Genomic DNA, 115343 nt, shown 5'->3' on the forward strand with positions numbered 1-115343 from the left:
GATGCAGGCTACTTCACACCCCACATTTGCAAAGGTTTAGTTGAGCGCAATATCTATGGCGTGATTGGCTATCGTCGCCCCAATCATAAAGATGGTTTCTTCTATAAGCGCGAGTATGAATATGATGCGCAAGCGGATGTGTATCGTTGTCCGAATGGTCAATTACTGGCGTACTCCACTACGAATCGACTTGGCTACCGCGAATACAAATCGGATGCCAAACAATGTAGTGACTGCCCATCAAGAGCGCAGTGCACAGCGAGTAAAAATCATGTCAAAGTCGTGACCCGACATGTTTGGCAGCATTTTAAAGAACAACTCAACGCGAACCGACTTAGTGTAAGTGGGAAAGAGATTTACAAGCATCGTAAAGAGACGGTCGAACGGAGCTTCGCCGATGCGAAGCAACTACATGGTCATCGTTACGCACGCTTTCGTGGATTAGCCAAGGTCAAGGCGCAAGCGCTGCTCGCTGCGGCATGTCAAAATATGAAGAAAATGGCGAGTTTATTAGAAAAGGCCCTGCGCCTTTCTTTATCGTCTTATTTGACTCAAGCAAAGCACCTATGGCGACTATGGAAGGCATTGAGTCTTCGTTTGAAAAATACGTGGCGAAGTTCTTTTATTTTTAAAGTGCCTACTAGAGACGCAATCATTACCCAATAAAAAACCCCGCTTTTACCTGCACTCCTGAATAGGCGGTGGCACCGTGCAAACTGACGTAGATATACGTGTTGGCTGGTGGATTATTGATGGTGATGGTTTCGTTATTGCCTGCTTTTATTGAACGATAATTGTACGACGTATTCGTCGCCCAATTGCCTAAGGTATTGGCGTACATATTCGCGTTACCTGTGCCACCACTTGAGGTCAAAACAATCTTTGTGGTGCCAGCTGGAACATATAAGTACATGTAGGTCAAGTTACCTGCTGCACCAGATAAATTGCTGCGTGTGCAGTTTTTGCCCAAAACTTGTGGATTGCTATCAGTACATTCTGTGCTACCACTGGCAGTAACTGTCACGGTTGCTGTTTTCGTAGCTTGGCCACCTTGGTTATCAGTCACTTTCAATGTCACTGTGTAAGTCCCTGCTACCGCATACGTTTTGGCCGGATTGACTAGGCTTGATGACGTGCCGTCACCAAATGTCCATAGGCGTGATGCGATAGTGCCGTCGCTATCAGTCGAGGTATCGGTAAAGTACGCAGTCAGAGCGGTCACACCTGAAGTGAAGCTAGCGACTGGCAAAGCATTAGCAGGAACGGAAGTCACTGTAATGGATTTGCTGATGCTGGTTGTTCCACCGCTATTGTCGGTTACCTTCAACGTCACATTGTAAGTGCCTGCAACTGCATAGGTCTTGGCCGGATTAACTAGGCTTGATGACGTGCCGTCACCGAATGTCCATAGGCGTGAAGCGATAGTGCCATCGCTATCAGTCGAGGTATCGGTAAAGTAAGCCGTCAAAGCAGTGACGCCTGAAGTGAAGCTAGCGACTGGCAACGCATTGGCAGGAATCGAAGTGACGGTGATGGATTTGTTCGTGCTGGCTGTTCCACCGCTATTGTCGGTAACTGTCAATACCACATTGTATGTGCCTGCTGTGCTATACGTTTTGACTGGATTTGCCGACGTCGATGTGGTGCCATCACCAAAACTCCAGCTACGTGAAGCAATGCTACCGTCGCTATCGCTTGATGTATCGCTGAAATTGACCGACAGATTTGACACGGTGTTGTTGAAACTTGCGACTGGCAATACATTGGCTGGCGGTGTTCCCGTGCAATTTGGCAAGCTAGGATTATTCACGCAAGGCAACCATGCTTTGAAGTCAGTATCCATGCTGGTGTTCATGCTAGAACCATTCATGTAATTGGTGTAGCCAGTCCAGTTACCAGGACGGAAATAGCCGAGTACGTTGCTGACTTTTGCACGTTGTTTTTCAAACATATAACGCACCGCCAGATAGCCCCAGTTGTAGACGCGGGTTTGTCCAGAATTGTAGTCATTTTTGAAGATCGTGCTCAGATTGTAGGTGCCGAGAGCCGCTTGCTGTTTCGCCCCGTCATAGCCCAAATTGCGATAGCTGTAGGACATATATTCAGCGAAACCTTCAACCCACCACACTGAATTAACACCCATTGCTGCACCAAAGTCACCAAACATATTGAAGCGACCATCTAGATAGTGGACGTATTCATGCGTCAGATTCCAGATCTCAAATTTCGGCAAGACCCACTCAGCTTGATAAGCAATAAACCGAGGCTGATTGCCCACTACCGATGGATCACCTTCCAAATACATGCCGCCGTTATTGGTATCGATACCGAATATAGCCCCCGCATAAGTGCCATAGTCTTTACTGCTGGAGAAGACGTTCATTTCCAATTGCGTATTGTTGTCATTGGCAACTGGGATTTTATTAGTCGCTACTTGCTGATGGAAATAGGACTCTTGGCCTGCTTGAATATTACAAGTTTCTGCCAACTGTGCTTGTGTCATCGATTGCGCACGGATGCGTAAAGTTGGACTGCAGTTGTATTTAATCGGCAGGATGTTAGTTTCCAAACGGGTTTGGAAATCGCACAAGCTATAGTAGCTGCAGTTTGCTTTGTCATAGTAGTCAACCATCTCACCGACACCTACCCACAATGCGGCCGTGGTGCCAGTGACATTACTGCGATCGATCATCAATTTAGCGCGTGCTTTCGCTAAGGATTTCAGCGAACCACCCTCAGGATATTGCAAGAAGCGGCCGAGCTCGCGACCTGCATTGGCAATCAGATAGCCAGTGTCGGTACCAAGTTGGGCGAAGTTATAGTTGACGAAGTTGTATAGGGTGTCAACGATCGTGTTATCTGATTGCACCAAGGTTTTAAAGTCAGCATTTTGATGACCGCGGAATAGCACAGTGAACGTATTGTTGACCGCGCTCTTCATCCACCAGTAGCTGTTATAACTGCTGGTGTAATTGCTCAACAAACGCTTCACTGCGGAATTCAAATAGCGTGCATTCTCGCCTGCGCTGTCGATCAAGGTGATGAATTCCGACAGTGTTTCGCCATGCACATCGTTGACTAAACCGAAGTTGCCGTTATTGACGAAGGCATCCAGCGCCGCGCGGATTGAGGTTTTTAATGCCGTGCCATAAGGGCCGGTATCGCCACTGTAGTACCAATTCACATAGTAACCAGCGCGCAAGAACATGACCAACTGCAAGGCACTACCTGAGTTCGTACCGTTATAGCTACTTGCCACTGTGCGGAAAGCATCTGCGATGCTGACCATTTTGGCTTCGTTAAAAATTTGTCCTGCAGTCGTACCAGTCACGTTATACAGATCGTTTAGACATTCAGATGTGCTGGACTTGACAGCATTGACCAACGCGCTGCCACTAGACGTCGCAAATAACTGTAAGTCGCAAGCTGCCGCCGCTGCCATTGCAAAAGACTCTCCGCCGGCTTTAAAGCGAGAAGGGCGTTTGATGACTTGTTTAGGATCACTATCGTTTGCACCATATTTCAAGCGAGCACTTAGTTGCGGTGGTGCGCTAGGCTTACGTTCCGCTGTTGTAAATCTTCTCTGTTGATGATGGGCACCTATGAGCTGAGCTTCTGTGCTCGCGACCTTACCTAGCCGTTTTGCTTGTTCAGATTTGATGTCTTGTGGTGTATGTGTAGTTCCTGCTATTGCTGTCCCAGCAATAAAGCTGATCGCTAAACTTACGGCGCTGATGGTCCAGCGTGGGTTCATCTGACTTAGATGTGGTGTTTTCAAAATACTCTCCCGGTCGTCGTGAACGACGACAATTAATTGAATGTGTAATTACTGCCAAACGTACTTGAGGATCAAATCTTTTGCTGTTAAAGGGAATCAGCAAAATTCGGCGTGCACAGTCCCATTCCACTGGTTTTTAGTGGTTTCTAGATGCAACGTAACTGATTTGCTAACTAAAAATCTGCAAGCCCTACCAAATGACCTCTTGTCAGAATGTCGTTATTGAAGTGGTGTTTTTACCATGTCTGAAAAACCGAGTCGTCGATTCCTTGAATGCTTTTTAAACATGTGAACACCTAGGATGGCGTTAAGCGCTGGAATGAAATTGATGCAACATAGGTCTCCTCCAAGAGTCTGCGATTATTTAGTGATGAAGCAGGTAATTCCTGTGGATATCAAATAAATCTAAAGGGGATAAATTAGCAAATCCGAACTACCTTTAAATATATTACTAATATTTTTATAGAATATCAGCAGACTATTTTGTTATCGTTGAAGGAAATTGCACACTAGTTGTTTTTTAGTGCTGATAAATTGCTGTTGGGTAAGTAAACATTTTATTGCCACTATTTAGCGCACGAGTGAATAGCATTAAATGTTTAAAATCAAGTGCTTGGAGTTTGTTGAGGGAGAGGAGGCGGGGAAATCAAGAAAGAGCCGAGGACTATTGCCCTCAGCTCTGCAGTTAGAAAATTAATTAAAACACAATTTATTCGGTAGTCTGATGCTTAGAGAATCTCACGGTTTCGCTTGTGTTGAATCGACGACCACAGTGACGCCACAATAAATGCCACGCCGATCAGGCCCGTAAAGATTTCTGGAATATGGTATTTGATGCTGGCAAACATGATTAAAGCCAAAATGCCAATCGCATAGTGAGCGCCGTGTTCTAGGTACACATATTCTTCTAGAGTCCCTTGACGCACCAAATACACAGTCATAGAACGTACAAACAAAGCACCAATCGCCAGACCCAGCATGATGATGACGACATCGCTGGTGATCGCAAACGCGCCAATTACGCCGTCGAATGAGAAAGACGCGTCTAGTACTTCTAAGTACAAGAAGCCACCGATGCCGCCGGTCTTCACCACGGCACCAACATCGATATCGGTCACTTCTTCTTTTTCTAATAAGCTACTGATGAAATCAACGCCGACATACACAATGATGCCCCACACACCTGATAACAGCACCGCATATTGTTGCGCGGCATCGACTAGACTGACGCTGCCGACTACCACGCCAAGCGCAATTAAGACTGGGATAGAACCGATACGACCAAAACTGGCGATCTTGGCTTCAACATTACCCAGCCAATGCATTTCCTTCTCATCGTCGAGCAAGAAATTTAAAAATACTAGCAATAAGAAAACACCACCAAAGGCAGCCACTTCGGCGTGATGATTGATCAGATGTGTAGAAAATTCTTTTGGATTCTCGATAGCTAAATTCCACACTTCTGCGATTCCTAAGTCAGCAGCCACCGCTACGATCACTAAGGGGAAAACTAGACGCATACCAAACACGGCGATGATGATACCAACCGTTAAAAATAGGGTTTGCCAAAATGCATTCCAGTTTTTTAAAACTGAGGCATTCACCACAGCATTATCAAATGAGAGAGAAATCTCCAGTATCGCCAAAATCATCGCGACACCGAGGGCGCTGGCGGCTGCTGTCGCACCACCATGGGAATAGCCCCAATACGTGGCGAAACCTAAGCAAATGAGGGAAATAAGTATAGAAAGTCGAAAATGTTGCATGCTTGTTGAGTCCAATTGAGTAAGGTCAAGAATAGGATGATCTGACCTAAAATGAACTGGGAGAGTGCCACATAACAGCTAGGTGGTGCAAGCGGTAATCCTGTTCTGAAAAATTAGTTACCTTCCATCTGCGTGCCATCACGGATCCATTGCTTTAATAGTGGTCAACAGGAGCCACAATGAGTGCTGCAGCGATTCAGCTCCGTTTATTTAGAAATCGGATCGATGGCCCGATTGCATAAGCCACTTTATGCCGGAACACCATATCCGCGCCATAGTGTAGATGCCTTGCTACAATAAGATGACTATTCATACTTCATGGAACCCATAAATGACTTTTGTATTGAGACAAGCAAGCCTTGCCGATATTCCTGGCATGCATCGCGTCCGCCTGGCGGTGCGTGAAAATGCATTGCGCTCGACTGTGATTACCGAGGCGAGTTATGTGCAGCCAATGATGGAAACGGGTCGCGGATGGGTGGTGGAAGACGACGGCGAGATTGTCGCCTTTGCCGTTGGTAATGCGCAGACGGGGAATATTTGGGCCTTGTTCGTTGATCCCGAACACGAAGGGAAAGGCTATGGACGCTGCCTGCACGACACCATGATTGCTTATCTATTTGCCTGCGGCTTAGCTCGCTTAGAATTGAGCACCGCATCGGACACTCGCGCGCATCAGTTTTATGTCCAGGCGGGTTGGCAGCTCACAAGAATAGATACCGATGGCGAGGCTTTTTTTGCGATAGAGAATCCGCTTTAGGGAACAGCTAGCTTCATTGCTATTTTTTTGTAGTGAAGATCTGCAGACGAGTCCTCACTACACAGAAAACGCATACTGACTTCACACAGTTTTTTTACACTAGAAAATCTCTCACCTTTCTATGAATCTTAAGCTCAGCTATGTCATCTAAAATTCTATTGATAAATCCTCCTCGAGCCGCCATCGGTGATCGTCTCCCGCAAGTGCAAACACAAACGCAATTGCCATCGTCATGTTTGTTTTGTGAAAGTGTTTCCTTGGCCGATACGGGCTTTGTAGTAGAAATGCTGGACGCAGAATGCGAGGCGATGAGCTTGTTCACGATTTTGCGTGAGACCCGAAGGAGGGCACCACAGGTGGTGTGGATATTGGGTTCAGTTCCCTGTGACAAGGACGATGACATTGCAACGATGTTGATGGCGATCTTGAATGTGACCATGCCGCGTCTTTCGGTCACTTATCGCCATCTGCAAACTTAAACCCAGCTTTTCCATTAGGCGCGTCTTCGATGCTATTTGAGCGCTGGCGGCGCATTTTCGGTCATTTTCTTCGTTCTTCGTTGCAAATAGCTCGCTATTTTCGCCTCATTCACGTAAAAACTGCCTCGAAAAGTGCATCCACCATCGTCTCAAATCCAAATGGAAATTCTGGGTTAAAAAGAAACGGCACAACCCTGATCAGGCTGTGCCGCTTAGTCCTGCAGGCTTTGTGTCTTATCGATTCACACTCATTTTGGTGGCGACCGTGACGGAGTCGCCTGAGTCGACTTTGGCTACCATGCCACGTAAATCACCTTCAGCGACATACCAAGCATAACTATAGGTATCGAAGCCGTTCGACGTACCTATGCTTTGCAGCTTACAAGCATTGAAAGTACCAGCTGGCACACTGACAGATTCCAGGCCTAAAAACGTCGTAGTGTTTGTCGACGTGGTCTCTGGGAAACTCATAGTATTACCAGTGATTTCCATTTTGACGCTGGTGGTTTGGCGATACGGTTGATTTATCACGAGTGCATAGGGCATGCGTTCAGGTGGCGTCATCGTATTGGTGACCTCGTAATTGACCGTGTTGTTGAGTTTGACGCTAAGTATCGATCCGTAGGTGACAACCTCGTTACTGCCGATCGCGACATAGGTCTTCACTTGACTGACAACGCCAGCACTTTGGCCACTTAACAATAAGGTGTCGGCCACAATTTCTTGCGCTGATTGCCCTTTGAAATTGACATTGCCATTGGCTTTGTATGTCACGGCAAATCGTTCGCTTGTGCCCGTACTACGAATGTCTGATGTCATCTCGGTATAGTGGCTGACACCTTGTCTGTACAAATCGGGATTTAGGCAATTTCTGGAGTCTCCCACACCAGAACCGCTAGCCGAGGTGCCAAGCAGATTGAAACTGGTGTCACTCACATTCATCAGCGTGCGAGCAGCTTCGGTGCTGGTGGCGCTGACCTTACCGGCAATCTCCATACCCTTGCTAATGGAATCGTTGGGGTCGACATAGCCCAAACCGTGTTCAATCGCGAAATACTTACCGACGGCAATTTTGTTATCGAGTAATTGAGGTACCCAACCCCACTCCGCGTGACCGACAAATTTATGCGCAGACTCGAGCATGATCTTCACCAGAGCGCCTTTGGTTCTTATGCCTTTGTCTAATTCACCAGCCCAGTAGTTAACCTCCTCTTGTGTTGGCGCCTTGTCGTTAATTCTACCCAGCACATTTTTATAAATGATTTTGACAAAGTCGGCGTTAGACATGGTGGCGGAGTAGCCTGTCAGACTTGGACGTTGTACCGCTGCGCCATAAAAATTGAGGGCGAGCTCATCGATCGTCATGCCTCTTTTTACTTCACCTATCCAATACCCCAAACCTTCTGCGTCAGGCACGCGATTGAAGAAGGCAATATACAGTTCTACCAAGGTACGCAATTCATCGGCAGGAATCGTTTTGGATTGTTCGCCGATCCCCAAGTGTACGGTCACATCTGAAAATTTAAGAATCGCTTGACGTGAGACTGCCACCGGAATGCCTGGACCGAATTTCTTACGAACTTCAAAACCTGTTGCGGTCGGCATAACCACAAAACTATTGCGAGTATCATTAAATTCAATTGGGGTATTGACTGTGGTGACAGTCGTCGACGTCGCAGATGGCGGTGGCGCCATTGATGTTGCATCTTGTTGACCAAGGTCCGCGCCTCCACCGCAAGCACAAAGTGCGGTGGCCAAAAGAGTCAGGGCAAAACGTTTGCTTGCTACATGATGCTGGAGTTGCATGTGTGTTCCTTAAAAGAGTCTGGTCGTAGCGAATTGCCCGCCGACAGTTGATTGTTGCTGCTCTATGGCTACTTGCTCACCAATGGCAACGCGTATTAAATAATGCTGTCCCAGAAGACAGTCATCATCATTGACCCACAGCCGAGGTTGGAAAAAGAATAATTGTAATAGAAAAACAAAGCTGTAAATATCTTTTAGGTAATTTTTGGTTGAGCGGTGACTTTGGGCAGAGAACTGGCAGGTAAAGTAGGTCTTTGCTGGCGCTCAATGGGAACAAGTTGAGTTGAATTGACCCGAAACATGGGACGCAACTCACCGCAAATAATAATCCGCCAGTCCGAATTGCGCGCGAATCCACTACAATGTCCCCAATTAAAATAGCGCGGCAAAGCAAGGACTATCCAACATCATGGCAAGACTCCCACGCCTAGTAATTCCTCATCAAGCCCATCACATCACGCAAGCAGGTATTGATGGAAAGATTATTTTCCCTGAGCATGCTGATTACACCGCTTTTTTGGGATGGCTCAAAACGGCGGCCAAGCAATTCGGCGTGCAAATTCACGCTTACGCCATCTTGCCAGATCGTTTGCATTTATTGGCAACGCCGATCGATGAATTGGGTCTGGGTAAAATGATGCAATGGTTAGGTCGCTACTATGTCCCTTACTTCAACGCTAAATATAAGCGTCACGGCTTGTTGTGGCAGGGACGATTCAAAGCCACGGCGGTGGAAGCGGCGACCTACTTTTTACCGTGTTGTGTGATGTTAGAAGAAATGCCCGTGCGTCAGCATCTGGTAACGGAACCAGGTGCTTATATTTGGTCAAGTTGTCAGCATCACCTAGGTATGCGGATGGACCCGTTAGTCGCGGATCATGCGATGTATTGGGGGCTAGGTAATACCCCTTTCCAACGCGAAGCAGCCTACCGTGAATTGTTGGACAAAGGTTTGTCCTCTAGTCACTTCAAAGCGATCAACGATGCCACGAACAAAGCATGGGTATTGGGCTCTGAAACGTTTAAATTAGAGATGGCAAAACTGACCGAACGGCGAGTTGAACCAGCGGCGCGTGGTCGGCCTCGGAAGAAGATCGTGGCAGCAGATTGAGGAAGAATGGAGTCGCGAATGCGGAGGTGTTTGCTGATATCGGTATCCGCACCGCGTAATACGGTGCGGATTTTGTGGTGCTGGTCGGTAGCTCAATCACGATATTTTGACGTCATGCCAATGCAAACGGACTGCCAGTAATGGTCCTACCATCACATTACCCGACCTTTCAACAATCACAAAAGGTCGGTGGAATAACCGTAAGGCGGATCGCTACATTACGCTGAACGGCTTCTCCAAGCATGTGAGATCCATCGTTGCAATGGCAATTGCGCTAGCCGAAAATTATTCCCCGACCAATTGCACCGCATCAATCACTTTGTAGCCAGGTTGTACATTGTTCGCGATAGTGACTTTGACGGCTTTCACTTTGTAGGGCGTCTTTTCAAAGCTGCGGACAAACCAAGTACGACCACCGCGCTTATCACGCTTTTGATCACTGATACCTTCCCATACGGTATTCCATTTGCCATCCGTGCTTTGCAATTCAACTTTATTGACGGCCTCAACCCCATCGCCATCTTGAAAAACGATCCGCACTTCGGTTGCCGCCACTGGTTTTTCGTAACTCAATTCTAGCCAGTCAAAACCGATATCCTGTTGATTGTTCGTCCAATTTTTACCATCGACTGCACCTTTGACATTGATTGCCATATTGGATGTGGCTGGCCCTGAACTGCTCTTGTCACCAAATGTCGAGCTGGCTTTGGCATCGCTTGCCCATTGCGCCTTGCTATCATTGATGTATTGATCTTCCATCGTGGCATAGTCCATCAAGGCTTTTTTCTTGGCCATTTCCATTTGTTCTGGTGTGGGTTCTGCAGGTGTCACTGGCTCAATTGCACTGGCTGTGACCACTGGGGCTGGCGTGCTCGCTACGGCCTCCGCAGAGGTTTCTGTTGGTTTTTTATTGCAGGCAACGACGAGAACACAACTTAATGCTAATAACAGACTGGAAACGCGGGACACTGTTTTCATAGGATACTCATTTAAAAAATTAGAAATGAAAAATCATGTTGCTAACATGAAGCGGAAGCGCCATTTTATGCGAAAACCTCGCGCTTTCATAAATTCATTCTATGTCGATTACTTGGCTGGTGAATAGACGATGGAAGTGATCTGACCATGAGATCAATGTTGTTAACGATGTGATGTATTGAGTCGAGCATCGTGATCCGCATTCATTCGTGAAGTTGCTTGTCTCTTTGACTTTGATCAGCTGTTAACACCGGTCATTGCGCAGAGGTAGGCATTGTCATCGGCATTGTTTGAAATTGATGTGGGCGACAACTGGCTTGGGCTAGTTGGTTACAGGCTTGTAGCTGCTTGCTCTTGATGGTCTCGCTAGAAACGTATTGAATACGATTGCCAAAACAGCAGACTAATGTATCCATCGTCATCTTCCATTTAGCCCCTGAACACCCCCCACTCGCCACAAATGCATAGCTGGCAATCGAACTTAACTCTAGGCTAGCGATTCATGCGCTTTTGACCGTGTAGTCGCTGCGCTAATGCTTACCAAAGGACGATGCCATGCAAAGACCAAAACCGAATTTCGATGTTTCTGATTGTTTGAACGATGGATTAACGCAGCGTCGTCATGATCTTGAATTGCTTCGTATCGTGGCTCTGTGTATTTTGATTTTTTATCACACCGGCATGCTGTATGTCAGTGGATGGGATTTTCATTTTAAGAGCGACTATCAAAGTGAGACCCTGGCGAATTGGATGTTGTTGGTAAATCCCTGGCGCATGTCTTTGCTGTGGTTCATTTCTGGTGTCGCATTACGTCATGCATTGCATAAATACGGTAGCTGGATTAGTTTGCGGCAACGCTGTGTGCGTTTGCTTCTGCCGCTGTTGTTTGGTGTCTTGGTTGTGGTACCGCCGCAGTTATATGTGGAAATGGCAGGCAAGGCGCAGCTACCATCTGGATTGACTTATCTAGAATTTTATCGCGCCTTTTGGCAATGGAATCATCCACTCTTTGCTGATTATTCCAGTGGAATTTTGCCGCATATGGACGTGAACCATCTGTGGTATTTGCGTGAATTGTGGAAATTTTCCTTGCTGCTGATTGTGCTGCATTTTGCTTGGAACAAGCTGAGCTCGATGTTTCCTGCTGCTGTGTCCGCCATCGAAACGCGTATGGGATTAGCTGTAGATGGTGCTCGTTTGAGTGCGTTACTCATCTTGGCATTGGTCGCTTTGGATGTCGCGCATTTGGATGATCGCAATATGACGGGATTGTTATTTTTGTTGGCTGGATATTTCCTGGCCTCGGCGGCCGCGTTTTGGCAGCATATTTTTCAAGCGCGGCGACAGTATTTGATCGGTGCTGCGGTGCTCTATGTTTTATTGCTGTGTATGTACAACTTGGTTTGGTTGGTACCAACACGCAAAGAGCAAGCTTGGGTGGATCCATCTGCCGCAATTATTTATCGTCTCTATGCTGGTTGTTGCATCATGGCGGCATTAGGATATGCCCGCTCTTTTGGTGAGCGTTTCCAAGCTTTTTCTCAGCGCTGGAGTGAAGCTGTGCTACCAATCTATATTTTGCATCAAAGTTTGATCGTCGTTGCTGCGTATGTCTTAAAACCCTACGCTTTTGGTGCTGTTTTGGAGCCGATGTTGGTGATCGTTTTGACTGTGGCTGGAAGCTATGTGGCGTATCTTGTGATTGCGCGCTTCAATGTGTTGCGAGTTTGTTTTGGGTTGAAGTGGACAGTCGTTAGCGCCGAGGCGGGTGAGCAGGCTGGCCTGGGTTGGCGAATACGCCAAGGCTTGGCTTATCTGGTGTTAGTGCCATTGGCAATTAAATTGGTGCTTTGAGATTGAAATTGTCGTGTTGGTAAGTGAGGTACACATCTGCGTTTTTTGTAGTAAAAAACAAATTGTTTTTTAAGCTTCGCGTTGGTGAAATGCCAGAAAAAATGTTGTAAAAAGACCGTCATTTATGCTTTGGTCATGCTCAGCTTCAGTCTCCTTGGCGGAAAGTGTTGACAGTGGGTAACCCTGTTGGCACAGTTGGGGAACTGTTCTGCTGGCAACAGCAAGCTTCAATTTCTCAGGTGACCCGTTGCTTAATTTTTCAATTTTGATGCTGAAACGCGTAATGCTGTCAGGAGCTTTGTTGTTCTTGCTCGGCTTGATCAGTCCGCATTCGTTAGCGAACTTAAGTTCAGAATTGCGTTTTCAACGCCTCGCTTCGCTCGGAGCTGATCAGCTCTCTGTTTTATCGCTATTGCAGGACAGACAAGGGTTCATTTGGATCGGTACGAATAACGCTGGCTTGTATCGGTTTAATGGCTATCAAAGTGAAAAATATCAAAGTGACGCTACCAATTTGGCGAGTTTGCCGCACGACCGGATATCGGCGTTATTTGAAGATAAAGATGGGCAAATTTGGGTTGGCACACAAAATGGTTTGGCGCGATTTAACGCCGAAACCAATAACTTTACGCGTTTTACCCCAAGTTCTGGAGTCAATAATCAACGTATCATCAAATCCATCGTTGCCGATGGTAAAGCGGGTTTCTGGTTGGCGACTTGGGGCGGCTTGCAACATTTCGATCCTGCCACTGGCCGTTTTACTTTGTATTCACATGATCCAAATCGACTCGATAGTATCGCCAGCAATGATTTAAACGCGATTGCGGTCGATCCGCGCGGTGGCGTTTGGGCTGGTACTTGGCCTGCCGGAATCGACTATTTGGCACCCGGCGCAAGGAGCTTTCAGCACTATCGAATCGATACAGAAAGCGCGCCAGATTCTAAATTGAATATTGTGCGCTCGATGTATCTAGATCCACAAAGTAACTTGTGGATAGGCACCGAAAATGGTGTGGTGTTGTGGCACAGCGAAAGTGACTGGTCAAGCCGACGCCGTCTAGACACGCCAGCTAGTCGAGTCAATAACATCTATGCTGACCGGCATGGTGTCGTGTGGGCTGCGACCTTATCCGCCGGTTTGCTGCGATGGAATACGAATACCAAACAATTTACCCAATTTGTGAAGCATGCGATTGATCCCTATAGTCTGCCTTCAGATGATGTGCGGGCGATTTTGCATGACCGTGGAGGCATGCTATGGGTCGCTACCTTAACTGATGGTATCGCGATTACGAATCTGAATAGTCGCGGCTTTCGGCGCATTATTCCCTTTGATGCGGACGCTCAAAATCCAAGGCCCAATAACTCGATAGGGCGCATCGTTGGTGCCCCTGACGGTAAATTATGGCTGGCGAATAATAATGGACTGGCTTTATTTGACCCAGACAATGGCAATGTACTCAAGCAGTTTCGTTCCGATAAGAAACGCGCTACTGCCTTGAGCAATGATCTGGTCTATAGCATACACCAGCAAGCGAACGGACCTTTATGGGTTGGCACATCAGTCGGCCTGAATCGTCTCGACTCCCCCGATGGGGTGTTTGCAGTGATGCATTTTGGAAGCATCGCCGATGATTACATCAATGTAATTGCCGCGGGTGATGCCGGGATATTGTGGTTGGGAACGGGTAACAGTTTAATTCGCTACGACACCACAACGGGTACCCATCGCAAATTTATCTCAGATCCCGCCGATCCCGACAGCCGCAGTGCTAAGGGAACGACTACCATCTTGCAAGATAGTCGTCGCCGCTTGTGGGCTGGGTCTGAATGGGTTGGTGGCGGGCTTGATGTTCTGGATCAGAATACTGGTAAGTTTCGACACTTTCGACATGACCCTAAGAACCCTTCGAGTATCAGTGCCGATAATATTTCCTCCTTACATGAAGACGCTAAAGGTCGACTTTGGGTCGGTGCGGTGAATGGTTTAAATCAGATCATCACCGAGGCAGATGGCACTATACGATTTCAGCATTTCACCGCGAAAGGCAGCATAGGTGCGGCAAAAATTGTGGCAATCGAGAGTGATTTACAGGGCAAACTCTGGCTCAGTACTGTCAATGGTCTGATCCGTTTTGATCCGGAATCGGCGACGGTCGATGCGTATACCGCCAGTGATGGATTATCAGATAGTTTTTCGGGGGCATCTTATCGCGATGCGAAGGGCGTCTTATATTTTGGTGGAACCAAGGGCATGAGCGCGGTATATCCGGACTCAGTACAGCGTTTTTCAACACCACCACAAATTGCGATTACCGATATTAGTGTCTTTAATCGTTCGCTCAAGTCTGGTAAAGCATCCTCGGGCGTGAGCTTAAGCGGCTCGGTCACCGCACCAAAATCACTGCGTATAGAACAGCAGGAATCGGTGTTTTCTCTGGAGTTCGCTGCCTTACATTTTACCAATCCCACACTGAATCGATATGCCTATCGCCTTGAAGGATTTGATCGAGATTGGGTGGAAGTCGACGCAGAACATCGGAATGCCACCTATACCAATCTCAATCCAGGGGACTATGTTTTTCAAGTCAAGGCAAGTAACGACACTGGACTCTGGAGCGAAAATCTTGCCAGCCTTAAGATCGTGATTCCGCCTAAATATTGGCAAACTATTTGGTTTCGCTGGCTTGCTTTAGTACTGGTGGTAGGACTACTGTTTGGCGTTTATCGCTGGCGGGTGGCGCATTTGACCCGTGATCAACTTCGTTTGGAGGCATTGGTAGCAGTACGCTTGCAAGAGCTGCTCGCGCAGCAACAACTGAACCGCGACAGTGCGCAGCGTATGCAAGCGATCTTGCAAAATGCGGCAGACGCGATTCTGACGACCGATAAAAACTGGACGATAGAATCATGTAATCGCGCTGGCCTGCATTTATTTGGTTGGAATGAAACAGAAATTAAGGGCGTGTCGTTCATTAAGCTGTGTAGTGAAGATGTGACCCCTCTCATGTTGCAGCATGCTGGCAGTGCTGACTTTATACAAAAGGGACATAGTGAAATGGAGTTGCAGCAAGTCCGTGCGGACGGCACGCCATTTCTAGCCGAGTTGTCGCTGAGTGGATTTACCGACGCTGGAGAAAGAAAATTTATTTTAATCGTGCGTGACATTACTGAACAAAAACGTGTCGAGCGCATGAAAACACAGTTTGTTTCTACCGTTAGTCATGAGTTGCGTACACCGCTTACCGCAATTCGCGGTAGTTTAGGTTTGATGGTTGGCGGCGTGACTGGCGAATTGCCTGCCGCGGCTGCTAAACTAGGGCAGATCGCACTCAATAATGCGGAACGCTTAGGCCGTCTCATTAATGATTTGCTCGACATGCAAAAAATCGAAGCCAACATGATGGATTTTAATTTTCAGCGTTTGCCATTAGCGGGCCTAATCGCGGATGTCTTGGAATCAAATCAGGCGTTCGCCCAACGCTTGGGAGTGTCTTTAGTATTGGAAGGTGATGTAAGCCATTGCTCACTCAGAGTGGATGCAGATCGTTTTGCGCAAGTGATGGCAAATCTATTGTCCAACGCCTGCAAATATTCACCGACTGGCGAGCAAGTCACAATCCGTTTGACGCCGCAACAACAAAGTTGTTTGAAGATAGAAGTGATCGATCGTGGCCCCGGTATTCCCGCCAGTTTCAGTGAAAGAATTTTTCAAAAATTTACCCAGGCTGACGCCTCTGATACCCGTGCTAAAGATGGCACAGGTTTGGGCTTAACGATTGCGAAAGAGCTGGTTGAAAAGATGGATGGGACGATTGGTTTTTATCCTAATCCGCTTGGCGGCACCATCTTCTTTGTTGAATTTCCTGTGTTGACGCTGGAAAGCTAGTCTTTACATTTTCTGAATTTAAATTTTTTCGATAAGAATCATCGATCAGTACTGGCAGTGGGGCTGGGACCCACTGCGCTAACAAAACTTATTCAACTTCAGGACGATCAGAACGTAACCAAGTATAAGTCAGACCGAACAAGAGCGATGGTGCGGTTTTACGTTTGACCAAAGAACTGTTTTCGTTGGCAGCACCGACCACGCTATCAATCCGCACACCACCAAATACGCGGAAATTATTGCTGTAACTATGAGAAATAAATCCTGATAAGCGCCAAGCGATTAAGCCTTGTTTTGCTTGATAAGCGGCGCGGTCAGGAAGCACTTGATCTGGTCGTACCTGGTAAAAAGTTTCCGCCATCTGACGATTACCAAACACAGCAGACAATCCTGTACTGTAGCGCCAGCCGCCAAAGGCGCGACGTTCGAATTCAATCTCTGGCTCCATCGTATAGCCGCGATGTTTGAATTGATTACTCATATCGAAGACCGCCCGCAATGGCAGTTCAAAACGCCAACGGCCATTTGCCTCAGGATCGCTGATATTCCATTTCAGGCGTGGTCCAAATTCGATCAGATTGCCCAGTCTTTCCATGCCACGACGCGCAGTGACTTTATCCGAGCTAGAGCCGAGTGCACCGGAAAAGCCAACATCAAATTCAAACTGCGGCGTTTTGACCGCGCGATAACCCGTGTTGCCACGGTCGACTCGGAAGTGTTCACCGCGATAGAGAAAGTAGGGTGCCGCTAGTATCCGATTGACATACGTATCCGAGCCAGGATACGACTGCTGACTTAAAGCAAATGCCGACGCGCCAAACTCCCAAAGCGGCAATGGCTCCTTGTCTTTTACCAAGATTGGTTTACTAGCGGGCGTGTCTGGTGAAGCCGACGCGCCTACAAGCTCTTGGGCTTGAATGGAAGTGGAGCACAGATTACTAAGCGCGATGCCAAGCAATAATGTGGCGGATGGGAGGAATTTTTTTGGCATGGATATTATTGGCAAGATGGGGAACAAGGATGAACGAATCCGTAGTGTATCGCAGCTTTAACGAAATTGTGCCATGGAAAAACTGACGCGTTCAATCAAGTGATTAGGCTCGAGGTATTGTTGGGGAGGATGGGTGCTACATATCGAGTCAGATTGACCCATAATGCCTAAAGAGTCGACAGCAAAGAGTGCGCCTGCGAGACAGTTGCTGGCTTGTCGCGCAGGCGCACTTCATACTGGCTTCATTTATTGCACAAGGAATTTCACGGTATCTTGCCCGCAGCTAGATACCACCAATAGGGTGTGCCAACCTGCTGGCAATTTTTGCGCGAATTGCACGCTAGCGACGTCATAAAACGAGCCGTTTCCAATCAGAGTTCCATCGAGATACCACTTCACTGAATACATACCACCGCTGCAGGTAGTCGTAAAATTAGAGTGGAAGTAGTTTTTTACAGTGGAGTTGTGAATGGGGTAGGCAATATTCACAGGTGCATTTGCTGCACTGGCGATACCACCAACAGACAACGACGCTAACATTGAAATCGATACAATAAATTTTTTCATGGTATTCACTTTCGATAGAGGACACAAACATCATTATCAACATTGACGTCAGCACCATGCTGATAATGCACCTGACATGTCGGCTTTTCTATTGGAGATGCTTGTACAGAAAAGGCCTTATGTCGGGTTAAATAGTATCATTAAGTAAATTAACTTAGTTTATTATTTTTAATTATATCTGGCTAATCATAAGGACTTTTTCCGACTTGGTTTTATTAAGGTCGTCAGCCTAGTTTGAGAAAAAGGAACATGCCATGTTCGGCTAGAATCGTCATGCGAGTAAGCTGGCTGCTAAGTAAATTCATTCGGCGGCAATGCTGACATCATGGCAAACAAGCTAAATTCTCGACTGTTGCGCCATTGTCAAACATACGGTGTGCCTACAGCGGTTTGGATGTTTCATCCAGCCGCATCAAAAATTGCATCCGTCACGAAATGCATCCGTCACTGTCACAAACCCCAATGGAAAATCTCGGTTCACTCTGGTTTGGTTGATCCCGAATTCGTAGGCAAGACAAACTCGGTAAAGCTCACGTCGCACGCACCAACGCTAGAAAATTGCCACCGATGCTGGAAGCGGCTGTAAAAGTCGGCGTGAAATCGATAAGTGTTGAGGCGATAGAGTTGTTGCAGAAATAGATGTGTGACTTGTGGATAGTAATGTGTGCACCTTGAGTCAAGAATGGACTTGCCCCTTGCGAAATAGTCGTTCGTTTAAAATGATGTCGCAGCTTACACCCGTAAGCTCGCTCTAAAACCTCGCGCGGCGTAATGGGATGATGCTCCATTGTGATACACGAATACTTGATCGTAGCGGCGGTCACAAAAGAGCGCACCGCCAAGCTCACGAATACTATCTGGGGTGCGTATCCAACTAGACGTTTTTTTGTCAAATTCACCGAGCTGCTGCAAGGAGCGGTATTGCTCTTCACTGAGTAGTTCAACACCCATCATGGCCGCCATATCCATGGCGGAATCGGCAGGGGCGTGTTCTTTACGTGACTCTAGCGCGGCGCGGTCATAACACACACTACGACGTCCGGCAGGACTCTCTGCAGAGAAGTCACAAAAAATATAGTCTCCCGTGGTCGAGTCAATACCCAGCACGTCTGGCTCCCCACCACTATCTTCCATTGCCTGTAAAGAGCGCAGTTTATCAGGCTGTGCTGTCAACTTTAGTTGCAACTCCGCCCATGCTAAATTGGGATGACGTGACTTGTTTTTTTCAAAGCGGGTCTGCAAAATTTGTAAAAGTTGGCTATCAGATGTTGTACGCATACACGGATTGTTTTTCGTTGTCGACACTTGAGGTTTTTGATCTATTTGTGCGGAGATCATAGTCAGGCTGTTGAGCATAAACTGTTGGTAGAATTTTTGCCAGACCAAAGTCGAGAGTGGAGAGATCTTTGGTGAAAGTGTCGCGCTGCTATTTTGATTATTCCATAGCTCGCTGCCAAAGTGGATCCCGCACAGGTTCAGAAATCATTGTTTGGGATTACTTAGAACCATGTTAGCGCACACCCGATTTGGCCGTGTTGTCGTAGCATGTTTTGGCATGTTCAAGCGGGAACGAACGGCCAAACAGCGATAGCCTTTGCTCAGTCGCAGTGGCTACCGAATCTGCTTTTGCTATAAATGGATCGGATCTTGGCACTTTTAATTTCGCATAATCTGATTCACGCTACCGACCAGCTATCTCCTCATGCAATTAGCTTCACCCCATGGCTACGCTTTTTGCCAACTTGTGAGTTGGACTTCGCTAATCTTGGATTGGAAGCCTTACCAAGTGTTGCAGTCTGCGTATGACTTAATTTAAATACGGCGACGGTTTCTGCTAACAGGGACGCTTCATCGCGCATTGATGCCGCCGCGGCCGCGGCCTCTTCTACCAATGCGGCATTTTGCTGTGTGACTTGATCCATTTGGTCGATCGCAAAATTGACTTGCTCGATGCCAGTGCTTTGCTCCTGACTCGCCGCCATGATCTCGGCCATGATGTCGGTAACCCGCTTGACGCTGCTCACGATTTCATTCATGGTACTGCCCGCTTCGGCGACCAACTTGCTACCTGCATCGACTTTTTCTACCGAGTCACCAATCAGAGTTTTAATTTCCTTGGCTGCGGCAGCAGAGCGTTGCGCCAAATTGCGCACTTCACTGGCAACTACCGAAAAACCGCGACCTTGTTCGCCAGCACGTGCCGCTTCGACCGCGGCATTCAATGCAAGAATATTGGTTTGAAAAGCGATACCGTCGATGACAGCAATGATATCGACAATCTTCTTCGCGGAATCATTGATCGAACTCATGGTATTGACCACTTGTGAGACCACCGCGCCGCCTTTAATCGCCACACCTGAGGCTGTCATTGCTAGTTGATTCGCCTGTTTGGCGTTGTCGGCATTTTGTTTCACTGTCGAGGTTAATTCCGACATGGAAGTCGCTGTATTTTCGAGTGAGGTTGCTTGTTGCTCTGTACGAACAGATAAATCTTGATTTCCTGATGCAATTTCTGTCGAGCCTGTTGAGATCGTCTCGGTTGTGCTGCGCACACGACCAACGATACTCACCAAACTATCGCGCATTTCTTTCATGGCTGATAAAACACTGGTCTGATCACGTGCATCAACTTCGATGTCAATGCTGAGATCACCAGCGGCGATACTGCGAGCAATCGCGCTAGCTTCTTTAGGCTCACCACCGAGCGCTCTTGAAATATTACGCGCAATTAAAGTGGCAATCACCGCACCCAAAACAAGTGCCGCGAAACAGGTAATCAACATTAAAGTTTGAAATCCGCTGGCAGTGGCGCGGGCAATTGTTGATTCTTGGCGATTCAGATTTTCTTCAAAATCAATCAGCTTGTTGATGCGACCTAGCCACTCCACAAAAGCTGGGCGGGCTTCGTTAAGCATTACTTGTTTGGCCTGATCTGCATCACCAGCGCGGCGTAGCTCAATCACTTTCTTAATGATTGGCAGTGTTCGTGCTTCAATTTCTTTAATGCTCTCTAAAATTTTCTTTTCTTCGCTAGTGATGTCTTTTCCCTCATTAAACATTTTATCTAATGGGGCAGCCGATTTTTCGTAATCGGCAGTTAAGCTCGTAATGGTCGCGAGCACCGGTGAGAGTTCAGCATCACTTGGCACCAAAATCACATCACGCAGCGCAATCGCTCTGTCGTGGACACTCCCACGAAAATTAATCGCATAGCGTTGCTTTACGCTATTCACGTCACCGATGGTCGTTAAACCGGTTGAGATTGAATTGACCTGCCAGATCCCGATCGTGGTGAGAATCGCCATCATGGATAAGACCAAAGCAAATCCCAATCCTATACGAGCCTTGAGCGTGAGATCACTAAATAGATTGGTGTTCATATAGCCTCTAAATTATTAAATTCTTTTTGTGGTAAATGCTTGATGGGCATAACAGAGTCGATTCTCTGAGATGTTCTGGAGGTGATATCAAAAAAACTGACCTCAAGTACAAGCTTGAAAATAACAATTAAGACTGACTATGTATGTTTTGCAGCGCACCCAATGACAGAAACTTCCGTCATGAAGTTGCGGTACGGCAATGTAACACCATTACCAAAGCTGCGCTTGCGGTGGTCAATTGTGTGCGTTTTTGGTATGCGAAGAGCGCTAAGCGGCCGAGCTTGGGTCTATGGAAATGATTTCAAAGTTGCTTGGCGTACGTAGCGAGAACATCACGCACGCGGTAGGTGCAAAAAGACGGATGGATCGCCGCCAAGCGTGGCGATATTCAAGCGTTAGACAGACCCGCCATGGAAGCGCGCGTTTGTCGTTGCATTAAGGTGGTTAGAAAAGATTATGAACCTTTGCTGCAACATGTGACTGATGCGGAGGCGGTGCAGTAGTCGTATTAGTTCGTAGTGATAATTGGGGATAAATCTTGTGAATATTTTGATGACTACCGAAAAATTGTAGAGTGGCTTGTGTTTGAATACGCCACGTTTGAATTTGACCCTACGCTTTGTTATTTCTTACATTTTTTAGGGTAAATGAAAATGGTCTTGGTTCATTCGCTGCATCGACTTAGTGGCGCACTTAAGACTATGCGTCCAGCCCAAACACGCGCAGCTCTTGTTGACAGCGACAAGCCTTTGCGATGCGCGCAGCCCAAGCGATAGCTTCATCATGTGTCGCTAGTTCCAATACAGTAAAACCACCATTCAAAGTAGGCGCCCAAGTATAGCCGCCTGAAGTGACGGTGCCGTCGGCAGCAACCAAAAATGGCAGAACGTCTTCGTCAATGCCACCAGCAAAGACATACACGCCAGCTGCTTTCGCTTCTTCGATGACAGCGTGCGCGTCACGACCAACTTCTGCTAATTTGTGATCTGGTACTTGCATTGCTGCGCTGGGAAATGAGATTAGGTATTTGGGCATGGGGCTGTTCTTTGAATTGAGGGTGGTTGTAGTTTTGGTTGGCGTTGGCGTAGCTAAGGATAGTGATGATAGGCGCGTGCTTCAGATTGCGAGTTTGAGACTACCTCAAAACCTGCATGTTTCTCAAACCATTTGTTAAATTTTACACTGTAGATTGATCCATGAAATTGCGTTGCCAAAGAAACGAAGATGTTCTGATTCTTTGACGGCCTTTACTATGGATGACCATCCACTACTGCAAACGCTATTCACACCACGAGCCGTCGTTGAACCAATCCAATCGTAGAAAGTAACAACTACCACATCGTTGCAAACATTAGACGGGTCTTCATAATCCTCAGTTCCAAAACGAATCGAGCTATACACAATACAAAGATCACAAAGTACCGTCTTATCGTATAAAAACGAGCATGCTCTATCGATATTTTCTGTCCTTAATGGTTTGTTCCAACGACTAGATTTAGTCTCTAATTTACAAAGTCAGTATGTCTGATTCTCATAGCTTGCAAACCTCTTTTTTTTGAATGTCGACTGGACGATAAGATCGAGACATTCTTTATTTTTCCAGTCTGCGGTCTGAGTTGGCAGAAAATGTCGTAAGAACAGATTTGAATAAATCGTATTGCTCAATTGGCTTCATAAAAGGCAACAATACTCTTATGAAATAATCTATAATTAAATATTAAAAATGGGCGTTAAGAACGAAATTCAGTCCCTTAGTAATTACCTTTTCCAACGAACAAAATTTCCCATATGACTTCAATTGCATCGAACCACATCCCAGCGACCTCAGAAATTAAACTTAGGGTAATTGAAGATACTTTGTATGTTTTTCAAATTTCCGACTTTCCATTTTCTGATGCAGATGTTGGACAAACTTTAAAATTTGTAAAATTTACAGGCATGTCTGCGAGAGGTAACTTTTACTTGCGTGGCGTTGAGATAAAGACGAACCAAGAAATTTCTGCAGCTGACATCGCTGGTGGCGCGTTGACGTACATGCCAATGAAAAACGCCGTTGGCGAAGATTATTCTCATTTCATGTTTGCGGTCAGTGATGGGATCGAATATTCAGCTCCAAAATCCGGCGGTTTCTACATTAGTCCAGTGGAAGACCCGCCAACTTTACATACAAGTACGGGGTATCTCATTGATTCATTTGGAAATGATCAGAGGTATGTGATTGACTCACATCAGTTGAGTGATGGAAGTATTCGTCTTAGTACGGTAAAACATGGATACGAGGGTGGAGATTATGGTTATTACACCTTACAAATAGATTCCTTGCAAAATGACAATATGGCGGAATGGAGAAGTCACATTGATTTAGCATATAAATTCGAAAACTCGAGAATTTCGTCAACATTGCCTCTGCCAGATGGGAAATTTCTGGTGACAAGCAGTATTTACGATAGCCAGACGAAAAAATCTCAATTCTTTGTGAATCGCTTCGATAGTCATGGTGAATTAGATAAAAGCTTTAATCAGTCTGGGACTTTGAGTAATCTATTGGCATACCGGGTTTTGGATACCGAGGTCATTTTGCAGGCTGACGGAAAATATCTGGTGTACACCAAGGGTGTGTCGGAAAATGCTAGCCAGCGAGTGATGTTGACACTTGATCGCTACAATCCCGATGGCAGTATCGATAGAGAATTCAATCGATTGGGTACATCGGCGTCTTTCAATGTGAAAAGCGAGCAAGAGAAAGTAGTCTCAATTCAAACCGATGGAAAAATATTACTGTTGGGTCAGAATTACGCAAGTAGGGATATCGTGATGATGCGTCTGAATGCGGATGGCAGCTTGGATCAACAATTTGGAATCAATGCATCCGTGAATCTGCAAATCGAGCAAACTGGTAGTGTCCCCTTGAGTATGGCTGTTCAACAAGATGGTAAGATTTTGTTGCTTTGGTCAAGGCGTTCAGAGCAAGGTCAGAATGAAATTAATCTTGCCAGATTTAATGTGAATGGAAGTCTCGATACGAATTTTAATGGTACTGGTAAGCTAAGCCTGCTTAACGATGATTTAGGTTTCTTCATTAATGAAGTAAAGAATTTGATTGTCACTGAGGATCAAAAAATACTTATCTCAGGCAGAGGTCAAAAGTCGTTGGGTTCCAACGAGGCATATACAGATCAAATTTTTGTTATTCGTTTAGTCAATGATGGTCGTTTGGATAACAGTTTCGATGTGGATGGCGTTTTGGCGTTGTCAGTTGAGGCGGCGGGAGAAAGTCCTCTGAATGTTTTCCTCGATCGGACAGGGAAAATTATTGTTACTGGTACCTCGTATGTTTCAGATAAATTTAGCCTGATCGCTAGATATAACAACGATGGAAGCATAGATCACAATTTTGCGCGACCAACACTTTATTCTGAAAATACATCTAACGGTGTTTTTTTAGACCGCAATATCTGGATTAATGACCCAGAAATTCATGGTCGTAGTTGGAGTCAGTCAAAACTGCAAATTAGTAGAACGGGAGAAGCAAACCCGGATGATCTATTTTATTTTCCTGCAAATTTCAAGTTTGATGGCAACTCGTATTATTCATATGGTGGGAAGATTTATAGCAATGACGCCGCTATCGCCAGTTATACGAACGATGATGGCGTGTTGAAAGTCAGTTTTGAGGGAGGTAATTTTTACAATGACATATTGGCAGTCATGCGCAATGTGACATATAGCAATAGCAGATCGGGAGATCAAAGGCTGATCACCCTAGACTGGCGTTTTGATGAAGGCGTTTCAGGAGTCACAAGTATTGGTACTGCGCAGACCGAGGTCATGGTTTCGACCTTAAGCAATTCTATTCCTACCGCTTCCAATATTCACGGGGACTTAAATCCCTCAAGCAATCATATTTTTACGATCGATGAATTTCAATTTCGAGATAAAGATGTTGGCGATGGTTTCAAAGGAATTGTTGTTCTAAGTTTGCCCGCACACAAAGGTCTATTTCTCAATAATGTGGAAGTAAAAGAGAATCAATTTATTTCTAATGCCGATATAGAAAATGGGCTTTTGCGTTTTCGTTCGCTTGATGTATCCAATGGGATGTTTAAGTTTAGTGTGAGCGATGGAAAGAGCAAATCGATTCCCTACGATTGGACTGCCAATGTTTTTGAAACAGTCGTAGTCGCACCAGAAAAATTCTCGATCAGGGGAAGTTTTACGCAAGGTGAAATTCTCACAGCGGTGATTCATACAGGTGATGTTGGAGATCCAAATTCGGTGAAATATCAATGGAGAATTGATGGTTTTGCAAACTCGCAATTGGACAAAGCGACGCTAACCCCAGATAGTTTTGATGTCGGTAAAAAAGTCGAATTGACTGTGCAGTATCAAGATTTGAATGGGAATTTGAAAATTTACAGAGCGTTTGGTGGTGAGCCCATTAAGGCCGGGAATGATGCTCCTTCCGGTTACCCCATCCTGAGTGGGCGCGGTTTTGTTGGTGAAACGCTTACATTCGTAGGGGGAGTCTCTGATGGCGATGGTATAGAGCGTATTAACGGTATTGAAAATTTTCAATTTCAATGGAAGTCCAACGGCATTGCGATACAGGGGGCGACCTCACCTAATCTTTTGTTAGATACGTCGCTGTTAGGAAAACTCGTTACCGTAGATATCAGCTACCGTGACTTAAAAGGCAAGTCGGAGATGATCTCCGGTGGTAAGCCTTCTCCAATTAATGATCTCACGGTCTTCTTATCCGGTGATCGTACAAAGATTGCAAACCCTGGAGACAATAAATTTATTGGAAGTAGTGGTATCGATACAGTCGTGTTCAATGAGCCATTGAAGAACTTTCTAGTGTTAAAGGGCAATGGCGAATATTATTTGATGAAACCGAATGGCGTGAATGAACTGCAAGTATTACGTGATATTGAGCATGTGCAATTTCAAGATTTCTCGATGAATCTACAAGTGACCTCTAAGGCCAGAGCAATGGCCACAGCAGATGTCAATAAATTGATTGAACTGTATATCGCTTTTTTTAACCGCATTCCTGACGCAGATGGGCTTTCTTATTGGATGGATCAGTTTAATGCTGGACAAAGTATTGACCAGATCGCCCAGTCATTTTATAACGCAGGTATCCACTATTCTGAATTAACCGGATTTTCTAAGACGATGACGAACGAAGATTTTGTCAATGTCGTCTATAAAAATACTTTGGGTCGACAGAGTGGTGCAGATGCGGAGGGCTTAGCATATTGGTCAAGCCAGCTACAAACTGGCAAAGCTACCTATGGCTCCTTGGTGTCCGAAATACTGACTTCCGCGCATTCTTTCAAAGGCAAAGAGACTTGGGGTTGGGTTGCAGATCTATTGGACAATAAGATTTTTGCAGCATCGACAATAGCGGTTGGTTGGGGCATTAGTTTTAACAGCCCCGAAGAGTCAATTAAGAAAGGTATGGAAATTGTCGCTGCGATTACACCGACAAATAGTTGGGATGCCATCAAACTAGTTGGCCTTAGTACAGACGCCATTTATTTGTAGGTTGGATATGCATTCAGGACGGCTGAGTTGCGACACGGTTTAGCTTTAGATCGTCGAATCTATAGTTATGGATTGTTGTAAGTTTTATAAAAAATGGTCTCAAGTTAAGCTGTAAAAATCAGCTTGTCTCAAGCTTTTGGTAGGCTATTTTTTTGATTTTTTGCTTTCAGTATACAAAACCTACATGTCGATTTAGTTGTAAATGAAAAAACTTACCCCAAACCCTAGTTGCTTTTGATGATTTAGGTTTCATGATTTCGTCATCGTTATCGCCGTAAAGCCAATGCGCCGTTTCTTTGGCGTTTCTTGTACAGCCATCAAGGCGCGGATTGCTTCGAATATTCGTTTGAATTGCACGCGTGCGTTGTGTTTGAAATTGTCGTGTTTGACTTCGATTAAATCCGCTTTGCTTTCTAGTTCAACTAATCGCAGTGCTATTTCCTTCTTCGACACGATTACTTCGTGCAAACGCACAAAGGCGCGCATGATTTCGATATTGACCGCAATTGCCTGAGGACTGTTTAAGACCGAGGAAAGCATCGCTTCGCCTTGTTCAGTAAAAGCATACGGCGCATAACGTCGGACACCCCATCCAGTCTTTGAGGTCACAATTTGTGACCTCAAAGCTTCCCATTCATTGTCTTTCAGTTGAAACATAAAAACCGTTGTGAAGCGGTTTAGATTTCGTTTGACGGCTTGTAGTAAAACTTTGGTCGGTACGCCGTGCAGTTCGGCTAAATCTGTATCAAGCAAAACACGATGTGTGCGCAATAAAATAAAACGTTGGGGAATTCTGATAAGCGGTGTTGGTGCGGGTGTCATGTATTTCCAAAAGATGCCGACTCTAGTCAAAAGAAGCTAGAACATGTCTAGTTTGGATTGTTGTTCTAAGAGTCGAAGTTAGCATTAATTTTTAAAAAAATATTATTTAAAATTAATTGTTGAGTTTGGAAGATCGATTAATACAAACATAAAACTTGCAAAGAAACACTTCATTGCCAATGAGCCTAGATAAGCTAAAGCACCAGTTATAGTTTGTCTGTATCTGCTATAACGCGCGACCACATTTATCTTCATAGCAGATGATGCGCTCAATTAAAATCACTCCATCCCTAATAAAAAATATCAAAAAATAAGACCAGTTTTTACATACTCTGACCCTATTTATTCTTGTTGTGAAATCTTTTGCGCTGCACTATTCTTGAGCCCAAGTTTGATTTTTTATTGTCGATTGGGTGATTTCCAAAACTTTATTTGGAATTGTTCAGCAAGCAGATTGAGGTACTTCGGCAGCGAAGTGCTTCAATGCAACAGCAGGAGAGAAGCTATGCAAGCACAAGGTTTATACGATCCAAGTAATGAAAAAGATGCCTGCGGTGTCGGTTTCATTGCGCATATCAAGGGTAAGAAGACGCATGCCATCGTTGAACAAGGCTTGCTGATTCTGAAAAATCTCGACCATCGGGGTGCGGTCGGTGCTGATGCCTTAATGGGTGACGGTGCGGGTGTCTTGATTCAGATTCCAGATCAGTACTATCGCGAAGAGATGGCGAAGCAGGGCGTGGAATTGCCGCCGCCTGGTGAATATGGCGTGGGCATGATCTTTTTGCCTAAGGAACATGCTTCTCGTTTGGCTTGCGAACAAGAGATCGAACGCGCAGTGCGCGCTGAAGGTCAGGTTGTTCTCGGTTGGCGCGATGTGCCAGTGGATACCGAAATGCCGATGTCGCCAACTGTGCGCGAAAAAGAGCCGGTGATACGCCAGATCTTCATCGGTCGCGGTCCTGACATCATGGTCACCGATGCTTTGGAACGTAAGCTCTACGTGATCCGTAAATCGGCTGTGCATGCGATCGAGGCTTTGCACCTCTTGCATGGTAAAGAATATTTTGTACCGTCGATGTCGGCGCGTACTATCGTCTATAAAGGCTTGCTGCTCGCTGATCAAGTCGGCGTGTACTACAAAGATTTGCAAGACGAGCGTTGCGTCTCCGCTTTGGCTCTGGTGCATCAGCGTTTCTCAACCAATACGTTCCCAGAATGGCCATTGGCTCACCCTTACCGCATGATTGCGCACAATGGTGAGATCAATACCGTCAAAGGCAACTTCAACTGGATGCGTGCACGTGAAGGCGTGATGAAGTCGGCAGTGCTCGGTGACGATTTGCAAAAACTCTACCCACTGATTTTTGAAGGCCAATCCGATACGGCAAGTTTCGATAATGCACTCGAACTCTTGGTGATGGCAGGTTACCCGATAGCGCAAGCGATGATGATGATGATTCCAGAAGCTTGGGAAAATCATACGATGATGGACGATAACCGTCGTGCTTTCTACGAATACCATGCCGCGATGATGGAGCCATGGGATGGTCCAGCGGCGATGGCATTTACCGATGGTCGTCAAATCGGCGGTACTTTGGATCGTAACGGTTTGCGTCCAGCGCGTTACATCATCACTGACGACGACTTAGTTGTGATGGCATCTGAATCTGGCGTTTTGCCAATTCCAGAAGCACGCATCATCAAGAAATGGCGTCTGCAACCAGGCAAGATGTTTTTGATCGACTTGGAAGCAGGTCGCATCATCGACGATAAAGAAATCAAAGATACTTATTCCAATGCGAAACCATACAAGCAGTGGATTAATTCCGTGCGTATCAAACTCAATTCACTCAAAGGTGAAGAAGACAATACGCCAGAAACGGCTTCCTTATTAGATAGGCAGCAGGCTTTCGGTTACACCCAAGAAGACATCAAATTCTTGATGGAACCGATGGCTGTTAGCGGTGAAGAAGCGATCGGCTCCATGGGTAACGACTCCTCCTTAGCGGTGATGTCGAATAAACTCAAGCCACTATATAACTACTTCAAGCAATTATTCGCGCAGGTAACGAATCCACCGATCGATCCGATTCGCGAAGCGATGGTCATGTCGCTGGTGTCTTTCATCGGACCAAAACCGAATTTGCTCGACACGAATAACATCAATCCACCGATGCGTTTGGAAGTGTCACAGCCTGTTTTGGATTTCGCCGATATCGCCAAATTGCGCAACATCAGCGCCAACACTGGCGGCAAATTTAAGTCTTACGAACTCGATATTTGCTACCCGGTCGCATGGGGCAAAGATGGTATCGAAGCACGCTTGGCGTCTATCTGTGCTGAAGTCGTCGATGCGGTGAAATCCGGTCACAACATCATGATCATCACCGATCGCAAGATGGATGCGAACTTTGTGGCGATCCCGGCCTTGTTGGCTACCTCAACCGTGCATCAACATTTAGTCAGCAAGGGTTTGCGTACGACAACTGGTTTGGTAGTCGAAACTGGTTCTGCACGTGAAACACATCACTTCGCTTTGTTGGCAGGCTATGGTGCTGAAGCCGTCCATCCTTACTTAGCGATGCAGACACTCGCGGATATGGCGATCAAGTTGAAGGATGTCGATGCAGAAAAAGCCATCTACAACTACACCAAAGCTATCGGCAAAGGCTTGCATAAAGTCATGTCGAAAATGGGTATCTCGACTTACATGTCTTACTGCGGCGCACAGATTTTTGAAGCCGTTGGTTTGAATAAGTCTTTGGTCGACAAATACTTCAAAGGCACAGCGTCGAACGTAGAAGGTATAGGCGTTTTTGAAGTCGCAGAAGAAGCCTTGCGCTTGCATACAGCCGCGTTCGGCAATGATCCAGTTTTGGCCAATTCACTCGATGCGGGTGGCGAATATGCCTTCCGTATTCGTGGTGAAGACCACATGTGGACGCCTGATTCGATTGCGAAACTCCAGCATTCAACACGTTCAAACAATTTTAATTCCTACAAAGAATACGCACAGATCATCAACGACCAATCTAAACGTCACATGACTCTGCGTGGTTTGTTTGAGTTCAAGATTGATGCAAGTAAAGCGATTCCTCTTGACCAAGTTGAGCCAGCCAAAGAGATCGTCAAACGCTTTGCAACTGGCGCGATGTCCATGGGTTCTATCAGTACCGAAGCGCATGCGACTTTGGCGATTGCGATGAACCGTATTGGTGGTAAATCGAACACTGGTGAAGGTGGCGAAGATCCAGCGCGTTACACACAAGAGTTGAAAGGCATCCCGATCAAGCAGGGTGCAACCATGGCCTCCGTGATTGGCGCTGAAAATGTCGAAGTCGATATTCCTTTGCAAGACGGCGATTCCCTGCGTTCACGTATTAAACAAGTCGCGTCCGGTCGTTTTGGTGTGACAGCGGAATACTTAAGCTCTGCGGATCAGATTCAGATCAAGATGGCACAAGGCGCAAAGCCAGGTGAAGGTGGTCAGTTACCAGGTCATAAGGTGTCGGATTACATCGCAAAATTGCGTTTCTCTGTGCCAGGCGTGGGCTTGATTTCTCCACCACCACATCATGATATTTACTCCATCGAAGATTTGGCGCAATTGATTCATGACTTGAAAAACGTCAATCCACGTGCTTCGATTTCTGTGAAATTGGTGTCCGAAGTTGGTGTCGGTACGATTGCTGCTGGTGTGACCAAGGCGAAGTCCGATCACATCGTGATCGCAGGTCATGACGGCGGCACAGGTGCCTCACCTTTGTCATCCGTCAAACATGCAGGTACACCGTGGGAACTCGGTTTGTCCGAGACTCAGCAAACATTGGTCTTGAACGGTTTGCGTGGTCGTGTTCGTGTACAAGCTGATGGTCAAATGAAAACAGGTCGCGACGTGGTAATCGCTGCGATGTTGGGTGCCGATGAAATTGGCTTTGCAACAGCACCGTTGGTAGTCGAAGGCTGCATCATGATGCGTAAGTGTCATTTGAATACATGCCCAGTCGGCGTCGCGACCCAAGATCCAGAATTGCGTAAAAAGTTTTCTGGTAAGCCTGAGTATGTCGTGAACTATTTCTTCTTCGTCGCAGAAGAAGCACGTCAAATCATGGCGCAACTCGGTATCCGTACTTATGACGAATTGATCGGCCGTGTGGATCTCTTAGATAAATCCAAAGCGATCACGCACTGGAAAGCCAAGGGCTTGGATTTCAGCCGCATCTTCCATCAAGTGGAGGCAAGCGAAGAAGTTGCGATTCGCCATGTTGAAGAACAAGATCACGGTCTGGATAAGGCCTTGGACAACAAGTTAATCGCACAAGCGAAATTGGCGTTGGAAACAGGCGAGAAAGTGTCCTTCATCCAGCCTATCAAAAACTTGAACCGTACAGTCGGTGCGATGTTGTCCGGTGAAGTGGCGAAGCGTTACGGCCACGCTGGTTTGCCAGACGATACTATCCATATCCAATTGCAAGGTACAGCTGGTCAATCCGCAGGTGCATTCCTAGCGCGCGGTGTGACTTTGGATTTGGTCGGTGAAGGTAATGATTACGTCGGTAAAGGTCTGTCCGGTGGTCGCATCATCATTCGTCCAAACACAGAATTCCGTGGCTGGGCAGTCGATAACATCATCTGCGGTAACACAGTTTTGTACGGCGCGATCGCAGGTGAAGCCTTTATCAATGGTGTAGCAGGTGAACGTTTTGCGGTACGTAACTCAGGTGCTTTGGCAGTCATCGAAGGTACTGGTGACCATGGCTGCGAATACATGACGGGCGGCACGGTAGTCGTGCTCGGAGCAACTGGCCGTAACTTCGCAGCTGGCATGTCTGGCGGTATCGCTTACGTCTACGATCCGGATGGTGAGTTTGCGCCTAAGTGCAATATGTCTATGGTGAGTTTGGAATCTGTCTTAGCGGGTGATGAGCAAGAAAAAACCATTCCGAAATCACAGTGGCACGCCAAGACACGCGGCGCTGAGCCAGAGACGGACGAAGCGATTTTGCGTAACGCAATTGAACGTCATTTCAAACACACAGGCAGCACACGTTCACGCAACTTGCTGGACGACTGGGCACGCAGCCGCGCCAAGTTCGTCAAAGTATTCCCGCACGAATACAAACGTGCTTTGGGTGAGATGTATGCGGCGAAAGAGGCTGAAGTGAAATTGGAAAAAGCGGCTTAAGGATCGAGGTTCGATAAAGCCCCCTCTCCCGCAGGCGGGAGAGGGTTGGGGTGAGGGTGATTCAGGTTAGCGAAATCAATGTTTCAGGATGATTGGTTCGAATTTGAGAACTCATAATCTAACGGAATTTCTCGCTTATCGACCTCCCTCATCCCCGACCCAGCATATGGAATTCGCCGCCAGCGGGAGATGGAAGCAAGAATCGTTGAGTTGACAAAGTTAAAACACGCGCATTGCGCCTAGCTAGATTGAGGTTTTATCATGGGAAAAGTAACAGGTTTTATGGAATACCAGCGCTTGCAAGAAGCGAGCGAAGCGCCTAAGGCGCGTTTGAAGCATTACAAAGAATTTTTGATGCATCTGGACGATGGCCAAGCCAAAATCCAAGCAGCACGTTGCATGGACTGCGGCATTCCGTTTTGTAATAACGGCTGCCCAGTCAACAACATCATCCCTGACTGGAATGATCTGACCTACAACGGCAATTACCAACAAGCCTTGGAAGTGCTGCATTCAACGAATAACTTTCCAGAATTCACAGGAAGAATTTGCCCAGCACCTTGCGAATCAGCCTGCACACTCGGCATCAACGAACTGCCAGTCGGCATTAAATCGATAGAGCATTTCATCATCGATAAGGGTTGGGAAAACGGTTGGGTCACACCACAAATTCCTGCGCAAAAAACAGGTAAAAAAGTCGCCATCGTTGGCTCAGGTCCAGCAGGTCTAGCGGCAGCACAGCAATTGGCACGCGCTGGTCATGATGTGACCGTCTTCGAAAAAAATGATCGCGTCGGTGGCTTGCTTCGTTACGGTATTCCTGATTTTAAAATGGAAAAATCCCACATCGACCGTCGTGTTGAACAAATGCAGGCAGAAGGCGTGACTTTCCGTACCAGCGTTCTGGTTGGTAAAGATTTCCCAGCTACGATTACCAACTGGGCGAAAGAAACCGTCTCCGCAGATGACTTGAAAAAAGATTTTGATGCCGTGATCGTCGCAGGTGGTGCCGAAGTACCACGTGATTTGCCTGTTCCAGGTCGCGAACTCAAAGGTGTACATTTTGCGATGGACTTTTTACCATTGCAAAATAAAGTGAATGCAGGAGACAAGATCAAAGACCAATTGTCCGCTAGCGGCAAGCACGTCGTGGTCATAGGTGGTGGCGATACCGGTTCCGATTGCGTCGGCACCTCCAATCGTCACGGCGCAAAATCAGTCGCTCAATTCGAATTGATGCCACAACCACCAGAAACAGAAAATAAACCATTAGTCTGGCCTTACTGGCCAACCAAATTGCGCACATCTTCTTCACACGAAGAAGGCTGTGATCGCGATTGGGCAGTGGCGACAAAACGCTTAGAAGGTAAGGGCGGCAAAGTAGAAAAACTGATCGCCTGCCGTGTCGAATGGAAAGACGGCAAGATGTCCGAAGTGCCCGATTCTGAATTCGAAATGAAAGCCGACTTGGTACTATTAGCAATGGGCTTCGTTTCACCAGTCGCCCAAGTCTTAGACGCCTTCGGTGTCGACAAAGACGCACGCGGTAATGCCCGTGCGACGACCGATGGCGAAGGTTGTTATAAAACCAATGTAGAAAAAGTCTATGCAGCGGGTGATATGCGCCGTGGCCAATCGCTGGTCGTATGGGCAATCCGCGAAGGCCGTCAATGCGCGCGTGAAGTGGATATGTTCTTGATGGGAGAGTCCGTTTTGCCACGTTGAGAGTTTTGAAAATGAATTCAAGTAGTCACTAGTTTATTGAGTAGCACCATGTTGTTTAAGGTTTCCCTCCAATCTATCTTTTATCGGATGTGTTGGAGGGTTTTTTTATGGGTGAGACGTTCATCACGTCTATTGTTTATTTTGATCAAAGTAGATAATTCGCGCTCGATCTTGCATCGCTAAAGGTGAATTGATCATTTTTTGATACTGTGGTATTGATGGAGATCAAGTTTTTTGTCTGCAAGTTGGTATCCACTCAATCTTTACAATAATTAACAATTTATATGCCACAAATTCAGCATTTTGTTTCCATGTGGAAAATCCAATGATTATAATAAATCCCAAATTTATTTCAGTCAGCACATTTTAATTTCGTCGGGAGAATGCAATTGTCATTCAATATCTTTGGTCCAGGTAAGCAGATTATGCGCAGCTTGCGCATGCCGGCGAAGTTTTCAATTATTGTTGTCACGCTGCTGATTCCTTTGATGATGCTCTTGTATCTGTATGTGAGTAGAGCCAATGCGGAAATTGAATTCGCCGAGGATGAAGCTACTGGCGTCTATTTTCACCAGCACGTCAATCCTTTAATGGACGCGGTCTTGCAGCATCGCGGGCAAGTTTTGTTGCGATTAATAGAAGTCGAGGATAAAGCTCTCACAAATGAAGCTGTATCTGCGATCGACAAAGCTTTTGACGATTTAGAGAAAATATTGGCTGAGCGTGACCCATTCCAGCTAAAACCTATTCTTAGCAATGCGAAAGCTGCGTGGTTAGACGCGGAGAAAACGACTTATACAGAAACAGCGCAAATTACTGCTAAATACACCAAGGTGAATGATGCGTTGATGGAAATCCGCAGGCAGATTTCCGAGCAATCTAGTCTCGCTTTGGATCCGGATGTTGATAGTTACTATTTAATGGTTGCTGCTACGGAGAAGTTGCCAGCGATGACTTCGAACTTAGCGCCATTGCGTGGTTTAGTTGCTTATGTCGCTGCCAAACCCGATCAGGCAGATGCAACCAGAACACGTATCGCTGCATTTATGGCATTGATCAAGCGTGATACGGCAGAGGCAAAGGATGCTTTAGCCAGGGTAGGAAAAGTCAACCCAGATGCGCTCAAGGGCATCGACCAACAAGTATTTGATCGCACCGACGATTACCTGAAGTTGATCCAAAACACCATCATGAGTGCAGAGGTCAGTGGCCAAGCGAAAGCAATCTATACAGCTGGTAGTGACGTGATTTATGCAAATGAGGCGTTAACCGAAAAGATTTTAAAGGCGCTGGGTGTGGCTTTGGAACTGCGTATTGACAGCCTGACGCGTCACCGCAATTTGATGCTAATCGGTGTGGTTTTTGCTTTGGTTGTCGCGATGTATGCGCTTTATACTTTTTATCTAACTTCGATGAGTGGCTTTAAAAGTATGTCTAAGCGAGTGAATATGCTTGGCGAAGGTGATTTAACAACCTCAAATGCTGCTGTTGGAAATGATGAAATCTCTGAATCGATCAACATCTTTAGGGTGAGCGTCCATGCGCTTTCAAAGATCGTAGCTGGTGTGCGTGAATCAGCGGAATCGATCAGTTTGGCAACGACGGAAATCGCTGCGGGCAACAATGATCTGGCAGAACGTGGCGCACGGATTGCTGGCACGGTGCAGCACACAGCTGAAAACATGGATTCACTCGCAGCCAAAGTCACCCATAATTTGGAGAATGCGAAACAAGCGGATCAACTTGCATTGTCGGCATTTCAGGTTGCGACTAGAGGCGGTGTTATTGTTTCTAATGCAGTAGAAACAATGGAAAAAATCACGATCTCTTCACGTAAGATTGGTGATATTACCGAAGTGATTAATGGTATCGCTTTTCAGACCAATATCTTGGCATTGAACGCTGCGGTTGAGGCAGCACGCGCTGGCGAGCAGGGACGAGGGTTTGCTGTAGTCGCATCTGAAGTGCGCAGCCTGGCGCAACGCAGCGCCAGTGCGGCAAAAGAAATTGGTGATTTGATTCGAGATTCGATACAAGATATTGAATCTGGTGCTCGCTATGTTAACGATGCTGGCAATACGATGAAAGAGATTGTGAATTCGGTACAAAATGTTACTGAAATCATGGATCAAATTACCAAGGGCTCAAACGAGCAATCACATGAAATCAATCAAATGGCGGAAGCAGTACGTGAGGTCGACGCCAGTACACAACAAAATGCCGCGATGGTCGAAGAGATTTCTGCCGCAGTGATGTCATTAGAGGAGCGTGCGAATTTCCTTGCTGAATCCGTCAAAACTTTTAGAATTGACGCGATGCCAGCGACGAAGTTGATTGCGTACTAGCTTTGATAGGTTCGATTTAATACATTGTCCTCGTTAAAGAATAATCCAATGGCGTGCAGTACGTTCATTGGATTATTTTTTTATGTGGGCTAGATGTTGAAAGCGCGAGCGGATAAAAGGTGGTGAAACCTAAGTTTCACGAGCAAATGACCAGGGACTTTTTACGACTTCTGAGCGTACTACACAGCGAAGCAGGAGAGTGAAATGAAGAATGAAAATTGAATGCAATGAATTTGCAATTCATACTTGACACGCTTCATAGAAGGGCGGGGGCAAAGTTGTTTAAGGATGCCCTCCAATGTATTCATTCGTGAATGTATTGGAGGTTTTTTTTATGGGCGATTCATTTTTCAACTAATACGCTGATGAATCAAAAGTGCGTTGGATGTAAGGATTCAAGAACTAGTCCGACCAATCGGCAGTGCGCTTAGTCCTTCCCACTTGAAAACACAATGAGGTGACAAAGGCGCATTGATCTAATCCTTAACTAGAGACCTCGACTACTCAATGAGACCGATATGACCAACTTCCTCAAGAAAATCCTTTCCGCTTTCGCGCTTTTCTTCGTTTTTTCAAATGCGTATGCCCTAGATAAAGAGCCGTTCACACAAGCGCGTTTTGATGCACTGCAAGCCTCTGGCGCTGTCGTGTTGATTGATATCTATGCGCCTTGGTGCCCAACTTGCAAGCAACAGCAAAAAGTATTCGAGCAATTCCGCGCGGCGAATCCTGACAAAAAATTCACCATCTTAGAAGTCGACTATGACAAGCATAAAGACGTCGTGCGTCAATTCCGAGCGCCACGTCAGTCCACTTTGTTACTGTATCGCGGCAACAAGCAACACTGGTTCGCGGTTGCAGAAACGCGTGTTGAAGTGATTTCTGCTGAGATCATCAAAGCCATCGACTACAACTACAATTAAAGTTATGCCACTCGAATTTGCTTCCGTCACCATCGCCCTTGTAGCAGGTGTGCTCAGTGTCTTATCGCCTTGTGTTTGGCCCTTGGTCCCGATCGTGATGACGTCCGCGAGTGGTCAAAGTCGCCTAGGTCCAATTTACTTGGCGTTTGGTTTGAGTTTGTCATTCGCCATCGCAGGTGCCTTCTTATCGTTTATCTTGCTCAATTTGGGCTTGAACCCGGATGCCTTCCGTTCCGTCGCCGCAGTATTGATGGTATTGGTGGGCTTGATTTTGGTGGTCAAACCCTTAGCCGATTGGATCAACCAACATTTGTCCATGCTCAGTAGCCGCTTCGATATTGGCAGTGGTTCAAATAGTCTTGGACAGTTTGGCGTCGGTTTGCTGCTAGGCTTAGTGTGGCTGCCTTGCGTTGGTCCCACCTTGGGCGCGGCAATCGCTGTGGCATCGATAGGTCAAGACATGGGCATGGCATTTCTAGTGATGTTCGCCTTTGGTATCGGCACGGCTTCTGCATTATTGCTGGCAGCGTTTGTGTCAGGGCAGGTGCTAAAGCGAGTACGCCCCGGCTTATTCAGCCGTGTTGCAAGTGCAAAAATGGTGTTGGGCTATCTACTCATTGTGCTCGGCGGCATGATACTTGTGGGTTTAGATAAGACCTTAGAGATTTATGCTAATCAGATATTGCCTGATTGGGCGATATCGCTTTGATGTGATTTGGTTTGAAAATCGGAATTGAGATGGGGATGGCTGTTGATGCTATCTCCATTTTTTTGTGATCGGCTAGGATGAATTGGAAATTCTTCATGCTGAAAAGATACTGTGCATTTCTTTGTTTATCACGTCCGGCTAAATGTTTATTTCACGGACATGAAAAACGCTGCTTTGTATTGAACTAGCCTGAGGCGATTTTTTCAAGCTCAAATTTGGTTTGTTCAAGCCATGCAATCAGTATCTTTTTTCGATTTGGGTAAAACCAGTTTTTAGTGAGTATAAATAATTTAACCCAAGCCCCATGTGGGCTTGAAGAGACTTGAAACAAATTGCATGTATTTTGGCAATCAGGTATCTTTTCATTTTGTTAAATTAAATCACGTTAGAGCAAAATTGGAATTCGGAAATAGATTATGGACCAGACATCAAATAAGCGAAGAATTCCGTCGGCTGCAATGCTGGCGAATCTAATTGCAAAGCACAATAATAAATGTGCGATGTGCGCCATTTCTGGAGAGAAAATCCGTTTAGAACTGGCTTCGATTGCGCCGCTTCATCAAGTTGGTAGCATGGCGGAAGAAAATTTCCTTCTGCTATGCCCAAATTGTCATCGATATATGGACATGGGTCCAAAAGAGATTGAGTTTGTAAACTTCCTTTATCAGGTTCTTAAGGAAACGAACCCTAATCAAAATATTCAACTTGAAGTAATAATTGGAGAATCGCAAAGGGCGAGAGCAGACATTCTCATAGAAAACAGTCTGAAAGAGAAGATCCTTATTGAGTGTAAATCCAATAGAGCAATCACAAAAAGCCACAGCTCTAAAATAGTCGAACAGATTTTGGAGTACGGCAAGCTTGTAGGCGAATGTAAAAAAGTCCTAGCCATACCTGGTAGATTGCCGCACGAGATAAAGCAAAATTTAGAATCTCACGACATAGAGGTGTGGGACGCAGACTATCTCATTAAGAATTTCAAAGCGGGAATACAAAAGGCTGATAGTCGCTACTTTAAAATGCTTCTAACTGCTATTGCTGGGGAACAAGAAGGTAGTAGAGCGCGGGATTTGCTTGGCAAGTTAAAGACATGTATTCCGGGTCGTAAAGATTGCTACTTATATCAGAGCCTCATTGGCGAAATCATAGAAGAATTATTTTGTCCTCCTCTTGAAAAGCCGATTCAAGAAGTTAACGATTTTACCAAGTCAAACCGAAGAGATTTCATTGTCCCGAATTATGCAACGGATGGGTTTTGGTCATTTTTGCGCGAAAAGTACTCTGGTGACTATGTTGTGGTAGATGCCAAAAATTACTCTAGAAAAGTGAAAAAGAGTGATGTCCTTCAAATCGCGAATTACCTAAAGCCTCATGGAGCAGGTTTGTTTGGCATCATCTTTTCTAGAAATGGCGGTGATACCGCTGGTTGCTTGCACACCATTCGAGAACAATGGATGGTGCATCAAAAATTGATTCTTGTACTTGATGATACTGATGTAGAAAATATGCTTTTATCATCTGGCGGTGCTGAAGATTTAATCGGAGCAAAAATTGAAGAATTTAGGCTATCCATGTAAATGCTCTAACAAGCAGCTCCACTAGGACAAATTTTCTGCTGCGCTCCAAATTTATCGTTGAGCTCGGCGTTTGCCATCACTGAAAGGGAACTTCGTCATGGAACCACCCGTTTGGGCAGCGACCATCGTTGCTGGAAGTGCCGCCTTTGGCTGGTTCGTCACTCATTGGCTGACTTTGCAACGGGAGGAGAGTCGACGCAGGCTTGAAGCACAACTAAATTTCATAGAGCGGCAAATCGAAGAGCTCTATGGGCCGCTCGCTGCAGTACTCTTTGAAGGGCGGAGAACGTTTCGCGATCTCCTTGATAGTCTCGGTCGAGACTACGTGTTCCCTGAAAACGGAAAGCTGCCTGAAGGCGAACTTCGCACGTGGCTGTTTTGGGCAGAGGCTGATTTCCTCCCCAGAAACGAATACATAAAGACATTGCTTATGACCAAAGCTCACCTCATTCAAGGAGGGGAATTTCCAGAAAGCTACCTTGCGTTCTTGGATCATTGCAATTCTTGGGCTGTCAACCATCGCAGATGGAGGGAACAGCAGATCAAGTACAGCTGGCATTCCAAGTTCGATTGGCCGGATGCCTTCGAGACGCAAGTCATCGCGACGTTTCGAGCACTGAAGTTGCGCCACTCCGAGTTGATCGGCGAGCTAACAGCGAGTATCCGACCGCCAGCAGCGTGATGGCTAACCAGCCATGTAGGGCGAGTGCAATCACTAAACACATTGAATCGACGGCGCGGGTTGCACTCGCCCTTCAAGACTGCATCTAATTAGACTTGCTTGATGCATCTTTTGTCGATTTGGGTAAAACTAATTTTTTTGGGGTTAAACAGTTTGCCCCGCGTCCCATGTGGGTTTGACGAGAGTTTAAACAAATTGCTTTATTTTTGATGTCCGGCTATCTTTTTAATTTGTCAAATTAACCCACGTTAGGCCTCCCATGCAACTTGCGTCCGAGATCATCACAAGATCACATTTACTGGAGCCGAACTGCTTTTCGTTCTTTGATCAAAATGATGTTGGTTTGAAGATAGTTATCACATCCTCTACGACCTTTATATTGACGCTCGACACCGAACGCTTTGCGCGACTTGGCTCGGTGGATCCACTGTTTGACACCCATGTTTCAGCATCGAGCTTTTTGGTGGCGTTGTGCATAGCCTCAATTGGACTGTTTACCTGGAAAAATGGCCCGACATTTCATCCAATGTACACAGTGACAGGCAAAGGCGGCATAAAATTATCCGAAGAAGTCGTGCTCTCCCAAGAGTCCGATGGTCCGACTTATGAAGAACTAAGACCCCTAACAGAGCAAGATGTCGAACGTTGCTTGCTTGTATATGGGGCGCTCATGCGCGAAAAGCAGCAGGTATGGCGAATGGAGTACCTCAAAGGATTACTTCATTGTACAGCTGCCCATATGGACATCGACTTCTATAGAGACGCGTTCATGAATTTCTATCGGTGCTCGGAGTTCTTCGCAACAAGAAGGGTACTCGGTCTCAAGCGGCTGACCAATGAAGTAAAACAAATCCGCCAAGCACTGGTTGCCGTTGGCGCTGACGCTGAACTCTCTGAAGTTTTTACATCAGTTTATGCAATACGCTCCGCACAGGCGGCACATGCACAGAACGAGCCTCAGGCACTAACCTTTGATGACGTTCTAAAAGCAAAGACATTTGCCGATTTGCTAATGGCCAAGACTTACGCAAAGGACGCACATGCTTGGCGCGAGGCGAGGCAGGGATAACCATTCGCTAAACTGGACCGATTGCGGCATGTTAGCTCAAACTTTTGTCTGCAAAATCCCATGCCAATAATCCACTGGACAGAAAAGCTCAACCAGGTAGGGCAGGTGCAACCCGCGCGGTATTTCGGTCGATTAACTTCAGATATTTGGTAGGCGGCGCGGGTTGCACCCGCCGTACAAAACAGCATCTCTATCCCACGCTTTCTTCGCTTCAGAATCTGGAAGTCGGATGCAAAGCTGAGCGAACGAAGTTAGGTTCAAACATTCACAAACTCAACTCAACGACAATCAAACCAAGAGCTTTGCAGCCGCACCTGCCGCGACTCTTCCTTCATCTGTCGGGACTAGATAGATCTCGACAGCACTGCTGCTGAGATGCAGGGCGGCGATCTTGCTGCCGTTTTCGCTACGGTTTTTTTCCTCATCGATTTGCACGCCCAAGTAGTCAAGTCGCTTGCACACGTCCTCACGCAATTGACTATCGTGCTCGCCAATGCCGCCAGTGAAAGCAAGTACATCGATGCCGCTTATCGTGGCGATCATGGCGCCAATTTCGCGTACTACGCGATAAGTAAATAGGCGTATCGCCAAAGCGGCGTCAGGCGCATCGCTTTGACGTAGTGAGCGCATATCCGCCGAGACATTAGACACACCGAGTAAGCCACTTTGTGAATACAGAAGGCGTTGAACGTCTTGCTGAGTCCATCCTTGCGCTAGTAAGTGCAATATCACACCCGGATCAATCGAGCCGCTGCGGGTGCCCATCATCAATCCATCTAGGGCAGAAAATCCCATACTGGTGGCCTGACTTTTGCCCGCCAGCGCGGCGCATAGGCTTGCACCGTTTCCTAAATGCGCCATCACCGTGCGGCCATTAGCGCGCTGTGAATGACGCTGCAATGCCTCCATCACATACTGATACGATAAGCCATGAAAGCCATAGCGGCGCACGCCTTCTTGTGACAGCGATTTTGGAAGTGCAAACAGATATTCTTCCTCAGGCACATCCGCATGAAACGCGGTATCAAAGCAAGCCACTTGAGGTACATCAGGAAAAGTCTGCGCAAACATCTCAATGCCTGCAAGATTGTGCGGTTGATGTAAGGGCGCTAGTGGACAAAGGCTACGCAATTGTTCGAGACGCGTTTCATCGACGATGATGGCTTCACGAAAAAAGCTGCCACCATGCACCACGCGATGGGCGATTCCCAAGATTTTGACGCCTTGTGTTTTTTCCTCGAACAGGCTTTGTAATGCGTGCAGTGCGGTTTGAAACCGTATCGAGGTGCTGGCGTCTTTTGGTACGTTTAAGGCAAAGCGGGCGGTCTCTTCGTCCTTGCGCCAAGTTAAGAAGACCTCGCCCCCGGTTTGCAGTCCTTCTACCATGCCAGAAATTAGTGCCGATTCTATCTGCTTCGCATGAATCGGATAGAGCGCGAATTTGATACTCGATGATCCAGCGTTAATCGTTAAAATCGACACGTTGACTCCTGTATTTAAGCACACCGTTAAGAAAATAAAAAAATCAGGGATTAAGGCTGTACCAAGCGATGATGATGCGCGACCAGTTTTGCTAACAGGGCAGACGCAATTCGCACATGCGCACCATCGGCGCGGCTGGTTAATGCAATCGGTAACTTGGCACCTAAGACGATGCCGGATGCCGTTGCGCCAGCGAGGTATTCCAATTGCTTGCTGAGCATATTTCCTGATTCGAGATCTGGCACTACCAAAATATCGGCATCACCTGCCACCGAGGATACGATGTGTTTGATGTGTGCAGAGTGGTTCGAGATCGCATTGTCAAACGCCAAAGGTCCGTCCACGATGCCACCCAAAATTTGACCGCGTTGCGCCATCTTGCACAGCGCCGCTGCGTCGATGGTGGAGGGGATATTCGGATTAATGGTTTCGACTGCAGATAGGATTGCCACTTTCGGTGTCTCAACGCCCATCATTTTTACGAAGTTGATCGCATTTTGGATGATGTCGGTTTTGTCGTTGAGCGATGGGGCGATGTTTAAAGCGGCATCTGTGATGTAGAGTGGTTTGTAATAAGTTGGAACCTCAAATCGGAAAATATGCGACATGCGTCGATTGGTGCGCAAGGCGGGTGTCGAGACGATGGCGTGAATTAATTCGTCAGTGTGCAAACTGCCTTTCATGAGCGCTTCAATGTCTTTATTGACTGCCAATTCTGCTGCTCGCGCTGCGGCTGCGTGGCTATGTGGAACTGAATCGATGGTGATGCCTTGCAGATCGATGCCTGCCATTTCGGCGATTTCTCGTATCTTCATTTCTGGTCCGATCAGGATAGGATCAATCAAACCATACTGTGCTGCTTCTATCGCACCTTTCAGGGATTCGACATCACAAGGATGGACGATGCCGCAGCGAACCGCGCTCATGTCACTGCCCAATTTGATCAGTGATTTGAGATGCGCTTGTGGATCGAATAATTGGATTTGTGGCGCGTGAATGCGTGGCCGGCTAACCTTTTGCGTGGGTGCTAATACTCTTGCTAAGCCGTGCAAAACACTCACGCCTTTTTGATTGGAAACATCACATTCGAGATCAACGCGCTTTTTCTCATCATCTTTGGCAGTGACGGTAACGGTGACAGTCAGGGTGTCGCCGACTCGCACTGGCTTGGTGAAATGTAGTGCCTGCTCAAGATAAATCGTACCTGGCCCTGGGAATACTGTGCCAAGTAAGGCAGAGATCAATGAGCCGCCCCACATGCCATGCGCGATCACACCATGAAACAAAGTGGCGTCCGCATAGGTCGGATCCAGATGCGCTGGATTCGTATCGCCGGATACCGCAGCAAAGGCGCGGATGTCATCTAGTGTCAATGTTCGCACTGTGCGTGCGGATTGACCTAGTGTGATTTCATCATACGTTACGTTTTCTATCGATTCTTGCAAAGTGCTAGTCATCATGGTCGTACCCCTTGTTGTCACGGTTTGTTTGAAGATCTTGAATGTCGCTTTTCTTAAAAGGCGGAGGATTTCCTACATCTTTTGCTTTTACTACTTCTTTGTTGAACCAACAGTAATTCACCTTTAAGCCTGTCAACTCTAGATGCCAGATCAAGTCCCTCTACTGTCTAGGCTAATATTCTTGACAGTTTTGGTTTGGTACTCCCTTCTCCCGCAAGCGGGAGAAGGGTCGGGGATGAGGGAATGTCAGATTAGATCAACGATATTTAGAAAATCTAAACCACGCCTTCTCCTCACCACTTAGTCGTATGAAACGGCAATGCAGCTTCTGAACTACCCTCACCCTAGCCCTCTCCCGCTCGCGGGAGAGGGGACATTAACGCCTACCACCTATCGGTTTTTTTTCAAGTCCGGCATGACGCTTAGGTCAATTTCTGTCTCTCAAAATGTAGTCACATTATTGAAATCGGCTATAAAAAAAATTGTGGATAAACCTCAGTAGTAAAGAGGGCGCGTTTTAATCCGCATATCGCTTCATCACATACTCCCCCGGTGCATCCATCAGATCCTGATCGGGTGCGATGGCTTTGGAGCTAATCTGTCCTTGCGAATGCGTACTTAACCACTGATGCATGGCGTTCCACCAAGAGCCTTCTTGGGTCGGTGTGCTTGTGCTCCAAGCATTCGGCTCTATCCACCGATGTCCCGCTTCCACGCTGGCGATTTGATAGCTACGTTTTGGATGCCCGGGCTCCGAAATAATCCCCGCGTTGTGACCACCAGAGGCCAAGATGAAGGTGGTCGCGGTGTTGGTCAGCAGGTGAATTTTGTATACCGAGTGCCAAGGCGAGACGTGATCTTTGGTGGTGCCGACGACCAAGAGTGGCGCTTGAATATCCATTAATGCAATCGCTTTACCATTCACCCGAAAATGGCCGTGTGCCAAATCGTTGTTGAGAAATAGTGATTGCAAATACTCCGCATGCATACGTTCAGGAAGGCGCGTGACATCGGCGTTCCAGCTCATCATGTCATTGCCAACGTCACTTTGTCCGAGCAAGTAACGGCGGGTGTTTTTTGACCATAGCAAATCTCTTGCATGCAGAAATTGAAATGACGCCGCCATTTGTTTGCCTGTGAGATAGCCCGTTCTCGCCATCGACTCACGCAAATTCTTGATCTGATCCGCATCGATGTAGACACCGAGTTCGCCAGGCTCACTAAAATCGGTTTGTGCTGCTAGCAGGGTGACGCTTGCCAACTTAGGTGCTTGTAGCATTTCTGGGCGTGCCGACTTGATATCTGGATTCGCCAACGCAGCGGCTGCCATTGCCAAGAATGTGCCGCCTAGGCAATAGCCAAGTGCGTGTATCTGATCGGATTTAGCTGCCGTTTTTACCGCAATCATGGCATCGATGACACCCGAGTTGAGATAGTCATCAATGCCTAGCTTGCGATCCGTTTCATCGGGATTCTTCCACGAGATCATAAACACAGTGTGGCCTTGATTAACCAGAAAGGCCACCATCGAATTCTCTGGCGATAAATCCAAAATGTAATACTTCATGATGCAAGACGGCACGATCAAAATCGGTTCTTTGTACACTTTTGGCGTGGTCGGCGTGTATTGAATCAGTTCGATAAGATGATTGCGAAAAACAATTTTTCCTTTTGTCGTGGCGACATCTTGCCCCACTTTAAAGTCGAGCTCGGCGATCTCATCTGGTGTAGTGCGCGCATGTTTGGCATGCAGCTGCATCGCGTCGGCGGTAAAGCTGCGCCAGCCTTCTAGTAAGCTCAGCCCCTGCGACTCTAGACCTTTCTTGTGGACTTCTGGATTCGTCAACAGCCAGTTAGATGGCGAGAATGCATCGTAAGTTTGACGGTTGAAAAAGTGAATTAAATGCGCATTGTGCTTGTTCACACCATCGACTTTAGCAAGATCCGTCAAGAGAGATTCGCCCGCTTTGAAACTGTTTTTGATCGTATTGAATGGCCATTGATTCCAACTGTCATCGCTAAAGCGCAAGTCGTGATCCACCGGTTTTTTCGGTAGCGCATCTGGAGCGCTGTTTGGTGCTGACAAGTCTGTTGGGGTCAGCAGTGATGTTGCCGACGTCATCGCTTGTTTGAATAGCTTGTACTGTCGCCCAGGTGACGCGGCTAAATGTAGCGCCCAGTCGGCGTAAGCTAAGGACAAGGCGATAGGCGAGACACCAGCTGTGATTTTGCGGATCTGTTCGTGGATAGTGGCATCGAGGATGTCGCCAATATCCGCTGGTGTTGCTGTTGCCACCGTTTCTGCAACGACGGTAGCAGTATCAGGTGCAGTTGCGGTTGGCGTCTTGCCAGCAGCAGCGACTTGCTTTGTTGCATTGGTTCTTGTCGTGGTTTTCATCAGATCACCTTTCTTAGGCCACCGCGTGGCAGCCAGCATCTACGTAGATGGTTTGCCCGGTCATGCCAGATGCTGCATCGCTTAACAGAAAGCTTGATAGCTGAGCGATTTCATCGAGGGTGACTAAACGTCCCAAGGGCGCTTTGTCTTTTGCATGCTGCATCAATGCATCAAACTCCTCAATGCCAGACGCGGCGCGTGTCAAAATCGGGCCTGGTGAGACGGCATGAACGCGGATGTTCTTCGGGCCTAAGTCGAGAGCCATATATCGCACCATCGATTCCAGTGCCGCTTTCACTGGCCCCATCAAACCGTAGTGAGGAACAGCAGCAACCGCACCGACATAACTCATGGTCACGAAGCTGCCGCCATTGGGCATGTGCGGAACGCACAATTTCGCCATCTCAGCAAACGAGTGACAGGACACTTCGATGGCACGCGCAAAACCACCAATGGAGCTATTGATGACCGAGCCATGTAAGTCAGCCAATGGTGCCCACGCAATCGAGTGCACGACAAAATCAAGATGACCGAGGTGGGCAACTGCCTGGTCTACCAAGTTCTGCAATTCACCTTCTTTTTCTATGTCACAGGTAAACAGCGGCACACCTAATTCGCGGGTCAGTGGCTCGACATAAGTGACCGCTTTTTGGTTGAGACAAGAGGTGACGATTTGTGCCCCTTGCGCATGTGCTGCCCGCGCGCAACCGTAGGCAATACTATGTTCGTTCGCCAGCCCGAGGATTAAGCCTTTTTTGCCTGCTAAGCCTAGATTGTTCAGTGTTGTATTTAGTGTCGTGCTCAGTGTCGTATTCATTTGTTGTGTTTCTTCCTGGCGTGATGGTGTTCTGCAAATTGAGACCGAAGTTGGCGCAGGCGTTCTAACAATGCTTCATCCATGACGCGCACAGACTCGACGGCACCTGCATACACAGTTCCCTGATTACCATCGACGGTGATGACATCACCCTCATGAAATTCTTGATCGCCAAAATAGAGCGTGCGGGTAGCTTCGTCGATGTGTAATTGATCGCAGCCGACTAGACAGATTTTGCCTAGTTGCCTAGCGACCACTGCTGCATGTGAAGTTCTGGCGCCACGTTGTGTCAACAGCCCCTCTGCCAGATCGAGCGCGGCGATATCGTTGGTTTCTGCATCTTGACGTACCAGAATAATTGGTACGCCAGCACTGTGTCGATTCGCTGCACGCTCACCATCTAGTGCGATTTCACCAGTGGCGATCCCAGGGCAGGCAGGTGCGCCGTGAGCTAGGACGCCGCTCTCCGCTTGGGTTGCTGCATTCGACACGAGTTGCACCACACTCAATTGGGATTCGTCGAGATGAGCGGTACGTTCGTGTGCGGTGTCGAGATCGATGATTTTTTGATCGAATAAATCTAGTGCGATGCGGGCGGTCGCCAAAGCAGAGCGCTTTCCTGAACGGGTTTGTAGAATATGCAGCACGCCATCTTGCACCGTAAATTCGAAATCTTGCATGTCGCTAAACGCATGCTCCAAAGCCTGCGTTGCGCTTTGTAATTGTTCCCATGCTTCAGGTGCGATCGCGGCTAAGACTTGATGACCGTGTGCATTGCGACGTCCTGAAACGACATCTTCGCCTTGCGCGTTGGCTAAAAAATCTATCCACAGTTCCGCTTCACCATTGGTCGGATTGCGTGTAAAACCAACGCCTGCACCTGAGTGTCCACCCGTGTTGCCAAACACCATACTTTGTATCGTCACCGCTGTGCCAATCGTGTCATCGATCTGATTTAAGCGGCGATATTCTTGCGCTTTCTCCGCATGCCATGAGTTAAACACGGCACGTACCGCGCCACTCAATTGCTCGTTGACGTTTTGTGGAAAAGGTTTGCCGACTGCGCTTTGATAGAGTGCCAAATACTGTTTGCTCAGCGCACGCAATTGCTCAAAGTCGAGCTCTCGCTCATCTTGTCCCTGACACAAATCTTGCAAGGCATTTTCAAACACGGAGGCTGAAATCCCCGCAACGACTTCACCATAGCTGGCGATTAAGCGACGATAGGCATCCCACACCAGTCGTGGATTGCCACTTTGTCGAAGTAAGCCTGGCAAGGTGTCATCGCACAGGCCGATGTTGAGTAGGGTTTCCATCATGCCAGGCATGGAGACCGGCGCACCCGAGCGCACCGATACGATCAAGGGGTTGCGCGTATCACCAAAGGTCTGCGCTGTGGCTTGCTGCAGGCTTGGTAAGCCCAAGGCGAATAAAGGCAATATGCATTCTTCAGGACTCTGCGTGTAGTGCGTGCCTATCACCAAAGCGGGCGGAATCGGTAATCCTATCTGTGCCATTCTCAGCAGGTTATAGGCTTTCGAGCCCATGTGATTGCGATCTGCCTTATGTTGGTGAGACGCATTGTCTGTCGCAACCAGATAAAAATGCTTAGGCCAAAACGAGTTTGATTTCATCACTTCACTCCTGTTTTCGTTAATACCAATTGACGTAAGGCATAGCCAGCTGCGAGCAGATGGTCGGACGCCTTCTCTAAGGCATTCACTAACTCATTTGCAATCATTAAGGACGCTGCCGATGCATGTAAATGGCGGATGATCTCGACTCGCGCCTGCCGTGACAGATCATCGCAAATGCGTTCCGCTCTTAACATGCGCCAGATGGTTTGTAGGAACTGATCGCTATCCAGATCATTCGCGTTGTCACTCAGATGGCGGGCAATCTCAATCGCTTTGATTTGATCTTGGATCGCTGCCAAGGTGGTATTAGCCAATTGACGTGCGTAGTCCAACACTGGTGCAGGTAGACCGGTTAAAGGCGGTACTAAACTGAGCGAATACGTGAACATCGCTTCTTCCAAGGCGTCGGCGATATCGTCTGCTTTGTCGAGAATGCCTAGCACTGGTCCCCAACGTTCTTGGCGCTCGGCTCTAACGCGTGCTTCCATTAACTGATGGTCAGCTTGACGTTCCCATTTCTTGGCACGATTCACTTGCTGCTGCATTTGTTCGAGTGGAATGCGATTTCCAGCATCAAAGGTATCGCATAGCGAAAACGCTAAGGCATGACAATAAGCGGCGTGCTCTGCTAATAAATCAAATTCAAAAGTGCGGTTGCGCAATATGCGCGCTAATAAAATTCTGGCTTCGTCGGCGATGAGTGCCTGCGGCTGCTTTTGTTGCAGCATGACGCTGGCCATACGCAATAGCTCTGCCAGATAGTTAGACGCGGCGCTTTCGCCCAACACATCGTCTAGGCGATCACCGACACGAAAGGCTTCATTGTCGACATCCTGCATCGCCTTATAGATCAACTGTTCTCCACCTGCCATCAACCAGCCCATGTGCCCGAATTGTTCTTTCGCCGCATGGCGCAGTAATTCTTGTACCTGCGATTTGGCGATGAACTTTTCTAAGCGTTTGCGGGCGCGATTCCAATCAATCACAAAGACGATTTGCGCCGCCAAGGCTTCGAGTCCAGCGAGTAGGACTTCACGGTCGCCGTTCAGCGTTGCATTGCCTAAGTGGTAGGGTTTGCCAGCGTTTAAACCATCTGAGGTTTTGGGCTCAAACACATGCCATGAAAACCCGATGTCTTCGAGTAACTGTTTGAAAAAGTTAAATCGACCCTTGTGCAAATCGGAGTAAGTGAGCTGTATGGATTCTGGTAACACTTCAATCACCAACACATGCACATCATTGGTGCCGATATCATTTTGTATCAGCAGTCGATCGCCATCACGTGTGACGGCGGTGTCTAAACCGGGATGCGAGAATTTCAAAGGCGCAGTGCGATGAAGACCACGCATAAAGGCTTTGATATAGGTCTGATCGGCAGAATCGATTTGCCAGACATGCGCGCCATCGATGGTTTCTGTTGCGATCTCGCTGGATAAGCTATTGAGCTCTTTGTGCAGATCCATCACAAAAAGATGAAAGCTATCACCGGCTTTTCTATCCCCATGCGTCAACGAGCGCAAAAATGCAGAGCTTATTCCCTCGGATTCGGCATTTTGTTTTATTTGGTTCAACCAATACTCGCGACGCTCAAGCAAAGTATTCAATTGTTCCGACGACTCATCACACATTGGTCGTGCCATGACATTGATGTCCTCAGACAGCGCCAACAGCAATTGTGGCTGCTCAGGGAACACGAGAGAATCATCATCGAAGTAGGCTGACTTCACGACGCCCTGCAACCACTTTTCCTCATGCAAGCCGAGTTTGGCTAACTCCCGACTCCAATCCATATTTGGTGCTGAAGGGCTGTGCGCATGTTGCTCGGCGGACTGCAAAATACTGAGATATAGCTTCAATCGATCATTGGCCGCTAAAGCAGCTTTGATCCAGGTTGGCATCAGCAAAGACTTCTGACCAAGCGAAGCGACTACTTTGTCTTTCAACATCGGCATTCCCCTTAGAAACATGAAAGTAGGGGAAAGATAATTTGTTAATGTGTCAGGTAAATGACAACTCTACATGCGGCGAAGCTTCTTCAACTGAGTTTGAGGTGGATCAAACGTCGTGCGGTATCACCTGCGTTTACGATCCGGATGGTGAGTTTGCACCTAAGAGAAATATGTCTATGATTGGTCTGGAAACTGTGTTGTCGGAAGTTTCTTTATTCCATTAGTAATTGGGAAATTCGTATTTACTTCAAGGTGAAAAGCATTAAGATACTAGGTATATTTTGTAGATGACAAGGAATGACAATGCGGTTTAACAGACATAGCTTGAAGTGCGTGTGTTTAGGATTATTGCTTGCTGGTAGCGTGTGCGCACAAGAAATGACCAAAGTGACTGCACTGCAGCCCATTGACTCGCAAGAGGCCAAGAAACTCAAAACACCTTATGAATTTCGTATCGCTAGTTTTGCGCAAGACGAAGGATCGTATGGGAGTGGTGCCTTGGTATTATTGGTCAGCAACGATACCAACACGGCAGTGATCAATTTACAAGGCGTTCGTACTGAATTGAAGGCGATGCCCAGCGTTGTGACGCCAACGTGCGTGACGGGTGCGACACGCCAACAAATTTATGCCAAAGATCAATTACGCCTGACGGTCAAATTTACCTTGAAGGAGGGCGCTGAGGCTTGTTGGGCTGAGGGATTAGTATCTATCCGTACCGATAAACATACCAATCGCTATTTAGTCAAAGGGGTTAGTGGGCTGTAAAGGTAGCAAAGTTTGCTGTCATAAATAGGCAAGTAAACGCTCGCGAGTCCAGAGTTTATTGGCGTAGATTAGAGCGACTATGCCTGATGCAATGACACACAAGACATAACTTGCATTCATGGTGAAGATCGCTGCTTTTAATGGATTCACTTGCTGCAAATAGAAGTAGCTGGTGACAGCCGCTGCCATTACTAAGCAAGTCATAAACAAATAAAACAAGCTGCGTTCTGGCTTTTTACTTCCCCGAATTACTAGACCTATGCAGAATGCACTGACTAATTCGACGGCCAAGATGGCGATGCTCACCAAAGATGTGTATGTGGTGCGATGTAAAGTCGTCGGCATTTCAAAGAACATGGTCGCGCCATACAAGAGAACAAACAAGATCAATGCCCAGAATCCGTAGTAGGTCATACTGGATCTAAGTAAGTGATTGGCAATGCGACCTTGTTGAAAATTGTTTGGCAGTAGTATAAAACGCCAGTGCAGATCTTTTACCACAATGTATGAGCTGGAAAATGCAGCGAACGCGACTAAGAGAATCAAGTGAACTAAGGTCACCGATGCTTGCCATTCCACCAAAAAATTAGAGCTCAGCAAGAGAAACCAGACCAATCCCGCACTTCTAAATATTCTGTCTGATGTCGCTAGTGGATCATTCTTTTGCCTGACACGAAATGATCTCAGGTCGGTAAAACGATAATAGAAGTGGCGCAGCTTGCTGATGAAGCCTAGTTCCTTCAATTGTAAAAATAAGGATTTTCCCTTGTTTTCAGGCGGTTTTTCCCAGTACAGCAGTGCACCAAGAACTAGTATTGGCCATGTCAGCATTACAGGGAAATGCCACTCCCAAGATGCCTCGATCCATTGCGTAATTCCAGAATCTAAGACGACATAGACCAAGTACGGTGCGACTGCCAAGAGTAGCAAATAGCATCGCGTATTCAGATAGTTATTGAATGCCAAGGACAAAGAAAAACCTAAAGCTAAACTCAATGAGGCCATTGCCAGCAAGGCTGTCGTAGGGAATAAACTTTGATGGCTAAGCTCCAATATGCTGATCGCGAGAAACACGAGAATCAGGAGCAAGCTCGCACGCGTCAAAATGGCGCGCTGCCAGGCTTGCCACAAACGGCTAGGTGTTTGCGTGTGATGAAAAACCCGCGCGCCAGTTAGCAAAACCCGTCCCCATTTTAGGCCGCCTATCATCAAACTGAACAGGCATACTCCAGCAAAAATAGTTGCATAAAATGACCACTGCTTGTCATTTTGATTCAGCAATAATATGGCGTAAGCGGTGGCAAGTAAGATGAGGAATAAATTCACCAGATAGTTGGAGACGCTACGGGAATAAGTAAATGAGAATTTTGGCGTAGCTGAATTGGACATGATTTTTATCATCGCAGATTAAGAATTTAAGGCGATAAAAAGATCATCGAGGCCGTTGATGCTTGGGGCTGTAATGATGGCGTCGATATCAAAACCAGTCGCCGGATTTGTCTTAGTCCAGTTATGTAAAGTACGAATGTCTAGGATCAGCTGTTCGGCATTTTCAGCGATGCAAAGCGATTTTGGCAGCTTGCATAAGGACTTCGGCACGACGCGTATAAATTCCAAAACCGCATCCCACTCGTCAAACAACTGAATTCGGCCATCGCGCATGAAAGCGACGTGGGAGACCACACGTTCGAGGTCGCTCAGTAAATGGCTGGAGATGATGATGGTGGGGGCGTACTCAGGCTCGCTATCGTTCACCTCATCGACGGAATCCGAAAAAAATGATCGCCCATCTTGAAACAAAGAGCGCATGAAATCACGTCGCGTCATAGGATCGAGGCTGGACACGGGTTCATCCAAAATAATGAGGTCTGGCTGATGCGCAAGCGCGAGCACCACTGCTAATTTTTGTTGATCGCCTCCCGACAGTTGACTAACTTCGCGCCCCATCGGTAAGCGTAAGCGCAGTGCCAATTCTATCGCGCGTCTCTCACGCCATTTTGGGTAGGCCTGCCCTATCATCGTGATGTGCTTTTCTACGGTCATCCACGGAAACAGATCAGCCGATTGCGCAACAAAGCCGAGACGTTCGCGGACGGTGTCATCCATTTCTAGTGCGGGAATGTCGAACAGATGCACCTGACCTTGATGGGGAATTTGTAGTCCAACCAAGCAACGCAATAGTGTCGATTTACCGCAGCCATTGGCGCCGATCAAACCGACTACGGCACCTTGAGGAATCGCCAGATTAACGTCTTGCAATATCGATTTAAAGCTATAAGAGAAATGTAGATTTTCGCAAGTGACGGCATTCTTATTCTTGCTCTGTGTGCTAGTCTTGGTCTGCATTTTTCTTACTCTCCATCTCAATTGTCTTGAGCGCTTGCTCAAATAGTTTTACCGCCTGCGTTCTCTCCATGCCGAGTTGGTGCACGACTTGAGCCGCGTTTAACATCGCTGGCATGGCAAGATTGGTTTTGTCTCTTGCTGTATTGCGTCGTTCTGCAACGACCATGCCTACACCACGCATACGCACTAATACACCTTCAATCTCCAGCATGTTGTACGCCTTGCTGACTGTCATGGGATTGATCGCATGATGCAATGCTACGGTGCGAACGGATGGCAAAGTATCACCTGACTGCAGTTGTCCGCTCGCGATAAATCGTTTCACCTGATCGATGATCTGGCGAAATATGGGTGTGCTACTGGAAGGGTGGATATCGTAATTCATTGCGAATTAGTGTATCACTACGATAATACGCATTGCAAGTGAAAATTTTTGAGATAGTTCGAAGTGTTAACACGCAGATTAATAACAGGGAATCGCGCGATTTGTATTTTGCGCTTGATGCAACTTGGAGAGGAGATTTGATTTTGTCGTGGCAGCTTGTTTGGTGTCTTGTCGACACCAAACAGATTTTCTTGCAATACTAGATATGCAAAGCATGCCCCAAAGCTCGTAACGCTGCTTCTTGCACCGCTTCACCTAGAGTTGGATGAGAGTGGATAGTCCCGGCTACATCTTCTAAAGTGGAGCCCATTTCCAAGGATAATCCAAACGCTGTGCTGAGTTCCGAAACGCCTTTACCTACAGCTTGCCAACCAAGGATCAAGTGATTATCTTTGCGAGCGACTACACGCACAAAGCCATCAGTGGATTCTAGTGTCATCGAACGACCATTGGCCGCGAATGGGAACATGGCGGTGATGTGCTCTATGCCAGCGGCTTGGGCTTCTTGCGGTGATTTTCCGACCACGACTAATTCTGGATCGGTGAAGCAAACGGCAGGGATAGAAGCCGGTGTGAAATGACGGCGTTTGCCGGCAATGATCTCCGCCACCATTTCGCCTTGCGCCATGGCCCGATGTGCCAACATCGGTTCGCCCGCTACGTCGCCGATTGCCCACACATCACGCATGGAAGTGCGGCATTGATCGTCGATTTTGATGGCTCGGCCGTCCATGTCTAACATCAGACTTTCTAAGCCAAAACCTTGCGTGCGTGGACGGCGTCCGACGGCGACTAAGACTTTGTCGCAGGCTAGTTCAGATTCTTCACTTGCCGCATTTTTCACGCGCACGGCGTCGCCTGCTGCATTCATACCTTGTACCGTTAAACCGAGATGTACTTCCACGCCCAATTGTTTGAGCGCGGTCTTCACGACCTTGGTTAGGTCTTCGTCGTAAGCAGGCAAGATGCGATCTAAGGATTCGACGACTGCTACTTCGGCACCCAGCTTGCGATACGCGATACCTAGTTCCAAACCGATGTAGCCACCACCAACCACGACCAATTTTTTGGGTACTTCGGTCGGGGATAAAGCTTCGGTCGAACTGATGACTTTGCCGTTGCCAGCACCAAAGGGCATGAAAGGAAGCTCTACTGGCGTTGAACCAGAAGCGATCAATAGATGCTGGCAAGTAATGCGTGTGACTTCTTTGCCGTCTTGCATGACGGCGACGGTTTTGCCATCAAGAATCTGCGCCCAGCCTTTGACGACTTGCGCGCCATTCTTTTTCAATAATGCGCCAACGCCTGTGGTTAAGCGTTTGACGATGCCATCTTTCCAGCTAACGGTTTGCGCGATATTGATGCTGGGATCGCTGACCTGTATGCCTATGGATGAGCCGTGAGAGTAATGCTTGGCTTTTTCGAATTCTTCGGCAGCATGGATGAGCGCTTTGGAAGGGATACAGCCGATGTTGAGGCAAGTGCCGCCGAGTTGATCGCCCACGATCAAAATCGTGGCGATGCCCAATTGCGCGGCGCGGATGGCGGCGATGTAACCGCCAGGGCCACCGCCGATGACGATTAGGGTTGTGGATGTTGTTTGCATTTTTGTTCCTTGAAGCAGTTTTTTTAACGTCTTCTAAAATAGGGATGAAGTCAAAATCATCGTATCAACATTGAGGCGTCGCTCCTGCGTAGGCAGGAGCCCAGTGGCTTTCGTTGATCAAGCAACGACGCTGGATTCCTGCCTGCGCAGGAATGACATCAAAATGCTTACGCTTACTTTCTAGACTCGGCGTCTTACTCAATAAAAAGCGTAGCCGGACATTCCAAATACCCGCGTATGGTTTGAATAAACTGCGCCGCATCCATGCCATCAACGACTCGATGATCAAATGAGGACGACAGATTCATCATCTTCCGTGCGACGACTTGACCATTGCGTATCATCGGGCGTTCCACCATTTTGTTCACGCCTATGATGGCGACCTCAGGTGAATTGATAACCGGTGTCGAGACGATGCCGCCTAAAGCGCCCAAGCTGGAAATCGTAATCGTTGAACCCGACAATTCTTCACGCGTCGCTTTGCCTATGCGTGCTGCTTCTGCCAGTCTTCCCATTTCATTGGCATTGCCCCACAAATCGCGTGCCTCAGCGTGGCGCACCACAGGCACCATCAAGCCCGCTGGCGTTTGCGCTGCGATGCCTAAATGGACTGCGGCAAATTGCGTGACCACACCGGCTTCATCATCGTAGCGCGCATTAATTTGTGGATAGTCGCGTACTGCTAATACCACTGCGCGCATCAGCAGTGGTAGCAAACTCAGCTTGCCGCGTTCTTTGCCCCATTTCTGATTGAGCTGCGTGCGCAGTGCTTCGAGTTCGGTGACATCCACTTCTTCGACGTAAGAGAAATGCGGAATGCGACGTTTGGCGTCCTGCATTTTTTGCGCGATTTTGCGACGCAGGCCGATGACGGGAATCGCGGTTTCTTCATGTAGTTCACGATAGCTGTTACCGCCAGAAGCGATCGGTACCGATCCACGCGCGACATAGGCATCTAAATCGTCTTGCGTGATGCGACCCGCTGCGCCCGTGCCAGGAACGAATTGCAATTCCACGCCAAGATCCCAAGCGCGACGACGTACTGCTGGCGAGGCGATAGGTTTTTCACCACTGGCGCGTGCTGCGCTTGGAACGCTGCTACTGGTTTTTGCTGCCGATGTGGCTGCTGCCGCGACAGGCGCTTTTGCTGGTGCTGGAGCGGCTGGCTTCTCCACAACTGGCGCAGGTGCTGTTGTAACTGGTTCCGCTTTTGCAGGAGCAGGCGTAGGTGCAGCAGCGGCGGCATTCGCATCCACATTGCCAGCACCTTCAACTTCAATACGAATCAACTCTGAACCGACCGCCATGACTTGACCAGCGGCGCCACCAAGCGCTAAGACCTTGCCATGCACAGGGCTAGGAATTTCGATTGTGGCTTTGTCAGTCATGACGTCCGCCATGACCTGATCTTCTGTGATCATATCGCCGACTTTGACATTCCACGCGACCAATTCAACTTCTGCAATACCTTCGCCGATATCCGGCATTTTAATGACATGAATACCCATCTTATTTCTCCATCGCACGTTTAAATGCCGCGGCAACGCGGGCTGGACCAGGGAAGTAATCCCACTCTTGCGCATGCGGGTAGGGAGTATCCCAGCCTGTCACGCGTTCGATTGGGGCTTCGAGATGGTAGAAACAATGTTCTTGCACCAGCGCAGTCAACTCAGCGCCAAAGCCGCTAGTGCGTGTCGCTTCATGCACAACCACGCAACGACCCGTCTTTTTCACCGAGGCCAAAATGGTCGGTAAATCCAAAGGCCAAATGCTACGCAAATCGATGATCTCGGCATCGACACCACTTTCCGCCGCTGCTGCTTCGGATACCCAGACCATGGTGCCGTAAGTCAGCACTGTCAGATCTTTGCCTTCGCGGAACACAGATGCGGATTCCAACGGCACGGTGTAGTAGCCTTCAGGTACATCGCCCATAGGATGCTTAGACCAAGGCACGACTGGCTGATCATGGTGACCATTGAACGGGCCGTTATAAATACGTTTAGGTTCCAAGAAAATGACGGGATCATTGTTCTCGATTGAAGCGATCAACAAACCTTTCGCGTCGTAAGGATTGGACGGCATCACGGTGCGCAAACCGCAGACATGCGTGAACACCGCTTCTGGACTTTGGCTATGGGTTTGACCACCATAAATACCACCACCGCAAGGCGTACGTATCGTCAGCGGTGCGATGAAATCACCGGCTGAGCGGAAACGCAAACGCGCCGCTTCCGATACGATTTGGTCGTACGCAGGATAAATGTAATCAGCAAATTGAATTTCGATCACAGGACGCAAACCATAAGCGCCCATGCCGACTGCCGCGCCGACGATTCCGCTTTCTGAAATCGGTGCATCAAACACACGCGATTTGCCGTATTTCTTTTGCAGACCTTCGGTACAACGAAACACGCCACCGAAGTAGCCAACGTCTTGCCCGAATACCACTACATTGTCATCACGCTCCAACATCACATCCATCGCTGAACGCAGCGCTTGGATCATGGTCATGGGCGTGGATTTTCCCTTTACATCATTGCTCATTTTTAGATCCCCAATTGTTGGCGTTGCTGACGCAAATGCTCAGGCATTTGTTCATAGATGTCCTCAAACATTTCTGCGGGACTAAATACATGGTTGTCTGCCAGAGAGCCAAATTTCTCAGCTTCTTTCTGCGCAGCGATCACCATCGCCTCTAATTCTTTTTGGGTATCCTCATGTTCTTGTTCTGACCATGCTCCTTGATTGATCAAGTATTGTTTCAAACGAGCGATAGGGTCGCCCAAGGGGAAATGATTTGCATCATCCAAAGGACGATATTTGGATGGATCATCCGAGGTCGAATGTGGACCTGCGCGATAGGTCACCCATTCAATTAAAGTAGGACCGAGATTGTTGCGAGCACGGTCTGCTGCCCATTTTGAAGCTGCATAGACAGCGAGGAAATCATTGCCATCAACGCGTAAAGAGGCAATGCCACAACCCACGCCACGCGCTGCGAACGTCGTGTTCTCACCACCCGCAATCGCTTGGAAAGTCGAGATCGCCCATTGATTATTCACCACATTCAAAATCACCGGCGCGTGATACACATGCGCGAAAGTCAATGCGGTATCGAAGTCCGCTTCTGCAGTGGCACCATCGCCTATCCATGCCGACGCGATCTTGGTATCGTTCTTAATCGCCGATGCCATCGCCCAGCCGACTGCTTGAATGTACTGTGTGGCAAGATTGCCAGAAATCGAAAAGAAACCTGCTTCGCGGATTGAATACATGACAGGTAATTGGCGACCTTTGAGCGGGTCATCCTCGTTCGACATCAATTGACAAATCAAACCATGCAAAGGCACATCACGTGCCATCAAAATACTTTGCTGGCGATAGGTCGGGAAGCACATGTCGTCGCGATTCAAAGCCATCGCTTGCGCGGCCCCAATCGCTTCTTCGCCCAAGCTTTGCATGTAGAAGGACATTTTCTTTTGGCGCTGCGCGATCAACATACGCGAATCGAACACGCGTGTTTTCATCATCGCCCGCATCCCAGCGCGCAAAGTTTCTATACTAATGTCCGGCACCCAAGGACCAACCGCATTGCCTTGCTCATCGAGCACGCGTATCAGCGAATACGCCATATCACGCGTATCGACTGGTGTCACATCGACGTCGGGTCGGCGTACTTCACCTGCTGGCGATAATCGCAAATAAGAAAAATCGGTAGTTTGGCCGGGACGGCCGGTGGGTTCCGGTACGTGTAGACGTAGCGGTTCTGTTTGTGGCATGTAAGTCTCCTTGCTCAATTGTGTTGGGCAATATTGGTCAAATTCTTTGCAGCACCTCGTTTTATGGCACTGCATTTTTCTTTTATTGGTTCATTGATTTCTTATGGAAATCAACTCGTTGAAAGCATTCAATCTTTCTGGCGCAAAGTATCCACAAAACACCAGCTATTGGCAAGTGAAGTAAGCTTGTTTGTTGATCTTGTCCAAGAAATTTTGTGCTTGATTTTTTTTGCTAAGTAGAGAGGAATTGAAAAAATAATTTGCTGCATTGCCGCATCCACTCATCATCGTCCTAGAGGTGATTGTGATTTATGTAGCTGTCTGAGTCATCTGCAATTTTTCGATGGTCTTGCTGAATTTAATTCATTGCCAGCTCTTCTAATTTACGCAGTTGTTATTTACTATTAGCCGCTACTTCTTGATTCGCGGTTTGGATCGTGAGGCGCGCAATCGTCATAAATCTTGACGTTCATTTGTGAGTGTTCGTTTGGGATCTTGCAATGGATCACGCCATCGGTCAAGGAGTCTAAAAAAGCCAGCAGAATGATGTGGATTGTTTGTGCAGATTCGAGATTAGTCGTACTTAATCTCAGGGACTTTTTCGATTAGACTAATGAGGTCATGCATCGAAGCAAATCATCATAGGAAATTTGGAAGCTAGAAGATGTATCAGGTAGTGCGATTGGTGCGCCTTATACTTTTTTCTTGCCGTCTGCGTAGCGCATGTGGATACCAATCATTTCTCGTGGCGGTGATCAATTTGTAGCGCGGCTCAGCAATTTGCCACTTTATATCCTCGACTTGCGTATCAATGATGAATTCATATGGTCGTCTTGCGAGCTTTCGTTCATTGATAGCCCCGCCATTGACGCGTGAAATTGAGTAGGTGTGGAATGTGCAGGCCGAGCAATTTGAAAAACGTCCTGTCAACAAATGAATTCAACTCGATTAGGGTAATTATGCATCCAGATAAAGTTTGCCGTGAACGTGTGCAAGTTCTGACTGATTTGCCGAATATTGGTAAAGCTGGCGCTGCCGACCTCGTATTACTCGGGATTTTGCATCCTCAAGAATTAATTGGACGTGATCCTTTTCATATGTACCGCCAATTGTGTGAGCTTACCCAGCAAAGGCACGACCCATGTGTCATAGATGTGTTTATGTCGGTGACACGATTTATGGCAGGTGAGCCAGCGCAAGCTTGGTGGAGCTTTACAGAAGAGCGAAAGCAGTTGCTGACCCAAGCTGCCACCCTTAGTCAGGACTAAGTCCATCCTCTGAATGCGCTTTTTTTGCAGAATCAAAATCGACTTTGGTTCTATGTGACGGTACCTTTGGGCTTGTCATATGGGCCAATAAAAATAAACTCGGCCTCGTTCCAAACTTCACCCAGACTTTGCGGTCTTACTCGCCAAATTACGGTCTTTTTCGGGTTTTAAACAGCATAAACGCCTGTCTTTTTTGAAATTGCTGACTCTAAGTTCATTTATTTTCGCTGAATTTGTGCGATGCAGAAGAGGTAAATTCAGTATTTTATATTTTATTTAAATTAAATTTGGCTGTTATTGTATTTTAATGAATTTAATTATTTCGTTACATTTTTCATAGCGTGGGAAGAGCACTCAAATTCTCGATCTGGTTTACAATCTCGTCTTTAATATAGAAATCAATCGTCGTGCCCAATTTAGTTGAAATTCGTGATTTGCAGTTTGGCTATGGCAACCGGAATATTTTGTCCGGTTTGGACATGGATTTTCCGCGCGGTAAAGTGATTGCCGTGATGGGAGGCTCGGGTTCAGGTAAGACCACTATCCTGCGTTTGATCGGCGGTCAGATTACGCCTCAACGCGGTCACGTGGCTGTCAATGGTGAAATTGTTCATCAATTAAAAACGCCAGGTATGTATGCCCTCCGCCGCAAGATGGGCATGCTGTTTCAGCACGGCGCTCTGTTTACTGACCTTAGCGTTTTCGATAATGTCGCCTTCCCGTTGCGCGAGCATGCCAAGTTACCAGAAAGTATGATTCAAGATCTGGTGATGATGAAGTTAAATGCGGTCGGTTTGCGCAATGCTGCGAAGCTTAAACCATCTGAAATCTCAGGTGGCATGGCGCGTCGAGTCGCTTTAGCGCGTGCCGTTGCACTTGATCCGCAATTGATTATGTATGACGAACCTTTTGCTGGACTTGACCCAATTTCTATGGGGGTAACGGCAACTTTGATTCGCAATTTGAATAATGCACTCGGTTCCACCAGTATTTTGGTATCGCATGATGTGCATGAAACATTCACGATTGCAGATTATGTTTATTTCCTGTCACAAGGCAAGATCGTCGCGCAAGGAACACCGCAAGAGATGCTGGAATCGACCGACCCGTATGTAAAACAATTTGTGCATGCAGAGAGTGATGGTCCGGTGCCTTTTCATTATCCCGGTAAGTCGATGGCTGAAGAGATTGGTTTGAAGCGACATTCCGGAGAGTCGACATGATTAGTAATTTTGTTAGTCGGCTCGGACAGGTCACTCGCGAGACGATCACAGATCTTGGCCATGCGAGTCGCAGTTTTGTAAACATCGTGATCAACGCCCCGAGCCTGTGGCGTAGACCACAACTGATTGCCGATCAAGTGCATTTCATCGGCAATTATTCCTTAGTGATTATCGCCATTTCTGGTTTGTTTGTTGGATTTGTGCTGGGCTACCAAGGTTATTACACCTTGAATCGATATGGATCAGAAGAAGCCTTGGGCTTATTAGTCGCTTTGTCGTTGGTACGCGAACTTGGACCTGTGGTGACCGCTTTGTTATTCGCAGGTCGCGCAGGAACGTCGTTGACCGCAGAAATCGGTTTGATGAAGGCTGGCGAACAATTAGCGGCAATGGAAATGATGGCGGTAAATCCTTTGCAGCGTGTGGTTGCGCCGCGTTTTATTGCAGGTGTGATTGCTCTGCCTATCCTGACTTTGATCTTTAATGCGATGGGCATTATTGGTGGCTACTTGGTTGGCGTGTCTTTGATTGGTGTTGACAGTGGTTCGTTTTGGTCGCAAATGCAGGCTGGCGTTGATATTTGGAACGATCTTGGCAACGGCAGTATTAAGAGCATCGTATTTGGCTTTGCGGTCACTTTTGTGGCGCTGTATCAAGGGTATGAAGCAACTCCAACGCCAGAAGGTGTGGCGCGTGCCACGACCCGTACGGTAGTGATTTCTTCCTTGTTGGTGTTGTGGCTGGATTTCTTGTTGACCGCATGGATGTTCCAGTAATCCGTTTTCTGAATTTGAATTTATACAATCGCACCGAAGACGATGACGTCATGGTGGATTTTGGTAAGAGGTAAAACAATGCAAAAAAAATCAATCGACTTTTGGGTCGGCATCTTTGTCCTGCTCGGTGCGGCATCTTTATTATTTTTGGCTTTGAAGGCTGGCAATATGAGCAGTCTGTCATTTGATCAGACCTACGAAGTGACGACAAAATTCGACAATATTGGTGGGCTCAAGCCAAACGCCGCGGTGAAGAGTGCAGGTGTGGTGGTAGGTCGGGTTAGCTCCATTAATTTTGATGATAAGAGTTTTCAAGCAACCGTGATCTTAAAAATGGAAAAACGTTACAGTTTTCCAAAAGATACTTCTGCCAAAATTTTGACCGCTGGTTTACTGGGTGAGCAATACATAGGTTTGGAAGCTGGTGGTGATATCAAGAATTTGGCAGCTGGGGACAAAATCACTATGACGCAATCCGCAGTGGTACTCGAAAATTTGATCAGTCAATTTTTGTTTAGTAAAGCTGCGGAAGGCAAGGAAGAGCAAAAATGAAAGCCCGCTTTTTGAACTTATTTAGTCTGCGCTCTTTAGCGGTACGACTTCTAATACTCTGTGCGCTTGGTACAACAGTGACGGCTTGCTCTACCGTAGCCAAGGTTAAGACGAACGCCTTGGTTACTTTGGAAAAAGTCAGTGAGACGACGGGAATTGGCAATAATCCAGATGATCCTTTAGAAGGATTTAATCGCTCGATGTTCAATTTTAATGAGAGTCTTGACGCGACCGTGTTGAAGCCGACAGCGCAGGCATATCAGACAATGACGCCAGATTTTGTGCAAACTGGCATTGGTAATTTCTTCGGAAATATTGGTGATGCTTGGACTGCAGTCAATAATGTTTTACAAGGAAATATCGGGGATGGTGTTAATGATATTTTGCGTTTTGGCGTCAATACGACTTTCGGTTTAGCCGGTTTTATCGATATCGCCAGTGCGGCTGGGATGCCTAAGCACAGGGCTGATTTCGGGCAGACGCTGGGCGTGTGGGGGGTACCATCTGGACCATTTGTCATGTTGCCGATTTTAGGGGCATCGACCTTGCGTGACACGATTGCAACGCCGATCGACTTCAAAGGTGACCTCTTATACTCTCAAACGTCAACTGCGGTGAAAAACTCGACTTCGTTACTCAAAGTGGTAGATAAGCGTGCCGCAGCTTTGGATGCGGTGAGCTTGATTGAGGAAGCTGCACTGGATAAATATGTGTTTATTCGTGGAGCCTACTTGCAAAGAAGAGAAAGTCAGATTAGTGCGGGAAAAAGAGAAGAGCAGGAATAGTCCAGCAGGTTTACAGAATGTGGCTTGGCGCATGCTAGATGATGTGGCCTTGAAAATGCGTCAACCGAACGCCTACGACTATAGTTAACGTGGAAACGTAGTGATTGAATCAAGTTCCACAAGTAATCTCACAAATCAGGGAAATATGATGAAAAAAATTAGTCAGTTTTTAGTTGGTCTTTGTTTCAGTATAGGCTTGTTGGGAGCTGCCCAAGCGCAAGAGGCTCCTGATGTTTTGATTAAGCGCTTGAGCACAGAAATCGTTGACGCAGCCAAGAACGACAAAGATATTCAGTCTGGTAATCGCCAGCGCATTAATGATTTGGTTGAAGCAAAGGTGCTGCCACACATTAATTTTGAGCGCATGACGTCATTAGCGGTGAGTAAAAGCTGGCGTTCGGCAACGCCTGATCAGCAAAAGCAATTAGTGACGGAATTTCGCACGTTACTAATTCATACTTATTCTGGTGCGATCACGCAAATTCGCGATCAACGTGTTGAATTCAAGCCATTCCGTAGTGCACCAGACGACACTGAAGTCGAAGTGAAAAGTTTGGTAATTCAAACCCGTGGCGAACCTTTGCAATTGAGCTACCGCCTCGAGAAAACGGCATCTGGCTGGAAAATTTTCGACATAAACGTGCTAGGCGCTTGGTTGGTCGAAACTTATAAAGGTAGTTTCTCTGCCGAAGTTAGTAAAAATGGCGTTGATGGCTTGATCAAAACCTTGGTCGAGAAAAACAAAAAGCTGGCCGCTGCGCCAGCTAAGAAATAATTTCTTTAAAATTATCGGAGTTCAGCATGGTCTTGCAAGATCAAGAATTAAGTTTGCGTAATGCAGTAACCGTTTCCCAAGCGGGTTTGCAAGCGATTCATGCTGGCTCTGATCAGATTGATATGTCAACTCTGCAAACGATCGATTCCTCGGCCGTGGCTGTCATGCTGGCGTGGCAACGTCAGGCGCAGTCTTTAAATCGGTCTTTGCAATTTACTGGGGTACCAGCAAGTTTAATCAGCTTAATTTCACTTTATGGGTTGAATGACTTCTTTCAAGTCATTGGTGTTAGCTCGCCTGAGCGACATTGATCCTCAACTCATCTGCATCAATTTGTCTATACAAGCGCTACGATAAAGCGTAACCCGTAGTCAGGCAAAATCCCCTATAATCGAAGGTTTTCACGGCATTTGTCGTGATCTTGTTTTGTATTCTTGTTTCGTCGTGAGCGAGCTCAGAGTTCGTTGGCAAAGAAGATGCGCAAGTTCAGATTATTTATTAACGAACCCTAAGTTCACAATCAATGCGCATAAGCGCGAATGCCACATGGCCGCCATACAAATTAGCAACGTACAAAAATCCTATCAGTCTGCAGGCAAACCGCTACAGGCTTTAGGTGGCGTTTCGCTCTCGATTGAAGAGGGCGAGTTTTTTGGTTTACTAGGACCGAATGGTGCTGGTAAAACCACGCTCATCTCGATCATTGCGGGTTTAAATCGTGCTGATTCTGGACAAGTATTGGTGCAAGGCCATGATGTTGTGCGTGATTACCGTGCCGCACGTAGCAAACTTGGTGTGGTGCCACAAGAATTGGTGTTCGATCCCTTCTTCACCGTACGTGAGACGCTGCGCCTGCAATCCGGTTATTTCGGCATCAAGAATAACGATGCTTGGATTGATGAGGTCATGGAAAACCTCGACCTGACAAATAAAGCTGATGCGAACATGCGCGCTTTATCAGGCGGTATGAAGCGCCGGGTTTTAGTTGCGCAGGCGCTGGTACATAAACCACCAGTCATTATTTTGGATGAGCCGACTGCAGGCGTCGATGTTGAGTTACGCCAAACTTTATGGAAGTTTATCGCGCGCTTGAATCGTGAAGGTCATACCATCGTGTTGACCACGCATTATCTGGAAGAAGCGCAAGCTTTGTGTAATCGGGTTGCGATGCTCAAAGCAGGTAAAGTGGTGGCGCTCGATACCATGTCCGCTCTCATTAAGCGCATCTCTGGTTCGCAAATGAAAGTGCAGTTGGCACAAGGCTCATTGTCAGCTCCCTTGCCGTCCTCTTTGCATAGTTTAATTATTCCATCGGAGTCGCAAGCAGAAGCGAATAGCTTTGCATTACGCATTACGAATTATGCTGAAGTTGAGCCTATTTTGGCGAGTCTACGGAGCGCGGGTTGTGTCATTGAAGACTTGCACTTGCAACAAGCAGATCTGGAAGATGTGTTCTTACAAATTATGGGTGGAGGGAATTCGCAATGATAGGCTTCCGCACCTTATTGTATAAAGAAGTTCTGCGTTTTTGGAAAGTCGCAACGCAAACGATTACAGCGCCGATCATGACGGCGATGATGTATTTGCTGATTTTTGGTCAAGCTTTGGAAGGCCATGTCAAAGTCCATGGCGTGACTTATATGGCGTTTTTGATTCCGGGCTTGGTGATGATGAGCGTTTTGCAAAATGCGTTTGCGAATGCCTCTTCGTCTTTGATTCAATCAAAGATTACTGGCAATCTGGTGTTCATCATGTTGCCGCCGCTCTCGCATTGGGAAATGTTTTTTGCCTATGTGTTGGCTGCCGTAGTACGCGGCCTTGCAGTCGGCTTGGGTGTGTTCGTGGTAACTGCTTGGTTTGCGCACTTAAGTTTTAATGCACCATTATGGATTGCTTTGTTTGCCGTCATGAGTGCCTTTGTGCTCGGTACTATGGGTTTGATTGTCGGTATTTGGGCAGAAAAATTTGATCAGTTGGCTGGCTTTCAGAATTTTGTGATTGTGCCCGCCACCTTTTTATCTGGTGTTTTTTATTCCATCAATTCACTGCCGCCAATTTGGCAAACAATTTCGCATTTCAATCCCTTCTTCTATATGATTGATGGCTTCCGATATGGCTTTACGGGGCAATCAGATGTTGATCCTGTACGTAGTTTAGTGATTGTTACTGTCTTCTTATTGGCATTGACTGGCGTGGCCATGCAAATGCTCCGTAGCGGTTATAAGTTACGACACTGAGTGCACCCTTGAGATCATTCATTGACGTGACAAGAATCAATTTCAGAAAATTTTTTAGAAAGATTAATTGTGTTCCCTACACCAGACCAAATTAAAAATTACATCGCTTCCGGCTTGGAATGTACACATCTAGAAGTCGAAGGCGACGGCCAGCATTTCACTGCGGTGATTGTTTCTCCAGCGTTTACTGGCAAGCGTTTGATTCAACGTCATCAATTGGTGTATGCCGCTTTGGGCGACCGTATGCGTGAAGAAATTCATGCGTTATCGATGAAAACTTTAACTCCGGAAGAATTTCAATAAACATGGATAAGTTACTGATTACAGGCGGCAATCGTCTGAATGGCGATGTCATTATTTCTGGTGCGAAGAATGCCGCTTTGCCGATTTTGTGCGCGGGCTTGCTGAGCGCTGACGATGTGGTTTTACACAATGTACCGCATTTGCAAGACGTCGCTACGATGTTGAAACTGCTCAAGCAGATGGGTTTGCAAGTTACCGAAGAGAATGGCGTCGTCACATTAAACGGCGCAGCAATTGACAAGCTAGAAGCACCTTACGACTTGGTCAAAACCATGCGCGCATCGATACTGGTGCTCGGTCCTTTGTTGGCACGTTTTGGCGAAGCGAAAGTGTCTCTGCCGGGCGGTTGTGCAATTGGCTCACGTCCTGTCGATCAGCACATCAAAGGCTTGCAAGCGATGGGTGCTGAAATCACTATCGAAGCGGGTTATATCCACGCCAAAGCCAAGCGTTTGCGCGGCGCACGTATCGTGACCGATATGATCACGGTGACAGGCACAGAAAATCTGTTAATGGCAGCGACTTTGGCTGATGGCGAAACCGTATTGGAAAACGCAGCACGCGAGCCTGAAGTCACCGATTTAGCGAACTTGTTAGTCGCGATGGGTGCCAAGATTGCTGGTATTGGAACAGACCGCTTAGTGATACAAGGCGTGGAAGCCTTGCACGGTGCAACACATACGGTGATTGCTGATCGCATCGAAACGGCGACTTTCCTTTGCGCTGTCGCGGCGACCGGCGGCGACCTAACTGTCAAAAATACGCGTAGTGATATTTTGGATGTGGCTTTAGATAAGTTGCGTGAAGCTGGCGTGATCATTACGAGCGGCCCGGATTGGATACGCGCGCAAATGAGTGGACGTCCAAAAGCAGTCGGCTTCCGCACGACCGAATACCCGGGTTTTCCAACTGATATGCAGGCGCAATTCATGGCTTTGGATTGCATAGCAAATGGCACTGCGCGCGTCACCGAAACGATTTTTGAAAATCGCTTCATGCATGTACAAGAGATGAATCGTCTCGGCGCACATATTGAAATCGACGGACATACAGCGATCGTCAGTGGCGTGGAAAAATTGCTTGGTGCGCCAGTGATGGCAACCGATTTGCGGGCATCGGCGTCTTTGGTAATTGCAGGTTTAGCTGCGCAAGGCGAAACCTTAATCGATCGCATTTATCACTTGGATCGTGGTTATGACCGCATGGAAGTCAAGTTGTCTGCTGTAGGTGCGCAAATTCAACGCGTAAAATAAAGAAACCGCTAAAAATCCAATTATAGGGCGCATTGCGTCGTAGCTTGTCCTCACAATACCGGAGTATTGTTGCGGGAAGGGTCTAGCACTGCATCCCTATAATTGAATTTTTAGAGGCTTCTTGAAGCAAGCTAAATAGAAAAGTAAATCGATATGAGTTCTCAGCAACTAACTTTGGCCTTGTCCAAAGGCCGCATCTTTGAAGAAACCTTGCCGCTTTTGGAAGCTGCTGGTATCCACGTCACCGAAGATCCTGAAAAATCACGTAAGTTGATTTTATCGACCAACGATCCCGATGTACGCGTGATCATCGTGCGCGCTTCTGACGTACCGACTTATGTGCAATACGGTGCTGCCGATTTTGGTGTGGCGGGTAAAGATGTATTGTTCGAACATGGCGGAGCTGGACTGTATCAGCCTATCGATTTGGGCATTGCAAAATGCCGTATGTCGGTTGCTGTTTCGGTCGGGTTTGATTACGCGACAGCCGTGCGTCATGGTGCGCGCTTACGTGTGGCAACTAAGTACACAGAAACCGCGCGTCAGCATTTCGCTAGCAAAGGCGTGCATATCGATTTGATCAAGCTGTATGGCTCGATGGAATTGGCACCATTGGTTGGCTTATCGGATGTGATCGTTGATCTGGTCAGCACCGGCAATACGCTGCGTGCGAATAATTTGGTCGAAGTCGAAGAGATTATGGATATCTCATCGCGCTTGGTGGTGAATCAAGCTGCATTGAAATTGAAACGCGAACGCTTACAACCTATTTTGCAAGCGTTTGAACGCGCTTCGGAGGGCAAATAATGTCTTCCGCTATGTCTTTTGCTACAGCGCTCACTCGTTTGGATTCTACACAAGCCGGGTTCGCACAAACCTTGCGTCAATTATTAGCGTTTGAAGCGAGCGAAGACGCGGCGATTGATCAAAGTGTTGTACAAATTTTGCAGGCGGTGAAAGCCCGTGGTGATGCTGCGGTGCTGGAATTTACTCAACGTTTTGATCGATTGGCGACAGTCAGTAACATGCAAGCCTTGGAAATTCCACAAGCTGATTTGCATGCGGCCTTAGCCAGTATTTCTAGTGAACGCCGCAGCGCATTAAAAGCTGCAGCGGAGCGTGTGCGGGCTTATCACGAAGTACAAAAACGTGAGTGTGGTTCTGCAGGATTTTCTTATACCGAAGCAGATGGCACAGTGCTGGGGCAGAAAGTCACGCCTTTAGACCGCGTCGGCATTTATGTGCCTGGCGGTAAAGCGGCTTATCCATCTTCTGTATTGATGAACGCGATTCCTGCCAAAGTCGCAGGCGTGCGCGAAATCATTATGGTGGTTCCAACTCCCGATGGCGTGCGCAATCCCCTAGTTTTAGCCGCAGCGGCAATCGCTGGCGTTGACCGTGTGTTCACCATCGGCGGCGCGCAAGCCGTCGCTGCTTTAGCATACGGCACGGACAGCATTCCGCAAGTTGATAAGATCGTTGGTCCTGGCAACGCCTATGTCGCGAATGCCAAGCGTCGTGTATTCGGTACGGTAGGTATCGATATGATCGCTGGCCCATCTGAAATTTTAGTGTTGTGCGATGGCACGACAGACCCGGATTGGGTAGCGATGGATTTGTTTTCGCAAGCCGAACACGATGAACTCGCGCAGTCGATTTTATTGTGTCCTGATGCGGCCTACATCGATGCAGTTCATGCGAGTATCGATAAGTTGATTGCAATGATGCCACGTGCGGAAATTATCCGTACCTCATTGAAGGATCGCGGTGCCTTGATTAAGGTGCGCGATATGCAAGAAGCTTGCGATATCGCGAATGATATTGCTGCTGAACATTTGGAAATTTCTGCAGAAAATCCACAGCAATGGGCGGATCAAATTCGTCATGCAGGTGCGATGTTCCTTGGACGTTTTTCATCTGAGTCTTTAGGCGATTATTGTGCTGGCCCGAATCACGTCTTGCCAACGTCGCGTACTGCACGTTTTTCTTCGCCTTTGGGTGTGTACGATTTTCAGAAGCGTTCCTCGATGATCCAAGTCAGCGAACAGGGCGCGCAGACACTAGGTAAGATCGCAGCGGAACTTGCTTATGGCGAAGGTCTACCAGCGCATGCCCGTAGTGCTGAATTGCGTTTGAAATAGATCAGTCAATGAAGATCAAAATCTTTAACCGCAGAGGCGCAGAGAACGCAGAGGAAAGCATGAAGAATATCTCTGCGTTCTCTGCGCCTCTGCGGCAAAGTTTTTTGAATTATTCGATAGCATGACAAGTTTCCTCAATCAAATTTTCAACGAAGATGCCATCACAGGTTTGCAGCGCATACCCGATGGTAGTATCGATTTGATTTTGACTGATCCGCCCTATGGCTTGGGTAAGGATTACGGTAATGATTCAGATAAGCAAGAAGCAGCCGATTACCTAGCGTGGACTGAACGGTGGATAGATGCCGCGTTACCTAAGCTCAAACCGACCGGATCAATGTATATCTTTTTGACCTGGCGTTATTCGCCGGAAATCTTTGTGATGCTGAAGCAGCGCATGACGATGATCAATGAAATTATCTGGGATAGACGCGTGCCATCGATGGGCGGCAGTACTCGTAGCTTTTCTTCTGTACATGACACGATCGGTTTATTTGTGAAATCGAAGAGCTACTACTTTGATTTGGATGCAGTACGTATTCCCTACGACGCAGCAACTAAAAAAGCACGTTCTCGATCTATCTTTGTTGGCGCGAAATGGTTGGAGCTAGGTTATAACCCAAAAGATTTATGGAGTGTCTCGCGCCTACACAAAGAAGATGCAGAGCGGGTAGAACATCCTACGCAAAAACCTTTAGAAATTATTCAACGCATGCTGCTCGCATCTTGTCCTGAAAATGGTGTCGTACTTGATCCGTTTATGGGCAGCGGCACCACCGCGATTGCAGCACGGCGTTGCGGTCGACAATTTGTCGGCTTTGAATTAAATCCAGAATACTGCGCCATCATAGCGGCGCGTCTCTCATCGGCAGAAGCAGAATTACAAATTCTGAATAATCAACCGACCGAACCAGTGCGGGCTAAACCTGTGCCGGTCAAAGCAAGTAAGCGTATTAGTAAAGCTAAGACTACAACTGTAGCTGTTAAGGCGAAAGCCAAAGGTGTGAAACCTGCTGTTCGTAAGAAGAGCACAGTAGCACTTGAAACTTGATTCCGGTTTGAACGAATATCCTAAATTATTCACCGATTTTTAATACGAGCAAAAGCCTCATGTCTTTAGTAGAAAATATTATTCGCGCTGATGTGCGCGCCTTGTCGGCTTATCACGTGCCGGATGCAACGGGTTTTTTGAAGCTCGACGCGATGGAAAATCCTTATACGCTCACGCCAGAATTGCAGCAAGCGCTGGCGAAACGCTTATCGGAAACTGATTTGAATCGCTACCCAGTGCCAAGTTATGCTGGCATTAAGACCGCGCTCAGTACACATTTTGGTGTGCCTGAGGGCTACGATCTTGTGTTGGGCAATGGCTCAGATGAGTTGATCGCGATGATCAGTATTGCTTGCGCTAAACCAGGCGCAAAAGTGCTGGCACCTTTGCCCGGTTTTGTGATGTACGCGATGTCAGCAAAATTTGCAGGCATGGAATTTATCGGTGTGTCGCTCAATGCCGATTTCACCTTGGACAAAGCTGCGATGCTGTCAGCGATTGCTGAGCATAAGCCTGCGGTCACTTATTTGGCTTATCCGAATAATCCTACTGGTACTTTGTTTGATGCTGCGGATATGGAAGAAATTATTCGCGCTGTTGGAGATACTGGTGTGGTGATTGTTGACGAAGCTTATCAGCCATTTGCGCAAACCAGTTTTATGTCGCGCTTGCCAGAATTTTCTAATCTGATTGTGATGCGTACCGTCTCCAAATTAGGCTTGGCAGGAATCCGTTTGGGCTATATGTCAGCAGCGGCAGAATTGCTCGAAGAATTCGATAAAGTCAGGCCACCGTACAACATCAATGTGTTGACCGAAGCAGCGATTATTTGCCTGCTCGAACACGCAGAAATCTTTGAAGCGCAAGCTGCGCAATTACGTGCTCAACGGAGTGAGTTGTCTAGTCAACTTGCGGCCTTGCCAGGAGTAGAAGTTTTCCCCTCTTCTGCGAATTTTTTGCTGGTACGCGTGTCTAATTCGGCGAAAAGTGAGACTTATGGCAATGAAGTGTTCACAAAATTACTGGAACAAAAAATTTTAGTGAAAAATGTGGGTAAAATGCATGGTCTTTTGCAGAACTGCTTACGAATTACCGTCAGTACACCAGAAGAAAATGCCAAATTTCTCAATGCGTTTAAACTGGCACTAGATTAAGTTTTTTTGAATTTTTTATAAAATTTCTTCTTTCGAATTTCACTCAACATTATAGCTAACCAGTATTAGCTAAACTCATCATGCAACGTACAGCGCAAGTTACCCGCAATACCAACGAAACCAAAATTCGTGTCGCCATTAATCTCGACGGCACTGGCAAGCAATCATTGAAAACCGGTGTGCCATTTTTGGATCATATGCTGGATCAAATTGCTCGTCATGGTTTGATTGATTTAGATATCGAAGCCGATGGTGATTTGCATATCGATGCGCATCACACGGTGGAAGATGTTGGTATCACTTTAGGCCAAGCATTCGCGATTGCAATTGGCGACAAAAAAGGCATACGTCGTTATGGTCACGCCTATGTCCCACTCGACGAAGCCTTATCTCGCGTGGTGATTGATTTTTCTGGTCGTCCAGGACTTGAATATCATGTTGACTTCAAACGTTCCATGATAGGTTCATTTGATGTCGATTTGACCCATGAATTTTTTCAGGGTTTCGTCAATCATGCTTTAGTCTCTCTACATATTGATAATCTGCGTGGCGAAAATGCGCATCATCAATGTGAAACAATTTTCAAGGCCTTTGGTCGTGCGCTGCGTATGGCGGCAGAATTGGACCAACGCGCCTTGGGTACCATTCCATCTACTAAAGGTAGTCTATAAAAGAGCAGTACGTGCTATAACGATCAATATGTCGCTGTAGCACTTACAACACTTCACTATGTCTACTCTCTCACTGTTATGAATAAGATAGTTGTTGTCGATTACGGCATGGGCAACGTGCGTTCCGTCGCTCAGGCTTTTCGCGCAGTTGCACCTGAAGCACAGATTGTGATCTCAGGCGACATCGCCGATATCCGATCTGCTGACCGACTTGTTTTGCCAGGTCAAGGTGCTATGCCTGATTGTATGGGCTGTTTGAAGGAATCAGGTTTGCAAGAAGCACTTTTGCAAGCCGCACGTGAAAAGCCGCTATTTGGTGTCTGTGTCGGTGAACAGATGCTATTTGACGTTAGTGCCGAGGGCAATACGCCTTGTTTAGGTTTGTTGCCAGGCAAGGTTGTGCGCTTTGACTTAAGCGGGCAATTGCAAGAAGACGGTTCCCGTTATAAAGTGCCACAAATGGGTTGGAATCGCGTGCGTCAGTCGCAAGGACATCCGCTTTGGAATGGCATCGCTGACGACAGTTATTTTTATTTTGTGCATAGCTACTATGTTCAGCCAGAACAGGCGCAAGATGTGGTCGGTACCACTGAATATGGTCAGGTATTTACTTCAGCAGTGGCACGCGAGAATATTTTTGCAACGCAATTTCATCCAGAAAAGAGCGCTGCAGCCGGATTGCAACTGTATAAAAATTTTGTACACTGGAATCCTTAGATCTTGAATTATTGAACATACGTCAAACTTATTGTCTGTTTTATTGTCTGTAGTTTTACTCTACTTTTTTATTTTAATTACCCTATAAATTCATCATGCTGCTCATTCCTGCTATCGACCTGAAAGATGGTCACTGCGTACGTCTTAAACAAGGCGATATGGATCAAGCCACTGTATTCTCTGAAGAGCCCGCCGACATGGCGCGTCACTGGCTAGAACAAGGCGCACGTCGTCTGCATCTGGTGGATTTGAACGGCGCTTTCGCTGGCAAACCAAAAAATGAAGCAGCGATTAAAGCGATTATCAAGACCGTGCGCGAGTACGCAGAAGAAACCGATACCGAAGAAGTACCTGTGCAATTAGGTGGTGGTATACGTGATCTCGATACGATTGAACGCTATTTGAATGCCGGTATCTCTTACATCATCATCGGTACCGCCGCGGTAAAGAGCCCAGGCTTTTTGGCCGATGCTTGTAGCGCTTTTCCAGGTCAAATTATTGTGGGCATCGATGCTAAAGATGGCAAAGTGGCCACTGACGGTTGGAGTAAAATGTCGGGTCACGATGTGATCGATTTGGCACAAAAATTTGAAGGTTATGGCGTTGAGGCCATTATCTACACCGACATTGGTCGCGATGGCATGATGGGTGGTGTAAATATCGACGCGACAGTGAAATTGGCGCAAGCAGTGACCGTTCCTGTGATCGCTTCCGGCGGTGTACATGTGTTAGCCGATGTCGAAGCCTTATGCGCGGTGCAAGATGAAGGCGTAGAAGGTGTAATTTGTGGTCGCTCGATTTACGAGGGCACTTTAGATTTGTTCAGCGCGCAAGAGCGTGCCGACGAACTCTGCGGCGATCTCATCTACGAAGAAGATGAAGAATGACTTTAGCAAAACGGATTATTCCTTGCCTTGACGTGAATGCAGGGCGGGTAGTCAAAGGCGTCAACTTTTTAGAGTTACGCGATGCCGGTGATCCGGTGGAAGTCGCGCGTCGTTATGATTTGCAAGGTGCGGACGAAATCACTTTCTTAGATATCACCGCATCTTCTGATGACCGAGATTTGATTTTGCCGGTGATAGAAGCGGTTGCTTCGCAAGTGTTTATTCCCTTGACGGTTGGTGGCGGAGTTCGGACTGTGGCTGATGTTCGGCGTTTGTTGAATGCAGGTGCGGATAAAGTTGGCATGAATACTTCCGCAGTAACAAATCCGCAATTGGTGGCAGATGCAGCGCATAAATATGGTTCGCAATGCATCGTAGTCGCGATTGATGCCAAAGCCGTCGCGCCAGGCAAGTGGGAAGTGTATACCCATGGTGGACGCAATGCGACGGGCTTGGATGCAGTCGAATGGGCACGCAAAATGGCGGAGTTGGGTGCGGGTGAAATTCTGCTAACCAGTATGGATAAAGACGGCACTCGTTCCGGTTTTGACCTGGCTTTAACCCGCGCAGTGTCGGATGCGATTGATATTCCAGTCATCGCTTCGGGTGGTGTCGGTGGTTTGCAAGATTTAGCTGATGGCATCAAGCTCGGTGGTGCCGATGCAGTATTAGCAGCAAGTATTTTTCATTTTGGACAGCACACAGTGCAGGAAGCAAAACAGTTTATGGCGGCACAACATATACCAATGAGGTTAGCATGAGTTTTCGTTGGTTAAATAAAGTGAAGTGGGATGAAGTTGGCTTGGTTCCCGTGATCGCACAAGAAGTCGGTAGTAATGATGTGGTGATGTTCGCTTGGATGAATCGTGAAGCATTGAGTCGCACAGTAGAAACTGGCGAGGCTGTGTACTGGAGTCGTTCGCGCAAAAAGTTATGGCACAAAGGCGAAGAATCAGGTCACGTTCAAAAAGTCAAAGAAATCCGCTTGGATTGCGATGAAGATGTCATTCTGCTGAAAATTGAACAAGTCGAGGGTATTGCTTGTCATACCGGACGTCATTCCTGTTTCTTCCAAAAGTTTGAAGGTAATGTGGATGCGGGCGAGTGGGTGACAGTCGATCCTGTGCTCAAAGATCCCGAAACCATTTATAAATAAGCGCCTGAAAAACTATGACGCAAGAATCAATATTGGATCAATTGGCTAAGGTCATCGAGAGCCGCAAAGCAATTAATGGCGGCAATCCAGAAACCTCCTATGTTGCCAAATTGTTTCACAAAGGCGATGACGCAATTTTGAAAAAAATTGGTGAAGAAGCGACAGAAACAGTAATGGCAGCCAAAGACGCCCGAGTTTCTGGCGATACGGCGGATTTGTTATATGAATGCGCCGATCTCTGGTTTCATTCGCTTGTCATGTTAGCCCAGTATAATTTGCACCCGCAGCAAGTGCTTGATGAGTTGGCCAGACGTGAAGGTATTTCAGGTATCGAGGAAAAAGCTTCTCGCAATGATAATTAATTGGGTTCGATATCATTGTTTTGTAACAATTTTTTGAGTGAATCGTATGGATAACTGCATTTTTTGTAAAATCGTTGAGAAGCAAATTCCAGCAACTATTTTGTATGAAGATGATGAATTGATGGCATTTAATGACATCAATCCGGCGGCACCTGTACATTTTTTGATTATCCCCAAGAAACATTTGTCGAGTTTGGCCGACGCAAAAGCTGAAGATGCCGTATTGTTGGGTAAAATGCTGGAATTAGCACCTAAACTGGCGGCGCAACAAGGCTGCGCGTATATTGAGCATGCGGACGGATCGAAGTCGGGCGGTTTTAAAACCGTGGTGAACACAGGTCCAAATGGTGGTCAGATTGTTTATCACTTGCATATGCATGTGATTGGTGGCGCCAAGTTGTAATATTTTATTGATCGATTTTTGGGCTTAGCCCTAGAAGGAAGCATGATGGGTTCATTCAGTATTTGGCATTGGTTGATTGTTTTGGTCGTCGTGGTTTTGGTATTTGGTACCAAAAAACTCGGTAACGTTGGTGGAGACCTTGGCAAAGCGGTCAAAGGTTTTAAAGACGGTATTAAAGGTGAAGAGGACAAAACACCGAAAGCAGAAGAGCAAAAAACGATTGATGTCGAAGCAAAGGATAAGTCGACGCACTAATCTTCGGATGGTGTTAGAGCAGATTTATGATAGACCTCGGATTGGCTAAGTTGGCACTAATTGGTGCCGTAGCTCTAATTGTAATTGGTCCCAAAGACCTACCTAAAGTGGCGCGTATGGCGGGCACCTTGTTTGGTCGTGCGCAACGTTATATCAGCCAGGTGAAATCCGAGGTGAGTCGCGAAATCGAAATGGAAGAGTTGCGTAAGATGCAGAAAGAAGTTGAATCTGCCGCGCAAAATTTCGAGCAGGATATGAATAAAGAGTTTTCCGAGGCGCAGCAGGAGTTGAATGAGTTGGTGCAACCAGAATCGCACAATATTTATTCAACTTATGACTATTATTCTATACCTTCAAATGAAGCGCTGTTGGCGAAAGCCAAAAACTTCCGTCGCCGTAAGGTGGCAAAAACGGCCAATATCCCACTTTGGTACAAAAGTCGTCATGCGCAGCGTAGTCAGGTGATTTCCGGCGCGGCACGTATGGCTAAGCATCGCGTGAACGCGCTCGCGCCTAAGAGTTTCTTCTGATGTTGTTATTGTCCTTCCTCCTAATTCAAACGAAAGCATGCCATGAGTAACGATAATTTCATGGGAATGCAAGATAGCTTCATTTCTCATCTGGTTGAGCTGCGTGATCGCCTGGTGAAGGCATGTGCTGGTATTGCCATCGTTTGTGCTGCCTTGTTTGCCTGGCCGGGACCGTCCGCGATTTATGATTTTTTGGCGCAGCCGATGGTGGCTGCTTTGCCTGCAGGTGCCAAGATGATTGCGACTGGGGTGATATCTCCGTTTCTGATACCAATGAAAGTCACGCTTTTACTTGGGTTTTTAATTGCGCTGCCATGGGTCTTGTATCAAGCGTGGGCATTCGTTGCGCCGGGTCTTTACGCGCATGAAAAGCGATTGGTAGCGCCTCTAGTCATTTCTTCTTCAATATTATTTCTCAGTGGCGTTTCGTTCTGCTATTTCTTTGTCTTCAAGAACGTATTTCAATTTGTCGCTGAGTTTGCTCCAACATCAATTACCGTAGCCCCCGATATTGAGAATTATTTGGACTTTGTAATGTCGATGTGTTTGGCGTTTGGATTGACATTTGAGGTACCAATCGTGGTGATCGTATTAGTAAGGACAGGAATACTCTCCATCGAAAAACTTAAGGCTATTCGGTCGTATGTAATTGTCGGGGCATTCATATTTGCTGCGATAGTCACTCCACCAGATATCTGGAGTCAATTATCTCTAGCTATATGTATGTGTTTGCTATTTGAACTAGGGCTATTCGTGGCGCCCATCTTCGTCAAAGCGACGCAAGCACCACCGGAGCAATAGCGAGTTAGGCGAACTTGGCCGCCCGCAGCCAAGTCACGAGTGGCAGGGCGGTTTTGAAGCCCTTAAGTAGTTTCTCATGTACATCCTCGTACAATAAACCATCTAGCTGGCACTCGGTCCAAACCATCACATTTTTCAGCTTTAAGTACTCGATTAATGCATGCTCAGGATCGAATCCTTTGGGTGGGCGTATCAATTTACCTTCTTCTTGCAAATCACCAAAGCAGTCTTTCATCGCCTTATTTTTAATGAGCTTCTTGAAGCCTGCTTCATCGTCGAGCATGTGCTGGCGAATATTTTTAAGGCGATCTGCTGGCGGCATATATTCACCAACTGCAAACAATAGACGATTGTCTTGACTGATCTGGAAATAGTAAGCAGGGCCTCCACCTTCACTGGGTTTCTTGCGACCACTTGGTAATATAGATGCTGAAAAATACGTCTTGTAAGGTGATTTGTCTTTGCCAAATCGCACGTCCCGGTTGATGCGAAACAGCGCTTTCTTTGGGTCACATTGCGCGATTGCCGGGTCGATTTTGCTCAATTCTTGAATCAGTCGCGTGACCATTTGCAAGAATTCCGCACGCAAAATATCGTAGCGCGGTTTGTTCATGACAAACCAGGCACGATTGTTATTGTCGGCAAGTTCAAACAGAAAGCGACTGAGTTCAGGGACGTGCATACTATTCTTCCGGTTTAAATGGTGGACGTTTACCAACGACAATCTCTAACTGAATTTCGTTGGATTGGCGCACCACTTTCAGTTTCGCTTTGGTATTGGGTTTTAACTGGGCGATCTGATTCATCATTTCGCGACTGTTTGAAAATGATTGCCCATCAATCGCTACACAAATATCGCCAGGTTTTACACCAGCCTGGTCTGCAGGGCCACCACGGACTACGGCAGCCACGATAGAGCCTTTGGTCTGTTTGATGTTGAAGCTTTCTGCCATCTCTTCGGTGATGTCTTCAGGACTAATTCCCAAATAGCCACGTACAACCTGGCCATCAGTGATGATGGCTTCCATGACCATTTTGATGGTCGAGACTGGAATGGCAAAGCCGATTCCCAGTGAGCCACCATTTTGTGAATAAATCGCAGAATTAATTCCCAACAAATTTCCATTGGCATCGATTAATGCACCACCTGAATTGCCGGGATTGACAGCAGCATCGGTTTGGATAAAGTTTTCGTAGGTATTGATACCAACGCTGTTCCTTCCTAATGCTGAAATGATGCCCATCGTGACAGTCTGTCCAACACCAAAAGGGTTACCAATCGCCAAAACGACGTCACCAACATTCGCTTCGTCTGAGTGACCTAATGTGATTGCTGGCAAATCCTTTAAATCAATTTGTAGTACCGCGAGATCGGTATCGGGATCGGTGCCAATAATTTTTGCACTTGCTTGGCGTCCATCTGCCAAAGCGACCTCAATTGCACTGGCACCTTGAATGACATGGTTATTGGTCAGAATATGCCCTTGTGGACTCATAATGACACCCGAACCGCTGCTGGATGGGCGCTCCGATCTTGGACGAGCCTGCTCACCAAAAAAACGCTTGAAAAACGGATCGCTCAGCAAGGGATTTGTATTGTTTGAGCTGCGTGATGCGCTAATATTCACAACGGAAGGCATGGCTCGCTTGGCAGCTAGATTGTAAGAATTCGGTGAGCTCTTCTTATTGCTGGGTGCTTCGATCAAGGTTGCCGAAGAGGTGAGGCTCAGACTTTTATTAATTCCAAAGCCTTGCTGCACCCATTGGGGCTTTAAGCTGGTTACAATAAACCAAAGCGCTAAACCGACAGTCACGGTTTGAGCAAATAAGAGCCATAAACGACGCATGATGAGGTTGGTATGTTAAGAAAGTCGGTAGAGAGGAAAGCGCTTGCGCAATTTTTAGATAAAGAATTGCAAGTCGCACGTTTCCGTGATTATTGCCCAAATGGGCTTCAGGTGGAAGGGCGCAATCAAATTAAGCGCCTAGTTAGTGGTGTTACCGCCTGCCAAGCTTTGTTGGACGAGGCTGTGAAATTAGAGGCAGATGCGATTGTGGTACATCATGGGTATTTTTGGCGGGGTGAAGATGCACGTGTAGTAGGGCAAAAATTCAAGCGGTTGAAGACCTTGATGGATCATGGTATTTCTCTGTTTGCCTATCATTTGCCTTTGGATTCTCATGCAAGCTTGGGAAATAACGCGCAATTGGCAAAGTTATTTGATTTTGAAGTTAGTGGTCGTTTTGGTGAGGATGAGTTAGGTTGGTTGGGGACTTGGCGTGCAGGACAGTTACCAAGGTTGGCAGAGCTCGTTAGGCATATTTCAGATAAATTACAGCGTGAAGTTTTATGTATCGGCGACCTTGATAAAACAATCGAGTCAATCGCATGGTGCTCTGGTGCTGCTCAAAATATGCTTGGCTCTGCAGTAGAGGCAGGAGCGAGTGTGTATTTAAGTGGAGAAATTTCAGAGCCGACGGTACATCTGTCACGGGAGTCTGGAGTCTCTTATCTTGCGGCAGGGCATCATGCAACTGAGCGCTATGGGGTGCAAGCCTTGGGGCAGTTTGTTGCGCAAGAGCTCGGAATTGAGCATGTGTTTGTTGATATTGATAATCCTGTGTGATTTCAATTCCTTGACTAGTTCTCAGAAAAAATGCCACCAAAAATTGGTGGCATTTTTTTGTACTTTGTATTGAGCAGGTTTATTTCTTTAATGCGTCGCGAATTTCGCGCAGTAAAGCAATGTCTTCCGGGGTTGGTGCTGGTGCGGCTGGTGCTGCAGCGGCAGCTGCTGCATCTTTCTTTTTCATTAAATTGACCAGACGAACCATTTGGAAAATGATGAAGGCCAGAATGATGAAATTCAACGAGATCGTTAAAAAGTTACCATATGCCAATACGGCGCCGGCTTTTTTTGCTTCAACCAAGGTCATGCTGGTTGCTTGGCCGTTTAATGGTAAGTAGTAGTTAGCGAAGTCCAATCCGCCGAATATTTTGCCGACCACAGGCATCACTATGTCGCCAACTAAAGAATCAACAATTTTGCTAAACGCAGCACCAATGATGACACCGACCGCTAAGTCAACGACATTGCCTTGTGCAGCAAAGCTTTTAAATTCTTGCATCATGCCCATAACCTTCTCCTCTTTGTATCGTAAATGAATAGAATTATCTGAAATTCCAACGCCTTGGTTTCAAGAAATGTGGTAAATCGACAATATGATAAACCGCAAAAGGCACTAAGTCTGCCTGTTTATTGTCAAATCTTGTGAAACCCTTATTGATTTGTTGTTATTGCACATGAGTAACGCGAGGAATGCGACGCTTTTGTCAGAAATTTCTGGGTCATACGAGGCTTTTCTACGGAAAAACCGGGTAATTCGATCCATAAAGCATCTTTTTCTTTAATTCACCTCCCAGCTCCTTTATAATTTAAGGTTGTAAGAAGTGTAGTTGTGCTTCGTCAAGTTTTGATTTTTGATAGATTGGGGTTTGTATGAGTATCGAAAAGCAGGTCGATTCAGGCCGTCGGGGCCTACTCGTTGCAACCTGTGCGGCAGGTGGCGCGGCAGGTTTGGCAACGGCAGGTGCTTTGGTAAGCACTTTCCAACCATCCGAGCGCGCAAAAGCGGCGGGTGCGCCGGTTGAAGTGGATATTTCCACTTTACAGCCTGGCACAATGACAACAGCGGAATGGCGTGGTAAGCCGGTTTGGATTTTGAAACGTACGCCAGAAATGATGGCAAGTCTGAAAAAGACCGAAGCTAAAGTGGCGGATCCAAAGTCTGAAAAGCCATACACCATGGCAATGCCAGAATATTGCGATAAACAAACACGTTCCCGTAAAGAACATAGTGATATCTTGGTGACTGTGGGTATTTGTTCACACTTAGGTTGTTCTCCAAGCTCTAAGTTTACTCCAGGTGCGCAAGCCTCTTTGCCAGATGATTGGGAAGGCGGTTTTATTTGCCCATGCCACGGTTCTACATTTGATTTGGCTGGTCGTGTTTACAAAAACAAACCAGCACCACAAAATCTGGATGTGCCACCTCACATGTTTTTATCAGATACCAAAATCATCATCGGTAAAGATGAGAAAGGCGAGGCTTAATCATGGCATTTGTTGAGAAAAAACTCCCTGACGATGCGCCAATCGCAGCGAAGGCATTGAATTGGGTTGACTCCCGTTTTCCACTGACTAAATTGTGGAATGACCAATGGGGTCAATACTATGCACCAAAGAATTTCAACTTCTGGTACATCTTCGGCTCCCTTGCGATGCTGGTATTGGTCATTCAGATTGTTACTGGTATCTTCCTGGTTATGCATTACAAGCCAGATGCAAACTTAGCATTCGCTTCTGTTGAGTACATCATGCGCGAAGTGCCATCTGGCTGGTTGGTGCGTTATATGCACTCGACTGGCGCTTCTGCTTTCTTCATTATCGTGTACTTACACATGACACGCGCTTTGCTCTACGGTTCTTATCGTAAGCCACGTGAATTGATCTGGTTGTTTGGTTTCGCAATCTTCTTGTGCTTGATGGCTGAAGCTTTCTTCGGTTACCTCTTGCCATGGGGCCAAATGTCTTATTGGGGCGCACAAGTTATTGTTAACTTGTTCGGTGCGATTCCTTTCATCGGTCCAGATTTGTCTTTGTGGATTCGTGGTGACTATGTGGTGTCTGATGCGACATTGAATCGTTTCTTTGCTTTCCACGTAATCGCTATTCCTTTGGTATTGTTGGGCTTAGTTGTTGCGCATTTGATCGCATTGCACGAAGTGGGTTCTAACAATCCAGACGGGATCGAAATCAAAGAAAACTTAGATGCAGATGGTCATCCGGTTGATGGCGTGCCTTCACATCCTTACTACACTTTCCACGATATTTTCGGTGTGACTGTGTTTTTGACGATCTTTACAGCAGTCGTGTTCTTTGCTCCAGAAATGGGCGGTTACTTCTTGGAATACAATAATTTTATTCCAGCTGATTCATTGAAAACGCCACCGCACATTGCACCAACTTGGTATTTCACACCGTTCTACTCGATTTTGCGTGCAACGACTTCTGAGTTCTTGTATGTGGTTCAATTTGGTGTTGCTGCTTATGTCGCTCTAATTTGGATGAAATCTACATTGCCATTTATCATCAAGGCAGCTATTGCCGGTATCGCATTGTTGGCAATTATTGGCATGATGCCATTCGGCCTTGATGCAAAATTCTGGGGTGTAGTTTTGTTTGGTGGTTCTGTTGTGATCTTGGCGTTCTTGCCTTGGCTCGACGTATCCCCGGTGAAATCTATCCGTTACCGCCCAGATTGGCACAAATATGTGTATATCGTGTTTGGTATTTCATTTGTAATCTTAGGTTATCTTGGTGTGCAAGCGCCTTCACCAACAGGTGAGCGTGTATCTCAAGTTTGCGCATTAATTTACTTTGGTTTCTTCTTGTTGATGCCATGGTGGAGCGGTATGGGGACTTTCAAGCCTGTACCAAAGCGCGTAACATTTGCTGCGCATTGATCAGATTAAGCGAGGAAAATTTAGCATGAAATTACTTAAAAAACTGATCGTCACTTTGGCATTTGTACCTGCCTTGGCTTTGGCAAGTAGTGGCGGTTATCCATTGGATCGCGCGCCAGAACGTACGACAGATTTAGCAGCTTTGCAGAATGGCGCAAAATTATTCGTCAACTACTGCTTAAATTGCCATTCTGCCGTATCTATGCGATACAACCGTTTGCGCGATATTGGTTTGACTGAAGATCAAATCAAGAATAATTTGTTATTCACCGGTGAAAAAATTGGTGAACTGATGAAAACTAGTCTGAGTGCAAAAGATGCAAAGGAATGGTTTGGTGCGGTGCCACCTGATTTGTCCGTAATCGCACGCGCAAAAGCATCTGGCGAAGGTACTGGCGCAGATTGGTTGTACACGTATCTGCGTACTTACTACAAAGATGAAAGTCGTCCAACAGGTTGGAACAATATGTTGTTCCCGAATGTTGGTATGCCACATGCTTTGTGGGAGTTGCAAGGTGTACGTGGTGCCAAGTTCGAAGAAGTGAAAGACGCACATGATGCATCCAAAACTGAACATAAGTTTGCAGGTTTTGAAACTTTAACCCCGGGCAAAATGACTGCTGTTGAGTATGATAACGCGGTCGGCGATTTGGTGGCTTATTTGCAGTGGATGGGTGAACCAGCGCAAAACGATCGTAAACGTTTAGGTGTTTGGGTTGTGATGTTCATGGCTTTGCTGGCAACACTTGCATGGCGTTTGAATGCCTCCTACTGGAAAGAAGTTAAATAAGTAAATTAGTCGTCCGCCAGTTTTTCGGCGGATGTGTCATCCCAGGGTGAGGTACGCTTTTATTGCGCCTCGCCCTAATCGTTTTTAAGGAACTATAAAAATGATGGTTCTCTATTCAGGTACAACCTGCCCATTTTCACAACGTTGCCGCTTAGTCTTGTTTGAAAAAGGCATGGACTTTGAAATTCGCGACGTCGATTTGTTTAATAAGCCAGAAGATATCTCGACCATGAACCCTTATGGTCAGGTACCTATTTTGGTTGAGCGTGAATTGATTCTGTATGAATCTAACATCATCAATGAGTACATCGATGAACGCTTTCCGCATCCGCAATTGATGCCTGCCGATCCATTGCAACGTGCCCGTGCGCGCTTGATGCTGTTCAATTTCGAAAAAGAATTGTTCGTACATGTCCATACTTTAGAAAACGAAAAGAATAGTTCTTCCTCCAAAGTGTTGGATAAGGCACGTGCAGAGATTCGCGATCGTTTGACGCAATTGGCACCGTTATTTGTTAAAAACAAGTACATGTTGGGCGAAGAGTTTTCAATGTTGGATGTTGCAGTAGCTCCTTTGTTGTGGCGTCTCGATCACTACGGTATCGATCTGTCCAAAACGGCAGCACCGTTGTTGAAATATGCTGAGCGGATTTTCTCTCGCCCAGCTTATATTGAAGCCTTAACACCTTCAGAAAAAGTAATGCGTCGTTAATTGAAATTTGCGATCAGGTGCATTTAGACTTGATCGCATCGTTTCAGATCAACTTAGAAAGTATTGCCAGCACATGACGGGAATTTCTACAAAACCTTATTTACTGCGTGCGATTTACGAATGGTGTACGGATAATGGCTTCACGCCTTATTTGTCAGTAAAAGTGAGCGGTGCAGTGCAAGTTCCTATGGAATTTGTACGTAAAGGTGAGATCGTTTTAAATATTGCGTTCTCGGCCACCAGTGGTTTGAAAATGGATAATGATGCCATTACATTCAAAGCGCGTTTCGGTGGTGTGTCGCGTGACTTGTACGTGCCAGTACAAAATGTGCAGGCTATTTTTGCCAGTGAGAATGGGCAAGGAATGGTCTTCGATGAAGTTGAGGATGTGCCAGAGTCTGAATCGGTGATTGGCGAGCCAAGTAAGCCATCGATTGGGCTGGCAGCGGTGACGAGTCCAGATGAAAATCAAACGATCACTCGACTCAGCACCGAAGAAACAAAAGAAACACAAAAAAAATCAGAAAAACCTTCCCTAAAAGTCATAAAGTAGTCTATAATTTTGTTCTTCAAGATTCGTTGCAAAACAAATCGAATTGCAAAAGATCTTGAAAAGATTACCGCCGGTTTAGCTCACTTGGTAGAGCAGTTGACTTGTAATCATCAGGTAGCCAGTTCGATTCCGGCAACCGGCACCAATAAAAACAATGCCTTACGTGAATTTCACGTAAGGCATTTGTTTTTTCGGAACGCTAAAAGTACACTATCGGTACACCTAGCATCCGAAAGCCCCTATGGCAACCTTCGTAAAGACCCCCTCAGGTACATGGAAAGCACTCATTCGCAAGAATGGCTGGCCTACTACGTCAAAGACTTTCAGAACAAAATGTGATGCAGAAGATTGGTCTAGGCGTACCGAGGACGAAATGGTTCGCGGTGTGTACCTCTCGCGCACAGTCTCTGAAAAAATGACCGTTAAGACCGCTTTAGAGCGTTACCTGAGCGAAGTTACACCAACAAAGAAGCCAACCACACAAAGAAGTGAGGGTGTTTCCGCAACCAATCTCATTTCCTTCCTCGGTTCTTACTCACTTGCGGCGGTAAGTAGTGAGTTGGTTGCATCTTATCGAGATCATCGTCTAGCTCAAGGCAAATCCAACAATACAGTCAGAATCGAACTTGCGCTCCTAAGTAATCTATTTACCATTGGGATACAAGAGTGGGGATTAGGCTTGATCTTTAATCCTGTTGCCAATATTAGGAAGCCGAGCCCTGGAGAAGGGCGAGACCGTCGCCTGTCAGTAAATGAAGAAAAAGTTTTGCTGGAAGCAGTTGATGCACACAATAATCCGATGCTAGGCTGGATCGTCAGAATAGCAATCGAGACTGGAATGAGGCAATCTGAAATCCTTAACATTCGCCGGTCACAAATCGACCTTAAAAAACGTATCGTTAGATTGTTTGATACAAAAAACGATAGTACTCGTACAGTCCCGCTGACTATGGACGCAACTCGCATATTTACGCTGGCATTGAATAATCCAGTCAGGCCAATTGATACCGACCTTGTATTTTTTGGTGAGCCTGGCCGCGACGGAAAACGATCGCCATATCAGTTTGTAAAAGTATGGGGTGGAATTAAGAGCGCGTTAGGCATGTGCGACCTTCATTTTCATGATCTACGCCATGAGGCCGTTAGTCGCTTGGTTGAGGGGGGATTGAGCGATCAAGAGGTTGCGTCGATTAGTGGTCACAAATCAATGCAGATGCTAAGGCGATATACCCACCTCAGAGCAGAGGATCTGGTGTTTAAATTAGACAAAATGAATCAATCAGAAACTGAGTAAATGAACGGTGGAGCTTAAAACCAACAATTTTCAGAGAGTAAATATGCTTACTTGTTATCTGGATTCACAGGACTATTCTGTATTAACCGATCCGCACAAATCGAACCATGGACTCGACCAAATTCGTGGCAAATTATTGGAATTTGCATCCAATGGTGAAGTTCAATTTGTCTTTTCGACTGTAAGCGTGAGTGAAACAGTGGCGACTTCAGCGGAGGCGTCGAAATTAGCTCAAGGAAAGGCGGAACTGCTTTCTTCGCTATGTGGATCTAACGCTCTAATATCACCGGATCGTTTACTCGATATGGAATTGCATGCATTGCAAAACCGCGCTCTCGTACCCAAACATGTAATTGATCCTGACGGAAATTGGTTTCCAGATATTCCAGATATTCCAGAGATGATTGGCGAAAAAAATTCCTTAGACCCAATTCATGAAGTGATCCATGGGGAATTGAACCAGGCTGGACTGTCGCGGAAGGAGCGACGTGCAAAGGCTAGAATATTATTGAAAAACGGAAAACCTCGTAAGGAACTAATACAGCAGATCAGTAAGGCGGATCCGCAGGTCTCAGCAAAGGCCATGATTGAGCTGCTTCCGATGAAACTAGAATTTGCTGAGGTTATTTCTAGGCATTGTCTTGGGTTGGCAACTGAACAAGAATTTCGGGATGCCCTTCTTTCTAGCCTTCGTGATCCTAAATTCATGATGCAATGGTTCACAACTAATTTTGCGCTTTCTTCTCCTATATCTGAAATTGTGCGATCTCCAGGACGTGAATTGGGTGAGCAACTTAGACAAATTGTTGAAGTCAGTGTGGGTCGGACGGAATTACTTCTAAAGGCAGGGGGCGATGTAAATCCAACTAGTCAACGCGGCATAATATTTGACGATTGGTCGAAAATGGTTGATTCAAAACTTGTTGGCATTTTCAATCGTGCCGCCAAAGAGAGATCCATTGAATTAGGCGATATAGATGCCCGACTCGTTGAAAAATACTGCCCAGGAATTACTACTACTATCAAGTCTCTGCTTTCCTCAGTCTGGGAAAATATAGGCGGTGGAAGAAAAAAGCTATTGGAAGACAGTCAGCCAGTTGACGCTCTACACGCGATGTATGCGCCCTATGTGAAGGTTTTTAGAGGGGATCGTTTTATGAGTCCACTTATTCAAGCACAGGTAAAGCATCGAGGTACGATTGTTGTGCCAAAGTTGGAATCATTAATTGGTGTACTTGAGCAAGAAATTCGAAGTCGAGTCTAAAATTTGATTTAGTTGCTGCTGTAGAGCTGGATTCATTTTTTTAACTCTTGATCAAACCTAAATTCCTTTGGAATCTTCGCGACAGCTTTGAAAACAGATTGCTGACTTATGCCCATTAATTTCGCGACTTCAGCTTGCGTTTTACCCGACCTCAACGCGACTACAATTTTTTTCTTAGTGTCTTTGACTCGTGACTTTACAATTTTGTTTGCTAATTGTTGGAACAAAGGCTCATCGTCAGGATATAGAAAATTTTTTTGAGCCGTCAATCTTATGAATTCATCTACTAAGGCGTTTCCTGATTCTGCTCGCGGTTCGTGCCAGCTAAAGGATTGCCGATGAAGCCTTGCGAACTCTATTTCTATCAATTTTTCCTGTCTTAAAAACTGCTGATAGGAGGAGCTAATTTTCGAACTATTTGATCGAACTGGCCTATGGTCAGCGCAAAATATCTTACTCGGCCGTCGCGCGTCAAAATCCTCGTTTACCCAGGTACTTGGTGTAGCTGCGAACATTCTCAGTTCAGTTGGCGCGCTACAGATTCTGCAAAAAAGTGGAGTGTTTTGAATATTAAAATTTCGACTCTGATTGTTATTGGTTACGGGTCTAAATTTCGATTTCATTAATCTACATTTGAGTGCGACGGAGCGGAGTTCCGCGATCGTTCCATACAGCTCTATTGATGTTTCTTCTTTTGCCAATAAAGGTTCTTGGTTCATGCGTCGAATGGTATCGATGCACCAGTCTTCAAGCCTCAAAAAACCTTTCTCCTTTGCGTACTCGCTTGGTAGAAATCCACAGATCAAATTCCCAAAACATGTATCTGTGCTGACTTGTTTGGAATATTCGATCCATGCCGGATCAATATACTTTTTCATTCGAGTGAACAATGTGACTGGACGAGATCGCTTCTTATCCTGGTTTTCGGATTCGAAGAACTGCTCTATCGCATGGCGCATCAATTCTGCGCAATTTTGAGAAACGAACTTATATCCAGAATTTGGCATTACAACCTTTTTGAATAATTTTCTCAGTAATCATATCGCTAAAAACAACCACTATACAACCCATAGTTTCGTAACTTATAGGGGATTGATAGTATGCAAATCGAAGAAGCTCTTACACAAATATATGGTCCACTTTTGACAATCACTCAATTGGCAAAAGTGCTTGGTCGGTCGGCAGAAGGATTGCGCATTGGCCTTCGAACTGATTCTGATTGGGTGCGTCGAGTCAACTCAACAAAAATAAAGTTGGGGCGTCGTATTTATTTTAAGACCGCAGGAATTGCACAGATTTTAGATCAAGCCTAATTCGAAAAATGAGAGCACCTGTATTTGATCCAGAGCGTCATTTATCGAAAAAGGCGCTGGAGGCAAGCAAGCTTCCTATATCGTTGTCAGAGAAACGCTCGGACAAAAAAATACTATCGAAAGGGCTTAGCCCATCCTACCGTGCAATGCCTAATCATATCGCTAGAGCTAGTTTGTTTGCGCCTATTGCGCGAGGAAGGAAAGTCGTTCACTTTAGAACGCTCCTTGCTAGCCGTTGTGATGCAGTAATGACTTATAGTGGCGAGCAATTCAATGAGCAGCAGGCAGATGTTTGGATGCAATTGATCTTTGAGTCTAGGAACATTGAATTGGGTAAGCCTACGACGATGAAGCGCGCTAAGTTCTTAAAAGATATTGGACGTTCGACCTCGGGGCGTGACTACCGTTGGCTTAAAGAGACTATGGTTGCCTTCACGGCAGCAACCTTGGTGATAGAAGTTTTTTCTCCTGACGGACGCCAAAAATATTCTGTCGGTCAACACAAGGCTTTTCATATGATGTCGAGCTTTGACTACGATCCTATAACCGATACCTACACTTTCATTATCGACCCACAATGGCAATTGATTTTCGGTATCCGCGAATATTCTCTGATCGATTGGAACAAACGAATGCGAATACGCAAAGGACAAGATCTCGCTAAGGCAATTCAACGAATTATTTGTGCGTCATCCAATCGAGAACAAAAATTTGAGCTTCAAGATTTGAAATATACGCTGCAATACGGTAGTCCAATGAATAAATTTCGAAGATCGTTGAGAGAAGCAATAGCAGAGCTAACTAGGGTCGGAATTATTGAGAATGCCACATTCAAGTGCCTAAAGAGCGGCGAAGAGGGATTGGTGATTTGGCGTTGCTAAAATTGGTGCATGTGGATAACTATCGTGTTTGCGTTCCAAAAAGGCTCGTGTTTGCATTCCAGCATATCGTGTTTGCATTCCAACTTCTCGTGTTTGCATTCCGAATTATCGTGTTTGAATTCCATGTGAAAAATGAAGAGTGAAGCTGGGTAACGATTTCCGAGGAAATAAATTTCCCTTACCTTCTTTTACCTTATTTTACCTAGGTGATTCGCGAACAAATTTATTGATAGAGGGATATTCAAATAGATGTGAAGATTTTCGCGGACGCGAAAAAATGTCTTGGGCACGGGTTTAGAGAATTTGATTTGATCATTCAATTGGAGTCTGTACACACCTCATTCTTTCTAATCGATCCAGTAACTGATATTCACGCTTAATGCCACGATAAGCACCAATGAGTGGAATAAAGTATTCGTAGGGCGTTTCTTTCGCTGCTTGAACTATTACTTTGAAGATTCTGATCATTTTACTCTCCTGTTTGATGACTTCATTTTAGGATCAAAAATTGCGCAAAACAAAGGAAATTCAAGAAATTCATGAAGTTTCAAAACGAAGTGCTTCTATCTTGCTTTGAATATGCTTTTCTGAAGCTTTTCATACGTATTATCTTGCTCAGAATATGCTTCATTCCTGCTTCATTCTTGAGATTTTTTGCAATTAATAGCCGAAAGACTTCATGCGTAGGAGATTGAGGGCAGGATAGGCTTTCAAGACTCTTTCTTAGCGAAATATGGCACACAATTATTTATTCGATGCTTTTTTTAAGGAGAAGCTTTTATGTCGAAAGCACGCTTGGTGACCACAATCGATTCTGCACAACTTCGAGAATTCCAGGAATTTGCTCGAGCTTTGAACTTGAGCGATGCAGCACTACTTAGAAAAATAATTCAACATTATCTCGCTGATAATAGTGAGCAAAGTCAAGCTTGGAAACCTAGTAATGTTGTGGACAGCCAAGAGCCATCCATGCAGGTGAGCTGCAAACTTGCGAAGGGTGTTTTGACAAAGTTAGATTACATCGCCAAACTGCAGGGAATGACGAGAGACACTTTTCTAAAATCCGCTTTGCTTGACCGACTTGACGAAAGAAACCCGCAGCGGCCGTCGATCCGAGAACTTGAGCCTGATTATGCATTGAAGCAAATAACAGTAAGAGTTCCAAATTTCTTGATGGGACGATTGCGAAGAAAAGCTAGGTTAATGCAGATGAAGATATCACCTTGGATTTCCAGCCTAATCCAATCCACGTTAGTTCGGGAGTCTGTGATGACACATAATGAAATTTTGCATTTGAATAGATCAAATCGTGAGCTAGCTTCGATCGGAATAAATCTCAATCAAATTGCTAGGGCAATGAATCAAAATTTGAACCATAATAATGTTTTGGGTCTTAATGAAATTGAAGTGTTAAAGAAAACGGTTGATTCGAATAAATTGGCAGTTCGAGAACTAGTCGCAGTTAGCCAGCAAAATTGGGGATATTTTTTTGTTGACTAGTGTCTAGGTGATTGCAGAAATTTATCTGTTGTCGTTGATATATAGGGAGATCGTATCTTGACTTGGACTTTCGAAGACGGTTTGAGATTCGAATGCGCGCGCGATCTGATGACAGCGATGATCGGCATTTCTTCGGGAAAGATTGCTGAAGAAATGCAGAAAATAAATCCAGATCAAGAACTTATTCAAAAATTGAAGGCGGATAGTTTTTCTTTTGCTCGACGTCGCGAATCCTTTCATGTTCATGATAAAGAAAAAATTGAAAGTATATTTTCCGAATTTACTGAAGTTGTACGCCAAGCATATACTTTGCAATTAACAGATTCAGTAGCTGAAACGTGCGATCACATCGAGGGTCAATTGAGTGAGAAGATAAATTGATACACTCGTGTCATCACAATCGAAGTAAGTTCGTTGTTTTTGATTAAGTTAGCAGTTAATCGACCAATGGAGGTTACTCGTTCTAGGTTTCTTAACTGGTATGCTTGGATTGTTAAATAATTAGATATTTATTTGTTGAAAGTTTCTTAATGTCGCCTAGTTTCTTAAATTTTTCGATTGAAAATTATCGAGCATTTGCACGAGAGCAGAAAATTGAACTGCGTCCGTTGACTCTCTTTTTCGGTTGGAACAGCGGTGGAAAGAGTGCATTGGTTAGATTTTTGCCATTATTGGTCGAATCGATTAAGGCAAATGGTCCACCTATTTGGCTAGCAGGCGATGTTGGACGAGATGCCACCTGGCCTGAACTGGTATGCAAAGCAACAAAACGATCTAATTTGAAGTTCGGTTTAAGTGGTCTATCGGACGGAGGAACATTTTCAATAAAATGGGATATTAATGGGGATCTCGCCGGTAAATGGCAAGAGATTAAGTCAATTTCATTCAAAAAAGAGCTCGGGAAAGTATTTTCAAATGAGAATCTCGGGCATGAAATTACGTACATTGGCCCGAGTAATGAGTTTAGCGACGAATGGAAAGGTTATCCTACAAGCCTTTTACGTGAAAATTTTGAGGGGCAGGATGTTATTGGTCAACTGAATCTAGACGTTAAAAGCATATTAAAACCACTTGTATCGAAGGTTCAGTGGATAAGTGGAGTTCGAATTCGCCCACAGAGGCTTGTGACTTACGGTGGAGGAAATTCCCCGACACTTAAGCCTGATGGTAGCAATGCCGCAAATCATCTCATAGAAGCACAATTAAGAAGCATAAATGACCCTGTTTTGCGAGAAACGGGGGCTTTCTTTTCTTCTCTGGGTGAGGACTTAGTTCTAGATAATCCGATGGACGGCGCATGGAGGGTAATGCTTAGACCGAGCGGATCTCCTGAAGTAAAGGTGAACCTTTGTGACACAGGTGAAGGTTACGCTCAGGTTTTGCCAGTGTTGGTTGCACTGGCTCGAGCGAAATTTGGCGGTCCAAATTTATTATGTTTGGAACAACCGGAGTTACATCTTCATACCCGTGCACAAGCAGAGTTGGCCAAAGTGCTTGTCAGTACCGTCAAATCCGAATCTGAACCAACCATCTTAATGGAAACACATTCCGAGGTTTTGCTTACGAGCATACAACTTGCAATCGCTAATCGAGACATCAGCGAAGAAATGGTGCGAGTATATTGGGTAGAGTCTCGCGCAGATGGCACGAGCGATGTGATTCCAGTCGATTTTGATAGCAACGGACAGCCGAAAGATACGACGCTGGTTGATGCATTTGGTGAGGCAGTGGCGTTAGGGCGTCAGCTAATGGTAAAACAATTGGAAAGCCACCAACTGTGAGGGTGATTATTACTGAAAAACTCGCCTCGATGCCTCTTGATTCTCCGTCTATCGTAAATTTACATCACCTTATTTCAACGACGATCAAAGATGAACAGCATTCGCTTGTGTTTGATTCCAATCAAGGTCTTGAGTGCGTGTTAAACGGATATCATGAACGCGTGAGAAAGACGGTTGAGAATTTAATATTGGCATCGATCAGGAGTTCATCTACCTATACTTCTAGTCGCTCAACAATTAAAGTCGATCAAGTCGAAAATTCTACTTGGGATGAACCTGTTCCAGTATTAAAGTTAGAAGATGCTCTAAATGTAATAAATGAAAAGGTCATTATTCTTCTTGAAAATTCAGAGAATGATTGGAACTTTCTGTTAGGCATCATGAAACAGCGCGATAGAGAACGAATACTTAAATATGCAGAGTCTGGATGGGTTGAACCAGTGCACGGCGGTGGAGATTCTCTTGGAAGAATTTTGGAGTCTGAAGGCAAGAAGCAATGGAAGGCTCTCCGAACTTTCGTTCTCTTTGATAGTGACCGACTACATCCTGATGAATTTAATTTGGATTGGACACCAGAACGTGTCGGCCAACAGCCGTCAAGTTGCCATGCATTCGGATGGGAAGCCTGCGTAAAACAATACTTTCGAGATCGCTACTGGATGCTCAAACGTCGATTTATCGAGTCTTATATGCCACGAGACGAACTTATTCTAGCTGCAGAGAATAAAACGGACAGTAATGCCGTGAAGTTTTTTTTTGAAATGGATCAGAATGCTAGATGGTATTACAATATGAAAGCAGGACTTGAAAAAGATAGAAAGCGTGCAGACAGTGAACGATCAAGGGATCTTTTCAGTGGTCTTTCTGATGAAGCACTCAAATCATTAAGCACCGGATTCGGAAATACAATTGCTAGACACTATAAGCAATCAATCGGAAGAGAATTTTCCTGGGATATGGATGCGCGGCAAGAGGCCGATATTGTGCTCCCAAAACTTCTTAATTTGCTTTAATGGATTGAACCATGTCAGAGTCATTAACCTCTCTTGCCTCAGAAAATCTAAATCCGAGCCTAAGGGGATTGCTAGAAGATGTTCAGCGGGGTCACATTCGTGTACCACGTTTTCAAAGACCTTTCGTATGGAAAGATCAACAACGCCTTCAACTGTTGGAGTCCATAAGAGACAACATGCCGATTGGTAGTTTATTGGTTTGGAGCACCGCTCAATTCGAACTTGCCTCGTTTCCGAAAGTTGGCCCCCACCATATTCCGAATCTCACCGATGGAATACCTCTAAGAGGTCGCCAATATTTGCTTGACGGACATCAACGTGTTTCCACGCTGCTCGGTGTCTTGTTGTCTCCATTGCAAGAAATTGAGTCAACCTCCGCTGATGATTCTGAAGATGAAGTGATTGACTGGGTTATTCAATATGACTTGATGGATCAAGATTTTGTCTTTGTGAATCGACCAAAGAAAATGATGGACAATAGACCATTACTGCCACTCTCGACACTTTTTGATGGCCGAATGGTCAATCGTCATATGCGCGCAATGCGCGAATCTATGGAGCTGAAAAACTGGACTGAACTAGACTTCGAAGTATGGGAAGAGCGCGCGGATCAGTTATCTTATCGCTTTCAACAATACAGAATTCCTATTGTTGTTATGGTGACCGATGATTTGAATTTGGCCGCTAGAACTTTCCAGAGAATTAATAGTCAGGGTACTCCAATGGGGGAAGCGCACTTGGTTGCTGCGCTAACATGGACTTCAAAATTTGATCTTCGTGAGAAATTGGCATCGCTACGTGACGGTTTTCCAGATGGCTGGAGAGAGTTAGAGGATCGCTTGTTTCTCCAAGTCTGCAAGGGTCTAATTGCACCTGATATTTCCAAGATTGATGAAAGGCAATTGATTGATAGCATCAGAAAAGATAATGATTTGTTGGATAACGCTGCTTTTGGAATGAAGGCGGCGATAGAGCTATTGATTCGAAGAATGGGGGTTGTTAGGCAAGATCTTCTACCATACGCCTTACAGTTGGTGTTCTTGTCGATCGAGTACGTTGAGAGACGAAATTTACCTATTCCGGAAGATGCATTCGCAAATTGGTTTTGGCGAACTGCTTGTACCGAGGTTTTTGGGAGCGGATCATTCCGTCAAGTTAGAACTGAACAGGAAACTTTACGTAGCTTGAACCATATGAGTGAAGTAGGGACCTGGGATGATGATTTAGTCCTCCGGTTGCGTTTTGATTCACGATTTGCAAGGGTAAGAGCTTGGATGATTAGAACAGCATTGCGACAAGACCTTGTCGATGATACCGGTCATACAATTAATGGAGCTAATCTTCTGGAAATGCACGGTAAAGACGCTTTTTGCAAACTTTTCTCAACTCCAGCAGGAGCGTCAACAAAGCTAAAAACTCTGTTGCAAACTCTTGGGAACAGGGTTTTTTTGCATCCAAGCAAGTTGAATGCAATGCGCGCTTTGTTGAGAAGTAATAATGAGATCGATCAACACTTCCTCGACATTCATTTGATTACTCCAGAATGCCTCAGGGCTCTGCGAAATAATGACTTAGAAGAGTTCTTTGAACTTCGTAATTTAAACATCGCCAACTGGGATAAGTCCGAGTGGCGTATTGAGCGAGAGCGTGTAAATCTTAATCGGGTTCCATCGACAGCGAACCTGTTTTAGAAATTTTTAATTTTTTTGTTTGTAAATGGAATTTAATGTAATTAATTTCATGTTGTCTTTTATTTATTGAGGATGCACATTGATTGTAACGAATCCTCTGGAAGCACACACCGATGCTGGGTGACAGGTGATAATTTAAAAGTCGGAATCACCATGTTGCTAGCAACGCCAAATTTTGAGCCCTTAGCAATCGATATCTGCAATTAAAATATGATTGAGAGCTGTTAATCCATTACTTACGGGCGTTACAAGCAGAACAATAAAATCCAACCGGCGGCGCATTATTCGAATTGATTTTAATACCTAAATAACAATTGTTGAAAGCGCCGAGTTTCTTGAAAAATGCATTTTGGAATGATGATTGTTGATTTAGGCAAGGGTTGAGACTTGTTAGATGAATCGAATGTAAATTCTATGAATCGGCTCAAGACACTGATTACTCACTTGCAAGGACTAAGAACACCGGATTTCAACCTGAGTATTCAGTAAGCGGAAGGTTTCATCCATTGCATGTGTCTAAAAAACGACGATAGAGTTGGATCGCATAATAAGAAAATTCGCTGGTCTGCTTTTATGTGTGAGTACATATACAGTACACACATCAGTTCTTTTCTATTCCTTAAAATTACGCTAAGTTACTGATTATAAAGTACTTTCTATTAAACTTAATTACGGTCACTTTCCCTTAAATATCAAAGACTTATGGTTTTACTTGTCAACTTGTAATCATCAGGTAGCCAGTTCGATTCCGGCAACCGGCACCAATAAAAACAACGCCTTACGTGTTCTGCATGTGAGGCGTTTGTTTTTGCACGGGCGAAAAGTGGAGCCACCGCAGGGTCGTCGATTGACGAACTTAGCACAGGCATTTGAAACAAAATTCAAACTACCCTAAAGCTTGCATGACAATCTCTCAGGCGCGTCTTACAACGCGCGCAAACTGATGGTTGCGACTCGGATATAGCGAGTTTGTTGTTCGGTGAAATTGGAAGAGTTTAGTTATTCGCTGCCTGTCTTGAGGCCTGCCCAGCGTGGTGAAAGCTGATGTTCAATTTGAAATAAATCAAGAACTCTTGCCAAGCTGTGATCAACCATCTCTTCAATACTGCTTGGACGATGATAAAAATTCGGAAGCGGTGGGAAAATGATGCCGCCCATTTCGGTCACAGCGGTCATGTTGCGTAAATGCGCGAGATTGAATGGGGTTTCTCTCACCATGAGCACCAAGCGCCGACGTTCTTTTAAGACCACGTCAGCGGCGCGTGTGATCAGGTTATCTGCAAAGCCGTGCGCGACTGCAGCTAATGTCTTCATAGAGCAAGGCGCAATGATCATGCCATCGGATTGAAACGAGCCACTGGCGATACTAGCCCCGATGTCGCGTACGGAATGAACCACATCCGCGAGAGCTTCTACGTCTTTACGCTTGATATCGAGCTCTTGGTGAATATTGAGTACACCTGCATCCGATACCATTAAATGGGTTTCAACATGAGAAATCGTGCGCAGATGTTGCAGCAAGCGTACGCCATAGATAGCACCAGTGGCGCCCGTGATGGCAACGATAATGCGCACAGATTTCGTCACGGCTAGCACTTAGCCTTTGATCAAAGCTTGTAACTCACCACTTTCAAACATCTCATTCATGATGTCCGAGCCGCCAATGAATTCGCCATTGACATACAACTGTGGAATTGTTGGCCAGTTCGCATAGTCTTTAATCCCTTGGCGAACCACAGGATCTTCCAATACGTTAACAGTCACCGGGCTTTGTGCACCGCAGGCTTTCAAAATTTGAATCGCACGACCCGAAAAGCCACATTGTGGAAATTGTGCAGTGCCTTTCATGAAAAGCACGACAGGGTTGTTTGTCACAGTTTCTTTAATCCAGACTTGTACGTCGCTCATGATGTTTCCTTCAAAGATAAAAATCGATGAACAGCATTATAAAGGAAACTGAGAAAAGCTTACGGAGCCAAATGAACTAGTCAAAGTGAAGCGCTTCTCTGGTATTTATAAAACGTCATCGTTGAGCTAGGTAAATTTTCTATGCTCGAACTTTCGCGCCAACTAATGACGGTTCGCGCCACATTGTATTTGTCTGGTCGCATAAAAAACCTCGATAGTTCCAGTCTCCATAAGATGTGGTCTTACTTAACTATTTGGAGGTCTTATGAAAACTTTCGCATCGATCACAAGCTTACTGATACTGAGCCTTGGTTTAATTAGTGGTGCTGCTCAGGCGGGCGATTTACAAGTCGAAATACAAGGACTGAATGAAATCAAGGGCGAGGTCATGGTGGCCGTTTTTAATCAAAAAGGTCAATGGTTGAAGCAGGCGCAGTTTAGTAAAAAAGTCAGCGCAAATAATGTAAGTTTAAGCGTGCAGTTTGATAACTTACCTGAAGGGGAATATGCGGTTTCCGTATTCCACGATCTCAATAGCAATGGTCGTCTTGATAGCAATGTAATTGGAATGCCAACTGAGCCATATGGCTTTAGTAATAATGCCGCTGGTAATTTTGGTCCACCATCTTTCGATGCTGCCAAGATCAAGCTGGATCAAGCTAAGACCGCTATCAGTATCCGTATTAACTAAGTTGGGAGAGTCATCATGAATCGCCGCCATTTCTTTCACTCTTTGGGTGTTGCAGCTTCTGGCCTTGCATTACCTGCTTGGGCAACACAAGCTGGTGTGAGCCAGACCAGTCAATCCGTAAAGGCAGAGCCGTTATTTCAAGCAAATCCTAAACTCACTTGTTTACGTGGTTACCGCGGGCAAGATGTTAGTTGCGACAAAGCCTGGATCGAAGGAAAGATACCAGCAGACCTGCGCGGTGACTTTTATCGCAATGGACCTGGGTTATTTGAGCGTGGAGGTCAGCGTTATCATCACTGGTTTGATGGCGATGGGATGGTGCATGCTTGGCGCTTTACCGATCAAGGCGTGTCGCACCAAGCGCGTTTTGTGCGTACCAAGAAATTTGTCGCAGAGGAGCAGGCTGGTGAGTTTTTGGTGCCAGCATTTGGTACCGCAATTGCGCCAAAAATCCCTTTACGTTCTTCCGATACGATGAACACGGCAAACACCAACGTGATAAAGATGGATGACCGCTTGCTAGCATTGTGGGAAGGTGGATCCGCACACGCGATGGATGCGACTAGTCTGCAAACACAGGGCATAGTGTCATGGACTCCAGAATTAGCTGGTATGCCGTTTTCAGCGCATCCCAAAGTCGAGGCCGATGGCACGATGTGGAACTTCGGCACGATGATGGATAAAGTCGTGATGTATCAATTTTCACCGCAAGGAAAATTGGTGAAACATCATGTGATGACATGTCCAAGATCTGCGATGGTGCATGATTTCGTAGTGTCGCAAAAGCACTTGATTTTCATATTTTCTCCAATCGCATTGAATATGGATTTGCTGCATTCTGGACGTAGCATGGTCAATTCTATGGAATGGAAAGCCAATGAATCGAGCAAGGTGCTCATTGTAGAAAAAGCGGATTTTACGAAGAGTCGTATTTTGGAAATCCCCGCCACGATGTTGTTCCATTTCGGGAATGCATGGGAAGACAATAATGTGATTCGTTTAGATTTTGTGAAGAGCGAAGATCTCAGCAATTTCAATACTTGGATGCCGAAAATCATGCGCGGTGAAGAAGTGACGTCAGAACCATCTACGCCAGCTTTCTTGACGATCGATTTAAATAGAAACAAAATCAGTATGACCGAGCGCAAAGACTTACTCGAATTTCCAAGAGTCGATCCGCGTGTGGTCGGGCAACGAAATCAGTTTCTATATTATCCAGTTGCAGTGAATAAGTTTGATAACAATACGCTCAATGGTGTGATGCGTTTGGATCTCGAAAGCGGCAAGACAGATGCTTATGATTTTGGCGATCGTTGTCGCTTGGAAGAGCATGTCGTGGTGCCTAAGGCAGGCTCACGTAAAGAGGGCGAAGCTTGGTTGGTAGGCGTGGGCTTTGACATAGAAAAGCAAACCAGCTTCGCAAGCGTGCTTGACGCCCAGAACCTATCTGCCGGACCAGTCGCCTTAGCCCATTTACCGTATTGGGTGCCACACTGTTTTCATGGGAATTTTTATTCTCGTGCGTGAGCTTGATTTTAGTAAGTTAGCGGATCTCAAAGGGAGTAGTTTTATTCTTTCTTAATTGTATTTTAGAAAAAGTAAAGTGCCACACAGGGGAGGTATTGGGCTAGATACCTCCACCTTTATTGCTGGTAACAGTAATTATTGGTGTCTAGGTTAACAATTGAAGTGTGGTCATGGGAACGCCGACAATAACCAATTCACCATTAACAATAGTTGTGGTCACATGTTGAGTTTGTGAAGTTGACCCAACAGCATTTGTTTTTGGTACGATGTTATTCTCTGAATCATTTGAGCCAGATATTGGGAACCACCAATCATCCCAATCCCAAGGATCTGTTCCTCCGCCTGGTCCTGCTTTCATATTGTGATGGAGGATGTAGACACCTGGTTTTTCTCCTGCCCAAAAGCAACGGTCTCCGACAGTTATATGCTGTACTAAAAGTGACCCGATGTCTTGTACTTCTATAACTTCTTCCCATGTATTTTTACTGCCATCCGGGCCATCACGACGAACTGCAACTGCCTTACCCAAAAGATCTGGGGCTAAGACCAAGCCATCAAGAGTTGGAATTGGTGCCGTATCGGAACACATTAATGTGGCACCACTAACTGTGACAATTCTAAAGCCAGGGCAAGTTTTTTCTACAGAGAAAGTGACTTCGCCAGTTGCTGCTTCGAGACTGGTATGGTCTGCTAACTGCATCGTATCACCTACTCGAATATCTCCCGCGATTCTGCCATCGGGCAGATGAGAGATTGTTGCAACACACCCAGTTATGTCGTCATAGTCACTCTGAATATATTGTATTTCTTGTGCCGACAGAATAATTTCACCAAATCCAGGTATATATCCACCCAAGTTTGGCTCTGATAGGCCCATGCAAGCAGCAAGTGTTGAGGCGACGGAATTGCTGTTATGTCCGAGAAAGTCGATATCTAGCGCGTTATAACTGTAATTTTTTCATTAATGAGAGTCTTGCAATCTAATGCAGCATTCCAGCGTGCTGCGACCGCTTCTGCTTCTCCTTCAAATACCACTTGTTGTGAAGTGGAGGAGTTAAACTCCATTCCATAGTTGTTGTAAACTCGCAGAGTGCCGCCTACACCAGTGGTACTTGGTTCACCGTTAGGGCCTGCTTGAAAGCCATGAAGTTGGCTCAGAACTTGACCATTGTCGCCAAGTAAAACCCAAAAGTTGTGTTGCCCTGCTCCTCCAAGAACTGGAGCTTGTGCAGCGATAATTTTTGGCATGATTTGACTCTCCTAGATGATTTAATTCATATGGTTGTGAATGTTACGAATTTTAATTTTTTGTTCTAACGACCTGAATGTCTAAAGTAATGGGCTTGCTCGAATAGTCCAATAAAATTTCAACACGTTGTGTGTGCGCGTTTAATGCGCTAAGCTCCGCGCTAACATTTCTTAGCTCAAATTTGGCGGATCCAACAAACCTACATTTGGTGGAAGGTGATGCCTCGCAGTTGAAACCTATCGATGTATAGGCCTCGCGAGCAATGTTTGCTTGAAGTGGATTTATGTCGTCGGTGAGTTTGCGGATAGCCCTCTTCATCTGCGGTATCGTGTCATGCGATAGCTCAAGTGCGATCGCTTTTGCAAGTTTGCTCTCGCCTAAGTCTGAATAGTCGACGACAGCAAGTGGGCCAATAGCTCCACAGGCACTGAGAGTAATGCTTGCAATTAAAAGAACAGACTTATAAAGAAATTCCATAAGAAATTTTCCTTGGTTGATTATTTAAACATTTTAGCGATTGGGCGCACAAACTTAGAAAAGGCAGATTGTAATCAAAAATATAACTTAGTGGTCAATAATTCATATTTTTTATTAAAGTTTAAATGAAATTGAATTTGTGTTTTGAATTCATATAAATGCGATTTTTTTCGAGATAAGTTGACGCATACCTCTGGAAATGAAGTGGGAGAAAGCGATGATGCGATTAGATGTGGACAATGGTAAAACAGAGAGTTTTGATTTTGGTGTTCGTTGTCGATTTGAAGAGCACGTCGTACCAACACTTGGATCGCATAAAGAAGGCGAGCCTTGGTTGCTAAGTGTGGGTTTTCGACATCGACAAGCAAAGCAGTTTCACTACGATGTTTGACGTCCAAATTTGTCTGTAGGACCTTTGGTGTTAGCGCATTTAGCGTATTGGGTGCACCATTTTCTTCATGGGACAGTTTATGCGTGTGTGAGGCGATGTTCCTGCTCTTGCAGGAACATCGAGCATCTTGTTTGGCGAATATGATCGAACTGCACCTCGATTTTCGCAGTAGAGTGAATCCTAGCGTTTCAATTTCGCAAAAGCCGAAGCCATCGCGCTATTCACTGGAGCTGCTTGCTGTGAATGTTGTGCTTGACTGCGATGTTGATTGAGGCGTTTTGCATCGTCACGATCAGCACGTTGTTCAGGCTTGCTACCTGGTTGTGGCGCTGAATCGGTTAGTCGCATGGTTAAAGCGATGCGCTTACGTTTTTCGTCAACTTCTAAGACTTTGACCTTCACGACCTGACCTGCTTTGACCACGGTGTGTGGGTCTTTAACAAAGGTATTGGAGAGTGCAGAAATATGCACCAGACCATCTTGATGAACGCCAATATCGACGAAAGCACCGAAAGCAGCGACGTTGGTGATCACGCCTTCGAGAATCATATCGGGGCGCAAATCGCGGATTTCTTCGACACCGTCTTTAAAGGTTGCAGTAGTGAATTCTGGGCGTGGATCACGACCAGGCTTTTCTAATTCTTTTAAAATATCTGTGATCGTCGGAATACCAAATTTGTCATCCGCATATTTGGATGGACTGATGCTTTTCAGTACGCCGCTATCACCGATAATGGTTTTCACATCTTTCTTGATATCCGCGAGAATCTTTTCTACCAAAGGATAGGATTCAGGATGAACAGCGGAGGCGTCGAGAGGATTGTCGCCATTCATAATGCGTAAGAAGCCCGCTGCTTGCTCAAACGTCTTATCGCCTAAGCGTGGGACTGAACGCAACTCGGAGCGCGAAGTAAACATGCCTTTGGCATCACGATAATTGACGATGCTTTGCGCCACGCTGCTGGACAAGCCAGACACACGTGCCAGCAAAGGGGCAGATGCGGTGTTGACATCAACGCCGACCGCATTCACGCAATCCTCAACTACGGCATCGAGCGAGCGTGCTAATTGCGATTGGCCGACATCATGCTGATATTGACCCACGCCTATGGATTTAGGATCGATCTTCACCAGTTCAGCCAAAGGATCTTGCAGGCGACGCGCAATCGACACCGCACCGCGAATCGTGACGTCTAAGTCTGGTAATTCTTTTGAAGCGAATTCGGAGGCAGAATACACGGAAGCACCGGCCTCAGATACCACGATTTTGGTCAGTTTTAATTCAGGTTTGAGCTTGATTAAGTCTTGCGCTAATTTGTCCGTTTCACGTGAGGCTGTGCCGTTGCCGATAGAGATCAAAGACACATTATGTTTTGCGGCTAATTGCGCCAATACGTGCAAAGAACCATCCCAATCATTGCGCGGTTGATGTGGATAAATTGTGGCGTGTTCCATCACTTTGCCAGTGGCATCAACAATCGCGACTTTAACGCCAGTGCGCAAGCCTGGGTCAAGACCCATGGTGGCACGAGGTCCGGCGGGTGCTGCTAATAACAAGGCTTTGAGATTGCGCGCAAATACATTGATCGCTTCGACTTCGGCTTGCTCACGCAGGTTGGTCATTAACTCGGTTTCCATGTGCATGAACACTTTCACGCGCCATGCCCAACGCACGGTGTCGTTTAACCATTTGTCTGCGGCACGGTTTTTATTGCTGACGCCGAAGTGGGCGGCAATGCGGCTTTCGCAAGGATTGAGAGGCGCATCCCATTTTGGTTTCTCTTCTTCGGTGTCGAGGCGCAAAGTGACAGTGAGAAATTCTTCGCGACGACCACGGAAAATTGCTAAGGCACGGTGAGAAGGAATCGTGCCCAAAGTTTCTGAGTACGCAAAGTAATCGCTAAATTTAGCACCGGCATCTTCTTTGCCAGCTACGACAGCCGTTTCGACGATACCGTGATCTAGCAAATATTCGCGTATCGATTGAATTAAAGTGGCGTCTTCCGCGAAGCGTTCCATCAAAATCTGACGCGCACCATCTAATGCAGCTTTGACATCGGCGACACCTGGATTTTCACCCGCAGCGGTGGTGAATGCTGGTTTTAAGTACGCTTCTGCGACAGTTTCCGGAACTAAGTTGGGGTCAGCCAATAAAGCATCTGCCAGTGGTTGCAAACCAGCTTCGACCGCGATCTGCGCTTTGGTGCGACGCTTTTGTTTGTACGGCAAATATAAATCTTCTAAACGTGTTTTGTCTTCTGCCAAGCTGATTGCGGTCAGCAACTCCGGCGTCATTTTGTTTTGTTCTTCGATCGAAGCAATGATGGCAGCGCGGCGGTCTTCTAATTCGCGCAAATAGCGTAAGCGCTCTTCTAATAAACGCAGTTGCGTATCATCGAGTCCACCAGTGGCTTCTTTACGATAGCGAGAGATAAAGGGCACGGTCGCGCCTTCGTCTAAAAGGGCAACTGCAGCGGCGATTTGTGCTGGTTTGGCGGCGAGTTCTACGGCAAGGCGTTGTTCAATGGAAGGCAACATAAAGGTTTCAAAAAAATCAGGGAAGTTAAATCAAGCTCGTGATCATACGCAATCTGTGAGATTGCGCCAGTCTTGACAAGAGAGAAAAAAGGCAATTGCGAAGCACATGTGTGAAGCGTATCGCGCGGTTGAATGAGATGAGTTGCTGTTTTATGTTTTTGAATAGATGTCTGGAATATTGATTTCCATCATGATGTTTGGATTGCCGAGTTGCTGAAATCCAAAACGTTGATACAAGCCGCGTGCATTGCTGCTGGCGAGCATAAAGCGGCGTAGACCCTGCAATTGCGGATGCGACATTACTGCTTGAACTAATTGCAAGCTTAAACCGCGGCCTTGGTGTTGCGGCACAACGAATACGTCCATTAAATAGGCGAAGGTCGCAAAATCACTGACCACGCGGGCAAAGGCGATTTGTTGACCGTTCTCATAGCCGCCAAAACATAATGAGTTGCTGATGGATTGTTCAACCAGGGAACGTGGAATATTCAATGCCCAAGTGCTTCCTTTCGATAAAAAAGCATGAATGACGTCGAGATCGAGTCGGGTCTTGTCGTTACTGATTTCCATCTTTCTTATCCTATTTTCTTCCTATTTTTGGCTAGTACTCTGACTAGGCCAGCCAACGGCCGCCGGTGACGCGCCATATACCAGCCAAATCCTGCCAGCTTTGCACTTCGCTAAATCCACGATCTCGTAAAAGCGTCTGAACATCTTGTGATTGATGGTAGCCATGCTCCATCAAAAGCCAACCATCTTTCGCTAAATACGCAGGCGCATCACCAATAATTTTTCTATACGCACTCAAGCCATCGGCGTGGTCGGTCAGCGCATTGATAGGTTCAAAACGTAAATCACCCTGACTTAGGTGTTCATCATCTTTGACGATATACGGTGGGTTGCTAACGATGGTATTAAATCGTTGTGGAGGGATTTGTTGATACCAATCGCTTTGGTAAAACGCGATCGAGGGGCGGTCCTTGAGTAATTTGTCGGCATTGAATTTGGCAATTTCCAAAGCATCGTTGCTGATGTCACAAGCGTAAATCGTTAAATCATGACGTTGTACTGCGATGCTAATGGCAATCGCACCAGAGCCGGTGCCCATATCAAGCAGGCTTGCCTTGTCTGGTGTGTGTTGTAGGGCGAGTTCAACTAATAATTCGGTGTCAGGGCGCGGAATCAACACGGCTGGATTGACCTTGAAGCTAAGTCCAAAAAACTCGCGCTCGCCGATCAAATAGGCCAATGGTTCGCCGTCTACGCGCTTCTGTACCAAATTATTGAGTGCAGTAATTTGCCCGGCGCTCAGTTGGCGATCACTTTGTGTGATTAACTGAACTCTGCTCAATTCACCGACATGGCTTAACAACATGCGGGTTTCGAGTGCATCTAAGGGAGACTTTTGTTGACAGGCAGCGATACTGTCGTCAACTGAAAACCACTCACTCATTACAGCTTGTTCGCAAAAATGCTTGGTTCTTTAGGCTTGGTTACTAGCAAATAGATTGAGGCGACCGCAAATACCAGAAACCAGACCAGTGCCCAAGTCGGAATCGATAAGCCCAAGATGGGATCATATGGTGTTTCACATAAGCCATTGGCTCGGAACATCACGGGAAATAACTTGGCAGGAAAGAGGCTATTGATAGGCCCAGACCATAGATCTGCACCGCAAGATCCGAGTGGTTGTGCAATCACCCATAACTGATAGCTAGCGATGCCACCACCAATTAAGCTAAACGATAAGCTTGCCGACATCGCTCCACGCATGAATTTTGGTTTGAATAAGCTGAGTAAACAAACTAGGGCAATCAAAGCAAATGCATAGCGCTGGATGACGCAAAACGGACAGGGCAGCATATCCAGCACCAGTTGCAAATACATTGCAAAGCCAAGCAAACCAAGGCAAGCGAGAATAATGGTGATCAAGAGTGCTTTTGTACGATTCATGACAAGTTCCAAGTGACTTCAATAATGTTCAGCGATATTCAATCGAGAGGGCGTAAGCATACTAGATTTAGCCATCTTTACGCAAAGTTATAGACTTGGCGCATTTCGTACGCGACAGGCTAAGTGACTGTCTTGGTAAAGGAAAGTTCCCCTGCAACGTCTTACACTGGCTGGCAGATCTTGGTGAAGCAGTCTATCATCACGTTATCATCGCTCAATTCAGCGTATTTTATAAATGTTCCCAGAAGCAAAGGAAGTACCATGTCTAGTAATGTCGTTCGCGCTGTTTGCCCTCATGATTGCCCTGATACCTGTGCCTTGTTGGTGACAGTCAAAGATGGGGTGGCAACCGAGGTCAAGGGTGATCCTGATCATCCGACTACGGCTGGTGTCTTATGCACCAAAGTGGCGCGTTATACCGAACGTACTTACCATCCTGATCGCTTGCTCTATCCGCAAAAGCGGGTTGGCAACAAAGGCGAAGGTAAGTTTGAACGGATAAGTTGGGATGAAGCGATTCAGACCATCGCGAGCCGACTTAGAGAAATCGCTGCCCGTAATCCATTGGCGATTATGCCCTATAGCTATGCAGGAACCATGGGCTTGGTGCAAGGCGAAAGCATGGCGGCGCGGGTGTTGAATAAACTGGGTGCGTCTTTCTTAGACAGAACAATTTGTGCGTCGGCAGGTGGAGTTGGCTATAAATATACGTTGGGCGACCGCATTGGTACCGATGTCGAACAAACGCAAAACGCCCGTTTGATTATTATCTGGGGCGGCAATCCTATCGCCTCGAATCTCCATTTTTGGACACGCGTACAAGAAGCAAAACGCAATGGTGCCAAAATTATTGCGATTGATCCTTATCGCTCCTTGAGTGCCGAGAAATGTCATCAACATATCGCAGTGCGAGCAGGGACCGACTCGGCATTGGTGTTAGGGATGATGCATGTGTTGATCAAAGAGGACTTGCTCGATCACGATTACATCGCGCAATACACGCTTGGATTTGAACAATTGCAACAACGTGTTGCTGAGTGGACTCCAGAAAAAGTCGCTGAAATTTGCGGCATCACTGTCGAAGAAATAATCGGCCTTGCGCGGGACTATGGTGAAGGCGCAAAACGTGGTGAACCTAGCTTGATTCGCATGAATTATGGGGTGCAGCGTACGCACGGCGGTGGCATGGCGGTGCGTAATATTTCATGTTTGCCCGCGCTAGTTGGTGCTTGGCGTCATGCCGCGGGTGGTGTTTTATTGTCGTCTTCAGGTAGCTTCGTAAAAAACTCAGCCGCATTAGAGCGTCCGGATTTATTCCCGGCTGCTCAGGCTAGTCGTACTTTGAATATGAGCGACATCGGCGACACCTTGTTGCATCCTGGTTCAGACGAATTTGGTCCCAAGGTAGAGGCCGTGATCGTATATAACTCGAATCCGGTGGCAATTGCGCCTGACTCCTCTGCCGTTGCACTAGGGTTTGCACGGGAAGATCTGTTCACTGTGGTACTAGAACATTTTCAGACAGATACCGCGGATTACGCCGATATTCTGTTGCCAGCAACGACGCAGTTAGAGCATCTTGATGCGCACTCGGCCTATGGACATCGTTATATGATGGCGAGCAATCCGTCGATTGCACCGATCGGTGAATCCAAACCCAATACTGAAGTTTTCCGCTTGCTTGCGAAAGCATTGGGTTTCACCGACCCTTGTTTTGCCGAGACGGATGATGAATTGGGCGCGCTGGCATTTAACTACCAACACCCTCGTACTCAACACACCAATTGGGAACAGTTGAAACAGTCTGGCTGGTCAAAACTACAGATGCCTGAAGTCCCGTTCGCGCATGGTGGTTTTACCACGCCGTCGGGTAAGTGTGAATTTTATAGCCAACAGATGTTAGACGCTGGATTAGATCCTTTACCCGCGTATATTCCACCCTATGAATCTGTGATCAGCAATCCGCAATTGGCTGCCAAATATCCTTTGGCGATGATTTCGCCGCCGGCGCGTAATTTTCTGAATTCGACCTTTGTGAATGTAAAGAGTTTGCGCGATACCGAAGGGGAGCCGCATTTGGATATGCACCCAGACGATGCTGCGGTTCGTCACATTTCCGCTGGTCAGATGGTACGGATTTTTAATGATAGAGGCAGTTTTGTGGCAAAAGCTCGGTTGACCGAAAAAGCCAAACCTGGGCTGGTGGTCGGGCTCTCCATTTGGTGGAAAAAACTCGCTTCCGATCATAAGAATGCTAATGAAGTCACCAGCCAGCAATTGACGGACATGGGTGGCGGTCCAACCTTTTACGATCTTTTAGTGCAAGTAGAAAAGGCGTGATGCCGACCCTTTGTTTATGTTGCGCCGCAAAATTTCCTAGAATCCTTACTCAGTTTTAGGATTTTTGCGAGGCTAATTCGCACCAACAATGGTCACAGCGCAATGCTTGGTGTATCTTGTTGGTGCATTTGGTTTTAAGAAAACATGTTCGTTTTCCTGCATCCAAGAAATCACTGTCGTTTAAACTCGGTGGGATTGCCACGCAGTGGATTGAACAAATAAAAATGGAGACAATAATGAATACAGCGACCAACATAGATAAATTTTGGCTGAAGTCTTATCCGCCAAGCGTACCCGCCGAGATCGACGTCAATCAGTACAAATCTTTAGTACATTTATTGGAAGAGGCATTTAAGTCCTTTGCTGATCGCAAAGCATACGTCTGTATGGACAAGTTCATGACCTATGGCGAAGTTGATGCGATGTCGAAGAAAGTCGCAGCATGGCTGCAGAGCCGTGGCTTAAAACCCGGTGCGCGCGTAGCTGTCATGATGCCTAACCTCTTGCAATATCCAGTGGCGCTAGCTGCTATTTTGCGTGCAGGTTATATCGTGGTGAACGTCAATCCTTTATACACGCATCGTGAACTTGAGCATCAACTAAAAGACTCTGGCGCAGAGGTGATTTTTGTTTTAGAAAATTTCGCGACAACTTTAGAGCATTCGATTGCGGGCACCAACATTAAACACGTTGTGGTGTGTGCGATGGGTGATTTGTTGGGTGGGGTGAAAGGCACGATCGTGAATCTGGTGGTGCGTCATGTGAAGAAATTGGTCCCTGCGTTTTCTTTGCCAGGATCTTTCCGCTTTAATGACATCGTCGCTCAAGGTGCTTCGATGAAGTTTCAACCAGTCGAGTCCAAGCTTGATGATGTCGCCTTCTTGCAATATACCGGTGGTACGACGGGTGTTTCAAAAGGCGCGGTGTTGAGTCATCGTAATGTGGTGGCAAACGTATTGCAGAATCACGCTTGGCTCAAACCGAGCATGGATGCCCATAAAGAAACACCGCAATTGGTGTTTGTGTGTGCTTTACCGCTGTACCATATCTTCGCTCTGACCGTATGTAATATGGTTGGTACGCGTATTGGTGGCTTGAATGTGTTAATCCCAAATCCGCGCGACATTCCAGGTTTTGTGAAAGAACTCAAAAAATACAAGATCAATATTTTCCCGGCGGTGAACACACTCTATAACGCACTGTTGAATAATCCAGAATTTGCAAATACTGATTTCTCTGGTTATTTGTGCTGTACAGGTGGCGGTATGGCGGTACAAAAAGCCGTAGCGGAACGTTGGAAAGCGGTCACTGGTTGTGCGATTGCAGAAGGTTACGGCTTGTCAGAAACATCTCCGGTAGCAACAGCGAACTATGCTGATTCAAAAGAATTCACCGGCAGTATTGGTCTGCCGATTTCTTCTACAGAAATTGCCATTTTGGATGACGATGGCAAGCCTGTGCCACTTGGTGAAAGCGGCGAAATCGCTATTCGTGGACCGCAAGTGATGCTCGGTTATTGGAACCGTCCAGATGAAACCGCGAATGCATTTACCCCTGACGGATTCTTTAAGTCGGGTGACATTGGGATCATGGATGAACGTGGTTTTACCAAAATTGTTGACCGTAAAAAAGACATGATTTTGGTCTCAGGCTTTAATGTCTACCCAACCGAAATCGAAGGCGTCGTGGCTGGTCATCCAGGTGTCTTGGAATGTGCTTGCGTGGGTGTTCCAGACGAAAACTCTGGTGAGGCGGTCAAGTTATTCGTCGTCAAGAAAGATCCAGCGCTGACGAAAGAAGATTTGATGGCGTTCTGTAAGGAAGAATTTACCGCTTACAAGAAACCAAAATACATTGAGTTCCGCACTGAGTTACCAAAGACCAACGTCGGTAAAATTTTGCGTCGTGCTTTGCGGGATGAAGCTAAAAAGGCAGCGTAATTTTTTAGACTTTCCAAGCATGGTGTCATGTTAGTCAAAGTAGTAAAAAATCACAACAAGCCCCCAAACTGTGAGTCATAGTTTGGGGGCTTTGTCATTGATAAGGAAGTGCTAACGAATTGTCTTCAGGCATGATGTAGGCAAATCCAAGACTCTTGCTGAAGACATGGCGAAGTGTTTTTTCGTAAAACTCCTTTGACACGTTGATACACCCAAAGCTAATTCGATTATCGGCAGAGGATGTAGATTGCATCCTTTCTCGTCGGCGCTCTTTGGCATTCCCTTCAAAAATACGATGCAAAGAAATTGACGCTTCGTAATCGATCCAAAAGATATCTTGTCCATGCAGATCATGCCCAAATTCCATTGGAAAGCGACCTGCTGGTGTAATCCTATCTGCAGGTCTGATTTTTGCCAGCGTATGTTGGTTGGTATTGGGTATTAGTTTATCGCCAACGGCCAAACCTAATAAAACGGGTGTGGTACCAGCCAATGTTCCGTCACTGTGAAAGATCAGTAATTGAGCATGGGCTTTGTCAATAATTAAGTAGGGCGCACTTTGATTGTCGCCAGTTTCGGTGATCCAGCTTGTGAGCTCGATCAATTGCGATGATGCTGGTCCTTGATCGAAATAGACAAAGTTTGTCATGTCATGACTGCTGATGGAGCTATCAGCTCCGCGTGAAGTGATGGGTTCGACGGCTTTCACTATCGGTTTTACTATCGACATCCGATCAAGGTTTTCAACGTCGATTTGCGGCCGAGCTTGGGGATGTGCATTGGTTGATGTCGCGATTGCTACACCGACGATTAGAGGCCACAAGAGACACTGAAGAAAGCGATTTTTTGTACACATAAGGCGTCGTTATTTGGGCAATAAGTTTGAATTTCTTTGGTCAGTGAGCGATTAGAATGCGATAAAAAAACGCTAAAGGAGATCGCAACTTGAAATCTTGTTTCAGCTTGCGATCTTTGCTCCTTTATTTAATGACGGTCTTGTTTGCGGGGACGTTCGGTCGTTTTTTTGAAGTCGGGTACAGGTTTGTCGCTCCGAATTGGTGGAGTGACTTTGACTGGCACTGGAACCGGAACCGGGATTGGTTTGATTATTGGCGTCACTGGTTTGATAGGCTCTGGTACCAGCAAGCTGTCTAAGCCTGTCGGTAATGTGGGCGTGACAATGTCAACGCCAACGGGGTTTGGATTGGTCGGCGTTAGCGGCGTTAGTATCGTTGGAGGAATGATCGTCACCGGTGTCGTCACCGTAAGTTCACCCGGAACATAGTTGATGTTGTAATTGCTAGGCGTAAAATTCTCACCGGTGGCATTACTGACGGTGATGACATACGGACTATCGACGACCGAGGCCGTAGCGACTGTACCTGGACTGGTTAAATCTGTTTTCGTAATCGTCTCGCCTGGCAGTAGGCCGGTTTGGGTAAATTGCGTGAGTTCGACGACGCTGCCATAAGGCTTAGTGACATCAGTTGCTTTCACAACCAGTGCTAATGGCTTGACCGTTAAGATGCCATTAACGTAGGTCTCATTGTAGTTGGACGGCGTGTAGGTACCTGTAGCGCCACTCGGTGTGATTGCATAAGGACTGCCAATGACAGGGGCGGTGGCGATTGCACCTGGACTGGTTTCATTCACATTCACTACCGTATCGCCATTGACTAAACCAGTGGTGGTAAAGGCTGTGAATGGAAAGCTAATCAACTGGCCATAATTTTTGGTTGCGTCATTTGCTGTGATCACGAGCGGAATTGGTAGAACCTTCAAAACACCATTGACATAACTGAGGGTGTAATTGGACGGTGTGAACGTCCCGCTCGCACCACTAGGTGTAATGGCATAAGGACTGCCAATCACGTTGGCGGTGGCAATCGTGCCAGGGCTAGTTTCATTGACACTAACGATGGTGTCACCATTGACCAGTCCACTGCTAGTAAATGCGGTGAGAGGCAATGTGATGGTCTGGCCATAATTTTTGCTAGCGTCATTCGCTTTCACTACCAGAGGAATCGGCAGTACGGTTAAGGCTCCATTGACATAACTGAGCTAGTCTCATTGACGCTGACCACCGTATCACTATTCACTAAGCCGCTGGTCGTAAAGGCATTGCTTGGCA

At 46.3% G+C, this 115343-nt stretch carries 102 protein-coding genes and 1 tRNA gene (1 of these 103 running past the window's edge); 63 read left to right on the forward strand and 40 right to left on the reverse strand.

Annotated elements, in window-relative coordinates:
* Positions 1–666: transposase (locus H8K52_RS04835; protein WP_186921767.1), on the forward strand; the 666-nt coding region annotated here is incomplete at its 5' end.
* On the opposite strand, the gene H8K52_RS04840 is transcribed toward H8K52_RS04835, so the two are convergent.
* The gene (locus tag H8K52_RS04840) at positions 656–3778 is read right to left on the reverse strand and encodes a collagenase (RefSeq protein WP_186921768.1); all 3123 of its coding nucleotides are present in this window, start codon (positions 3776–3778) and stop codon (positions 656–658) included. The two genes, H8K52_RS04835 and H8K52_RS04840, sit on opposite strands and share 11 nt — an antisense overlap.
* Before the next feature lie 728 nt (positions 3779–4506).
* Entirely contained in the window at positions 4507–5544 is a 1038-nt protein-coding gene (locus tag H8K52_RS04845) for a DUF475 domain-containing protein (RefSeq protein ID WP_186921769.1), read from the reverse strand.
* 331 nt (positions 5545–5875) lie between these two features.
* Between H8K52_RS04845 and H8K52_RS04850 the strand changes: the two genes are divergently transcribed.
* Together H8K52_RS04850 and H8K52_RS04855 are read left to right on the forward strand one after the other, a co-directional pair.
* Positions 5876–6304: a GNAT family N-acetyltransferase gene (locus H8K52_RS04850; RefSeq protein ID WP_186921770.1), complete on the forward strand. Its 429-nt coding sequence runs from the start codon at positions 5876–5878 to the stop codon at positions 6302–6304.
* Between the two features lie 140 nt (positions 6305–6444).
* Positions 6445–6783 (forward strand): hypothetical protein, encoded by a 339-nt coding sequence (locus H8K52_RS04855; RefSeq protein WP_186921771.1) that lies wholly within the window; start codon positions 6445–6447, stop codon positions 6781–6783.
* 234 nt (positions 6784–7017) lie between these two features.
* Here H8K52_RS04855 and H8K52_RS04860 read toward each other — a convergent pair whose 3' ends face one another.
* Positions 7018–8589 carry a DUF4214 domain-containing protein gene (locus H8K52_RS04860; RefSeq protein ID WP_186921772.1) on the reverse strand — a complete coding sequence of 524 codons (1572 nt, stop codon included), beginning with the start codon at positions 8587–8589 and terminating at the stop codon, positions 7018–7020.
* Between the two features lie 409 nt (positions 8590–8998).
* Here H8K52_RS04860 and H8K52_RS04865 point away from each other — a divergent pair, with 409 nt between their 5' ends.
* A complete protein-coding gene (locus H8K52_RS04865) occupies positions 8999–9700 on the forward strand; it encodes a transposase (RefSeq protein WP_186921773.1) in 702 nt (233 codons plus the stop codon).
* A 285-nt stretch (positions 9701–9985) separates the two neighbouring features.
* Here the strand turns inward: H8K52_RS04865 and H8K52_RS04870 are convergent, their stop codons facing one another.
* Together H8K52_RS04870 and H8K52_RS04875 are read right to left on the reverse strand one after the other, a co-directional pair.
* Positions 9986–10678, reverse strand: a complete 693-nt coding sequence (locus H8K52_RS04870) for a hypothetical protein (protein ID WP_186921774.1) — start codon at positions 10676–10678, stop codon at positions 9986–9988.
* Positions 10679–10932: 254 nt separating this feature from the next.
* Positions 10933–11094: a hypothetical protein gene (locus tag H8K52_RS04875; RefSeq protein ID WP_186921775.1), complete on the reverse strand. Its 162-nt coding sequence runs from the start codon at positions 11092–11094 to the stop codon at positions 10933–10935.
* Between the two features lie 139 nt (positions 11095–11233).
* Here H8K52_RS04875 and H8K52_RS04880 point away from each other — a divergent pair, with 139 nt between their 5' ends.
* Both H8K52_RS04880 and H8K52_RS04885 read left to right on the forward strand, forming a co-directional pair.
* Positions 11234–12532, forward strand: coding sequence for an acyltransferase family protein (locus H8K52_RS04880; protein WP_186921776.1), 1299 nt, complete (start codon positions 11234–11236; stop codon positions 12530–12532).
* 268 nt (positions 12533–12800) lie between these two features.
* The gene (locus H8K52_RS04885; protein WP_186921777.1) at positions 12801–16421 is read left to right on the forward strand and encodes a two-component regulator propeller domain-containing protein; all 3621 of its coding nucleotides are present in this window, start codon (positions 12801–12803) and stop codon (positions 16419–16421) included.
* Positions 16422–16509: 88 nt separating this feature from the next.
* Here the strand turns inward: H8K52_RS04885 and H8K52_RS04890 are convergent, their stop codons facing one another.
* The 4 genes from H8K52_RS04890 to H8K52_RS04905 all read right to left on the reverse strand — a co-directional run bounded on the left by H8K52_RS04890 (position 16510) and on the right by H8K52_RS04905 (position 21359).
* On the reverse strand, positions 16510–17412 hold the full coding sequence (locus H8K52_RS04890; RefSeq protein WP_186921778.1) for a MipA/OmpV family protein: 903 nt from the start codon (positions 17410–17412) through the stop codon (positions 16510–16512).
* Positions 17413–17658: 246 nt separating this feature from the next.
* Positions 17659–17979, reverse strand: a complete 321-nt coding sequence (locus tag H8K52_RS04895) for a hypothetical protein (RefSeq protein ID WP_186921779.1) — start codon at positions 17977–17979, stop codon at positions 17659–17661.
* A 732-nt stretch (positions 17980–18711) separates the two neighbouring features.
* Positions 18712–19257, reverse strand: a complete 546-nt coding sequence (locus H8K52_RS04900; RefSeq protein WP_186921780.1) for a DUF4256 domain-containing protein — start codon at positions 19255–19257, stop codon at positions 18712–18714.
* 422 nt (positions 19258–19679) lie between these two features.
* Positions 19680–21359, reverse strand: coding sequence for a methyl-accepting chemotaxis protein (locus H8K52_RS04905; protein ID WP_186921781.1), 1680 nt, complete (start codon positions 21357–21359; stop codon positions 19680–19682).
* A 347-nt stretch (positions 21360–21706) separates the two neighbouring features.
* Between H8K52_RS04905 and H8K52_RS04910 the strand changes: the two genes are divergently transcribed.
* Positions 21707–21862 (forward strand): hypothetical protein, encoded by a 156-nt coding sequence (locus tag H8K52_RS04910; RefSeq protein WP_186921782.1) that lies wholly within the window; start codon positions 21707–21709, stop codon positions 21860–21862.
* Positions 21863–22058: 196 nt separating this feature from the next.
* On the opposite strand, the gene H8K52_RS04915 is transcribed toward H8K52_RS04910, so the two are convergent.
* Positions 22059–22394 carry a YciI family protein gene (locus H8K52_RS04915; RefSeq protein ID WP_186921783.1) on the reverse strand — a complete coding sequence of 112 codons (336 nt, stop codon included), beginning with the start codon at positions 22392–22394 and terminating at the stop codon, positions 22059–22061.
* A 753-nt stretch (positions 22395–23147) separates the two neighbouring features.
* On the opposite strand from H8K52_RS04915, the gene H8K52_RS04920 reads away from it, so the two are divergent.
* Positions 23148–26909, forward strand: coding sequence for a DUF4214 domain-containing protein (locus tag H8K52_RS04920; protein WP_186921784.1), 3762 nt, complete (start codon positions 23148–23150; stop codon positions 26907–26909).
* Positions 26910–27158: 249 nt separating this feature from the next.
* On the opposite strand, the gene H8K52_RS04925 is transcribed toward H8K52_RS04920, so the two are convergent.
* Positions 27159–27731: an ORF6N domain-containing protein gene (locus tag H8K52_RS04925; RefSeq protein WP_186921785.1), complete on the reverse strand. Its 573-nt coding sequence runs from the start codon at positions 27729–27731 to the stop codon at positions 27159–27161.
* A gap of 505 nt (positions 27732–28236) precedes the next feature.
* Between H8K52_RS04925 and H8K52_RS04930 the strand changes: the two genes are divergently transcribed.
* The 8 genes from H8K52_RS04930 to H8K52_RS04965 all read left to right on the forward strand — a co-directional run bounded on the left by H8K52_RS04930 (position 28237) and on the right by H8K52_RS04965 (position 41949).
* On the forward strand, positions 28237–32919 hold the full coding sequence (locus tag H8K52_RS04930) for a glutamate synthase-related protein (protein WP_186921786.1): 4683 nt from the start codon (positions 28237–28239) through the stop codon (positions 32917–32919).
* Between the two features lie 261 nt (positions 32920–33180).
* Positions 33181–34644, forward strand: coding sequence for a glutamate synthase subunit beta (locus H8K52_RS04935; protein WP_186921787.1), 1464 nt, complete (start codon positions 33181–33183; stop codon positions 34642–34644).
* A 389-nt stretch (positions 34645–35033) separates the two neighbouring features.
* The gene (locus tag H8K52_RS04940; RefSeq protein ID WP_186921788.1) at positions 35034–36989 is read left to right on the forward strand and encodes a methyl-accepting chemotaxis protein; all 1956 of its coding nucleotides are present in this window, start codon (positions 35034–35036) and stop codon (positions 36987–36989) included.
* Positions 36990–37507: 518 nt separating this feature from the next.
* A complete protein-coding gene (locus H8K52_RS04945) occupies positions 37508–37912 on the forward strand; it encodes a thioredoxin family protein (RefSeq protein ID WP_186921789.1) in 405 nt (134 codons plus the stop codon).
* A 4-nt stretch (positions 37913–37916) separates the two neighbouring features.
* Positions 37917–38621: a cytochrome c biogenesis CcdA family protein gene (locus tag H8K52_RS04950; RefSeq protein WP_186921790.1), complete on the forward strand. Its 705-nt coding sequence runs from the start codon at positions 37917–37919 to the stop codon at positions 38619–38621.
* Positions 38622–39037: 416 nt separating this feature from the next.
* Positions 39038–40198, forward strand: a complete 1161-nt coding sequence (locus H8K52_RS04955; protein WP_222613685.1) for an HNH endonuclease signature motif containing protein — start codon at positions 39038–39040, stop codon at positions 40196–40198.
* A gap of 97 nt (positions 40199–40295) precedes the next feature.
* Positions 40296–40880: a hypothetical protein gene (locus tag H8K52_RS04960; RefSeq protein WP_186921791.1), complete on the forward strand. Its 585-nt coding sequence runs from the start codon at positions 40296–40298 to the stop codon at positions 40878–40880.
* Positions 40881–41139: 259 nt separating this feature from the next.
* Positions 41140–41949 (forward strand): hypothetical protein, encoded by an 810-nt coding sequence (locus H8K52_RS04965; RefSeq protein WP_186921792.1) that lies wholly within the window; start codon positions 41140–41142, stop codon positions 41947–41949.
* A gap of 288 nt (positions 41950–42237) precedes the next feature.
* Here the strand turns inward: H8K52_RS04965 and H8K52_RS04970 are convergent, their stop codons facing one another.
* From H8K52_RS04970 to H8K52_RS04995, 6 genes are all read right to left on the reverse strand, one after another.
* Positions 42238–43431, reverse strand: a complete 1194-nt coding sequence (locus H8K52_RS04970) for an acetate/propionate family kinase (RefSeq protein ID WP_186921793.1) — start codon at positions 43429–43431, stop codon at positions 42238–42240.
* Positions 43432–43481: 50 nt separating this feature from the next.
* Positions 43482–44891: a bifunctional enoyl-CoA hydratase/phosphate acetyltransferase gene (locus H8K52_RS04975; protein ID WP_186921794.1), complete on the reverse strand. Its 1410-nt coding sequence runs from the start codon at positions 44889–44891 to the stop codon at positions 43482–43484.
* Between the two features lie 517 nt (positions 44892–45408).
* Complete coding sequence (locus H8K52_RS04980) at positions 45409–47289, reverse strand: PHA/PHB synthase family protein (RefSeq protein ID WP_186921795.1); 1881 nt, start codon at positions 47287–47289, stop codon at positions 45409–45411.
* A gap of 13 nt (positions 47290–47302) precedes the next feature.
* A complete protein-coding gene (fabI, locus tag H8K52_RS04985; protein ID WP_186921796.1) occupies positions 47303–48106 on the reverse strand; it encodes an enoyl-ACP reductase FabI in 804 nt (267 codons plus the stop codon).
* Complete coding sequence (locus tag H8K52_RS04990) at positions 48103–49740, reverse strand: PEP/pyruvate-binding domain-containing protein (protein WP_186921797.1); 1638 nt, start codon at positions 49738–49740, stop codon at positions 48103–48105. Before H8K52_RS04990 ends, fabI begins: the two co-directional genes overlap by 4 nt.
* Positions 49740–51689, reverse strand: a complete 1950-nt coding sequence (locus H8K52_RS04995) for a DUF47 family protein (RefSeq protein WP_186921798.1) — start codon at positions 51687–51689, stop codon at positions 49740–49742. The genes H8K52_RS04990 and H8K52_RS04995 overlap by 1 nt, the downstream gene beginning before the upstream one ends.
* 306 nt (positions 51690–51995) lie before the next feature.
* On the opposite strand from H8K52_RS04995, the gene H8K52_RS05000 reads away from it, so the two are divergent.
* Complete coding sequence (locus H8K52_RS05000; RefSeq protein ID WP_186921799.1) at positions 51996–52460, forward strand: hypothetical protein; 465 nt, start codon at positions 51996–51998, stop codon at positions 52458–52460.
* A gap of 18 nt (positions 52461–52478) precedes the next feature.
* Here the strand turns inward: H8K52_RS05000 and H8K52_RS05005 are convergent, their stop codons facing one another.
* From H8K52_RS05005 to H8K52_RS05035, 7 genes are all read right to left on the reverse strand, one after another.
* The gene (locus tag H8K52_RS05005; protein ID WP_186921800.1) at positions 52479–53849 is read right to left on the reverse strand and encodes a hypothetical protein; all 1371 of its coding nucleotides are present in this window, start codon (positions 53847–53849) and stop codon (positions 52479–52481) included.
* An 18-nt stretch (positions 53850–53867) separates the two neighbouring features.
* On the reverse strand, positions 53868–54806 hold the full coding sequence (locus H8K52_RS05010) for an ABC transporter ATP-binding protein (RefSeq protein ID WP_186921801.1): 939 nt from the start codon (positions 54804–54806) through the stop codon (positions 53868–53870).
* On the reverse strand, positions 54790–55191 hold the full coding sequence (locus tag H8K52_RS05015; RefSeq protein ID WP_186921802.1) for a GntR family transcriptional regulator: 402 nt from the start codon (positions 55189–55191) through the stop codon (positions 54790–54792). The genes H8K52_RS05010 and H8K52_RS05015 overlap by 17 nt, the downstream gene beginning before the upstream one ends.
* Positions 55192–55390: 199 nt before the next feature.
* Entirely contained in the window at positions 55391–56797 is a 1407-nt protein-coding gene (lpdA, locus tag H8K52_RS05020) for a dihydrolipoyl dehydrogenase (protein ID WP_186921803.1), read from the reverse strand.
* A gap of 194 nt (positions 56798–56991) precedes the next feature.
* Positions 56992–58305, reverse strand: coding sequence for a dihydrolipoamide acetyltransferase family protein (locus H8K52_RS05025; protein ID WP_186921804.1), 1314 nt, complete (start codon positions 58303–58305; stop codon positions 56992–56994).
* A 1-nt stretch (position 58306) separates the two neighbouring features.
* Positions 58307–59344 (reverse strand): alpha-ketoacid dehydrogenase subunit beta, encoded by a 1038-nt coding sequence (locus tag H8K52_RS05030; RefSeq protein WP_186921805.1) that lies wholly within the window; start codon positions 59342–59344, stop codon positions 58307–58309.
* A gap of 2 nt (positions 59345–59346) precedes the next feature.
* On the reverse strand, positions 59347–60579 hold the full coding sequence (locus tag H8K52_RS05035; RefSeq protein WP_186921806.1) for a 3-methyl-2-oxobutanoate dehydrogenase (2-methylpropanoyl-transferring) subunit alpha: 1233 nt from the start codon (positions 60577–60579) through the stop codon (positions 59347–59349).
* Positions 60580–61538: 959 nt separating this feature from the next.
* On the opposite strand from H8K52_RS05035, the gene H8K52_RS05040 reads away from it, so the two are divergent.
* The 25 genes from H8K52_RS05040 (at position 61539) to tatC (ending at position 79879) form a co-directional block, all read left to right on the forward strand.
* Positions 61539–61847 (forward strand): helix-hairpin-helix domain-containing protein, encoded by a 309-nt coding sequence (locus H8K52_RS05040; protein ID WP_186921807.1) that lies wholly within the window; start codon positions 61539–61541, stop codon positions 61845–61847.
* Positions 61848–62254: 407 nt separating this feature from the next.
* On the forward strand, positions 62255–63070 hold the full coding sequence (locus H8K52_RS05045) for an ABC transporter ATP-binding protein (RefSeq protein WP_186921808.1): 816 nt from the start codon (positions 62255–62257) through the stop codon (positions 63068–63070).
* Complete coding sequence (gene mlaE / locus H8K52_RS05050; RefSeq protein WP_186921809.1) at positions 63067–63846, forward strand: lipid asymmetry maintenance ABC transporter permease subunit MlaE; 780 nt, start codon at positions 63067–63069, stop codon at positions 63844–63846. The genes H8K52_RS05045 and mlaE overlap by 4 nt, the downstream gene beginning before the upstream one ends.
* Positions 63847–63924: 78 nt before the next feature.
* Complete coding sequence (gene mlaD, locus H8K52_RS05055; RefSeq protein ID WP_186921810.1) at positions 63925–64398, forward strand: outer membrane lipid asymmetry maintenance protein MlaD; 474 nt, start codon at positions 63925–63927, stop codon at positions 64396–64398.
* Positions 64395–65183, forward strand: a complete 789-nt coding sequence (locus H8K52_RS05060; protein WP_186921811.1) for an MlaA family lipoprotein — start codon at positions 64395–64397, stop codon at positions 65181–65183. Before mlaD ends, H8K52_RS05060 begins: the two co-directional genes overlap by 4 nt.
* A 148-nt stretch (positions 65184–65331) precedes the next feature.
* Entirely contained in the window at positions 65332–65958 is a 627-nt protein-coding gene (locus H8K52_RS05065; RefSeq protein ID WP_186921812.1) for an MlaC/ttg2D family ABC transporter substrate-binding protein, read from the forward strand.
* A 26-nt stretch (positions 65959–65984) separates the two neighbouring features.
* A complete protein-coding gene (locus H8K52_RS05070; RefSeq protein ID WP_186921813.1) occupies positions 65985–66269 on the forward strand; it encodes an STAS domain-containing protein in 285 nt (94 codons plus the stop codon).
* Positions 66270–66504: 235 nt separating this feature from the next.
* On the forward strand, positions 66505–67446 hold the full coding sequence (locus H8K52_RS05075) for an ABC transporter ATP-binding protein (RefSeq protein WP_186921814.1): 942 nt from the start codon (positions 66505–66507) through the stop codon (positions 67444–67446).
* Complete coding sequence (locus tag H8K52_RS05080) at positions 67443–68195, forward strand: ABC transporter permease (protein ID WP_186921815.1); 753 nt, start codon at positions 67443–67445, stop codon at positions 68193–68195. The genes H8K52_RS05075 and H8K52_RS05080 overlap by 4 nt, the downstream gene beginning before the upstream one ends.
* A 69-nt stretch (positions 68196–68264) precedes the next feature.
* Positions 68265–68498 (forward strand): BolA/IbaG family iron-sulfur metabolism protein, encoded by a 234-nt coding sequence (locus H8K52_RS05085; RefSeq protein WP_186921816.1) that lies wholly within the window; start codon positions 68265–68267, stop codon positions 68496–68498.
* A gap of 2 nt (positions 68499–68500) precedes the next feature.
* Positions 68501–69751: a UDP-N-acetylglucosamine 1-carboxyvinyltransferase gene (murA, locus tag H8K52_RS05090; protein ID WP_186921817.1), complete on the forward strand. Its 1251-nt coding sequence runs from the start codon at positions 68501–68503 to the stop codon at positions 69749–69751.
* A gap of 153 nt (positions 69752–69904) precedes the next feature.
* Positions 69905–70558 carry an ATP phosphoribosyltransferase gene (gene hisG, locus H8K52_RS05095; protein ID WP_186921818.1) on the forward strand — a complete coding sequence of 218 codons (654 nt, stop codon included), beginning with the start codon at positions 69905–69907 and terminating at the stop codon, positions 70556–70558.
* Positions 70558–71892, forward strand: a complete 1335-nt coding sequence (gene hisD, locus H8K52_RS05100; protein ID WP_246464292.1) for a histidinol dehydrogenase — start codon at positions 70558–70560, stop codon at positions 71890–71892. Before hisG ends, hisD begins: the two co-directional genes overlap by 1 nt.
* A gap of 121 nt (positions 71893–72013) precedes the next feature.
* Positions 72014–72943 carry a DNA-methyltransferase gene (locus H8K52_RS05105; protein ID WP_186921819.1) on the forward strand — a complete coding sequence of 310 codons (930 nt, stop codon included), beginning with the start codon at positions 72014–72016 and terminating at the stop codon, positions 72941–72943.
* A 59-nt stretch (positions 72944–73002) separates the two neighbouring features.
* Positions 73003–74097, forward strand: coding sequence for a histidinol-phosphate transaminase (gene hisC, locus H8K52_RS05110; protein WP_186921820.1), 1095 nt, complete (start codon positions 73003–73005; stop codon positions 74095–74097).
* An 80-nt stretch (positions 74098–74177) separates the two neighbouring features.
* Positions 74178–74768 carry an imidazoleglycerol-phosphate dehydratase HisB gene (gene hisB / locus H8K52_RS05115; RefSeq protein ID WP_186891067.1) on the forward strand — a complete coding sequence of 197 codons (591 nt, stop codon included), beginning with the start codon at positions 74178–74180 and terminating at the stop codon, positions 74766–74768.
* A gap of 78 nt (positions 74769–74846) precedes the next feature.
* Entirely contained in the window at positions 74847–75485 is a 639-nt protein-coding gene (gene hisH, locus H8K52_RS05120) for an imidazole glycerol phosphate synthase subunit HisH (RefSeq protein ID WP_186921821.1), read from the forward strand.
* A gap of 95 nt (positions 75486–75580) precedes the next feature.
* Positions 75581–76372, forward strand: coding sequence for a 1-(5-phosphoribosyl)-5-[(5-phosphoribosylamino)methylideneamino]imidazole-4-carboxamide isomerase (hisA, locus tag H8K52_RS05125; RefSeq protein ID WP_186921822.1), 792 nt, complete (start codon positions 75581–75583; stop codon positions 76370–76372).
* Positions 76369–77133, forward strand: coding sequence for an imidazole glycerol phosphate synthase subunit HisF (gene hisF, locus H8K52_RS05130; RefSeq protein ID WP_186921823.1), 765 nt, complete (start codon positions 76369–76371; stop codon positions 77131–77133). Before hisA ends, hisF begins: the two co-directional genes overlap by 4 nt.
* Positions 77130–77528, forward strand: a complete 399-nt coding sequence (gene hisI / locus H8K52_RS05135; RefSeq protein ID WP_186921824.1) for a phosphoribosyl-AMP cyclohydrolase — start codon at positions 77130–77132, stop codon at positions 77526–77528. The genes hisF and hisI overlap by 4 nt, the downstream gene beginning before the upstream one ends.
* A gap of 14 nt (positions 77529–77542) precedes the next feature.
* A complete protein-coding gene (locus H8K52_RS05140; RefSeq protein WP_186921825.1) occupies positions 77543–77890 on the forward strand; it encodes a phosphoribosyl-ATP diphosphatase in 348 nt (115 codons plus the stop codon).
* Positions 77891–77936: 46 nt separating this feature from the next.
* Positions 77937–78293, forward strand: a complete 357-nt coding sequence (locus H8K52_RS05145) for a histidine triad nucleotide-binding protein (protein ID WP_186921826.1) — start codon at positions 77937–77939, stop codon at positions 78291–78293.
* A 45-nt stretch (positions 78294–78338) separates the two neighbouring features.
* Positions 78339–78548, forward strand: a complete 210-nt coding sequence (gene tatA / locus H8K52_RS05150; protein ID WP_186921827.1) for a Sec-independent protein translocase subunit TatA — start codon at positions 78339–78341, stop codon at positions 78546–78548.
* Between the two features lie 26 nt (positions 78549–78574).
* On the forward strand, positions 78575–79078 hold the full coding sequence (tatB, locus tag H8K52_RS05155; RefSeq protein ID WP_186921828.1) for a Sec-independent protein translocase protein TatB: 504 nt from the start codon (positions 78575–78577) through the stop codon (positions 79076–79078).
* 42 nt (positions 79079–79120) lie between these two features.
* Entirely contained in the window at positions 79121–79879 is a 759-nt protein-coding gene (gene tatC / locus H8K52_RS05160) for a twin-arginine translocase subunit TatC (RefSeq protein WP_246464293.1), read from the forward strand.
* Positions 79880–79883: 4 nt separating this feature from the next.
* Here tatC and H8K52_RS05165 read toward each other — a convergent pair whose 3' ends face one another.
* Together H8K52_RS05165 and H8K52_RS05170 are read right to left on the reverse strand one after the other, a co-directional pair.
* Entirely contained in the window at positions 79884–80561 is a 678-nt protein-coding gene (locus H8K52_RS05165) for a DUF2461 domain-containing protein (protein ID WP_186921829.1), read from the reverse strand.
* A gap of 1 nt (position 80562) precedes the next feature.
* Complete coding sequence (locus H8K52_RS05170) at positions 80563–81726, reverse strand: S1C family serine protease (protein WP_186921830.1); 1164 nt, start codon at positions 81724–81726, stop codon at positions 80563–80565.
* A gap of 12 nt (positions 81727–81738) precedes the next feature.
* Between H8K52_RS05170 and H8K52_RS05175 the strand changes: the two genes are divergently transcribed.
* Complete coding sequence (locus tag H8K52_RS05175; protein ID WP_186921831.1) at positions 81739–82506, forward strand: Nif3-like dinuclear metal center hexameric protein; 768 nt, start codon at positions 81739–81741, stop codon at positions 82504–82506.
* Between the two features lie 79 nt (positions 82507–82585).
* Here the strand turns inward: H8K52_RS05175 and mscL are convergent, their stop codons facing one another.
* Positions 82586–83017: a large conductance mechanosensitive channel protein MscL gene (gene mscL, locus H8K52_RS05180; RefSeq protein ID WP_186921832.1), complete on the reverse strand. Its 432-nt coding sequence runs from the start codon at positions 83015–83017 to the stop codon at positions 82586–82588.
* 362 nt (positions 83018–83379) lie between these two features.
* On the opposite strand from mscL, the gene petA reads away from it, so the two are divergent.
* The 8 genes from petA (at position 83380) to H8K52_RS05220 (ending at position 90019) form a co-directional block, all read left to right on the forward strand.
* Complete coding sequence (gene petA / locus H8K52_RS05185; RefSeq protein ID WP_186921833.1) at positions 83380–83994, forward strand: ubiquinol-cytochrome c reductase iron-sulfur subunit; 615 nt, start codon at positions 83380–83382, stop codon at positions 83992–83994.
* Positions 83994–85406 (forward strand): cytochrome b N-terminal domain-containing protein, encoded by a 1413-nt coding sequence (locus H8K52_RS05190; RefSeq protein ID WP_186921997.1) that lies wholly within the window; start codon positions 83994–83996, stop codon positions 85404–85406. The genes petA and H8K52_RS05190 overlap by 1 nt, the downstream gene beginning before the upstream one ends.
* A gap of 25 nt (positions 85407–85431) precedes the next feature.
* Positions 85432–86196 carry a cytochrome c1 gene (locus H8K52_RS05195; RefSeq protein WP_186921834.1) on the forward strand — a complete coding sequence of 255 codons (765 nt, stop codon included), beginning with the start codon at positions 85432–85434 and terminating at the stop codon, positions 86194–86196.
* A 100-nt stretch (positions 86197–86296) separates the two neighbouring features.
* Positions 86297–86908 (forward strand): glutathione S-transferase N-terminal domain-containing protein, encoded by a 612-nt coding sequence (locus H8K52_RS05200; RefSeq protein ID WP_186921835.1) that lies wholly within the window; start codon positions 86297–86299, stop codon positions 86906–86908.
* A gap of 73 nt (positions 86909–86981) precedes the next feature.
* Positions 86982–87461, forward strand: a complete 480-nt coding sequence (locus H8K52_RS05205; RefSeq protein WP_186921836.1) for a ClpXP protease specificity-enhancing factor — start codon at positions 86982–86984, stop codon at positions 87459–87461.
* 69 nt (positions 87462–87530) lie between these two features.
* Positions 87531–87606, forward strand: a tRNA-Thr gene (locus H8K52_RS05210).
* Between the two features lie 96 nt (positions 87607–87702).
* Entirely contained in the window at positions 87703–88755 is a 1053-nt protein-coding gene (locus H8K52_RS05215; RefSeq protein WP_186921837.1) for a tyrosine-type recombinase/integrase, read from the forward strand.
* 43 nt (positions 88756–88798) lie between these two features.
* Positions 88799–90019, forward strand: a complete 1221-nt coding sequence (locus H8K52_RS05220) for a hypothetical protein (protein ID WP_186921838.1) — start codon at positions 88799–88801, stop codon at positions 90017–90019.
* A gap of 32 nt (positions 90020–90051) precedes the next feature.
* Here H8K52_RS05220 and H8K52_RS05225 read toward each other — a convergent pair whose 3' ends face one another.
* The gene (locus tag H8K52_RS05225) at positions 90052–91026 is read right to left on the reverse strand and encodes a hypothetical protein (RefSeq protein WP_186921839.1); all 975 of its coding nucleotides are present in this window, start codon (positions 91024–91026) and stop codon (positions 90052–90054) included.
* 93 nt (positions 91027–91119) lie between these two features.
* On the opposite strand from H8K52_RS05225, the gene H8K52_RS05230 reads away from it, so the two are divergent.
* The 7 genes from H8K52_RS05230 to H8K52_RS05260 all read left to right on the forward strand — a co-directional run bounded on the left by H8K52_RS05230 (position 91120) and on the right by H8K52_RS05260 (position 98198).
* Entirely contained in the window at positions 91120–91332 is a 213-nt protein-coding gene (locus H8K52_RS05230) for a DNA-binding protein (RefSeq protein ID WP_186921840.1), read from the forward strand.
* Positions 91333–91340: 8 nt separating this feature from the next.
* Entirely contained in the window at positions 91341–92213 is an 873-nt protein-coding gene (gene trfA / locus H8K52_RS05235) for a plasmid replication initiator TrfA (protein ID WP_222613687.1), read from the forward strand.
* A 780-nt stretch (positions 92214–92993) separates the two neighbouring features.
* Complete coding sequence (locus H8K52_RS05240) at positions 92994–93713, forward strand: MobC domain-containing protein (RefSeq protein WP_186921842.1); 720 nt, start codon at positions 92994–92996, stop codon at positions 93711–93713.
* A gap of 57 nt (positions 93714–93770) precedes the next feature.
* A complete protein-coding gene (locus tag H8K52_RS05245) occupies positions 93771–94094 on the forward strand; it encodes a hypothetical protein (RefSeq protein WP_186921843.1) in 324 nt (107 codons plus the stop codon).
* A gap of 149 nt (positions 94095–94243) precedes the next feature.
* A complete protein-coding gene (locus tag H8K52_RS05250; RefSeq protein ID WP_186921844.1) occupies positions 94244–95494 on the forward strand; it encodes an AAA family ATPase in 1251 nt (416 codons plus the stop codon).
* Positions 95495–95496: 2 nt separating this feature from the next.
* On the forward strand, positions 95497–96507 hold the full coding sequence (locus H8K52_RS05255) for a hypothetical protein (RefSeq protein WP_222613688.1): 1011 nt from the start codon (positions 95497–95499) through the stop codon (positions 96505–96507).
* Between the two features lie 11 nt (positions 96508–96518).
* Positions 96519–98198: a DUF262 domain-containing protein gene (locus H8K52_RS05260; RefSeq protein WP_186921846.1), complete on the forward strand. Its 1680-nt coding sequence runs from the start codon at positions 96519–96521 to the stop codon at positions 98196–98198.
* Positions 98199–99197: 999 nt separating this feature from the next.
* Here the strand turns inward: H8K52_RS05260 and H8K52_RS05265 are convergent.
* Positions 99198–99785 (reverse strand): UbiX family flavin prenyltransferase, encoded by a 588-nt coding sequence (locus H8K52_RS05265; protein ID WP_343044133.1) that lies wholly within the window; start codon positions 99783–99785, stop codon positions 99198–99200.
* 9 nt (positions 99786–99794) lie between these two features.
* The gene (gene grxD, locus H8K52_RS05270; protein ID WP_186921847.1) at positions 99795–100106 is read right to left on the reverse strand and encodes a Grx4 family monothiol glutaredoxin; all 312 of its coding nucleotides are present in this window, start codon (positions 100104–100106) and stop codon (positions 99795–99797) included.
* Between the two features lie 265 nt (positions 100107–100371).
* Here grxD and H8K52_RS05275 point away from each other — a divergent pair, with 265 nt between their 5' ends.
* Both H8K52_RS05275 and H8K52_RS05280 read left to right on the forward strand, forming a co-directional pair.
* The gene (locus tag H8K52_RS05275) at positions 100372–100797 is read left to right on the forward strand and encodes a DUF2141 domain-containing protein (protein WP_186921848.1); all 426 of its coding nucleotides are present in this window, start codon (positions 100372–100374) and stop codon (positions 100795–100797) included.
* Between the two features lie 15 nt (positions 100798–100812).
* Entirely contained in the window at positions 100813–102324 is a 1512-nt protein-coding gene (locus H8K52_RS05280; RefSeq protein WP_186921849.1) for a carotenoid oxygenase family protein, read from the forward strand.
* A 145-nt stretch (positions 102325–102469) separates the two neighbouring features.
* On the opposite strand, the gene H8K52_RS05285 is transcribed toward H8K52_RS05280, so the two are convergent.
* From H8K52_RS05285 to H8K52_RS05295, 3 genes are all read right to left on the reverse strand, one after another.
* The gene (locus tag H8K52_RS05285; protein ID WP_186921850.1) at positions 102470–103180 is read right to left on the reverse strand and encodes a hypothetical protein; all 711 of its coding nucleotides are present in this window, start codon (positions 103178–103180) and stop codon (positions 102470–102472) included.
* 77 nt (positions 103181–103257) lie between these two features.
* Positions 103258–103572, reverse strand: a complete 315-nt coding sequence (locus H8K52_RS05290; protein ID WP_186921851.1) for a hypothetical protein — start codon at positions 103570–103572, stop codon at positions 103258–103260.
* Positions 103573–103624: 52 nt separating this feature from the next.
* Complete coding sequence (locus tag H8K52_RS05295; RefSeq protein ID WP_186921852.1) at positions 103625–104050, reverse strand: hypothetical protein; 426 nt, start codon at positions 104048–104050, stop codon at positions 103625–103627.
* 217 nt (positions 104051–104267) lie between these two features.
* On the opposite strand from H8K52_RS05295, the gene H8K52_RS05300 reads away from it, so the two are divergent.
* Positions 104268–104441: a hypothetical protein gene (locus H8K52_RS05300; RefSeq protein WP_186921853.1), complete on the forward strand. Its 174-nt coding sequence runs from the start codon at positions 104268–104270 to the stop codon at positions 104439–104441.
* Positions 104442–104621: 180 nt separating this feature from the next.
* On the opposite strand, the gene H8K52_RS05305 is transcribed toward H8K52_RS05300, so the two are convergent.
* The 4 genes from H8K52_RS05305 to H8K52_RS05320 all read right to left on the reverse strand — a co-directional run bounded on the left by H8K52_RS05305 (position 104622) and on the right by H8K52_RS05320 (position 108932).
* The gene (locus tag H8K52_RS05305) at positions 104622–106979 is read right to left on the reverse strand and encodes a Tex family protein (RefSeq protein ID WP_186921854.1); all 2358 of its coding nucleotides are present in this window, start codon (positions 106977–106979) and stop codon (positions 104622–104624) included.
* Positions 106980–107129: 150 nt separating this feature from the next.
* A complete protein-coding gene (locus tag H8K52_RS05310; RefSeq protein ID WP_186921855.1) occupies positions 107130–107549 on the reverse strand; it encodes a GNAT family N-acetyltransferase in 420 nt (139 codons plus the stop codon).
* A gap of 43 nt (positions 107550–107592) precedes the next feature.
* The gene (prmC, locus tag H8K52_RS05315; protein ID WP_186921856.1) at positions 107593–108432 is read right to left on the reverse strand and encodes a peptide chain release factor N(5)-glutamine methyltransferase; all 840 of its coding nucleotides are present in this window, start codon (positions 108430–108432) and stop codon (positions 107593–107595) included.
* Complete coding sequence (locus tag H8K52_RS05320) at positions 108432–108932, reverse strand: disulfide bond formation protein B (RefSeq protein ID WP_186921857.1); 501 nt, start codon at positions 108930–108932, stop codon at positions 108432–108434. Before H8K52_RS05320 ends, prmC begins: the two co-directional genes overlap by 1 nt.
* Positions 108933–109193: 261 nt before the next feature.
* Here H8K52_RS05320 and H8K52_RS05325 point away from each other — a divergent pair, with 261 nt between their 5' ends.
* Both H8K52_RS05325 and H8K52_RS05330 read left to right on the forward strand, forming a co-directional pair.
* On the forward strand, positions 109194–111272 hold the full coding sequence (locus H8K52_RS05325; protein WP_186921858.1) for a molybdopterin-containing oxidoreductase family protein: 2079 nt from the start codon (positions 109194–109196) through the stop codon (positions 111270–111272).
* Positions 111273–111526: 254 nt separating this feature from the next.
* A complete protein-coding gene (locus tag H8K52_RS05330) occupies positions 111527–113212 on the forward strand; it encodes a long-chain-fatty-acid--CoA ligase (protein WP_186921999.1) in 1686 nt (561 codons plus the stop codon).
* A gap of 94 nt (positions 113213–113306) precedes the next feature.
* Here the strand turns inward: H8K52_RS05330 and H8K52_RS05335 are convergent, their stop codons facing one another.
* From H8K52_RS05335 to H8K52_RS05345, 3 genes are all read right to left on the reverse strand, one after another.
* A complete protein-coding gene (locus H8K52_RS05335; RefSeq protein ID WP_186921859.1) occupies positions 113307–113861 on the reverse strand; it encodes a L,D-transpeptidase family protein in 555 nt (184 codons plus the stop codon).
* A 335-nt stretch (positions 113862–114196) separates the two neighbouring features.
* Entirely contained in the window at positions 114197–115225 is a 1029-nt protein-coding gene (locus tag H8K52_RS05340; protein ID WP_186921860.1) for an MBG domain-containing protein, read from the reverse strand.
* Positions 115226–115248: 23 nt separating this feature from the next.
* Positions 115249–115343, reverse strand: the end of a protein-coding gene (locus H8K52_RS05345; protein WP_186921861.1) for an MBG domain-containing protein. It continues 229 nt past the right edge of the window; only the last 95 of its 324 coding nucleotides appear in the window; the start codon falls outside the window, past its right edge; its stop codon occupies positions 115249–115251.

It is taken from the genome of Affinundibacterium seohonense (assembly GCF_014284305.1).
GTDB lineage: Bacteria > Pseudomonadota > Gammaproteobacteria > Burkholderiales > Burkholderiaceae_D > Undibacterium > Undibacterium seohonense.

Excerpts from the sequence above, each read along its gene's own strand:
- H8K52_RS04995 (WP_186921798.1), bottom strand. The coding sequence starts at position 51,689 with ATGTTGAAAGACAAAGTAGTCGCTTCGCTTGGTCAGAAGTCTTTGCTG.
- H8K52_RS04935 (WP_186921787.1), top strand. The coding sequence starts at position 33,181 with ATGGGAAAAGTAACAGGTTTTATGGAATACCAGCGCTTGCAAGAAGCG.
- H8K52_RS05305 (WP_186921854.1), bottom strand. The coding sequence starts at position 106,979 with ATGTTGCCTTCCATTGAACAACGCCTTGCCGTAGAACTCGCCGCCAAA.
- H8K52_RS05295 (WP_186921852.1), bottom strand. The coding sequence starts at position 104,050 with ATGGAATTTCTTTATAAGTCTGTTCTTTTAATTGCAAGCATTACTCTC.
- hisI (WP_186921824.1), top strand. The coding sequence starts at position 77,130 with ATGAGTTTTCGTTGGTTAAATAAAGTGAAGTGGGATGAAGTTGGCTTG.
- H8K52_RS05230 (WP_186921840.1), top strand. The coding sequence starts at position 91,120 with ATGCAAATCGAAGAAGCTCTTACACAAATATATGGTCCACTTTTGACA.
- H8K52_RS05105 (WP_186921819.1), top strand. The coding sequence starts at position 72,014 with ATGACAAGTTTCCTCAATCAAATTTTCAACGAAGATGCCATCACAGGT.
- H8K52_RS05195 (WP_186921834.1), top strand. The coding sequence starts at position 85,432 with ATGAAATTACTTAAAAAACTGATCGTCACTTTGGCATTTGTACCTGCC.
- H8K52_RS04880 (WP_186921776.1), top strand. The coding sequence starts at position 11,234 with ATGCAAAGACCAAAACCGAATTTCGATGTTTCTGATTGTTTGAACGAT.
- H8K52_RS04955 (WP_222613685.1), top strand. The coding sequence starts at position 39,038 with ATGGACCAGACATCAAATAAGCGAAGAATTCCGTCGGCTGCAATGCTG.
- H8K52_RS04930 (WP_186921786.1), top strand. The coding sequence starts at position 28,237 with ATGCAAGCACAAGGTTTATACGATCCAAGTAATGAAAAAGATGCCTGC.
- H8K52_RS05310 (WP_186921855.1), bottom strand. The coding sequence starts at position 107,549 with ATGGAAATCAGTAACGACAAGACCCGACTCGATCTCGACGTCATTCAT.
- H8K52_RS05250 (WP_186921844.1), top strand. The coding sequence starts at position 94,244 with ATGTCGCCTAGTTTCTTAAATTTTTCGATTGAAAATTATCGAGCATTT.
- H8K52_RS05165 (WP_186921829.1), bottom strand. The coding sequence starts at position 80,561 with ATGCACGTCCCTGAACTCAGTCGCTTTCTGTTTGAACTTGCCGACAAT.
- H8K52_RS05325 (WP_186921858.1), top strand. The coding sequence starts at position 109,194 with ATGTCTAGTAATGTCGTTCGCGCTGTTTGCCCTCATGATTGCCCTGAT.
- hisD (WP_246464292.1), top strand. The coding sequence starts at position 70,558 with ATGTCTTCCGCTATGTCTTTTGCTACAGCGCTCACTCGTTTGGATTCT.
- H8K52_RS05030 (WP_186921805.1), bottom strand. The coding sequence starts at position 59,344 with ATGAGCAATGATGTAAAGGGAAAATCCACGCCCATGACCATGATCCAA.
- H8K52_RS05280 (WP_186921849.1), top strand. The coding sequence starts at position 100,813 with ATGAATCGCCGCCATTTCTTTCACTCTTTGGGTGTTGCAGCTTCTGGC.
- H8K52_RS04925 (WP_186921785.1), bottom strand. The coding sequence starts at position 27,731 with ATGACACCCGCACCAACACCGCTTATCAGAATTCCCCAACGTTTTATT.
- hisH (WP_186921821.1), top strand. The coding sequence starts at position 74,847 with ATGAATAAGATAGTTGTTGTCGATTACGGCATGGGCAACGTGCGTTCC.
- H8K52_RS04885 (WP_186921777.1), top strand. The coding sequence starts at position 12,801 with ATGCTGAAACGCGTAATGCTGTCAGGAGCTTTGTTGTTCTTGCTCGGC.
- H8K52_RS05225 (WP_186921839.1), bottom strand. The coding sequence starts at position 91,026 with ATGCCAAATTCTGGATATAAGTTCGTTTCTCAAAATTGCGCAGAATTG.
- mlaE (WP_186921809.1), top strand. The coding sequence starts at position 63,067 with ATGATTAGTAATTTTGTTAGTCGGCTCGGACAGGTCACTCGCGAGACG.
- H8K52_RS05320 (WP_186921857.1), bottom strand. The coding sequence starts at position 108,932 with ATGAATCGTACAAAAGCACTCTTGATCACCATTATTCTCGCTTGCCTT.
- H8K52_RS05075 (WP_186921814.1), top strand. The coding sequence starts at position 66,505 with ATGGCCGCCATACAAATTAGCAACGTACAAAAATCCTATCAGTCTGCA.
- H8K52_RS05140 (WP_186921825.1), top strand. The coding sequence starts at position 77,543 with ATGACGCAAGAATCAATATTGGATCAATTGGCTAAGGTCATCGAGAGC.
- H8K52_RS05070 (WP_186921813.1), top strand. The coding sequence starts at position 65,985 with ATGGTCTTGCAAGATCAAGAATTAAGTTTGCGTAATGCAGTAACCGTT.
- H8K52_RS04905 (WP_186921781.1), bottom strand. The coding sequence starts at position 21,359 with ATGAACACCAATCTATTTAGTGATCTCACGCTCAAGGCTCGTATAGGA.
- H8K52_RS04950 (WP_186921790.1), top strand. The coding sequence starts at position 37,917 with ATGCCACTCGAATTTGCTTCCGTCACCATCGCCCTTGTAGCAGGTGTG.
- H8K52_RS05205 (WP_186921836.1), top strand. The coding sequence starts at position 86,982 with ATGACGGGAATTTCTACAAAACCTTATTTACTGCGTGCGATTTACGAA.
- mlaD (WP_186921810.1), top strand. The coding sequence starts at position 63,925 with ATGCAAAAAAAATCAATCGACTTTTGGGTCGGCATCTTTGTCCTGCTC.
- grxD (WP_186921847.1), bottom strand. The coding sequence starts at position 100,106 with ATGAGCGACGTACAAGTCTGGATTAAAGAAACTGTGACAAACAACCCT.
- H8K52_RS05220 (WP_186921838.1), top strand. The coding sequence starts at position 88,799 with ATGCTTACTTGTTATCTGGATTCACAGGACTATTCTGTATTAACCGAT.
- H8K52_RS04845 (WP_186921769.1), bottom strand. The coding sequence starts at position 5,544 with ATGCAACATTTTCGACTTTCTATACTTATTTCCCTCATTTGCTTAGGT.
- H8K52_RS05175 (WP_186921831.1), top strand. The coding sequence starts at position 81,739 with ATGTTAAGAAAGTCGGTAGAGAGGAAAGCGCTTGCGCAATTTTTAGAT.
- hisF (WP_186921823.1), top strand. The coding sequence starts at position 76,369 with ATGACTTTAGCAAAACGGATTATTCCTTGCCTTGACGTGAATGCAGGG.
- H8K52_RS05080 (WP_186921815.1), top strand. The coding sequence starts at position 67,443 with ATGATAGGCTTCCGCACCTTATTGTATAAAGAAGTTCTGCGTTTTTGG.
- H8K52_RS05065 (WP_186921812.1), top strand. The coding sequence starts at position 65,332 with ATGAAAAAAATTAGTCAGTTTTTAGTTGGTCTTTGTTTCAGTATAGGC.
- H8K52_RS04975 (WP_186921794.1), bottom strand. The coding sequence starts at position 44,891 with ATGATGACTAGCACTTTGCAAGAATCGATAGAAAACGTAACGTATGAT.
- H8K52_RS04915 (WP_186921783.1), bottom strand. The coding sequence starts at position 22,394 with ATGCCCAAATACCTAATCTCATTTCCCAGCGCAGCAATGCAAGTACCA.
- H8K52_RS04870 (WP_186921774.1), bottom strand. The coding sequence starts at position 10,678 with ATGAAAACAGTGTCCCGCGTTTCCAGTCTGTTATTAGCATTAAGTTGT.
- H8K52_RS04890 (WP_186921778.1), bottom strand. The coding sequence starts at position 17,412 with ATGCCAAAAAAATTCCTCCCATCCGCCACATTATTGCTTGGCATCGCG.
- H8K52_RS04920 (WP_186921784.1), top strand. The coding sequence starts at position 23,148 with ATGACTTCAATTGCATCGAACCACATCCCAGCGACCTCAGAAATTAAA.
- H8K52_RS05275 (WP_186921848.1), top strand. The coding sequence starts at position 100,372 with ATGAAAACTTTCGCATCGATCACAAGCTTACTGATACTGAGCCTTGGT.
- prmC (WP_186921856.1), bottom strand. The coding sequence starts at position 108,432 with ATGAGTGAGTGGTTTTCAGTTGACGACAGTATCGCTGCCTGTCAACAA.
- hisC (WP_186921820.1), top strand. The coding sequence starts at position 73,003 with ATGTCTTTAGTAGAAAATATTATTCGCGCTGATGTGCGCGCCTTGTCG.
- H8K52_RS04965 (WP_186921792.1), top strand. The coding sequence starts at position 41,140 with ATGCAACTTGCGTCCGAGATCATCACAAGATCACATTTACTGGAGCCG.
- H8K52_RS05240 (WP_186921842.1), top strand. The coding sequence starts at position 92,994 with ATGTCGAAAGCACGCTTGGTGACCACAATCGATTCTGCACAACTTCGA.
- H8K52_RS05145 (WP_186921826.1), top strand. The coding sequence starts at position 77,937 with ATGGATAACTGCATTTTTTGTAAAATCGTTGAGAAGCAAATTCCAGCA.
- H8K52_RS04895 (WP_186921779.1), bottom strand. The coding sequence starts at position 17,979 with ATGAAAAAATTTATTGTATCGATTTCAATGTTAGCGTCGTTGTCTGTT.
- H8K52_RS05300 (WP_186921853.1), top strand. The coding sequence starts at position 104,268 with ATGATGCGATTAGATGTGGACAATGGTAAAACAGAGAGTTTTGATTTT.
- tatC (WP_246464293.1), top strand. The coding sequence starts at position 79,121 with ATGAGTAACGATAATTTCATGGGAATGCAAGATAGCTTCATTTCTCAT.
- hisG (WP_186921818.1), top strand. The coding sequence starts at position 69,905 with ATGAGTTCTCAGCAACTAACTTTGGCCTTGTCCAAAGGCCGCATCTTT.
- hisB (WP_186891067.1), top strand. The coding sequence starts at position 74,178 with ATGCAACGTACAGCGCAAGTTACCCGCAATACCAACGAAACCAAAATT.
- H8K52_RS05200 (WP_186921835.1), top strand. The coding sequence starts at position 86,297 with ATGATGGTTCTCTATTCAGGTACAACCTGCCCATTTTCACAACGTTGC.
- petA (WP_186921833.1), top strand. The coding sequence starts at position 83,380 with ATGAGTATCGAAAAGCAGGTCGATTCAGGCCGTCGGGGCCTACTCGTT.
- H8K52_RS05260 (WP_186921846.1), top strand. The coding sequence starts at position 96,519 with ATGTCAGAGTCATTAACCTCTCTTGCCTCAGAAAATCTAAATCCGAGC.
- tatB (WP_186921828.1), top strand. The coding sequence starts at position 78,575 with ATGATAGACCTCGGATTGGCTAAGTTGGCACTAATTGGTGCCGTAGCT.
- lpdA (WP_186921803.1), bottom strand. The coding sequence starts at position 56,797 with ATGCAAACAACATCCACAACCCTAATCGTCATCGGCGGTGGCCCTGGC.
- H8K52_RS04960 (WP_186921791.1), top strand. The coding sequence starts at position 40,296 with ATGGAACCACCCGTTTGGGCAGCGACCATCGTTGCTGGAAGTGCCGCC.
- mscL (WP_186921832.1), bottom strand. The coding sequence starts at position 83,017 with ATGGGCATGATGCAAGAATTTAAAAGCTTTGCTGCACAAGGCAATGTC.
- murA (WP_186921817.1), top strand. The coding sequence starts at position 68,501 with ATGGATAAGTTACTGATTACAGGCGGCAATCGTCTGAATGGCGATGTC.
- hisA (WP_186921822.1), top strand. The coding sequence starts at position 75,581 with ATGCTGCTCATTCCTGCTATCGACCTGAAAGATGGTCACTGCGTACGT.
- H8K52_RS05170 (WP_186921830.1), bottom strand. The coding sequence starts at position 81,726 with ATGCGTCGTTTATGGCTCTTATTTGCTCAAACCGTGACTGTCGGTTTA.
- H8K52_RS04850 (WP_186921770.1), top strand. The coding sequence starts at position 5,876 with ATGACTTTTGTATTGAGACAAGCAAGCCTTGCCGATATTCCTGGCATG.
- H8K52_RS05335 (WP_186921859.1), bottom strand. The coding sequence starts at position 113,861 with ATGACAAACTTTGTCTATTTCGATCAAGGACCAGCATCATCGCAATTG.
- H8K52_RS05035 (WP_186921806.1), bottom strand. The coding sequence starts at position 60,579 with ATGCCACAAACAGAACCGCTACGTCTACACGTACCGGAACCCACCGGC.
- H8K52_RS04980 (WP_186921795.1), bottom strand. The coding sequence starts at position 47,289 with ATGAAAACCACGACAAGAACCAATGCAACAAAGCAAGTCGCTGCTGCT.
- H8K52_RS04990 (WP_186921797.1), bottom strand. The coding sequence starts at position 49,740 with ATGAAATCAAACTCGTTTTGGCCTAAGCATTTTTATCTGGTTGCGACA.
- H8K52_RS05060 (WP_186921811.1), top strand. The coding sequence starts at position 64,395 with ATGAAAGCCCGCTTTTTGAACTTATTTAGTCTGCGCTCTTTAGCGGTA.
- tatA (WP_186921827.1), top strand. The coding sequence starts at position 78,339 with ATGGGTTCATTCAGTATTTGGCATTGGTTGATTGTTTTGGTCGTCGTG.
- H8K52_RS05290 (WP_186921851.1), bottom strand. The coding sequence starts at position 103,572 with ATGCCAAAAATTATCGCTGCACAAGCTCCAGTTCTTGGAGGAGCAGGG.
- H8K52_RS05000 (WP_186921799.1), top strand. The coding sequence starts at position 51,996 with ATGCGGTTTAACAGACATAGCTTGAAGTGCGTGTGTTTAGGATTATTG.
- H8K52_RS04900 (WP_186921780.1), bottom strand. The coding sequence starts at position 19,257 with ATGCGTACAACATCTGATAGCCAACTTTTACAAATTTTGCAGACCCGC.
- H8K52_RS04945 (WP_186921789.1), top strand. The coding sequence starts at position 37,508 with ATGACCAACTTCCTCAAGAAAATCCTTTCCGCTTTCGCGCTTTTCTTC.
- H8K52_RS05005 (WP_186921800.1), bottom strand. The coding sequence starts at position 53,849 with ATGTCCAATTCAGCTACGCCAAAATTCTCATTTACTTATTCCCGTAGC.
- H8K52_RS05010 (WP_186921801.1), bottom strand. The coding sequence starts at position 54,806 with ATGCAGACCAAGACTAGCACACAGAGCAAGAATAAGAATGCCGTCACT.
- H8K52_RS04865 (WP_186921773.1), top strand. The coding sequence starts at position 8,999 with ATGGCAAGACTCCCACGCCTAGTAATTCCTCATCAAGCCCATCACATC.
- H8K52_RS05015 (WP_186921802.1), bottom strand. The coding sequence starts at position 55,191 with ATGAATTACGATATCCACCCTTCCAGTAGCACACCCATATTTCGCCAG.
- H8K52_RS04875 (WP_186921775.1), bottom strand. The coding sequence starts at position 11,094 with ATGGATACATTAGTCTGCTGTTTTGGCAATCGTATTCAATACGTTTCT.
- fabI (WP_186921796.1), bottom strand. The coding sequence starts at position 48,106 with ATGAATACGACACTGAGCACGACACTAAATACAACACTGAACAATCTA.
- trfA (WP_222613687.1), top strand. The coding sequence starts at position 91,341 with ATGAGAGCACCTGTATTTGATCCAGAGCGTCATTTATCGAAAAAGGCG.
- H8K52_RS05040 (WP_186921807.1), top strand. The coding sequence starts at position 61,539 with ATGCATCCAGATAAAGTTTGCCGTGAACGTGTGCAAGTTCTGACTGAT.
- H8K52_RS04860 (WP_186921772.1), bottom strand. The coding sequence starts at position 8,589 with ATGCAACTCCAGCATCATGTAGCAAGCAAACGTTTTGCCCTGACTCTT.
- H8K52_RS05215 (WP_186921837.1), top strand. The coding sequence starts at position 87,703 with ATGGCAACCTTCGTAAAGACCCCCTCAGGTACATGGAAAGCACTCATT.
- H8K52_RS04855 (WP_186921771.1), top strand. The coding sequence starts at position 6,445 with ATGTCATCTAAAATTCTATTGATAAATCCTCCTCGAGCCGCCATCGGT.
- H8K52_RS05025 (WP_186921804.1), bottom strand. The coding sequence starts at position 58,305 with ATGGGTATTCATGTCATTAAAATGCCGGATATCGGCGAAGGTATTGCA.